The organism is Nonomuraea rhodomycinica (assembly GCF_013363995.1).
Classification (GTDB): Bacteria; Actinomycetota; Actinomycetes; order Streptosporangiales; family Streptosporangiaceae; genus Nonomuraea; species Nonomuraea rhodomycinica.
In genome coordinates this window covers 2152929-2266561 of record NZ_JABWGO010000001.1, presented here as the reverse complement: position 1 = coordinate 2266561, position 113633 = coordinate 2152929, and the positions used below count along the sequence as shown (strand labels likewise).

Below are 113633 nucleotides of genomic sequence, written 5' to 3'. Positions count from 1 at the left end.
GCCAGGATCTCGCCGTCGCCCCTGAACGCCTCGGCGCACGCCACCACGCAGACGTCGGCCCTGCTCATCGCGCACGTACCTTCCTCACCGACGTCAGCCCTGTTCACCGCGCACGTACTCCTCCCAAGGGGTCTCCGCGTAACGCCGCTGCGCCTCCTCGTCGCGCCCGTAGTCCGGCTCGCACGCGGTGAACCCGGCCCCGCCGGGCGCCTCCACCACGCCGGTCACCATCGACCTGCTCACCAGCAGCGACTGCACCGGCCCCTCCTTGAGCAGGTCCGCGGTGTCCACCAGCCGCTCGCACGAGACGTAGGCGCTCGCCGCCGCCTTGACGTACAGGTCGTCGAGGTACGGGTCCGGGCCGAGGTACTGGGCGTTGCCGCGCCGGTCGGCCCGGTTGAGATGGACCAGCGCCGCGTCCAGCGTGAGCGCGGGCACGGCCACCAGCTCCTCCCCGTCCCCGTACGGCGAGCGGACGGTCCGCAGGTGCAGGTTGACCCGCATCACGTCCGAGCCGAGCCCGGCCCGCGTCGGCAGGAACGGCAGCCGGTGCGCCGCCGCCAGCAGGCCGAACATGAACATGCCCTCGTCGTACTCGGTGAACTCGACGGCCCCGTTCTGGCGGGCCCGCCGGAAGTGCGGTTCGAGCGGGATCGAGTCGAGCGTCACGAACGGGGCGACGACCCGGCGGACCTTGCCGGCGGCGCAGAGCATGCCCACGTCCGGCCCGCCGTACGAGACGATCGTGAGGTCCCGCAACGGCGCGCGGAGCAGGCCTCGCACCAGGGCCATCGGCTTGCGCCGCGAACCCCAGCCGCCGATCCCGATCGTCATGCCGCTCTCCAGCCGCCCGACGACCTCCTCGACGGTCATGACCTTGCCCATGCGGCCTCCTCGCCCAAGCCCCGCCTCCGCGCCCAAGCCCCGCCTCCGCGCTCATGAACCCGCCACGAAGCGGTGGCGGTGCTCGTCGCCCTTGCCGAGGAGGTTCAGCTCGAAGGTGAACCCCTGCTCGAACCGGTAGCTCCGCTTGACGTCCACGGGATCGATGCCGTTCAGCGACTCCTTGGCCAGCCGGATCACGCACGGGTCCTTGTCGGCGATGCGCCCGGCCACCTCCATCGCGGCGTCCGGCAGCGCCTGGCGCGGCACCACGTCCAGCACCGAGCCGAACGCCAGCAGCTCGGCCGCCGTCACGTTGCGGCAGGTGTAGACCATGGCCCGCATGAGGTGCGCCGGGACGAGCCGGGCGAGGTGCGTCGCCGCGCCGAGCGCCCCGCGGTCCACCTCGGGCAGCCCGAAGTAGGCGTCGTCGGAGGCCACGACGACGTCCGCGTTGCCGGCCAGCCCGATGCCGCCGCCCAGGCAGAAGCCGTGGACCGCGGCCACCACCGGCACGGGACAGTCGTAGACGGCGGCGAAGGCGGCGTGGCAGCCCCGGTTGGCTCCGACGAGCGCCTGGTGGCCGTCGCCGGCCTGCATCTCCTTGATGTCCACGCCCGCGTTGAACCCGCGTCCCTCGGCGCGCAGGACGACGACCCGGGTCACGGGGTCCCGCCCGGCGTCGTGGAGGGCGTCCGCCAGGTCGTGCCAGTGCCGTACGGCGAGGGCGTTGACCGGCGGGACGTCCATGACGACCTCGGCGATCGGGCCGGCGCGCAGCGTGATTCCCATCCCACTCCCGGAGTGCTCGCCTCGCTTGCTTCGTCCCGCGCTTGCTTTGTCCTAGCGCTTGCTTGGTACGGTAGCACCCGTGACCGTGACTTACGACTACGCGGGCAAGGTCGTCCTCGTGACGGGAGGGACCAAGGGGATCGGCGCCGGCATCGCCCGAGCCTTCCGGGAGGCGGGCGCCACGGTCGTCGTCTGCGCCCGCACCCCGCCGGCGGGGGAGACAGGGGACGCGTCCGCCCGGACCGGCAGGGAGGCGGACATGGTGCCCATCGAGTTCGTCCGGGCCGACGTGCGTGATCCCGCGGACGTCGCCCGCCTGATCTCCGGGTTCGACCGGCTGGACGTCGTCGTCAACAACGCGGGCGGCTCACCCCAGGCGCCCCTGGACGGCACCTCGCCCCGCCTGCACGCCCGCGTCATCGAGCTCAACCTGACGGCGCCCCTGCTGGTGTCGCAGCGGGCGTACCCGCTCCTGAAGGCGTCGGGCGGGGCCGTCATCATGATCGGCAGCGCGAGCGGCACACGCCCCTCGCCCGGCACCTCCGCGTACGGGGCCGCCAAGGCCGGCCTGCACCACCTGGCGCGCTGCCTGGCGGCGGAGTGGGCTCCCGAGGTACGGGTCAACTCGGTGGTGGTCGGCCTCGCGGCCACGGAGAACGCGGAGGAGCACTACGAGGGCGGGCGCGCGGCGGCCGAGGCCACGATCCCGGCGGGCCGCATGGCGACGCCGGAGGACGTGGCGCGGGTGTGTCTGTGGCTCGGCAGCCCCGGATATGTGACGGGCGCGGAGATCCAGGTCCATGGGGGCGGTGAGACACCGGCGTGGCGCTGGGCCGGACACCCCGCCATGCCGTGACACCGGACCGGCGGAGCCTCGGTGAGGTTGTCGGAGGGTCGAGTGGGCGGAGCGCCTTCCGGCCGAGGGGTCGGGCGAGCGGTCGGCTCTCGGGTGGAGGAGGCGAGGCAGGCGTCGAGGCTTCCGGCCGAGGACCGAGTGGGTGGCGGCCATTTCGCTGGGTGGGGCGGAAAGGTGGTGAGAGGGTTCCCGCTGGGTGGGGCGGAGAGGTGGTGAGGGGTTCCCGCTCGGTCGAGGACGGAAGGTGGCGAGGAACTCCCACTCGGTCGAGGACGGAAGGTGGCGAGGAACTCCCGGTCAGCGGAGGGCGGATCGGGCGGTGGGGGCGAGGCGGAAGCGCTGCGGCGGACCCGCCACGCGTCCCTCCAGCAGGGACACCTCCTCCTCCAGAACCCCGCGGGCCTTCCCCAGGTCCTCCTCCCGCTCGAACCGGGCGAACCACACGAAGACGTCCTCGCCAGTCCGTACGGGGAGGGCGGGATAGGTGTTGGGGGAGTGCTCGCTCTCGAAGCACGCGACCGGTGACCCGCCGCCCTCCGCGAGCACCGGAACGACACGCTCGGCGAAGAAGGCCGGGAACCCCGCCACATCTCCCACCACATGGTGAACGGTCGCGAGGTACACGGACCCCGGGAGAGCGACGGCTCCTACAGGAGGCCGCGTCGTGGCCGGGAAGGGATCGCCGGTGGCGCCGTGGTGCTCGGCCGGGATCGGGTCGTCCGCCGCTCCGAGGTGGCGCGCCTGGGACGGATCGTTCGCGGTGTCTGGACCGCCGAGAGCGTCCTGAGAGCGCGTCGGGGGCTCGCCGTGACCGACGGACAAGGCCGCCGGGCGGAGCAGCAGGACGTCATCGGAGTCGATCATCGTCGCGTTGGCCGCCTCGCGGTGGGCCTTCCAGACGGGGCCGCCGTAGAAGGCGGCCAGCGCCACCCGGCGAGCCTCCATGTCGGGAAATTTCCGCATCCAGAAGAAGATGTCTGGCGCGTCCAGGTCGCGGAACTGGCCGGCCACACCGATGCCCACCGCCTCCTGCGACTCGACGAACTCGCGCTCGAACAACTCGATCAAGGTGTCGCGCCGCCCAGGGTGCAGGGTGTAGCGCCGAAGCTCGTAGATCATGCGGGTGACGCTAGGAGTGGTCCACTGACATCTTGTGTCAGCGTACGGAAGACCCGAGCAAAATTCTGATCACCCTATGCTATGGATCAGTAACGCAGCGTTATAGGATCGGTCCAGTCAGACAGCCTGCCCGTCCATCGGCGAAGGAGCCGTACCGAAGTGATCAAGAGTCTGAGCGCCGCCTGTGCCATGACGGCGACCGCCGCGCTCACCCTGCTGGCCGCCCCGGCGAACGCCGACACCTGGACCGACAACTGGAGTCGCAACATCGACTCCTCGCAGTCCGGCAACACCTTCGGCGACGTCGACGCGTCCAACCTCGGCTGGGGCCGCTCCACCAGCGTCAACAACGTCAACGGTGTCGCGACGACGGCGACCCAGGGCAGCACCGTCATCACCTACGTCTTCTACTGAGCCCCGAGCCTCCGTCCGGCCCAGCCCATCTCCGGCCCAGCCAGTCTCCTGAGCCAGCCCGTCTCCCGTTGACCGAGCGCAGGCCCTGTCGGTCCTACCGGCCTCACGGCCCGCCACCCCCCCTCAGCCCACCCAGCCGCCCATCAACCACCACCCTGTACTTCGGCCGGCCCGCCCCGTCTCCTCCGAACCTGCCCTCCGCCCCGACCTGGTCGTCGGCAGATCCCCCTTTCACCTGCCCTCGATCAGGGTCGCGGTCCGGCTCCACGCTCGCACCCGGGCCCACGCCGTATCCACGTCCATCCCGTCCCGAAGTCCGCCCCCCATCCCGGTGCACGATGCTGCCTGCCGCTCCCTTCCCGGCAGGCCGCCCATGCCTGCCATTCCCTCCCGGGCAGGCAGCCCCTTCCGGGAGCTCCTCCGCCGGAGAGGCTCTCCCCCGGTGGGCCTCTCTCTCCCTGGGCCCTCATCCCCCGGGGGGTTCTTCTCCGGCGGACGGCTCCGACCTCGGCCTCATCGAGGCATGCCTGGCTCCAGCCGGTGGCTCCAGCCGGTAGTCCTTCGCCCCGGCCGGCCGCTCTCGATGCGTCCGCCCAAGCCGCTCACCCTCATCTCCGAACCGTCTACTAACCCCGAGGAGACCCTCATGAAGAAGCTCCGCGCCACCGGCCTCGTCCTGGTCACCGCCGGCGCCGCCCTCGCCACGGCCGCGAGCCTGGCCGTCGCCCCCGCCGGCGCCGACACGGCCGTCTCCGACTCCAGCTCCAACCGCGAGTCCTCCCAGTCGGGCAACATCTTCGGCGACATCGCGGTCCAGAACAGGGGCACCGGCGCCTCCACCAACGTCACCTCGGTCAACGCCAACACCTCCACCGCCGCCCGCCGCAGCGGCGCGGCCGTGAGCAACCGCGTCGACTAGGCGCCCTCAGGGCTTCCGTGAGAGTGGCGAGCCCGGCCTGCTGCGTGACCGCGCCCCGGTCCAAGCTCCCGGGGGTCTCGAACGGCCCTCGGCGAAGCCGGGGCGGCAGCCGGGCGCCGCTCGTCGATCCTCCGGAGGTCGCGCACGAGCGATCCGGGCGCCGCTCACGCGCGATCGATCACGGAAGGAAGCCGGACGCGCCACGGCCCGCGACGGCCCGCCACAGCCCGCCACAGCCCGCGACGGCTCGCGACGGCCCGCCGCCACGGCCCGCGACGGCCCCGGGAGGAGACCCCGGGCCGACGATGACCCCCGCGAGGTGGGGCCCCTCCCCGCCTCTCGGGCCGCGCGGGCGATGGGCCGTACCATCGTCGCCGTGACTACCTGTGCATATGTGACGTTTGACGACAAAGACGACCATGACGACGAGCGTGAGCTCGTCCTGGCCGCCTGGAAGGAGGAGGGCGTCGACGGGCGCGCCGAGCGCTGGGACGACCCCGCCGCCGACTGGGCGGCCTACGACGCCGTGGTCGTGCGCTCCGTGTGGGACTACGTCTCCCGGCGCGACGAGTTCCTCGCCTGGGCCCGGCGGGTCGAGGAACACACGAAGCTGCTCAACCCCGCCTCGGTGCTGGCCGACAACACCGACAAGACCTACCTGCGCCGCCTGGGGCTCCCCGTCGTGCCCACGCACTGGTCGGCGGAGAACCTTCCCGACTGGCAGGAGTACGTCGTCAAGCCGGCGATCTCGGCGGGCGCCCGCGACACCATCAGGACCACCGACCGCGCCGCGGCGGCCGCGCACGCCGCCCTGCTGGAGGCGTCCGGACGCACGCCCATGGTCCAGCCCTACCTCGACATGGTCGAGTCCGAGGGCGAGACCTCGCTCCTGTACTTCAACCGCCGCTTCAGCCACGCCGTCCGCCGCACGCCCATGCTGACCCCGGGCAAGTCGGGCGCCGATCACGTGCGGGCGCAGCTCCGCACCCCGGACCCGGACCAGGTCGAGCTCGCCGAGAAGGTGCTTGCCGCCATCCCCCAAGCCCTTCTGTACGCGCGGATCGACCTGGTCCGGCTGCCCGACGGCACTCCGGTGGTGATCGAGCTGGAGCTCACGGAGCCGTACCTGTTCCTGCGCTACGAGCCGCAGGCGCCCGGCAACCTGGCCAGGGCGCTGCGCGAGCTGCTCTGAGCGAGCTCCTCTGAGGCCGACGGGTCACACGCCGGGGAGCCGGCCGTTGCGGAAGAGGTCGACGAAGGTCTGGTGGTCGGCGCGGGCCTGGGTCCCGTACCGGTGCGCGAAGTCCACCAGCATGCCGACGAACCCGGCGCCGTCGTCGCCCACCACCGCCACGATCGACTCCTCGGTCGAGAAGTCCACGAGGTCGTGGCTGGACTCGTCGTCGGCGACGGCGTGCATGCGCGCCACCGCCCGGCCCAGGTCGCGCACGATCGAGTCCAGCTCGGCCGGCTCGTTGACGTCGTCCCAGTCCAGGTCGGCCGAGTACGGCGAGACCTCGGCCACCATCTGTCCCACGCCGCCCAGCGTGGTGTAGCCGAGCCACGGGTCGGCGTACGCCTGCAGCGCCCGCTGCGACTCGGCGGTCCGGTGCCCCTGGTGCAGGAAGTAGCCGGTCACCTTCTCGTCGGTGATGTACCGCGCCACGGCCGGCACCTGGGCCTGCTTCATGTAGAGGATGACGTCGTTCTCCAGCGCCTGCGAGCGCCCCTCCAGCAGCAGGTTGTACGAGGGCAGCCCGGCCGACCCGATGCCGACCCCCTTGCGCAGCGCGACGTCCTTGATGACGTGCTCGACGGAGGTCGTCTGCGCGGGCAGCGTGGTCAGGTAGTCCTCGAACGCGGCGAGCACGGCCGAGCGGACGTCCGGGTCGACGGGCTCCCGCCCCTCCATGATCGCGAAGCGCCGGTCGTAGTCGTCGATGACGGTCTCCACGTCGAGCATGGCCACCCGGGTACGCAGCCGCGCCGTCTGGAGCACCCGGTGCAGGACGCCGGTCGTGGTGCCGAGCGTGAGCGACCCGATCGCGTCGTCGCCGCCCCGTGCGATGGCGGTCAGCTCGTCCAGGTACGAGACGGCGAAGCCGCGCACGAGCGCGGTGATCACCTCGTCCGACAGGGCCTTGGCGTACCCGATGAGCGCCACGCTCGCGGCGAAGCGCTTGAGGTCCCAGGTGTACGGCCCGACGTACGCCTCGTCGAAGTCGTTGACGTTGAAGACGAGCACGCCGGAGGCGTTCATGTACGTGCCGAAGTTCTCGGCGTGCAGGTCGCCGTGGATCCAGACCCGGCTGGTGGGGCCGTCCAGGTAGGAGTCGTCGGCGAAGTCGCCGGTGAGGTCGGCGTAGAACAGGCTCGCGCTGCCACGGTAGAACGCGAACGGCGAGGCGGCCATCTTGCGGAACTTGCGCCGGAACGCGGCCGGTTCGCGCTTGATCGACTCGCCGAACTCCGTGGTGAGAACGTCGAGCAGGAAGGAGGAGCGGGTTGCCATACACCGGACAGTAGGGCGTCCCCGCCCCCGCCGCCTAGGTTGTCAGGGCGGATGTGGTGGACGGTCAGGCGGCCGGGTCGGGCCGCCTGGCCCAGCCGGTCAGGCGGTCGGTCAGGCCGCTGGTCAGGCGGCCCGACCGGGTCTCATGCGCCGCGCCGGGGGCAGCAGCCGCCTCCCCGTGACGGCCAGGGGCGGTATCACCACCGCGAGCACGCCGCACAGCACCGCGGCGGGCCCCCACACCACCTCGGCGCCCGGCACCGGCCACGCCATGGGCAGGCGCCACGCGAGCAGCAGCGTCCCCGCCGCCGCCAGCGCGAGGCGAGCCGAGGGTGCCCACCCGCGGCGCAGGGCGACGACACCCGCCACGGCACAGGCCACGGCCGCGATCGCGTCGGGAAGGAACAGGGACGACAGAGCCAGCAGCGGCTCGAACGCCGAGTCCCACGGCAGCGGCGCCCGCAGGAGCAGCACCGACGGCAGGACGGCGGCCACCGGGGGCAGGAGGAGGCGCCACGGGCGGACGGTCGCCGGCGCCTCGGCGTGGAAGCCCGCCAGCAGCGCGAGCACCGGCACCGACGCCATGAGCGCGGCGGGCGGCGCCGCCCAGGTGAGCTGGTCGCCCGGCCCGGCGCCGATCAGCAGGAGCGAGACCGTTCCCGCCGCGACCGCCGTGACCTTGGCGGGGCCGGTGAAGCCGCGCATGACGGCCACGAACGCGACGACCCAGAGCACATCGGCCACCACCGGGAACGGCGAGGGGGCGGCGCCGAGGACGGGAAGGTGCGCGGCGGCCGAGGCCGCCCGCCACACGAGGCCGTGAACGCCCAGCGTCGCCTGGTAGGCCAGGCCGAGCAGCGCCACGAGCCGGACCGTCTCACCCCAGGCGGCGGCCCGCGCGCCCGCGCCGCCGAGCCGCACCCGCACCGCGAGGGCGGCCACGCTGGCGAGCTCGCCCCACCGCGGCCGGGGGCCGCGCTCGTCGGGGACGTCACCGGACATCTCCAGGAACGCCGCGACCATCTCCTCCTCCCGCTCGGCCCGGTAGGAGGCCGGCAGGAGCCGCAACGCGGCACGGTAGCGGCGCTCCAGCAACACCGGCTCGGGATCGTTCACGCAGTCCTCCAGATGCTCGGTCTCACGTCGTGCCCTCCGCCGGGCGCGCCGGCAGGCCCCTCGCCCGCAGGCGGGAGCGCGCGGCGGCGGCGTTGGCGGCCAGCCGGGCGGCCTCCTCCTCCAGGATCCGCGCGCCGTCGTCGGTCAGCCGGTAGTAGCGCCGCAGCCGTCCCCGCCATATCTCCTCGCGGTCGAGTTCGACCAGTCCGTCGCCGGCGAGCCGGTCCAGCACGCCGTACAGGCTGCCGATCTTGAGTTGCACCCGCCCGCCGGACAGGCGCTCGACCTCCTGGACGATGCCGTAACCATGCCGGGGCTCGTCCACCAACGCGGTGAGGGCGAGGAACATGGGCTCGGTGACGTTCACGAGCCCACTATATCCTGTGAGCCAAGATATGGTGAGTATCAGGGGTGCTGAGAGGAGACGGACACGACCTCGCCCGTCATGTACGACGCGTAGTCGCTGGCCAGGAAGACGATGACGTTGGCCACCTCCCACGGCTCCGCCGAGCGCCCGAACGCCTCGCGCGCCGTGAGCTCCGCCAGCACGTCCTCGCTGGTCACCTTCGCCAGGAACGGGTGGACGGCCAGCGACGGCGCCACCGCGTTGACCCGCACGCCGTGCCCGGCCGCCTCCAGCGCGACGCACCGGGTCAGCGCCATCACGCCGGCCTTGGCCGCCGCGTAGTGCGCCTGCCCGCGCTGCGCCCGCCAGCCCACGACCGAGGCGTTGTTGACGATGACGCCGGAGCCCTGGGCGGCCATCCGGCGCACGGCGGCCCTGGTGCAGCGCATGGTGCCGGTCAGGGTCACGTCGATGACCGCGTGCCACTGCTCGTCCGTCATCGCGGCCAGCTCGGCCGTCCCGCCCAGCCCGGCGTTGTTGACGAGCACGTCCAGCCGCCCGTGCCGCCGCTCCACCGCCTCGAACAGCCCGTCCACCTGCTCCTGCGACGTCACGTCGCACGGCACGGCCAGCGGCTCGACGCCGGTCAGCTCGGCCAGCGCCGCGGAGGCCTCGCCCAGGCGCCGCTCGTGCCGGTCGGACACGACGACGACGGCGCCCTCCTCGGCGCAGCGCCGGGCGGTCGCGTAGCCGATGCCGGCCCCCGCCGCGGCCGTCACGAGCGTGACCTTGCCGTCGAGCAGGCCGTGCGCCCGCGGGTAGAGGGGTCCCATCGTGCTCCCGTCTCCAGAGGATCTCTATCGAGGCAGGCCCAGCGTCCGTTCGGCGATGATCGTGCGCTGGATCTCGCTGGACCCGGCGTAGATGGTGTCGGCGCGGCTGAACAGGTAGAGCCGCTGCAGGTCGTTCAGCTCGCCGTCGCGGGCGACCAGCCCGGCCCGGCCCTGGACCGCCTGGGCCAGCTCGCCGAGCCTTCGGTGCCACTCCGACCAGTAGAGCTTGCCGATCGACGCCTCCGGCCCCGGGTCGGGCCGCATCGTCCGCAGCGCGTTGAGGCGCATGATCCGCAGCTCCAGCCAGGCCCGGACCAGCCGGTCGCGCAGCACCGGGTCCTCGGCCGCCCCCGTGCGCCGGGCCGTCTCGACGACCTTGTCCAGCTCCCGGCGGAACCCGATCTGCTGCCCCAGCGTGGACGCGCCGCGCTCGTGGGCGAGCGTCGCCATGGCCACCCGCCAGCCGTCGCCGGGCGCGCCGACGACGTTGGCGGCGTCGGTCGTCGCGCCGTCGAAGAACACCTCGTTGAACTCCGACGTGCCGGTCATCTGCACGATCGGCCGCACCTCGACGCCGGGCTGGCGCATCGGGACCAGCAGGTACGACAGGCCGCGATGCCGCTGGGAGCCCGGCTCGGTACGGCAGAGCACGAAGCACCAGTCGGCCACGTGGGCCAGCGACGTCCACACCTTCTGCCCGTCGATCACCCACCGGCCGCCCTCCAGGCGCGCGCGGGTGCGCACGCCGGCCAGGTCGGAGCCCGCGTCCGGCTCGGAGTAGCCCTGGCACCACAGCTCCTCGCCGCGCTGGACGGGCGGCAGGAACCGGTCCTTCTGCTCCTCCGTGCCGAACTGCAGGAGGGTGGGGCCGAGCAGCCCTTCGCCGATGTGGCCCACGCGGGCCGGGGCGTCGGCCCGCGCGTACTCCTCGTGGAAGGCCACCTGGTCGGCCAGGGACGCCGCCCGCCCGCCGTACCGTTCGGGCCAGGCCAGGCAGGTCCAGCCCGCCTTGCCGAGATGGCGCTCCCAGGCCAGCCGCAGCTCGTGCCCCTCGTGCTCGCGGCCGGGGCCGCCGAGGCCGCGCGCGCCGGCGAACGGGCCGGTCAGGTTCTCCTCCAGCCAGGCCCGCGCCTCCTCACGCAGGCTCAACGAAGCCCCCGTAGCCGCCGCGGAAGAACACCAGCGGACCGCCGTCGGCGTGGACGTCGAGCTGGAGCACCCGGGCGACCACGATCACGTGGTCGCCGGCCGGGTGCTCGGCCTCGACCGCGCAGTCGATCCAGGCCAGCGCCCCGTCCAGCACGGGGTTGCCGCCGGGGGAGCCGGTCCACTTCAGGCCGGCGAACTTGTCGCCGCCCCTGGTCGCCATCTGCGCGCACACCGGCTGCTGGTGCTCGGCCAGCACGTTCACGGTCAGCACGTCGGCGCCCCGCACGCGCGGCCAGCTCGTGCTGGTGTGCGCCACGCAGAACGCGACGAGCGGGGGCTCCAGCGACACGGACGTGAACGAGTTGGCCGCCAGCCCGCACGGGCCGCCCGTCGCCGGGTCGAGCGCGGTGATCGCCACCACGCCGGTGGCGAAGCGGCCGAGCACCTGGCGGAACCGCAGCGCGTCGAGGTGGCCGTTCGCGCTCTGGGGGACAGGGCCGTTGGGCATGGCGGCTCCGTGGAGGGTCCTGCGCTGGTAGGGCGTGGGACGGCCGGCACAGCCGTCCGGCGTGACGAGCCGGGCAGCGTGTGTGCTCATCGTGGGGCCTCCTTCGTCCGCCTGACGGACTCTATCTTACCAAGCGCTTGCTTGGACGGTAGGCGCGGGGCGGAAAGCCTGTCAAGCCGCCCCCGCCCGCGGGTCTCGTTGACAGGCCCGCGACGGGCGGCCTAGCATGGACTGATGGCCAAGCGCTTGCTTGATTTCCGGGACCGTACGGCCGTCGCCGGCGTGGGCTACACGCCGTTCACCAAGGACTCGGGCGTCAGCACCCTCACGCTGGCCTGCCGCGCCGTGCTGGCCGCCCTGGACGACGCCGGGCTCGGCCCCGGCGACGTGGACGGCCTGGCAACCCACCGCGTCGGCGACTCGGCGGCGCCCACGCTGGTCGGGCCCGCGCTCGGCATCCGCGACCTGAGCTGGCATCTCGACCAGTTCGGCGGGGGCAGCGTCTCCCACGCCGTCGTCGGCCAGGCCGCGCTGGCCGTGGCCGCCGGGGTGGCCGAGACCGTGGTCTGCTACCGCGCGATCAACGCCCGCTCGGAGTTCCGCATGGGCGGCACCGGCCGCGGCCTGCCCGCGAGCCCCGAGGTGCAGTACCAGGCGCCGTACGGCCTGTTCGCGCCGCCGCAGCAGTACGCGATGTACGCCCGCGCCCACATGCTCAAGTACGGCACCACGGCCGAGCACTTCGGCCGGCAGGCCGTCACCCAGCGCGCCAACGCCGTCAAGAACCCCCGCGCCCTCATGCGCGCCCCCATCACGCTCGACGACTACCTCGCCAGCCGGTGGATCGCCGAGCCGTTCCGGCTGCTGGACTGCTGCCTGGAGACCGACGGCGCCTGCGCGCTGGTCGTCACCACCGCCGAGCGGGCCCGCGACCTGCGCCGGCCGGCCGTGCTCGTCTCGGCCGCCGCCTGGGGCGGCGGGGAGAGCCACCTGTCGGGCGGCCCCGCCGACCCCACCACCACGGCCGCCGCCGCCCTCGCGCCCCGCCTGTACGGCCGGGCCGGCCTCGGCCCGCGGGACGTGGACGTGGCCCAGCTCTACGACTGCTTCACGTACTCGGTGATCGTCCAGCTGGAGGACTACGGGTTCTGCCCGAAGGGCGAGGGCGGGCCGTACGCGGCCTCGGGCGCCACGGCCCTGGACGGCGAGCTGCCGGTCAACACCCACGGCGGCTTCCTGTCGGAGGGCTACGTCCACGGCATGAACCACGTCGCCGAGGCCGTCTCGCAACTGCGCGGCGACGCGGGGGACCGGCAGGTGCCGGGCGCGGAGGTGGCCCTGTCCACGGCCCAGCCCGGGTACGTGCTGCCCGCGACGTCGGCGCTGATCCTCAGGAAGGACTGATCGCATGCGCCCGGTGTTCCAGGTGGCGACGGACCGCGACTCGGCCCCGTGGTGGGAGCGGACCGGGCGGGGGGAGTTCGCGGTGCAGCGGTGCGACGCCTGCGGCCGCGCCCGCTTCCCGGCCAGGGCGTTCTGCCCGGCCTGCCGGACCGAGCGGTGGCACTGGGAGGCGGCCGAGCCCGAGGGGACCGTGGAGAGCTGGATCGTCAACCACCAGGCGTTCGGCGCGGGCGACGGCGAGCCGTACGTGGTGGTCATGGTGCGGCCGGCCGCCGTGCCGGACTGCCTGCTGCACGGCGGGTGGCGGGCGGCCCGGGAGCCGGTGGGCGGGGAGCGGGTCAGAGGCGTGTTCACGCCGGGGGCCAGCGGTCTCACGCTCGTCGACTGGGAGCCCGCCGGGGAGTGAACGGCCTCCCGCGGGGCCGTGGCGGCCGTCCGAGGCTCTCGGAGGGGCGACCGTGGGCAGAGAACGGAACGCGCGCCCTGGCGGGCGTGGGGGACCCGCCAGGACGCGCTTCCAGCCCCATGCGCGGCGACGCCAGGACTCCGGCGAGGGATGGAGTCCTAGATCGATGGTTCGCGCACGGAGTCGGTGGGGGAGTGCGAGGACTCCTGTCGCCGGCAACGCACGGTCGGCCTGGTCGGCACGGTACTGCCGTTCCGGGTGTCCGAGCAGGTAAGACCGAACGTATGGCGGCGCACCGCGTAACGCAGTAAACGTGGTGCATCGTCTGGGTCTTGCCAGGGCAGGTATGGCGTACCCGCGTGGACCGGCGACACCGGCCCTCACCCCCTCCCGGGCCTTTCGATGGATTTGTACCAACGAATGGATGATGCGGCTGTCGGGGCCCTTTGGTCAAGGGGTTGTGGCCTGCTAGAACCAGATCGTCTAAATTGTTGGCACAATAAGGGGTGAAAGTGGCAAGGTCGGTGCTGTATCAGCAGGTGGCTTCCGAACTACGGAAGGCCATCTACTCCGGTGTACTCGGTCCCGGAGCGCAGCTGCCGACCGAGGCTCAGCTCATGGAGGACCATGGGGTGAGCCGCAACACCGTCCGGCTGGCTCTCGGTGAGCTGGTCAACGAGGGGCTGGTCACCCGCACCCCGCGCCGCGGCACGATCGTCCGGGATCGCAGGCCGCTGCTCATCTATCCGCAGCGAGAGCTGGAACCCCAGCCCAGCGGCGAACTGCGCGAGGCCTTCGCCTACGCCGTCACGCAGGAGGGCCGCGAGCCCAGCCAGCTCATCGAGGTCCTGACCGTCACGCCCGTCGAGGAGATCGCCAGCCGGCTGGAGCTGGCCGACGGGGAGCTCGCCGTGGTGCGCCGGCGGCTCCGCTTCGTGGACGGGCAGCCGTACAACACCAACGACTCCTACTTCCCCCGGGATTTGGTGGCCAACTCGGAAATCGCCAGGCCAGGCGACATCGCGCGAGGGGCGAACCGCGTTCTGGAGGAGCTCGGCCACGAACAAGTTCGTGTGATTGACGACATTTGGGCGCGAATGCCCAACCAAGAGGAAGCCGAACGGCTTCAATTGGAACTGGGCACGCCAGTTGTCGTGTATGTCCGAGTTGGTTACGACAGGGCTGATATGCCGGTGCGTGTCGCGGTCTCGGTGCTACCCGCCGACAAGCACTTGATCAGATACGAGCTCGATCGCCGCTAGTCGAGCTCGGTTGGGGGTGATCCCGCCGGCGGCCCGCCGCGAGTAATCCGGCCTCGCAGGGCTAGGGGAGCTGCGCGTACTCCCCTAAACCTATTTATGCGCATATATGCGTACATATCGCCTTTAATCACCTATGCCGAGCTTGTGCGCCACAGCGTCATCACTGTGCGCTGTCACTCGGACACCCAACGCATCGAAAGGGCGAACCATGCACACCATCACCGGCACCACGGCCCCCTTCTCCTCCTCCTTCTCCTCCGCCACCCTGCTGCACCCGCTGGCACTGCGCCGGGCCGACCGCTCCGACCTCCAGGGCGTGCTCACCCTCCTCGCCGACACCGCCGAGTGGCTGCACTCCAAGGGGGTGAGCCAGTGGCCGCGGGGCGGCTTCGGCCCCGAGCGCATCGAGCCGCTGATCGAGGAGCGCGTGCTGTACCTGCTGGACGACGAGCTGCGCTACCTCGACCCGGACGAGGACGTCCCCCCGGTCGCCACCATCGCCCTGGACGACCACGCCGACCCCGAGTTCTGGGCGCCCGCCGACGACCCGGGCGCCGCGCTCTACGTCCACAAGCTCGCGGTGGCCCGGCCCTGGGCCGGGACGGGCCTGGGCGACGCCCTGCTGGACTGGGCGGGCGCCACGGCGTGGGCCTCCGGGCGCCGCTGGCTGCGCCTCGACTGCGCCAAGCGCAACCCGGGCCTGCAGGAGTACTACCGGCGGCGCGGCTTCCAGCACGTGCGCACCGTGGACCTTCCGCACCGCGCCTCGGGCGCGCTCTTCCAGCGGCCGGCGCAGGACACGCTGGTCGCCGCCTTCCGCGACCTCACCCTCCCCGAGCTCATCGGCGCCTGAGGGTCACCTGGCCGGGCGAGCTCCGGCCGAGGAGGTGTTCCCGGCGAGGTCGAGTGGGGCGTAACGGGCTTTTGGGGCTTCGCCTGATGAAAGGGGTAGAGCACCCGATAACCTCTCCTCATGACCGGATCCCTCCTTGAGGTGATCGCGCTGGACGTGCGCGACGCCGTGGCCGCCGAGCGAGGCGGCGCCGACCGTGTCGAGGTCGTCGCCGACATGGCGGCCGACGGGCTCACCCCGGCGCCGGAGACCGTCGCCGCCATCGCGGCCGAGTGCCCGCTGCCCCAGATGGTCATGCTGCGCCTCGACGCGACATTCACGGCCGGGCCCGAGACGCTCGACCGGCTGCGGCGCGCCGCCAAGGAACTGGCCCAGGCGGGCGCGGCCGGCTTCGTCTTCGGGTTCCTCGACGGGGACGGCGCCGTGGACCTGGCCGCCACGGAGGCGCTCATCCACGCCGTCTCGCCGCTGCCCTGGACGTTCCACCGGGCGGTGGACCACGCGGCCGACGTGCAGGCCTCCTGGCGGGCCGTGCGCCTGCTGCCGAACCTCGCGACCGTCCTCACCTCGGGCGCGCCCACCGGCGTGGCCGACGGGCTGCCGGTGCTCAAGAGCCGCGCCGAGGCGGGCGACGGCTCGATCATCCTGGCCGGCGGCGGGCTCAAGGCGCCGCACGTGCCGGCCCTGCTCGACTACGGCGTGCGCGCCTTCCACGTCGGCTCGGCCGTACGGGAGAGCTGGTCGGAGCCCGTCGACTGGCGGGCGGTCCAGCGGTGGCGCGCCCTCGTCGACCGCGACTGAGCCCGCGAGGACCTCAGGACAGGACGGCGTCCGCGCGGGCCAGGGCCGCCGCGAGCGTCCGGATCGTGGCGGGCTCGTCCATGACCCCGCCACCGGCCGCGCGCCGCTCCTCCCAGGCCCGCACCCGCTCGCGGTACGCGTCGTACGTCGCCAGATGGAAGGCGTACACCGTCGCGAACCGGCTCACCAGGTGCGAGGGGTGCAGGTCCCACCCCTGGTGGAACCCATGGGCCAGGGAGTGCCGCACCAGCTCCGCGTGCCGCCGCCACAGCGCCCGCACGTCCGCCGCCGACTCCGAGGCCGGCGAGGCCGCCAGCGACCCGTCCGACAGCTCCACCCCGGTCCCCGCGAACGCCGTCTGCATGACGTGCCGGGCGTGGTCGCAGGCCGGGTGGTCGAGCCGCTGCTCGCGCGGGGGCAGGCCGATCGCCGCCGTGTAGTCGAAGACCCCGAAGTGCGCGGCGGCCAGCCGGCCGTCCAGCCGCTCCGCGAGGTCGCCCCGCAGGAACGGCAGCGTCTGCGGCGCCTCCACCTGCGCCTCGAAGCGCAGCCGCACCTCGGCCCCGCCGCCGAGCCCGCGCTCCAGCCCGCGTTCGAGCCGGGCCAGCAGGTCGGCGAAGTCCACCAGGTACTCCTCCATCAGCACCTTGGGGAAGGTCACCACGAATCCCGGCGGAAGCTCGCCGCACCGCTCCGTCACCTCGGTGAGGAAGCCGTCCAGCGTGCGCGCCGACCGCGCCGGGTCGCCGTCGGCGAACGACCTGACCCGCAGCCCCCAGCGCCGCGGCAGCGTCCCCGCCGCCCGCATCCGCGCGACCGCCTCGGCGGCCCGCACGGCGTCCGCGTCCTCCTCCGCGCCGGGCCGCGCGCCGTAGCCGTCCTCGAAGTCGATCCGCAGGTCCTCGACCGGCTCGCGGCCGAGCTTGCGCAGCACCCGCTCATGGACGGCCCGCGCCGCCGCCTCCGGCACGCCGAACACGTCCGCGACCTGCGCCGGACCGGCCAGGTGCGCCCGCGCCAGCGCCAGGGCGCGCCCGCCCCAGTCCGCGACCGTGCCGGCGTCGAACCGGTCGGCCGGCACGTACACCGTGTGCACCGGCTGCCACCCCGGCCGCCACGCGGGGTCGGCGCCGGGATAGCGCGCCCGCTGGGTCCGCAGGGCCTCCTCGAATCCGGACAGCGGCACGTCTCCCATGGTCACCCGCATCCCTGCACCCTAGCCGCACCCGGGCGGGCGCCGATCAGGGACGGCAGGCGCGCAGCATGGCCTCCAGGCCGGGCAGCTTGACCCGTTCGCCGCGGCCGAGCGCGCGGCCCAGCTCGGCCTCGGCCGCCTCGATGGCCAGCCACTCCTGGTAGGTGACGGGCCGCACCCCGCGCTCGGCCAGCAGCGTGTCGAGGTCGGTCTTCAGCTCGTGCTCGCGGCCCGCGAGGTCGGCCAGCAGCGTGCGGACGGTCTCGGCGGCGTCGGACTTGTTCGTGCCGATCACCCCGGTCGGCCCGCGCTTGAGCCAGCCCGCCACGTACTCGCGTTCGCGGACCCGCCCCGCCTCGTTCGGCACGGTCATGGTCTCCATCGAGAACGGCACGTCCGCCAGCGGCACGCTCTGGTAGCCGACGGAGCGCAGCACCATCCCCACCGGCAGCGTCTCGAACTCGCCGGTGCCCTGCACGCGCCCCTCCGGCGTCAGGCGGGTGCGTTCGAGCCGCAGCCCCTCGACCCGGTCGGTGCCGAGGATCTCCACGGGGCGCAGCCAGAAGCGCACGTCGAGGCGGCGCGGGCGTCCCTGCGGGACCCGCTCCGACCACGACCGCAGCACCTCGATGTTGCCCCGCACCTGGCGCGGGTGGTCGCCGCCGAGCACGACCGCCTCCTCCGGGCGCACGCACACGTCGGCGTTGGCCAGCTCCCCCAGCTCGCGCAGCTCCTTGAGGGTGAACTTGGCGTGCTCCGGCCCCCGCCGGCCGATCATGTGGATGGCCTCGACCCGGCTGGCGCGCAGGCGTTCGAGCACCTCGTGCGGCACGTCGGTCGCGCTCAGCTCGGCGGCCGTCTTGGCCAGGATCCGCACCACGTCCACGGCCACGTTGCCGACGCCGATGACCGCCACCTCGGGGCTGTCGAGGGAGAACCGGCCGGCGTCCACGTCGGGATGGCCGCAGTACCAGTTCACGAAGTCGGTGGCCGCGACGCTGCCCGGCAGGTCCTCGCCGGGGATGCCGAGCCGCCGGTCGACCATGGCGCCGGTGGCGTACACGACGGCGTCGTAGGCGCTCAGCAGGTCGCTCACGGACACGTCGACGCCGAGCGTGACGCCGCCGAGGAAGCGCACCTGCGGCAGCTCCAGCACCCGCCGCAGGTAGCCGGCGATGGACTTGATCGAGGTGTGGTCGGGCGCGACGCCGTACCTGACCAGCCCGTACGGTGTGGGCAGCCGTTCGAGCACGTCGATCTCGACCGGCTCCGCCGACTGCTTGACCAGGGCTTCGGCCGTGTAGATCCCGGCCGGACCCGATCCGATGACCGCCACGCGCAACGTCACGTCGCCTCCCTGCGACGGCGACCGCGCGGCACGGGCACGTCGTCCGGCCTGCATCGCCGCCTCGTGGCGATTGTTACCCGGCCGGGCGCCTATGACAGCCTCTTTCCGGGCTCGGAGTCCTCCCGTGTCGCGCGGGCCCGCAGCGCGAGCTTGTCGATCTTGCCGTTGGCGTTGGCGGGGAGGGCGTCCACCACGACGATCCGCTTCGGCACCTTGTAGTTGGACATGTTCTCCCTCGCCCAGTCCAGCAGCGTCTCCGCGGCCACCTCGGCGCCGGGACGCGGCACGACGTACGCGCGGCCCGCCTCGCCGGAGACGGGGTCGGGCACCCCGACCACGGCCGCCTGCGCCAGCGAGCCCTCGCGCAGCAGCAGCGACTCGACCTCGGCGGGCGAGACGTTGAAGCCGTTGACGATGTAGAGCTCCTTCTTGCGGTCCACGATCGCGAGGTTGCCGTCCTGGTCGAGCACGCCGACGTCGCCCGTGTGCAGCCACCCGTCGCCGTCGACCACCTCGGCGGTCCGCTCAGGTTCGTCCCAGTAGCCGCGCATCACGCCGTAGCCGCGTTGCAGGATCTCGCCCCGCTCGCCGGCCGCGACGTCCCGGCCCGCGTCGTCCACGACCCTGACCTCGATGCCGGGCACCGCCCGCCCGGCGGTGGCGGCGACCACCTCGACCGGGTCGCCGGCCCGCGTCATGGACACGACCGTGCCCTCCATCAGCCCGTACGCGTTGATCACGCGTTCCACGCCGACCTGATCGACCAGCCGGGTGATGAGCGACGGCGGCACGGCGGCGGCCCCGCAGATGGCCACGCGCAGCGACGAGACGTCCCACGACCCCCGGTCCAGCTCGTCCAGCAGCCGGTGGAACAGCGTGGGCGGCCCGGCCAGGACGCTGATGCGACCGGCGGAGACCAGCTCCATCAGCCCGTCGGGCGTGAACACCGGGACCGGCAGCATCGTGGCGCGCCGCAGCACGCAGGCGAGCAGCCCGGCGTTCAGCCCGAAGCCGTGGCTGAACGGGGCGATGACCGGGTAGCGGTCGTCCTCGCGCAGGCTGACGATCTCGGCCCAGTCCCAGTAGCCGCGCAGCACCTGGGCGTGGTCCAGCATGACGCCCTTGGGCGTGCCGGTGGTGCCGGAGGTGGACATGATCTCGCACAGGTCGTCCGGCCGTACGGCCAGCGCCCGCTCCTCGGCGGCGTCCGGCGCGACCTCCTCGCCCCGTTCCCGCAGCTCCGAGGCCGTGAGTCGCACGGGGCCGGGCATTTCGGAGGAAGGGCCGGGCACGGGCGGAGAGGGGGCGGGGACCACCACGTGGAGCAGGCCGGTGCCCGGCGGCAGGAGGTCCGCCAGGACCGTGCGCCCCGCCCCCTCGCCCGTGATCAGCACCCGGGCGCCGGTCTTGCGGATCATCGCCGCCGCCTCCAGCCCCTTGGCCCGGGAGGACAGCGGCACGATCACCGCGCCGGCGCACCAGACGCCGAAGGCGTGGACCACCCAGGACGGGTCGTTCACGCCCCACAGCGCGACCCGGTCGCCCGGCCCGACGCCGAGGGCCATCAGCCCCCGCGCCACCCGCGTCGCCTCGCCGAGCAGCTCCGCCATGCTCATGCGGGCGCCGCTCGCCGCGGTCGCGCTCACCCGGGCGTCGTTCGCGCGGGCGTCGCTCACCCGGGCGTCATTCGCGCGGGCGTCGCTCGCGCGCACCGCGTCGTCGGCCACGACGGTCGCGTCCGGGTGACGGGCGGCCTGGTCGCGCAGCATGCGGGGGATCGTCCCCCAGTCGGGCACCGGTTCCACGGCTCTCGCGCCTCCAAGCGGGGTCGGGTCACGAGCTGCTGGGGTGCTGCCCCGGTCAGGTCACGAGGGCCCGGTCGCGGCCGAGGTGGTGGCCGCGCAGGTCGCTCACCATGCCGGGGGCGGGCGTCTCGGCCACCTCGGGCGCGATCTCCACCTTGAGCGCGATCGGCGTCAGGGCCCGCATGGACTCCTGCAGGCGCGATCGCCACATCGGGTTGCCCACGAGGCTCGGCCGGTTGAACGTCACGGTCAGCGTCGCCGCGTCGAGCGTGCCCTGCCTGCTGAGGCCGAGCTCCCAGCGCGCCACCCCGTCGATCTTGGCGAGGGTCCGGCCGATGCGCGGCAACGACAACCACACCCCGCGTACCAGCACGTGGTCGCCCACGGTGTGCGCCGGCGCGGGGATCGCGCCCATGGGGAAGGCCGTGGCGGCGCCGTCCGCGCTCCGTACCACCTGCCCGGTGCGCAGCGCGGCGTCGCCGAGCGTGGAGTGGCCGGTCGGCGTGATCACCAGCTCGGCCGTGCCGGCGTCCTCCGCCGGCAGCTCGTCCTTGCCGAGCGCGGCCAGCCGCAGCAGGCCGTCGGCGAGCGGCGTGAGCGGCGCGTCCTCCGACGCCCGCCAGGCCAGCGCGCCGCCGCTGAACGGGCTGGAGTACACCTCGTGGACCTCGGCGTCGAACTCGCCCGCGAGGTGGCCGAGGGTCCGCTTCGAGGCGATCTCGCCGGTCAGCACGATGTGGCGCAGCCCGAGGTCGAGCGGGTCGAGCAGGAACTCCAGGTGGAGCCGGGCCAGGAAGTCCATGGCGCCGGTCGGGGTGGCGATCAGCGTGGTGGCCCCGAGCGCCGACAGGGCGTGGTGCAGCCGCATCCGGCCGCGCGGCCCCACCGAGGCCGCGGCGGCGGCCACCCGCGAGGCGGCCGAGGCCCACAGGGCGCCCGCCGGCTCGGCCAGCGCGACCACGACCCGGTCGCGCCCGCCCACCCCGGCGGCGCGCAGCGCGCCGGCGGTCCGCTCCTCCTCCGCCGCGCGGTCGGCGGGGGCGAGCGGGTACACCGCCGAGACATCGGGGGAGACGTGCAGCAGCCCGCCCGCGGAGGCCGCCGCCGCGCCGAGGTCGTCGCGCGTCAGCCACCGGTACGGCCCCGCGCCGGAGTCCGGCCGCCCGCCGGAGCCGGGCCCCGCGCCGGAGTCCGGCTGCCCGCCGGAGCCGGGTCCCGCGCCGGAGTCGCGCGCCGCGCCCCGGGCGGCCGTCATGACGCCACCTCGGCCATGAAGCGCCGCATCGACGCGCACACGTGCTCGTGGGCGAGCCCGCCGACCTGGCACTGCAGGATGAGGTCCGTGGCGCCCGCCTCCGCGATGCGGGCCAGCGCCTTGCGCGACCCCTCCACGTCGTCCACCACGACCATCAGGTGCTCCCGCAACGTCGCCATCGCCTCCTCCGGTGGCATCCCGGCGGCGAGCTGGCCGAGCACCCGGTGGGTGGCGTGCCGGGCGTCGTAGTAGTCGGGCGGGGTGACCAGGTTGACCTGGCGGCGGATGTACCACAGCACGGCGTCGGCGGCCGTGGCCGCGGCCTCGTCCCGGGTGGGGCCGACGAACCAGGGGATCATCAGGGCCACCCGCCGCGTCGCCGGGTCGAAGCCCGCCTCCTCCAGCGCCTCCCGGTAGCGCGCGATGTCGGTGGCCACGTCGTCGATGCCCTTGAGCATGGTCATGCCGAGCAGGTTGTAGCCGTGCCGGGCCGCGGCGAGGTAGCCCTCCAGCGACGTGGAGGCCACCCAGACCGGCGGGTGCGGCACCTGCGCGGGACGCGGGTAGACGGCCACGTCGGGGATCTCGAAGAACTCGTTGGAGCGGCTGACCGGCTCGCCGTCGGCCTGCCAGATGGCCAGCGTCGCTTCCAGGGAGTCCTCCCAGATCTGGCGCGACTTCTCGAACGGCCGCTGGAACGCCTGGTACTCCAGAGGGGAGGCGCCGCGGCCGGTGCCGAACTCCACCCGTCCGCCGCTGAGCACGTCCAGCGTGGCCACCCGCTCGGCCGTCCTGATCGGCGACTGGAACGGCAGCAGCACGACGCCGAGCCCGAGGTGGATGCGCTCGGTGCGCTGCGAGGCGGCGGCGAGCACGAGGTCGGGGGCGGAGGAGTGGGAGAAGCCGCGGGTGAAGTGGTGCTCCACGAACCACGCGGTGTCGAATCCCAGCCGGTCGCCGAGCACGACCTGCTCGATCACGTTCTGGAACGCCTTCTGTTCGACCTCGCGGGTGCGCCCGCGGACCTCCAGCTCATACCCCAGGCTGATCCGTAGGGACGTCATCGCGCCTCCGGCGAAAGTAGTAAACCAAGCGCTCGCTTGGTAGAGACTATCAGCGGTAAACCCTTGCGGGAAGGGCGCCGTCGCGATCAAAGTGGATGCTCGTGAGGCGAAAGCACGCGCTGCGGCGGGCGAAGGACGAGGACGACCCCATCTCCGCCGGGGCGCGCCGCTACGAAGCCCTGGGCCGGGTCATGGCGGCCCTCGCGACGGAGGCCGACTTCATCGAGTCCTGCCGCGACCTCACCTGGTGGCGCGGCTCCGACGAGAGCTGGCACCTCGAATGGCGCGACGGGCCATTCGCGTCCGAGGCGGCCGCCCTGCTCGCCGAGCGGCTGGCCGCGCCGGGCGCCGCCACCGCCGCCGGTCCGGGCGGCGCCGCCTCGGCCGTGCTCGACGTCATGGGCGTGCGGTTCGAGCTGCACGCCATCGACCCCATGGGCGCCGACCGCGTACGCGCCAGGCCGGGCTTCTGGCGGCTGGCCGAGGCGCTCGACACCACCCGCCGCACCAACGCCCGCCACCCGTGGGAGGAGCTCCTCGGCGGCTGAGGTCCGGGCCGCTCAGGCGCGCTGACCGAGCACGCGCGCGGCCAGGCGCGCGCGATGCGCCTGCGGGGGCCCGAAGAGCTGCGCGTCCGACGTGGCGCGCTTGAAGTAGCGGTGCGCGGGGTGCTCCCACGTGACGCCGATGCCGCCGTGGAGCTGGATGTTCTCGCCGGCGGCCGTCAGGTACGCCTCCGAGCAGTACGAGCCGGCGATCGCGGCCGCCTCCTCCAGGTCCGCCCCGTCCAGGTCCGCCGCGTTGAGGCCGGCCGCCCCGGCCTCGGCCGCGCCGAGAGCCGCCGACCGGGCCGACTCCACCAGCAGCAGCAGGTCGGCGAGCTTGTGCTTGACGGCCTGGAAGGAGCCGATCGGCCGGCCGAACTGGTGGCGCGCCCTGGCGTGGGCCGTGGCCATCTCCAGGCAGCGCGCCGCCCCGCCCGTCTGCTCGGCCGCCAGGGCCGCGACGCCGAGGTCGCGCACCCGGGTCCAGCCCGCGCCGTCGCCGGCCGGCCGTACCGGGACGCGTTCGAAGGTCAGCTCCTCCAGTGGCCGGCTCTCGTCCAGGGTGCGGTGCGGCGCGCGCCGTGTCGGCTCCGCCTCCACCAGCAGCCCGGCGGCGTACACGAGCACCAGGTCGCCCGCCGGCGCGTACGGCACGACGCCCGACAGCAGCCCGTCCTCCAGGACCAGGTCGCCGTCGCCGGGCAGCGCCACGGTCGCGCTGCGCCCGCCCGCCAGGACGGGCAGCAGCCGGGCCATCGCCGCGGCGTCGCCGCCGGCCTTGACCGCCTCGACGGCCAGCACCGCGCTCTGCAGGAACGGATGCGGCGACAGCGCCCTGCCCAGCTCCTCGGCCACCGCCGCCACCTCGGCCGGGCCGCACCCGGCCCCGCCGTACTCCTCCGGGACGGCGAGCCCCGCGACGCCCAGCTCCCGGGCGAACGTCCCCCAGGAGGCGCCGGGCCGGTCGGCCAGGTAGGAGCGGACCACGTCGCGGAGCTCGTCGGTGACCGTCACGCCGGAGAGCCTACCAAGCGATTGCTTGATATGTCCGCGCTTGGGAAGCTTTGCGCTTTTTGTACATCCGCATCACCGGATTGTGGTCATCCATCCCGAAGGTGCCGGGGAGGAATGAGCGGGGATGGACATGAAGAAACCGACGATCGAGTACGCGGAGTTCGCCGAGTACGACCGGCGTCAGCGCGGCATCGAGCGGCACGTGCTGGCGGCCTTCATCGGGGGACTGGTCGTCGGCATCATCGGCATGTTCGTGGCCGGCAGCGGACCGGCCTGGTGCGTGCGCCTCTACGACCCCTACGCCTACCTGGCCCTGGCCATCGCGCTGGGCGTGACCGCGCAGGGATTCGGCTGGGCGGCGCTGAGCACGTTCCTCGCCGCCGTGTCCACGCTGGTCGCGGCCATGGGGGCGAGCGCGGTGCACGGCCGCGACTTCACCTTCGACGTCGTCGGCGGCAGCCTGGCCGGGCTCAACTGGATCCTGTTCATGCTGGTCGGCCTCGGCCTGCTCAGCTACGTCGCGCGCAGGCGGGACCACTGGGGCGACCTCGCGGCCGGCGCCGTCGGCGCGGCGCTGCTCGCCGACGTGATCGACCGCTCCACCCCCGGCTTCATCGCCACGGAGCAGTCGTTCTGGCCGGTCACCGCCCTCGTGGTGGGCGGCCTGACCATCGGGCTGGTGCTCGGGCTGCGCCGGACCCTCGCCGGGCGGCTGCGCGCGCTCGCCGTCTCGGCGGTGCTCGCGGGCCTGGCCGCCCTCTCCCTCGCCGACACGCTGTGGGACGGTCCCTGGATCGGACCCTGAAAGCGCCGACGAGCGGGAATATGCCGAGCGACCCCCTCCTCCGAGTCGATAGCCTGTAATCCTCCACTTCCGGCCCGAGCAAGGAGTAGCCGTGTCGCTGCGCATGTCGTCGTTGTTTCTTCGCACCCTGCGGGACGACCCGGCAGACGCGGAAGTGCCGAGCCACAAGCTCCTCGTCCGCGCCGGCTACGTCCGCCGCGTGGCGCCCGGCATCTACTCGTGGCTGCCCCTCGGCAAGATGGTCCTGGAGAACGTCGCCCGGATCGTCCGCGAGGAGATGAACCGGATGGGCGGCCAGGAGGTGCTGTTCCCCGCGCTGCTGCCCCGCGAGTACTACGAGTCCACCGGCCGCTGGACCGAGTACGGCGACCTGCTGTTCCGGCTGCAGGACCGCAAGGGCGCCGACTACCTCCTGGGCCCCACCCACGAGGAGCTCTTCACCGACATGGTGAAGGGCGAGTACAGCTCCTACAAGGACTACCCGGTCACGCTGTACCAGATCCAGACCAAGTACCGCGACGAGGCCCGTCCCCGCGCCGGCATCCTGCGCGGCCGCGAGTTCCTCATGAAGGACTCGTACTCCTTCGACCTCGACGACGACGGTCTCAAGCACTCCTACGAGCAGCACCGCGAGACCTACATCCGGACCTTCGACCGGCTCGGCATCACCTACAAGATCGTGTTCGCCACGTCGGGCGCGATGGGCGGCTCGGCCTCCGAGGAGTTCCTGGCCCCCACCCCCACCGGCGAGGACACCTTCGTCGCCTGCCACTCCTGCGGCTACGCCGCCAACGCCGAGGCCGTCACCACCACGGCGCCCGCCGCCCGCCCGGTCGAGGACAACGAGCCGCTGCGGGTCCTCGACACCCCCGACACCCCGACCATCGACAGCCTCGTCTCGTACGTCAACGAGCACCACGGCCTGTCGATCACCGCCGCCGACACGCTCAAGAACGTCGTCGTCAAGGTGACCACCCCCGGCTCCGACAAGGTCGAGACGCTCGTCATCGGCGTGCCCGGCGACCGCGAGGTCGACTTCAAGCGCCTGGAGGCGTCGCTCGCCCCCGGCGAGCCGGCCATCTTCGAGGCCGAGGACTTCACCAGGCACCCCGGCCTCGTCCGCGGCTACATCGGCCCGCAGGTCCTGCGCGACCTCGGCATCCGTTACCTCGTCGACCCGCGCGTCGTCACCGGCAGCTCCTGGGTCACCGGCGCCAACGAGCCGGGCCGGCACGCCGCCCACGTCGTGGCGGGCCGCGACTTCGTGCCCGACGGCACCATCGAGGCCGCCGAGGTGCGCGCCGGCGACGCCTGCCCCCGGTGCGGCTCCGCGCTGTCCATCGACCGCGGCATCGAGATCGGCCACATCTTCCAGCTCGGCCGCAAGTACGCCGACGCCGCCGGCCTCGACGCGCTCGGCCCCGACGGCAAGCCCATCCGCATCACCATGGGCTCCTACGGCATCGGCGTCTCCCGCGCGGTCGCCGTCCTGGCCGAGCAGCTCCACGACGAGCTGGGCCTGGTGTGGCCGCGCGAGGTCGCGCCCGCCGACGTGCACATCGTCGGCACGGGCAAGGAGAACCAGATCGAGGCCGCCCTGGAGCTGGCCGCCGAGCTGGAGTCCCGCGGCCTGCGCGTCCTCGTGGACGACCGGGCCGGGGTGTCGCCCGGTGTCAAGTTCAAGGACGCGGAGCTGCTGGGCATGCCGACCATCGTCGTGGTGGGCCGCGGGCTCACCCAGGGCGTGGTGGAGCTGCGCGACCGCGTCTCGGGCGAGAAGGCCGAGATCCCGCTCGCCGAGGCCGCCGACCGCATCACCGCGGCCTGCCGCGCCTGACGCACCGCTCGCGCGGCCGTCCACGGCTCACCCGGCCCTCCACGGAGCCGGGTGGGCCACCCGGGCCCGCGGCGGCCGTGCAGGGCGAGGCGTCCCGCGCTCCTACGGGCGTTCAGGGGCGCCGTGCGACCCTCCCGGACCCCGAGACGCATCCGGGCCTCGGCGCCGCCGTACGGGCCGTCACAGGCTCTCCGGCGCCTCGTTCAGGACCGCCCGATCACGGCGCCGGAGCCCGCCGCGGCTCCGGGGCCCGTTATCGCACGGATCGGATGCGGATCGGGCGCGAAGACGCTCCGAGGGGCGACGGCAGTGCAAGGCCAGGCGACTTCAGAGGGACGAGGCCGGCGGCACCGGGCGTTCGGCCGCGATGAGACGAGACGCCGGGCTCGGCGGGGACACCCCGAGCCGCCCCCTCCTGGGCCGCACTCGCGGTGCAGACACCTAACCGCCCGTGGGCGTGGACGGCGACGCGGGCGGGGATGCGGGCGAGGGCGCGGGGGACGCGGCGCCCGGCATGCCGGGGAAGGCCGTCCCGACGGCGGGGCGCAACGCGTACGAGCGGGCCACCGCCTCCTGCATGGCCAGCGCCGCGTACTTGCGCAGCGCCGCGTCATCGGCGGCGACCAGCTCCAGGTAGGCGGCCGTCATGCCGGTCTCGATCTGCACCGCCAGGCGCACGGCGTCGGCCGGTGTGGACGGGACGAGGGGGAGGGAGTAGGACGCCTCCGCCTCGGCGGGCCGCCCGCCGCGGGCGGTGATGAGCGTGCGCAGCTGGTCGCGGCGGGCGCGGTGCGCGTCGAACGCCCGCGCGGCCTTGGTCCGCAGCGTCCCGCTGGTGCGCGCGCCGATCAGCCCGTACGCGAAGACGGCGGCGTGCTCGGCGGCCAGCGCCTTGCCGAGCCTCTCGACGTCACCGCTCACGACGACCTCCTCCTCTCACAGACGCCTCGACGAGGGCGTCCGCCAGGGACGTCCCCAGGGCGTCCTCCGCGGACCCGGCAGCGCGTCCCGCGCCGACGTCGGCGCGGCGGCTCAAGGGGATGCCGGCCGCGCGCCTCGCGCCGACGGCCACAGAGCGCCCCAGGCCGACGGCCACAGGCCAACCCAGCTCGACGGCCGCTGGGCGCCCCAGGCCGACGGCCACCGGGCGGCTCACGCCGACAGCCCGGGGGAGGCTCACGCCGACGGCCACCGGGCGGCTCACGCCGACGGTCGCGGGGTGCCTCGGCGCGACGGCCGGCGGGCCGCTCCCACCGAGGGCCCGGGGGAGGCTCCCACCGACCGGCGCAGGGCGCCTCGCGTCGCCCATGCCGGAAGGCCGTACGCGCACGTCGGCGGCGCGGCTCACAGGGACCTCGGCAGGGCCAGGGCGTGGGCCGCCTCGCAGGCGCCGATGCTGGCGACGAGCTGCGCCATCGAGGGCGCGATCCCCGACAGCCGGCGGACGCGCTGGGCGGCCGCCTTGCGTTCCATCTCGCGCAGCGACGACAGCGACACCTTGGCCGCCCCGGCCGTGGGAGCGCCCGGTGACGAGGCGGCGGAGGACGGGGCGCCCGAGGACGGCGTGGTGCCGGTGCCGGGCGCGGGGGAGGCCGCGGCGGGGAAGCGGCGGCGCAGCTCGGCCAGGTGGGCCTGGTGCCGGTCGCGGAAGGGCGCCAGGGCGCCGGCCCCCTTGCCGATCAGCACGGCGTACAGGCCGATGACGCGTTCCTTGTCGGCGATCAGCTCCCGCGCGAGCACCAGCTCCGGCGGCTCGGCGGCCGGCCGCGCCGGACCGGCGCCGTCCTCGCCGCTGCACCCCGTGAGCGCCACCGCGGCCGCTCCGCCCGCCAGCGCGGCTCGCCGGGAGAGGGAAGGGCCCACGGGAAGGAACCTCCAGGACGCGGACGTACGCAGCCCCATGGGCCACGGCTGGACGTGAGGAGCCCGCCGGGCGGGACGGGACCTGGCCGGTCCTGCGCGCCGCGGACGGGACGCGAGTAGCCCTCCGGACTACGGACGCACGTAGCATCGTACGGGCTCGCGACCCTGCCCGCCGTCAAGCGAGGCCCACGGTCCGCCATCGGCGACGCGCACAGTACGCCACCGGCGCCGCCCACGATCCGGAAGCGGCGACGCCCGCGATCCGCCGTCGGCGACCCCGGCGATCCGGAAGCGGCGACACCCGCGATCCGCCGTCGGCGAGGCTCACGCTCCGTCATCGGCGACGCCGCGGTCCGTCCCCGCCGGCTCCCCGCGGACTCCGTGCCGGGTCGCCCCGTGTCCCCGCGCCGCCGCTCCGGCCGCGCCTTCCCGGCACCGTGACGGGGGCCGGTGACGGAGCCGTCGCCCCCGGCTCGTACGCTCGGCCGTGCTCAGGGTGCGTCCACGCCGACTGGCGCTCTTTGGACGCCCTCCTACAGATAGGGTGTCAACTGTCGTCGCTGGCTGAGCGGCCAGACGGCGGAGAGCCACGAGAGCCAGAGGCGAGGTCCGCCCGGCTGAGACATGACAATAGGGGAGGTCGATATGGGCAGCGCGTCACCCCGCGACCACCTGATGAAGCTCCTTGAGCCCGTCGTCAGCGCGGAGGGCCTCGACCTGGAGGACGTCACGGTCACACAGGCGGGCAGGCGCCGCCTGCTGCGCGTGATCGTCGACCGCGACGGAGGGGTGAGCCTCGACGACATCGCCGACGTGAGCCAGGCCGTCTCGGAAGCTCTCGACGACACCGACGTGATGGGGCAGTCGGCCTACACGCTGGAGGTCTCCTCGCCGGGCGTCGACCGCCCGCTGACCGAGCCGCGCCACTGGCGGCGCGCCGCGAAGCGGCTGGTGAAGGCGGAGCTGCGGGACGGGACCGTGGTGGAGGGCAGGGTGCGCTCCGCCGACGACGGCGGCGTCGACCTCGTGGTCGACGGCACCGCCCGCCGGCTCGACTATCAGGACCTGGCCCGCGGACGGGTGCAGGTGGAGTTCCGCCGGTTCGACGACGACGACGCGGACGACGCGTACGCGGACGTCGACGATGACGGCGACGAGGGCTAAGGGGGGAGCCTCGTGGACATCGACATGAGCGTCCTGCGCAGCCTGGAGAGGGAGAAGGACATCTCCTTCGACCTGGTCGTCAAGGCCATCGAGGACGCGCTGCTGATCGCCTACTTCCGCACGGAGGGCGCGGCGCCCAAGGCGCGCGCCGAGCTCGACCGCACGAGCGGGCACGTCACGATCTGGGCGGCCGAGCTGGACGAGGACGGCGAGGTCGTCCGCGAGTTCGACGACACTCCGGGCAACTTCAGCCGGATCGCGGCGACGACCGCCAAGCAGGTCATCCTGCAGCAGCTGCGCGACGCCGAGGACGAGATCAACTTCGGTGAGTTCGCCAGCCGCGAGGGCGAGCTGGTCTCGGGCGTGATCCAGCAGGGCAAGGACCCGCGCGTGGTGCTGGTCGACCTCGGCAAGATCGAGGCCGTGCTGCCGCACAACGAGCAGGTGCCCGGCGAGGACTACGTGCACGGCGAGCGCATCCGCGCCTACGTGGTGCAGGTGAAGAAGGGCCACAAGGGCCCCTCGGTCACGCTGTCGCGCACGCATCCGGGCCTGGTCAAGAAGCTGTTCGCGCTGGAGGTGCCGGAGATCGCCGACGGCACCGTGGAGATCGCCGCGGTCGCCCGCGAGGCCGGGCACCGCACCAAGATCGCCGTCAGGTCGCGCAAGCCCGGCGTCAACGCCAAGGGCGCCTGCATCGGCCCCATGGGGTCACGGGTGCGCAACGTGATGACCGAGCTGCACGGCGAGAAGATCGACATCATCGACTGGTCGGAAGATCCCGGGGAGTTCGTCGGGAATGCCCTGTCGCCCGCGCGTGTTTCCCACGTCGAGGTCCTCGATCTCGACGGGCGGGTGGCCCGGGTGACCGTGCCTGACTACCAGCTTTCGCTGGCCATCGGCAAGGAGGGGCAGAACGCCCGGCTTGCCGCCAGGCTCACGGGATGGCGGATTGACATCCGTCCTGACACCCAGGCCGAGGATGCCGCCGGTTCCGTAGATGCGTCGACACGGTAAGCTGGAATATGGTGGCCAGGCGGGTCCGCAGCGCACCTGTGTGGGTTGCAGGGTTCGCACGGCCAAGTCCGAGCTGCTCCGCTTGGTGCGGGTCGAGGATCATGTGGTCCCCGACCTGCGAGGACGGCTTCCTGGCCGGGGGGCTTCACTGCACCCGGCCATGAGTTGTCTCGAGCTTGCCGAGCGTCGCCGAGCGTTTCCGCGCGCGTTCCGCGTGCCGGGGCCGCTTGACGTCTCGCGCGTGCGAGCGCACCTGGACAGGGAGGACCACGACATGTCATGTAGGACGCCGAGTTGATGGGGCGGAGTCAGATTGCTATGAGCGCCTGATGAGCACGCGGCGATGAAGACGTCAAGGTAACGACGGTCCGGACGGCACAGCCAGCCTCCCGGGCCGAGTAAGGGAGTGCAGTGGCGAAGGTCCGGGTATACGAGCTCGCTAAGGAGTTCGGAGTCGAGAGCAAGGTCGTCATGGCCAAGCTCCAGGAGATGGGGGAGTTCGTCCGTTCGGCGTCCTCCACCATCGAGGCGCCGGTGGTCCGGCGGCTCACCGAAGCGTTGGGCGCATCCAAGGGTGGGTCCTCCAGGGGCGGCGGTTCGTCGTCCAAGCCGCAGCCGCCAAGGGCTGCTCCCCGGCCGGCCGAGAGCCAGGCCGGCAACGGCGCCGCCGAGGCGCCGGTCCCCACGGCCCCGCGTCCGGGTCCTGGCCCCAGGCCGGGTCCGCGTCCGGGCCCCGCGGGCGGCACGCCTCGCCCGCCGGTTCCCATGCCCCACCAGCAGCAGCCGCAGCAGCCCGAGGCGGCGCGCGGCGAGACGTCCGGCGCCCCGCAGGCGCGCTTCGAGGCGGGCACGCGCCCGACCCCGGGCCCGCGTCCGGGTCCCGCGGCTCGTCCCGGCCCGAAGCCGGGTCCCGCGCCGCGTCCCGGTGCCACCGGTGGCGGCGCCCCCGGCGCCCCGCGTCCCGGTGCTCCGGCCGGCTCCTCTGGTGGCGGTCCGCGTCCCGGTCCCGGTCCCAAGCCGGGCCCGCGTGGTCCCCGTCCGGGCAACAACCCGTTCTCGTCCAACGCCAGCGGCATGGGCCAGGCCCGTCCGCCGCGTCCGGGCGGCCCGCGTGAGGGCGGCCCCGGCCAGCGTGAGCGTCGTGACGGGCCGCCGCGTGACGGCGCGATGCCGCGTCCGCCGCAGGGCCGCGGCGAGGGCAGGCCGACTCCGGGCCCGCGTCCGGGTCCGCCCGGCGCCGCAGGTCCGCGTCCGGGCCCCGGTGCGGGTGGCCCGCGTCCCGGTGGTCCGCGTCCCAACCCGATGATGATGCCGCAGGGCCGTCCCGCCGGTCCCGGCGGTGGCGGCGCCGGCCGTCCCGGTGGCCCCGGTGGGCGTCCGGGTGGCGGCGGCGGTGGCCGTCCCGGCGGCGGTGGCGGTCGTCCTGGTGGCGGCGGCGGTTTCGCCGGTCGTCCCGGTGGCGGCGGTGGCCGTCCCGGCACGACGACGGGTGGTCCCGGCGGTGGCGGCGGCGGTTTCGCCGGTCGTCCCGGCGGCGGTGGCCGCGGTCGCGGTGGCGGCACGGCCGGCGCCTTCGGGCGTCCCGGCGGCCGTCCGGCGCGTGGCCGCAAGTCCAAGCGTCAGAGGCGCCAGGAGTTCGACAACATGTCGGCGCCGTCGATCGGCGGCGTGCAGGTCGCGCGCGGCAACGGCGCGACCATCCGGCTGCCGCGCGGCGCTTCGCTGGCCGACTTCGCCGACCGCATCGGCGCCAACCCCGCCTCGCTCGTGCAGATCATGCTGCACCTCGGCGAGATGGTGACGGCGACCCAGTCGGTCAGCGAGGACACGCTGCAGATCCTCGGCACCGAGCTGGACTACAACATCCAGGTCGTCAGCCCGGAGGAGGAGGACCGCGAGCTTCTCGAGGCCTTCGACATCGAGTTCGGCGAGGACGAGGGCGACGAGGCCGACCTGGCCGCGCGTCCGCCGGTCGTGACCGTCATGGGTCACGTCGACCACGGTAAGACGAAGCTGCTCGACGCGATCCGCAAGACCAACGTGGTGGCGCGCGAGGCGGGTGGCATCACCCAGCACATCGGCGCCTACCAGGTCGCGACGGAGCACGAGGGCGAAGAGCGCAAGATCACCTTCATCGACACCCCGGGTCACGAGGCGTTCACCGCCATGCGTGCCCGAGGCGCGAAGTCCACGGACATCGCGGTGCTGGTGGTCGCGGCCGACGACGGCGTGAAGCCGCAGACGATCGAGGCGCTCAACCACGCCCAGGCGGCCGACGTGCCGATCGTGGTCGCGGTCAACAAGGTCGACAAGGAGGGCGCCGACCCCAACAAGGTCAGGGCCCAGCTCACCGAGTACGGCCTGGTGGCCGAGGAGTACGGCGGCTCGACGCTGTTCGTCGACATCTCGGCGAAGAACGGCACGGGCATCGACAACCTCCTCGAGGCGATCCTGCTGACCGCGGACGCCGAGCTCGACCTGCGCGCCAACCCGACGATGGACGCCCAGGGCATCGCGATCGAGGCGCACCTCGACAAGGGCCGCGGCCCTGTCGCGACCGTCCTGGTCCAGCGCGGCACGCTGCGCGTCGGCGACTCGATCGTCTGTGGCGAGGCCTTCGGCCGCGTCCGGGCGATGCTCGACGACAACGGCGACGCGGTCGAGGAGGCCACGCCGTCGCGTCCGGTCCTGGTGATGGGTCTGACGGCCGTGCCGAGCGCCGGTGACAACTTCATCGTCGTCACCGACGACCGGATGGCCCGCCAGATCGCCCAGCAGCGCGCGGCGCGCAAGCGCAGCGCCGACATGGCGAAGTCGAGCCGTCGCCGCACCCTCGAGGAGCTGTTCAGCGACCTCGAGAAGGGCCGCGTCGACGAGCTCAAGCTCATCATCAAGGGTGACGTGTCCGGCTCGGTGGAGGCCCTGGAAGACGCCCTGCTCAAGATCGACGTCGGCGACGAGGTCAGGCTCCGTGTCCTGCACCGCGCCGTCGGTGCGATCACCGAGTACGACGTCAACCTGGCCGTCGCCGACGACAACGCGGTCATCATCGGCTTCAACGTCCGGCCCGAGCCCCGGGCCCGTGACCTGGCCGAGCGCGAGGGCGTCGACATCCGCTACTACTCGGTCATCTACCAGGCGATCGAGGAGATCGAGGCGGCCCTCAAGGGCATGCTCAAGCCCGAGTTCGAAGAGGTCCAGATGGGCACGGCGGAGGTCCGCGAGGTCTTCAAGGTGCCGCGGATCGGCAACGTCGCCGGCTCGCTGGTCCGCTCGGGTCTGATCGTGCGCAACAGCAAGGCCAGGATCATCCGCGACGGCGTCGTCGTGGCGGACAACCTCACAGTCTCGTCGCTGCGTCGCTTCAAGGACGACGCGACCGAGGTCCGCGAGGGCTTCGAGTGCGGTATCGGTGTCGGCTACAACGACATCAGGATCGACGACGTCATCGAGACGTTCGAGATGCGGGAGAAGCCGCGCGCGTAGACACGCGGCCGGGCGCTCGGCGGACCATCCGCCGAGCGCCTCTCGCACGCCCGGGCCTGGTCCCCACCGCAGCAGGCCCGGCGTGCGCTTCACTCACCAGCACAAGCGGTGGTCTCAGACGATGTATGTGGGTGCTCTTACCCTGGACATCCTGCTCGGCGACGTCCACTCGCTGAAGCAGAAGCGCTCCGTCGTGCGTCCCCTGGTCGCCGAGGTGCAACGACGCTTCCCCGCCGTGGCCGTGGCCGAGACCGGCCATCTCGACCTGCACCGGCGGGCGGAGGTCGGCATCGCGGTGGTCTCCGCCTCAGCGGGCAACTGCAAAGAGGTGATGGACGCCTGCGAGCGGCTGGTGGCGTTCCGGCCCGAGATCGAGCTGCTGTCGGCCAGGCAGCGCCTCTACAACGACGAAGACTGAACGACTGCACGACGGACGTCGTGCGTGAGGGGGAGCGAACATGGTGGACGCAGCGCGAGCGCGCAAGCTCGCCGACCGCATCCAGCAGATCGTCGCCGAGATGCTGGAGCGGCGGATCAAGGACCCGCGCCTCGGCTTCGTCACCGTGACCGACACGCGCATCACCGCCGACCTGCGCGAGGCCACGGTCTTCTACACGGTGTTCGGCTCCGACGCCGAGCGCGCCGACAGCGCCGCGGCCCTGGAGAGCGCCAAGGGCATCATCCGGTCCGAGGTGGGCAGGCAGACGGGCGTGCGATTCACCCCGACGTTGACGTTCAAGCACGACCCGCTGCCCGACAGCGCGCGGCAGCTCGACAGCCTCATCAACGCGGCCCGGGCGAAGGACGCCGAGGTCGCGCGCAGGGCCGAGGGGGCCTCCTACGCGGGCGAGGCCGACCCCTACAAGAAGGCCGATGAGGAGGAGGACGACCAGGCGGGACACCCGGCGCCGTGAGGCCCGACGTGCACGCCCGCACGGATCCCGCCGAACGCGTGGAGTCCTCAGGACGCGTGGATCCTTCCGGAGGCGTGGATCCTTCTGGACGCGTGGAGGCTTCCGGCCGCCTGGAGGTTCGGGTCCGTACGGAGCCTCCCGATCGGGGTGGGCGTTCCGACCGGGGCGGGTCTTCCGCCCTGTCGTCGCGTCCGGGCGTACCGGCCCGCGCCGACCGCCTCGACCCGCCACCTGTCCCGCCCGCGCCGGGCACTCGTACGGTCCCGGACGGGACGGCGTCCCCTCCGAGAACCGGCACCGCGACAGGCGGCAGTTCTCCGAACGGCACCGTGGCGGGCGGCAGTTCTCCGAACGGCACCGTGGCGGGCGGCCGTCCTCCGAACGGCACCGTGGCGGGCGGCGGTTCCCCGAACGGCACCGCGGCGGGCGGTGAAGCGCCCAACGCCTCTGCGGCGGGCGGTGAAGCGCCGGATGGAGTCGCGCCGGATGGAGTCGCGGCGGGTGAGGCCGTGGTGGGCGGGATCGCAGCGAGCGGCGAATGGGCGAACGGCGCCGCGACCGGCGGCGAAGCTCGGGGCGGAGTCACGTCGAGCGATGCCGTGTCCAGGGATGCCGTGTCCAGGGATGTCGTGTCGAGCGATGTCGTGTCGAAAGATGCCGCGACGGGCGATGTCGTGGCGAGAGATGCCGCGGCGGGTGATGTCGTGGCGGGTGGCCGAGCCGTTGTGGCCGGCGGAGTCGTGGCGGATGGTGGTCCGGCGAGTGGTGGAGACTCGCCGGGCGGGCATCCGCTGGGAGGAGACCCCGTGGGTGACGGCGTCCCCGAGGCGGCCTGGCAACGCGCGGTCGAGCTGATCGCCCGCGCCGACGAGGTCGCGCTGGCCTGCCACGTGTCGCCCGACGGCGACGCGCTCGGCTCGATGCTGGCCACCGCCTTCGTGCTGCGCTCGCTGGGCAAGCGGGTCGTCGCATCGTTCGGCGACCGCACGTTCGAGGTGCCGCGCCTGCTCGGCTTCCTGCCGGGCCAGGAGATGCTGAGCCCGCCCCAGGACTACCCGGCCGCCCCCGAGCTGATGATCACCTTCGACTCGGCGTCGGCGAGCCGGCTCGGCCTGCTCGGCGCGAACGCCGCCGCCGCCCGCGAGCTCATCGTGGTGGACCACCACCCCTCCTGCCAGGGGTTCGGCACGCTGGGCCTCATCGCCCCCAAGGCGGCGGCCACGGCCATGATCGCCGAGCAGCTCATCTACCGCCTCGGCGGCGCCCTGGACCGTGACATCGCCACCTGCCTGTACGCGGGCCTGGTGACCGACACCGGCTCCTTCCGCCACTCCTCGACCTCGCCGGCCGCCCACGAGATGGCCGCCCGCCTGGTGGCCACCGGACTGCGCACCGACGAGATCGCCCGCGAGCTGTGGGACCGGTCACCGTTCGGCTACCTCAAGGTGCTCGCCGCCGCCCTCGACCGGGTGACGCTGGAGGACGGCCTGGTCTGGACGTACGTGACGCGCGTGGACCGGGCAGCGTACGGCCTGCCGTACAGCGAGCTGGAAGGCGTCATCGACATCGTGCGCCGCGCCGACGAGGCGGAGGTCGCGGTCGTCTGCAAGGAGGACGACGAGGGCGCCTGGCAGGTGTCCACCCGCTCGAAGGGCGCCGTCGACGTCGGGGCGGTGTGCACGGCGATGGGCGGCGGCGGCCACCACAACGCCGCCGGCTTCACCTCGCACGACGGCGTCGAGAAGACCATGGCGAGGTTCCGCGAACTCTTGGGGAAGGTCTGAATGGCCGACAGTGGCCTGATCATCGTCGACAAGCCCGCCGACTGGACGTCGCACGACGTCGTGGCCCGGATGCGCCGCCTCGCGGGCACGCGCCGGGTCGGCCACGCGGGCACGCTCGACCCCATGGCGACGGGCGTGCTGGTGGTGGGCGTGGAGAAGGCCACCCGCCTGCTCGGCCACCTGGCGCTGACCGAGAAGGTCTACACGGCGACCATGCGGCTCGGCGTCTCGACCAACACCGACGACGCCGAGGGCGAGGTGACCGCCACGGCCTCGGCCGCCGGCGTCGCCGCGGCCGAGGTGCACAAGGGCGTCGCCGCGCTCACCGGCGAGATCATGCAGATCCCGCCGCAGGTCAGCGCGATCAAGGTGGACGGGCGGCGCGCCTACAAGCGGGCCCGCGCCGGCGAGGAGGTGGAGCTGGCCGCCCGCCCGGTCACCGTGTACGGCTTCGAGGTGCTCGACGTGCGCGCCCACGACGACGTGGTGGACGTGGACGCCGTCGTCACCTGCTCCAGCGGCACCTACATCCGGGCCCTGGCCCGCGACCTGGGGGCGGGGCTGGGTGTCGGCGGTCATCTGACGCGCCTGCGCCGCACGCGGGTCGGCCCGTACGACCTGTCGATGGCGCGCACCCTGGACGAGCTGGCGGAGCAGTGCGTCGTGCTGCCCATCGGCGAGGCGGTCGCGGCGGCCTTCCCCCGGCGCGACGTGACGGCGGAGCAGGCCACTCTGGTGCGGCACGGCGGACGGCTGCCCGCGGCCGGGCTGGGCGCCGGGCCGATCGGCGTGTTCGGACCGGATGGCGAGCTGCTGGCGCTGGTGGAGGAGCAGGGCCGCACGGCCCGCCCCCTGGCGGTCTTCGCCTCGTAGAACTCGTAGACGTCGTAGAGACCTCGTAGAACTCGCGGAAAGGGCTTGGGCGGCGCCTCTGTGAGGGGCTCGCGGGCGCCGGTCAGGGCTTGCGGGCCACCACCAGGTCGCGCACGATCGCCTGGTCGACCCAGTGCTCGAACTCGGGCAGGTCGGCCACCTCAAGCCCCGCCGAGGCGAGGATCGCGGCCAGCTCGTCCCGGCCGCCGCCGTAGGTGTTCCACGAGAGGCCCAGCGCCCCGCCGGGACGCAGCAGCTCCGCCCACACCGGCACCGCCTTGGCGATCAGCTCCAGGGGGCTGCGCGACAGCCCCTTGCCGGCCCCCCGGCCGCCGTGGCTGCCGTGCTGCACGCCGTACGGGGCGTCGGTCACGATCACGTCGAACGAGCGGGGCTTGAAGAACTCCCGGCCGCGCAGGGTGTCGGCGTTGACCACGGAGACGTGCTGCGTGTCGCCCGCCTTGTACGCCTCCTTCGACAGCGCGAACTCGACGTTGAGCCGCCGCCCGACCAGCGCCCGCTCGCGGCGCACCGGCACGGTCTCGGCCGTGTGCTTGAGCCGCTTGTTGCGCAGCCACGTCTTGATGAAGCCGGTGTACGCCTCGACGTCCTTGCCGTCCACGTCGATGCCGTAGGCGTCGTAGCCGTACATGAGCGCCTGGTTGAGCGTCGTGCCGCGCCCGCACATCGGGTCGAACACCGCCAGCTTGCCGCCGAGCGGGAAGTCGGAGGCCAGCACGGTCACGTTGAGCAGCAGCTTGGTGAAGTGCTCGTTGGTCTTGCCCGCGTACTTGAGGATCGTGAGGAGGTCGCTGCTCAGCCGGTCGAGGGGCCGCATGTCCAGCGGGCGCAGCAGCTCGCCCTCGACCGCGAACAGGGCGTAGACGGAGGAGAGGTTGGACAGCAGGGCGACGTCGTCGCCGTCCAGCGGCTCAGGAGTCTCGAACGTGACGTACGGCAGGCCGCCGATGCGCGTCTCGCCGATGCCGGTCAGCGCGCCCTCCAGCGCCCGTTCGCTGAAGACGGCCAGCTCGGAGCGGGTCAGCCGGACGGAGCTCTCGCCGTAGACGCGGTTGTGGGAGGGCAGGATCAGGAGCGCGTATCGAGCCATGGTGCGACCGATGCTACCCCCGCGATCGACCCCGATCGCCCCCTCGATTGGAGCGGAGGGCCGGCCGCATGGCAGGCTTGGGGAGGAGTGATCCGCCACGAGCGAATGGGGCCGGTGTGCAGGGTTCGGAGAGGTCCGTGGTCGCGATCGGCGTCTTCGACGGGGTCCACCTCGGCCACCAGCGGGTGATCGAGCGGGCCGTCGCCGTCGCCCGCGAGCGGGGCGCCCGTTGTGTGGCCGTCACGTTCGAGCCGCACCCGGACGACGTCGTCGTGCCGGGCTCGTGGACGCCGCGGCTGACGACGCCGCGGCGCCGGGCGGAGCTGCTGACCGCGCTGGGCGTGGACGAGGTGTGCGTGCTGGACTTCACGCTGGAGCTGTCGCGCACGAGCGCCGGCGACTTCGCCGAGTCCGTGCTGGCCGACCGGCTGCGCGCGGCGACGGTCGTGGTGGGCGAGGACTTCACGTTCGGTCACCGGGCGGCCGGCGACACCGAGGCGCTGCGCGCGCTGGGGGACAAGCACGACTTCACGGTCGAGATCGTCCCGCTGCTCGCCGGGGTCTCCAGCGCCGGGATCCGGGACCTGCTGGCGGCCGGCGACGCCGAGGGCGCCGCCGCGGCGCTGGGCCGCCCGCACCGGGTCGAGGGCGTGGTGGTGCGCGGCTACCAGCGCGGGCGCCAGCTGGGCTTCCCCACGGCCAACGTCGAGACGCCGCCGCACACCGCCATCCCGGCCGACGGGGTCTACGCGGGGTGGCTGGAGTGCGTGCCCGTCGCCAACCTGCCGGTCGTCTACGCGGGCGAGCGCTGGCCCGCCGCCATCTCGGTCGGCACCAATCCGACGTTCGAGGGCGTGCCGCGCACCGTCGAGGCGTACGCGCTGGACCGCGACGACCTGGAGCTGTACGGCGTGCACGTCGCGGTGGAGTTCGCGGCCCGGCTGCGCGGCAACACCCGCTTCGAGTCGATCGAGAAGCTGATCGAGCAGATCAACGACGACGTGGCCCGGACCCGCCGCCTGACGTCCTGACCGCACGACCACGACCACGCGGGAGCGGCCACGCGAGGGCGACCACGGGGAGTCACATCGGTAAGCGAGGATGCCACGCTTGGTGGTACTCTTGCATGTCGGCTCTGTGACGGCGCCGCAGCGCGCTGCCCTGAAGGCCTTCGCTGCGGCGACTGTAGGCACGCACGGTCGCTCGCTTTCCTGTTCGCCAGGCGTGCCCGTAGATTCGATAGGAGAGCCGTGTCCCTCGACACCGCTGCCAAGAAGACCATCATCGCCGAGTACGCGACGGCCGAGGGCGACACCGGGTCGCCCGAGGTGCAGATCGCGCTGCTCAGCAAGCGCATCAGCGAGCTGACCGAGCACCTGAAGACGCACAAGCACGACCACCACAGCCGTCGTGGTCTGCTGCTGCTCGTCGGTCGCCGGCGCCGCCTGCTGAAGTACCTGCAGAAGGTCGACATCGAGCGTTACCGGTCGCTCATCGAGCGGCTCGGCCTGCGGCGATAACATGAGAAGGGAGCGGCGTCCGCGTCGCTCCCTTCGCATATGCCGTGCGAAGCCGGTGTGTCGCCGCTCCGGCGGCGGGCATCTGGCATACAACTGAAGATCCGAGACACTACAGCCCCCGCGTCCGCTCAGCACCATGCGACCCGCGACGCCTGCGGGCCGGTCCTCGGTAGTGGCTTCCGGTAACCAAGACCGGGCGCTTCGATCGAAGACCGGCGCTGCACCTAACGAGGGTGCCGGTGAGAAAACAGGGCGCGGGCGACCGACCAAAAGGAGGTCCCCCGTGGAGGGTGTCCACACCGCCGAAGCCGTCATCGACAACGGCACGTTCGGCTCGCGCACGATCCGGTTCGAGACCGGGCGTCTCGCGCGTCAGGCGGCGGGTTCGGCCGTCGCGTATCTCGACAACGACACGATGGTGCTGTCCGCGACCACCGCGTCCAAGCAGCCCAAGGAGAACTTCGACTTCTTCCCGCTCACGGTGGACGTCGAGGAGCGCATGTACGCGGCGGGCCGCATCCCCGGCTCGTTCTTCCGGCGCGAGGGCCGTCCCTCCGAGGACGCCATCCTCACCTGCCGCCTGATCGACCGGCCGCTGCGCCCGTCGTTCGTCAAGGGCCTGCGCAACGAGGTCCAGGTCGTCGCCACCGTCATGGCGCTCAACCCCGACCACCTGTACGACGTGGTCGCCATCAACGCCGCGTCGCTGTCCACGCAGCTGGCCGGCCTGCCGTTCTCCGGCCCGATCGGCGGCGTGCGCGTCGCGCTGATCGACGGCCAGTGGGTGGCCTTCCCCACCCACACCGAGCTGGAGCGGGCCACGTTCGACATGGTCGTGGCCGGCCGGGTGCTGGCCGACGGCGACGTCGCCATCATGATGGTCGAGGCCGAGTCCACCAAGGACACGCTGAAGCTGGTCGCCGACGGCGCCGTCGCTCCGACCGAGGAGACGGTCGCGCAGGGCCTGGAGGCCGCCAAGCCGTTCATCAAGGTGCTGTGCGAGGCGCAGTCGCGCATCGCGCAGGTCGCCGCCAAGGAGACCGCCGAGTACGCCGTCTTCCTCGACTACCAGGAGGACGTCTACGCCGCCGTCGAGAACGCGGTGAAGACCGAGCTGGCCGCCGCGCTGACCATCGCCGGCAAGCAGGAGCGCGAGACCGAGCTGGAGAAGGTCAAGGCGCTGGCCGGCGAGAAGCTGCTGCCCGAGTTCGAGGGGCGGGAGAAGGAGGTCAGCGCCGCCTTCCGCGCGGTGATGAAGAAGCTCATGCGTGAGCGGGTCATCAACGAGGGCGTCCGCATCGACGGCCGCGGCACCAAGGACATCCGCGCCCTGTCGGCCGAGGTCCACGTGGTGCCCCGGGTGCACGGCTCGGCCCTGTTCGAGCGCGGCGAGACCCAGATCCTGGGCATCACGACGCTCAACATGCTGCGCATGGAGCAGGTCATCGACACGCTCAACCCCGAGCGGACCAAGCGCTACATGCACAACTACAACTTCCCGCCCTACTCCACCGGTGAGACCGGCCGGGTGGGCTCGCCCAAGCGGCGCGAGATCGGCCACGGCGCGCTGGCCGAGCGGGCGCTGATCCCGGTCCTGCCCTCGCGCGAGGAGTTCCCGTACGCGATCCGGCAGGTGTCCGAGGCGCTGGGCTCCAACGGCTCCACCTCGATGGGCTCGGTCTGCGCCTCCACGATGGCGCTGCTGGACGCGGGCGTGCCGCTGAAGGAGATGGTCGCGGGCATCGCGATGGGCCTGATCGGCGAGGGCGACAAGTACGTCACGCTGACCGACATCCTCGGCGCCGAGGACGCCATGGGCGACATGGACTTCAAGGTCGCCGGCACCAAGGACGTCATCACCGCGCTCCAGCTCGACACCAAGCTCGACGGCATCCCGGCCTCGGTGCTGGCCTCCGCGCTGAAGCAGGCCAAGGGCGCGCGCCTGGCGATCCTCGAGGTGATGCAGGAGGCGATCGACTCCCCGGCGGAGATGAACCCGACCGCGCCGCGCATCATCACCATCAAGGTCCCGGTCGACAAGATCGGCGAGGTCATCGGCCCGAAGGGCAAGATGATCAACCAGATCCAGGACGACACGGGCGCCGAGATCACCATCGAGGACGACGGCACGATCTACATCGGCGCCACCGACGGCCCGTCCGCCGAGGCGGCCCGTTCGGCGATCAACGCCATCGCCAACCCGCACATGCCCGAGGTGGGCGAGCGCTACCTGGGCACGGTCGTCAAGATCGCCGCGTTCGGCGCGTTCATCTCGCTCATGCCGGGCAAGGACGGCCTGCTGCACGTCTCGCAGATCCGCAAGCTGCACGGCGGCAAGCGCATCGAGAACGTCGAGGACGTCATGAGCGTCGGCGAGAAGATCCAGGTGGAGATCGCCGAGATCGACCAGCGCGGCAAGCTGTCCCTGGTGCCCGTCGAGGTCATCGAGAAGGAGGCCGCCGAGAAGGAGGCCAAGGGCTCGGCCGACGGCGAGCAGGCCCCGGCCGACGAGGCCCCGGCCGCCGACGACAAGGCCCGTGAGGAGCGGCCCCGCCGCACCCGCACCCGGGTGCGCGCCCCCCGCAACGACGCCGACGACCGTAACTCGTGACCCTCACCACCACGCTGCACCCCGGCCGTGAAGGGGCCGGGGTGGTCAGGCGGACCGTGCTCCCCGGCGGACTGCGCGTGGTGACCGAGACCATGCCGACCGTGCGCAGCGTCGCGGTCGGCATGTGGGTCGGCATCGGTTCCCGGGACGAGGCCCCCGAGCACATGGGGGCCACCCACTTCCTCGAACACCTGCTGTTCAAGGGCACCCCCACGCGTGACGCGATGGAGATCTCGGCCTCCATCGAGGGCATCGGCGGTGAGATCAACGCCTTCACCGCCAAGGAGTACACCTGCTACTACGCGCGGGTGCTCGACGAGGACCTGGCCGTCGCGGTCGACGTGCTCGCCGACGTGGTGACCAGCTCGCTGATCACCGACGACGACGTGGAGTCCGAGCGGGGCGTGATCCTCGAGGAGATCGCCATGCACGACGACGACCCGTCCGACGTCGTGCACGAGCAGTTCGCGGCGGCGCTGTACGGCGACTCGCCGATCGGGCGGCCCATCCTCGGCACGGTCGAGTCGATCAACGCGCTCGGCCGTGACGGCATCGCCGAGTACTACCAGCGCTACTACGAGCCGCGCCGCACGGTCGTCTCGGTCGCCGGCAACGTCCGGCACGAGGAGGTCGTGGAGCTGGTCGCGCGGGCGTACGAGCGGGCGGGCGCCCTCGGCGGGCCCCTCGACTGCGTCGCGCCGCGCACGAGCGGCCCGGGCGCCGCGACCCACTCCGCGGTCACCGTGCTCGACCGCCCGACCGAGCAGGCCAACCTGGTGCTCGGCACCACGGGCATGGCCCGCACCGACGACCGGCGCTTCGCGCTCGGCGTGCTCAACGCCGCGCTCGGCGGCGGCATGTCGTCCCGGCTGTTCCAGGAGATCCGCGAGAAGCGCGGCCTGGCCTACTCCGCCTACAGCTACACCTCGGCCTACGCCGACACCGGGCAGTTCGGCATCTACGTCGGCTGTCTCCCGTCCAAGATCGATGATGTGCTGAAGATCTGCCGGGACGAGGTGGCCCGGGTGGTCTCCGACGGGCTGAGCGCCGACGAGATCATGCGTGGCAAGGGCCAGATGCGCGGCGGGCTGGTCCTCGGCCTGGAGGACACCGGCTCGCGCATGTCGCGCATCGGCAAGAACGAGCTGGTCTACGACGAGTTGCTGTCGGTGGACGAGGTGCTGGCGCGCATCGACGCGGTCACGCCCGACGAGATCGCCGAGGTGTCCGCCGACGTGCTGACCCGGCCGCTCACGCTCGCCGTGATCGGCCCGTACGGCGACAAGGACTTCTCCTTCGCCATCGCGTGACGACAAGCCTGTAGTGGCTCCGCGCGGGTCCTCCTGCGGCCCGCGCGGAGCCGCCGTATAGGGTTGAGCGTGTGATCAAGGTAGGTGTGCTCGGCGCCCGCGGTCGTGTCGGCGTCGAGGTGTGCAAGGCGGTCGAGGCGGCTCCCGACATGGAGCTGGCGGCCGCGCTCGACAAGGACGACGCCGTCGAGGGCCTGCGGGGCGCCGAGGTGGTGGTCGACTTCACCCATCCCGACGTGGTCATGGGCAACCTGGAGTGGGCGATCGCGCACGGGATCCACCCCGTGGTCGGCACCACCGGCTTCGACGCCGCGCGGCTCGACACCGTGCGCGGCTGGCTGGCGGCCTCGCCGGGCACCAGCGCCCTGATCGCGCCCAACTTCGGCATCGCCGCCGTGCTGATGATGCACTTCGCGCAGCAGGCGGCCCGCCACTTCGAGTCGGTCGAGATCGTCGAGCTGCACCATCCGAACAAGGCCGACGCCCCCTCCGGCACCGCCCGCCGTACCGCGGAGCTGGTGTCCGAGGCGCGGGCCAAGGCGGGGCTGGGCGCCATGCCCGACGCCACCAGCACCGAGCTCGACGGCGCGCGCGGCGCCGACGTGGGCGGCGTCCACGTCCACGCCGTACGGCTGGCGGGCCTCATCGCGCACCAGGAGGTGCTGCTCGGCGGCGACGGCGAGACCCTCACGATCCGGCACGACACGATGAGCCGGTCCGCGTTCACCCCGGGCGTGCTGCTCGGCGTGCGGCGGGTGCGGGAGCTGCCCGGCCTCACCGTGGGCCTGGAGCCGCTGCTCGACCTCTGAGGCCGAGCCTTCCCCAGACACGGCGTGCCCACCGCCTGCGAACAGGCGAGTGGGCACGGGGTGCGGAAGGGGTCTCGGCGCCGCACCGCCGAGCCACACGCTCTGAACCCTAATACAGAGGCGCCGTCCGGCCCGAACATGAGACCGTGTCGCCATGGTGCGATGGGCCGAAGCCGGGGAACTGCCCGGCCTGGCGGCGATAGAGCTGGCCGCCGACACGATGTTCGAGCGGGTGGGGATCACGTTCCCACCGGAGACCACGCAGATCGACGATCCCTCGGTGGTGCTGGTCGAGGGCGACCCGCCGCACGGGTTCGCGCTCATGGGCCAGGTGGACGGCAACCTGCACCTGGAGCAGCTCGCCGTGCACCCCTCGCACATGCGGCGCGGCATCGGCGGGCGGCTGGTCGCGGCGGTGCGCGACCACGCGCTCGCCCGCGGCCTGCCCGCGGTGACGCTGACGACGTTCCGCGACGTGCCGTGGAACGCTCCCTGGTACGAACGTCAGGGCTTCGCCGTGCTGCCCGAGGGGGAGTGGGGGCCCGAGCTGCGGGCGCTGGTGCAGCACGAGCGCGAGCTGGGCATCGAGGTGGCGCCCCGCGTCGTCATGAGCGCCCCGTCTCCTGACCCCGCGTCAACGCCGTCGTGGCCGCACCGCTCCCCAGAGGCGTGCGGCCACCACCGTCAGACCCGCGACCGCGGCCGTCACCAGCCACACCATGAACGTCGGGTAGAGGTAGGCGAGCTGGATCCACATGGCGTCGCGGCCGTGGGCCAGCATGCGGTGGATCGGGGCGAGCGTCGCGCACAACGCGACCGGCACCAGGTACGGCGCCAGCCGCCACCACCGCCGGCGGGTGTGGCGCGCGGCCCAGCGCCGGGCACGGACGGCGCCCAGAGCCGCCAGCCCGGCGGTCACCACGGTCAGCAGCGCGAAGAGCAGGTCGGTGAGGAACGCGGGGTTCCCGGGCGGCGGCTGCGGGGTGCCGCCCTCGACGATGGCGACCAGCCCCTTCATGAGGAGGTGCGCGTCGGAGAAGGCCATGCCGGTGTTGGCCATCACGGCCACGCCGTGTCCGGAGCCGGGGATCAGCAGCTGGTGGGCGGTGGAGGTGAACAGGTCGCCGCCGTGTTCGAGCACGGGGGTGCCGCGCTCGGTCTCGCCGGCCGTCCAGCCGAAGGCGTAGCCCTCGCTCCGCGCGGACGGGGTGCGCATCTCCCGGACGCTGCGCGGCGACAGGATGCCGGTGTTCTGCGCGATCAGCCACCTGGCCATGTCATCGGCGGTGCTGAGCACTCCTCCTGAGCCGTTGCCGAATCCGGGAGGCTCCGGCAGGGCGACGGCCCGGCCGAGGACGTACAGGTGGCCGCGGGCGCCGGCGGGCAGGTCGCGGTCGGTGTCGATCGTCGTGCTGTGGCGCATGCCCAGGGGTTCGAAGACGTACGTGCTGAGGTAGGAGGCGAACGGCCGGCCGCTGACCACCTCGACGAGCCGCGCGGCGACCTGGTAGTTGGTGTTGTGGTAGCTGAAGGCGGTCCCGGGTTCGGTGGCGAGCCCGGCGGTCCTCAGGCGGGCCACGGCGCCCTGGAGCGTCTCCGGCTGGGGGAGGCTCTTCTCGGGGAAGGCCGAGTCGGCCATGCCCGAGGTCTGGTTGAGGAGCTGCCGTACGGTGATCCTCGCGGCGCGCGGGTCGGCCATCGTGAACTCGGGCAGGTAGCGGCGCACCGGCTGGTCGAGCGCGACCTTCCCCTTCTCGGTGAGCTGCATGACGGCCAGGGCGGTGAAGGACTTGCTGACCGAGGCCATCGCCATGGGGGTGTCGGCCGTGACGGGGTCGCCGGTGGCGGTCCGGCCGTATCCGGCGACGTGGACGACCTCGGTTCCCTTGGTGATCGCCACCTCGACTCCCGGCAGCCCGGTGGCGGCGCGGTACCGCTCGACGTAGGCGTCGACCGACGCGGGGATCGACGCGGCGGGGGCCTGCGGGAGGACGGCGGCGAGGAGGATCGCGGCGAGCGCGGTTCTGAACACCCGCCGAAGCTAATGACTCCTCCCCGCCCGGCACCATTGCGGCAACCCTCCGCGTCCGTTACGGGAACCCGCCATCGCTACGGGAACCCGCCATCCGGCGGGACGCGCCCCCGCCCTCGGGAGCGTGAGGGGACAGGTCATAGCCTCGATGGCATGCGAGTCATCCAAGCCACCCGTCTGGGCGGCCCCGAGGTCCTCGCCCTGGCGGACCTGCCCGACCCCGTGCCCGGCCCCGGCGAGACCCTCGTGGACGTCGAGGCCGCCGGCGTCAACTTCGCGGACATCAAACGCATCGAGGGCAGCTACGGAGCGACCACGACCCCCTTCGTGCCCGGCTCGGAGGTGATCGGCCGCACCGCCGACGGGCGCCGCGTGATGGGCTTCGCCACGAACGCGTACGCCTCCAAGGCGCTGCTCGGCGACCCCGTGGAGGTGCCGGAGGACCTGAAGCCGGGGCAGGCGCTGGCGCTGCTCGTCCAGGGACTCTCGGCCTGGCACCTGCTGCGCACGGCGGCCCGGCTGAGTCCCGGCGAGACCGTCGTCGTCAACGCGGCGGCCGGCGGCGTCGGCCACCTCGCCGTGCAGCTCGCCCGCGAGTTCGGGGCGGGCCGCGTCATCGGCACCGCCTCCACCCCGGAGAAGCGGGAGCTGGTCCTGGAGCTGGGCGCGGACGCGGCCGTGGACGGCGACGCCGACGGCTACGCCGAACGGGTCGTCGAGGCCGGCCAGGGCCGCCCGGCCGACATCGTGCTCGACGCGGTCGGCGGACGGGTCTTCGAGGCCGCCCTCGGCGCGCTCGCCCCGTTCGGCCGCCTGGTCACCTACGGATCCTCCGGCGGCGACCCCCTGCCTCCCGTGGACCCCGGGCTGCTGACCCAGCGCAACATCTCCGTGACCGGCTACTGGCTCGGCGGCTCCCTGCACCTGCCGGGCATGACGACGCCGCTGCGCGAGCTCATGGAGCTCACCGCGAACGGCCGGCTGCGGCCTCTCGCCGGAGGCGAGTACCCCCTCGCGGACGCCCGCCGGGCCCTGGAGGACCTGGCCGGCCGCCGCACCACGGGGAAACTCGTCCTGCTCCCGTGACGAGCTCCGGCCGGAGCCCCGCGGAGGGGCACGGGAGGACTCCCGCGCAGGGACACAGGAGTCCTCCCGCGGAGGGACACGAGAGGAGTCCCGCGGCGGGCGCCGGGAGGGACAGGGTCACGTTCGCCGTCATGTGCGCGGGCATGTTCCTCGTCCTGCTCGACGTGACCATCGTCAACATCGCCCTGCCGTCCGTCGGCGCCCGGATGGGCGGCGGCCAGGTCGCCGACCTGCAGTGGGTCGTGGACGGCTACCAGCTCACGCTCGCCGGCCTGCTGCTGGCCGGCGGCACGCTCGGCGACCGGTACGGCCATAGGCGCGTGGTGGTCGCCGGGTTCGCGCTGTTCGGCGCGGCCTCGGCGGGCTGCGCGCTGGCGCCGGGGATCGGCCTGCTCGTGGCGGCCCGCGTCGTCCAGGGCATGGGCGCCGCCCTCCTGCTGCCCGGCACGCTGGCGGTGATCAGCCGCCTCCATCCCGACCAGGAGAGCCGGGCGCGGGCGATCGGCGCCTGGGCCGCCAGCGGCAGCCTCGCCCTGCCCGCCGGGCCGCTCCTCGGCGGGGCGCTCGTCCAGTTCCTCGGCTGGCCCTGGGTCTTCTGGATCAACGTGCCGGCGATCGCGGTCATCATCCCGGTGATCCTCGTCGTGGCCGGGGAGAGCGAGCCGCTGGACCGCCCGCTGGACGTGCCGGGCGTCGTCCTGGGCACCGCCACGCTCGCGCTGCTGGTCCTCACGGTCATCGAGGCCGGCCGGCTCGGGCTCGGCGACCCGCTCGTCCTGGCTGCCGGGGCGCTGACCGTGGCCTGCGGCGCGGGGTTCGCGGCGGCCGAGCGGCGCGCCAGGCACCCGATGCTGCCGCCCGCGCTGCTGCGGCGCCGCCCCATCGCGGTCAGCACCGTCGCCGCCGCGGCCATGAACTTCGGGCTGAACGGCGTCATGCTGCTGTTCACGCTCTACCTGCAGATCGTGCGGAACCTCACGGCCGTCGTCGCCGGGGTGTCGCTGCTGCCGTTGTTCGTGCCCCTGGTGCTGCTGCCCGCCTACGCCGGGCGGGTCGCCGGCCGGCGCGGCCCCCGGCCGGTCATGCTGGCGGGGCTCGGGCTGCTGGTGGCCGGGTTCGCCCTGCTGCCGACGCTGCGGCCCGCGGCCGGCGCCTGGGCGCCGGCCGTCGTCATGGCCGTCATGGGCGCGGGCGCGGCGCTGCTCACGCCGAGCGTCGTCGCGCTCGCCATGGGGGCCGCGCCGCCCGGGCGGGAGGGTCTCACCAGCGCGCTCAACAACACCGCCCGGCAGGCCGGGGGAGCGGTCGGCGTGGCCGTCCTGGGCGCCGTCGCGGGCAGCCCTTCCGACGCGGGCGCCTTCGTGGCCGGGATGCGGCACGCCGCGATCATCGCCGTGGTGGTGTACCTGGTCGTCATCGCCCTGACCCTGACCGCCCGCGCCGAACCGGCGCCCGCGTAGGGGCCGTCCAGCGGCCCGCTCAGAGGCTGACGGCCAGGCCGATCGACAGCAGCAGGCCGTACGCCATCTGCAGCTTGCCCGTCTGCTGGAGCACGCCGATCAGCGCCGGACCCACCGCGCCGTGCAGCACCGTCTTGACCGGCATGACCGCCAGCGGCGCGGCCAGCACCGCGAGCGGCGTCAGCCAGGCGAGGGGGAACATCGCCACCGCCACCACGAACGGCGCGATCAGGCACACCGCGTACAGGGTGCGGGTGCGCTCGGCGCCCAGCACCACCGCGAGCGTGCGCTTGCCGACCGGCCCGTCGGTGTGGACGTCGCGCAGGTTGTTGACCACGAGCATCGAGCACGACAGCAGGCCGACCGGGATCGAGGCGATCAGCGCCGGCCACGACAGGTGCTCGGTCTGCACGTACGCCGTGCCCGTCACCGGCACCAGGCCGAAGAACACGAACACGGCCGCCTCGCCCAGCGCCCGGTAGCCGTACGGGCTCTTGCCGCCCGTGTAGAACCACGCGGCGGCGATGCTCGCGGCGCCCACGAGCAGGATCCACCACGCCCGGGTCGCGATCACGAGGATCAGCCCGAGCACCGCCGCGGCGGCGAAGCAGCCGAACGCGGCGGCGAGCACCTGCGGCGGCGTGGCGGCCCGCGAGCCGACGAGCCGCATCGGGCCCACCCGCTCGTCGTCCGTGCCGCGCACGCCGTCGCTGTAGTCGTTGGCGTAGTTGACGCCGATCTGCAGCAGCAGCGCCACGAGGAGCGCGAGGACCGCACGCCACCAGATCGGCTGGCCTTCGCCGATCGCCACGCCGGTGCCGACCACGACGGGCACGACGGCGTTGGGAAGGGTGCGGGGACGCGCTCCGGCGATCCACTGGCCGGGGGTTGCCATATCTCGAAAGATCCCTTAGCTGATGTCGGTGGTGAGCCTGACCATACGGATGGGGCGGCCCATGTCGAGGACGCGCTCCGCCATGTCCTCGCCCCAGCCCGCCGACTCCAGGAAGCCCAGCACCGCGTAGTTGTCGGCGAACACCCACGTGACGATCTGCCGGTAGCCGTCCTGGCGGAGGTGGTCGACCGTCGCGTTGAGCAGGCGGCTGCCGTGGCCGCGCCGTACGAAGTCGGGGTCCACCAGCAGCGTCAGCATCTCGGCCACCTCGGTGGGATCGAGATCCGGGTCCTCGGCGGGGGCGTGCGAGGCCAGGCCCACCACGCGCTCACCGCCCCGCGGGGTGGCGGGTACGCCGCTGCCCCCGACACCCAGCGCGGGGAACCCCTCGGTGTCGAGAATGGTCTCCACCGCGACCAGCACCCGGTGCCTCGACGTGGGCGGGGCGACGATCGCCTCGTCCCACTGGCGCAGCCACATCTTCTCGGCCGCCGGGCCGGTCATCTGCTCCAAAGGGCCCTCGGGAAGGAAATCCCGATAGCCGTAGCGCCAGGCGCGGATCTGAACATTCGCCACCTGGAGCACATCCTCGCGCCGGGCCGCCCGAACGCCTACGTCTGCCATCTCGGCCCGCTCCTTCGCCTGCCGTCCATGCCACAAGGCACGAGTTACACCGTATCGGTGTTTGAGGCTTGGAGACGACGCGAACCCTGCTTCCTCGCCCGGTAGGCGCGCGTTTTGGTGCGGTTGCCGCAGACCCGCATGGAACACCACGAGCGAGATCGATTTTTCGAGACGTCGATGAACGCCCACTGACAGGTGATCTCGGCGCACACCTTGAGCCGGTCCCAGGAGGCGTCGGCGACCGCGGCGGCGATCGCGGCGAGGGCGCCGGGGATCCCGCTCTCGACCGGGACGAGCCGGGGGAGGGGATCGACCACCAGGCGCAGCGGCAACACGGGCAGCGGCTGGTCGTGGTGCGTGCGAAGGGCGGCGCGTAACCCCTCGCGCAGGGCGAGCGCGGTGGCCAGGTCGGCGTCCGTGGCGCGGTCGAGAGGGCCGGCCAGGCCGCGCTCGCGCAGCCACAGCGCCAGCTCCTCCGGGCAGGCCAGCTCGTCCGTGCCGCACTCCACGTCCAGGGTGTTCACGAAGTCGCGCACGAGCTCCGCGGGTGCCGGCATGCCCTTACTGTACGGCGGCTCCCACGGCCCACCCGGACGGCCCCCCGTGAGATTGATCATCCTCGTCACGAGACGCGGTCCAGGGCCTCGGCCAGGCGGCGCACCCCCTCGGCCAGCTCCGCAAGATGCGTCGCCGCGATGTGCGTGACCCGCACGCGCGGCCCCGGCGGCTCCGACGGGTAGTACATCCGCCCCGGGCTGACCAGCACGCCGCCCCGCCGGGCCTCCTCCACCAGGGCCCGCTCGTCCACCTCGGGCGGCAGCCGCAGCCACAGGTGCATGCCGCCCCGCGGGAGCAGGTACGGCTCGGCCCGCGGCATGCGCAGCGCCAGCTCGGCCGCCAGCGCGTCGCGCCGCGTGACGATCTCCGCCTGGAGCGCCGACAGGTGCCGCCCCCACGCGCCCGAGCCGAGGAACTCCACCGCCGTCTCCTGCAGCGGCCGGGCCACGAAGAAGGACTCCACGAGCTGGCTCGCGCGCAGCCGGTGCGCCGCGGGGCCGCGGGCGATCACGGCCGCCACCCGCATGCTCGGCGACAGCACCTTGGTCAGGGAGGCGATGTAGACCACGACGCCGTGCTCGTCCATGGAGATCATCGGCGGCGGCGCCTGGTCGGTCAGGTAGCGGGCGAAGTCGTCCTCGATCACGAAAGCGCCCGCCGCCCGGGCGACCTGCAGCACCTGCTCGCGGCGCTCGCGCGGCAGCGTGGCGCCCGTGGGGTTGTGCAGCGTCGGCTGGGTGCAGAACACCCGCGCCCCCGTCACGGCGAACGCCTCGGCCAGCAGGTCCGGCCGTACGCCGTCGCGGTCCATCGGCACGGCGGTCGCCCGCAGCCCCGCCGCCTTGGCCGCCGCCAGGGCGCCCGGATAGGTCGGCGTCTCCACCAGCACCTGCGTGCCGGGCGCCGCCAGCGCCCGGAAGGCGTGCGTCAGGGCCGACTGGCCGCCGCTGACGATCAGCGCGTCGGCGGCCGTCACGTCGCCGCCCGCCTCGGCCGCGAACCAGCGGCGCAGCTCCGCGAGGCCGTTCAGCGGCGGCATCGCCCAGGCGTCGGGCCGGCGCACCGCCCGCGCCGCGGCGGCGGCGAGCTGCCGGTCCGGCCGCAGCCCCGGATGCGGATAGCCGCCGGTCAGCGGCACGACGCCCTCGGGCGGCGGGCTCAGCAGGGCGACGACGGCCGACTCGTCGACCACCCGGTCGCCCAGCGCGACGGTCTGCCAGGACAGGTCGGGGGCGGCGGCGGGCCGTTCGGCGCGGTGGGCGACGAACGCGCCGCTGCCCGGCCGGGTGACCACCACGCCCTCGGCGGCCAGCACGCCCAGGGCCCGCGACACGGTCACGGGGCTGACGTTGTGGCGCCGCATGACCTCACGGCTGGAGGGCAGCCGGTCGCCGGGCCGGAGGCGGGCGGCCTCGTCGCGCAGTATCGCGGCGATCTGGGCGATACTGCTATCGTTATTCATGAAAGACCAGAATAGCGCTATCGTCGCACCGCTGGTAGCGGTCCCCCCGGCCGTCCGCAAGGGCGGCGGGACGGGGCTCGCCCTCCTCGGCGTGCTGGCCTTCTCGGGCTCCATGCCGGCCACGGTGTTCGCGATGCGCGGCTTCGACCCGTGGCTCGTCGCCATCGGCCGGGCGCTCGTCGCCGCCGTGATCGCGCTCGTCTGCCTGCGGGCCGCCCGGCTCCCGCTGCTCCCGCCCCGGCGCCAGTGGGGCTCGTACGCCCTGATCTCCCTCGGGGTCGTGTTCGGGTTCCCCGTCTTCAGCGGCCTGGCCCTGGACCTGGGGGCGACCACCGCGCACTCGGCCGTCGTGGTCGGCCTGCTGCCGGCCGCCACGGCCGCCTGCGCCGTGCTGCGCGCCGGTGAACGTCCCCGGCCGCTGTTCTGGGTCGCCTGCGCGGCCGGCGCCGCCGCCATCACCGCGTTCACCGTCACCCGCCACGGCTCCGGACCGGCGGGCGCCTGGGCCGACCTGCTGCTGGTGGGCGCCCTGCTGTCGGCCGCCGTCGGCTACACCGAGGGCGGGCGGCTCGCCCGCGAGACGCCCGGCTGGCAGGTCATCTCGTACGCGCTCGTCCTGTCCCTGCCGCTCACCGCCCCCGTGACCGCCGTGCTGGCCGCGACGACGCCGGTCCACCCGTCCGCCGAGGCGCTCGCCGGGTTCGCGTACGTGGCGGCGGTGTCGATGTTCCTCGGCTTCATCCCGTGGTACGCGGGCCTGGCCAGGGGCGGGATCGCCCGCGCCGGGCAGACGCAGCTCACACAGCCGCTGCTCACGCTGGTGTGGGCGTGGTTCCTCATGGGGGAGCGCTTCGGAGTGGCGACGGTGCTGGGCGCGCTGGCCGTCCTGGTGTGCGTGGCGGTGACGCAGCGCACCCGTACGTGACGCCTGGAACCTGACGGTTGAAAGACGTGACGGCGCCGCGCAGGATGAGGGATGGAGGTGTCACATGGCAGACCTCACCATCCCGGAGGGCGGCTTCTGGCCGGCCCCGGAGATCCCGCAGCCGAACATCTACCCGATGGAGTGGCGGGTCGAGACCGCCAAGCTCGCGGCCATCTACGAGAAGTCCAAGCGCATGGTCTGGAACCCCGCCGACCTGCCCTGGGACGGCCTCGACCCGGCCGACTTCACCCGCGAGCAGCGGCTCGGCGTCATGTACTGGTTCGCCGTGCTGGCGAACTTCGACGCCTCCGGCCCGGCGGTGTTCGCCCGGGCCACCATCCAGGCGTTCGAGAAGCACGAGGAGGACCCGGTCCGGAAGTGCTTCTTCTCGATCACCCGTGACGAGATGAACCACGAGGAATGCTGCCAGCGCACGATCGCCAAGCTCTGGCCCGGCGGCCCCCTCGACTGGACCCCGTCCGACGACCTCGAACGGGCCGCCCACAACAACATCGGCTGGCTGTACCACAACGGCGGCCGCTACTGGAACGGCTACACCAGCGCCGTCGGCAAGTACAGCCTGCCCGTGCTGTTCACCAGCTTCATGATGGGCGAGATGGCGGCGTCCACCCTGTTCAGGGGCATGGCGTCGGAGACCCGGCATCCGGTGTTCGGCGAGATGTTCCACCGCATCGGCCGCGACGAGTCCCGGCACCTCCAGATCTGCATGACCATCCTGGAGAACGAGTGGCCGGGCCTCACCGACGACACGCGCACCCTCATCACCCGGCAGCTCCGGGCCGGGTTCGTGTTCCTGTCCATGATCCTCTGGGAGCCGCCCGAGGGCTTCTGGGACCTGCCCCCGTACTTCCTCGCCAACCACCGCGTCCTCATGGACCACGCGCGGGACGCGGGGCTGGGGGTGCTGTCGTACGAGGAGCAGGCGGAGAACTGGCGGGTGGCGATGGCCCGCGTCCGGGCGATCGTGGAACGGTGGGGGATCGACTTCCCGGCGATCCCGGAGCTCGACCTGGAGGGCGTGAAGGTGGACTTCATCGACCCGGAGGACATCATCCCGGTGTTCTGACGGCTTTAAGATCGGTTCCCGTGTGGGGACGGGTCGACGGACTGCGCGTACTGGAGCTGGGCACGCCGGGTGAGATGCACCGGCGCCTGACGGAGCTCACCCTGACCGGGAAGAAGAGGGCCACGGCCGGCCTGTTGGAGCTCGACTACCACGCGGAGGATGAGCCGCTGGAGCGGGTCGGCGAGCGCCTGGCGCTCGTGGACGACTCGGGCGCCAAGGCGGCCGAGCTGGAGGTCGTGGACGTCCAGGTGGTGCCCTTCGGGGAGGTCACCTGGGAGTTCGCTCAAGCGGAGGGCGAAGGCTTCCGGTCGGTCGAGCACTGGCGTGAGGTCCATCGACGCTTCTGGGCGAGTGAGGGTTACGAGGTGGACGACTCCTCGCAGGTCGTGTGCGTCCACTACCGCGTGGCCCCCTACAGCGCGTAGTCGTACCGGATGAACCCGTTGAACCGGGCGACCTTGTCGTAGAGAAGTCGCGCCGTGGTGTTGTCCTCCTTGGTCGTCCAGTAGAGCCGGGCCGCTCCGCGCTCACGCGCCTTCTCGGCGACCCGCTCGATCAGTGCCCGCGCCGCCCCTTGCCCGCGTGCCGCCTCACCGACGAACAGATCCTGGAGGTAGCAGGAGTCGGGCATCCAGCAGGTGACGTGGAAGAGGTAGTGCGCGATGCCGACGAGCTGCCCGTCCAGCCGCGCACCGACGCCGTGCACCTCGGTGCCGTCCATCAGCCGCCGCCAGGCGTCCTCGTAGCCCTGGTCGGGGACGTCGGTGTTGTAGAAGGCTTTGTAGCCGCGGGCGAGCACTTCCCACGCGGCACGATCCTGGGAACGAAGGGGACCAATCTCGATCACGCCGTTCATGGTGGCACATGCCTGCTCGCTTTCACCGAGTTCTGGCGCGCTCTCGGGCAGGCCCCCCTGTCCGACCGGCCACGACTCCTTGGGGGAGACGTAGCTCCCCCGCCGCGCAACCGTGTAGATCCATCCCTGAGCGCGGAGCAGGGCCATGGCTCGGCGCACGGTCTCTCGCGCGACCTCGTACTGCTGCACCAGAGCGTTCTCGCCGGGGATGGGGCGTGTGGGGATCAGTTCACCGGCCGCGATGCGGTCGCTCAGGTCACGCGCTATCCGCTGGTACGAATGCATCTTGGGCGCGTCATGGCGAGGGTATGTCGAAGGGCCCCTGAACGTACCCCGGCCCTGAACCGTGTACACGAGACCTTCGGCGCGGAGAGCGCCTATCGCCCGCCGTGCGGTCGTCCGCGCCACGCCGAACTCCCGTTGGATCTCCGCTTCACTGGGAGCGGGTGCGCCAGGCCGGAGCTCGTTGACGATCCGTGCGCGGAGAATGGCGGTGATCTGCAGGTAGAGGTGGGTGTCACCCCTAGGGTCGAGCATGGTGCACAGCGTACGAGGTCACCGTGACCTTGGAGGACTACTTCGTGTCTTCGTCCGGCCACTCGCTGGGATCGCTGACGAACGTGCCCCGGTAGGCGACGGTGAAGACCCAGCCCTGCTCTCTCAGGAGGGCCACCACCTGCCGGGCGGTGACCTTGGCGATGCCGTACTCGCTCATCATCGCCTTCTCGCCAGGGATCGCGCGGTTCGGTGCGAACTCGCCCTGCCGGATGCGCTCGGCGATCTCTTCCGCGATCTTCTGGTACAGCGGCACCTTCCGCGCGGCCCTCGGACTGCTCGGGGGTCCGACGAACGTGCCCTCGCCCTGGATGGTGTACGCCATCCCCTGCTCGCGCAGTTCCCGGGCAACCCGCCTGGCGGTGGTGCGGGCGATCTCGTAGTCCCGTTCGAGCATCGCCTCGCTGGGGACGGGATCGCCGGCCTTCAGCTCACCTCGTTCGATCTGCTCGCGGATCAGGTCGGCGACCTGCTTGTAGATCGGTACTGGGCCGTCGCGATCAAGCACGTAGGGATTATAGACGAAATCGTACAACGGAGCACAAAGGGGATACTCGTTTGAACCTATGGATACGAGCTAGACCAAGTAATACGTCTGGGCTATATTCGAGTCCATGTCCTCGGAGTTGGAGTCGTGCCACGGATGTCAGCTGGCGTTGCTGTCGGGGGCGATCATGGATATCGACTGGGAGCCGGAAGTGGAATGGGCTGAACGTGTGCGGGTATGTGAGTGCGCCTATGCCTGCCGGCACGTGTTCTACGAGCTGTGCCAAGCCGGTGGCCTCAGGTTCATCCGGAAGATCAACAAGCTGGGTCGACGGAGGATCATGCAGGCATCTCCCCGGATGGCCGCGGTGAGGGCGAACCTTCTGTGGCATCAAATGCCTACGGGGATAATGTGCGGGCCTGAGTGGGACCGGGCTAGGCGCTGGGCTGCGTCCATCTCATACGGCCGCTCGGAGACCGGTTGTCGGTCGCGTGTATCGCGCCCTCGCCTGATGTCACCTGACACCAGGCATATCACCGGAGAGGCGCTCTGATCCCTTCCTGCCGGGATGCGAGACCTGTCATGCCTTCGCCAGATGCTACGTCGCTCGCATCTGGCGGAGCGGGCCTTGTCGGCGTGTGAATGCTCACTCACTGCGCCGCAGGGCCTGTGGATCCGGACACCCCGCCTGCCGCAAAGGTGGCCGGATCGTGCCCCTCGCCAGCCCCCGGGATCGCTCGTGGGGCTGCGAGGGGACTTGTTGGTGGGACGCGGTCCCGGTGCTTTCCGGGTGGCCCGGGACCGCGTCCTGCGGGCGCCGGCCTGGAACCTCCGCCACGGCCGACCCGCGCCAAAAGGATGGCATGCGTCGTCGCGCCGACGCTGGCGTTCTGCGCTTTCAGCAGGATCATGGCTTTTCGGGTGAGGTGTGGGTTAAGGGCGCGGTGTGGTGGCTTTCGGAGGGCGTGGCTTGGGGGCTTGGCGGGGTGCCGGCACGGGTGGCCTGCGGCCTGGGCTCGGGGACCGGGACGCGTCTCCAGGCCGTGTCGGTGATGATCAGATGGTCGAGGAAGCGGAGGCCCACCGTGCTCGCGGCCGCCGCCAGCCGGGCCGTCGCCGAGAGGTCGTCGTCGCTCGGATCGAGGGAGCCGCTCGGATGGTTGTGCGCCACGCCGAACGCGGCACCGCCGCAGGTCAGGACTGTCGTCACGATCTCCCGTACCGGTACGGCCGTGTGGTCGGCGCCGCCCTCCGTGAGGACCGTGCGCCGCAGGACCGCCCCTCGGGGGTCGCACACCACCACGACCAGTCGCTCGCGTGAGAGTCCCCGCAGGAGGGGGGCCGCCACCGCGGCCAGGTCGGACGTGCTCGTGATCCGCGGGCGTCCGGGATCGGCTTGCGCCCGGCGTACGAGATGGAAGGCCGCGGCCACGCGCGCCGCCTTGGCGGGGCCCACGCCCTTCACGGCCAGTAAGCGGTGCGGCTCGGAGCGAGCCAGCCCGTCGAGGTCGCCGCAGTGCTCGATCACCTGGGAGGCCAGGTCCACCGCGCTCGCTCCGCGGAAACCGGAGCCCAGCAGCACGGCCAGGAGCTCACGGTCGGCGAGTGCCGCCGGCCCGCTCGTCATGAGCCGCTCCCTGGGGCGCTCCCGCGTGGGCAGGTCTTTGACTCGCACAGGAAGGTTGTATCAACCGGGACCGACAAGCCGGGCGGGCCGCGTCTGGGGGCCGTGCCGTGTCACCCGGGAGGACTCGGGCCCGTCTGCACAGGGGAGGAGGCGTTCCGGGTGAACGGCCTGTGCGGGGTGTCCGTCGCGGACGGGTCAGCCGACGGGCATGCTGTACGTGACGCGGAACCGGTCGCCCGGCAGCACGATGTCGCTGGTCTCCATCGGGCGCTCGCCGGCCCAGTGGGTGCGTTCGACGTGCAGGACGTGGGTGCCCGCCGGCAGTTGCAGCGCGTCCGCCTCGGCCGGGCGGGGCACCCTGGTGTGCACGGTCTCCCGGATCTCGGTGATCCTGACGCCGTGGGCGGACATCCTGGCCACCACGCCGCGCCGCTCCTCGTCCAGGTGCGCGGCGAACTCCACGGGTTCGTACGAGATCGCGAGCTGGAGCGGACGCCCCTCGCCGCGGTAGAGGTAGCGCGTGCGGGTGAGCTTGGCCGACAGCGGCAGCCGCAGCCGTCGGGCGATCTCCGGGGTGGCCTCGGTGGAGTCGATCTGCCACTCCCAGGTGACGCGGCGCCCCTGCGTCTGCAGGTCGGCGGCGAACGGGGTGGGATGTTCGGGGAAACGCCATCGGTGCAGGGGCATCAGGATCGGGCGTTCTCTGACGTAATGCCCCGATCCCACCCGGCCGATGACGAGGCCCTCGGTGACCAGCACGCGCAGCGCGTGGCGGGCCGCGGTCTCGCCGACCTGGTATTTCCTGGTGAGCTGCGCCCGTGAGGGGATGGGCGCGCCCGGGGGAAGGGTGCCGTCGTTGATCTGCCGCCGAATGTCCTCTACGACGCGCAGGTAGACCGGATCTGAGGTGGCCACTAGTTCATCCCTGGGGGTTCGGGTGAGGCGTTGCCCTATGTTGCCGTATTCGGCAGGTAACCGACCGTCATCGACGACCCTTGGAGCCCCAACTTTGCGGCAGCGCAAAATTATCGGAGAAACCTTGTAACGCTGGTGTAAGGGATGGCGATTCTCCGGTAGAGGTCGTCGATGTGTGTACCCCCGAGCACATATCGGCGACCTCTTCCATGAGACCACCCCTCCCGATCCGCCGCCAACCGTGCCGATGGCCCCTGAGGTGGGCGAAGCGGGGTGGCGGCGTCCAAGGGTTTGGGGAATCCAGGTAGCGTTCGCACTATGGCAGCGCCAACCCGAACCACGGATGCACCCTTCGGCCGCATGCTGACCGCCATGGTCACGCCCTTCACCGCCGACGGCGCGGTCGACTACGACGCCGTCCGGCGGCTCGCCGCGTACCTGGTGGACGAGCAGCGCAACGACGGCCTGATCGTGAGCGGCACGACCGGGGAGTCTCCCACCACCTCCGACGAGGAGAAGGAGCGCATCCTCGCCGCCGTCCTCGAGACGGTCGGCGACCGGGCGACCGTGGTGGCCGGGGTCGGCACGAACGACACCCATCACAGCGTCGAGCTGGCGAAGGCGGCGGCCCGTACCGGTGCGCACGGCCTGCTCGTGGTGACGCCGTACTACAGCAAGCCCCCGCAGGAGGGGCTCTACCGACACTTCATCACCGTGGCCGATTCGACGGACCTGCCGGTGATGCTCTATGACATTCCTGGACGCAGTGGTGTGCCGATCCAGACCACGACCCTGATCCGGCTCGCGCAGCACGAACGCATCGTGGCCGTGAAGGACGCCAAGGGCGACCTGTTCGCCGGCGGCCAGGTCATGACGGCGACCGATCTCGTCTACTACTCGGGCGACGACGTGCTCAACCTGCCGTGGCTGTCGGTCGGTGCGGCCGGCTTCGTCAGCGTCGTCGGCCACGTGGTGGGTGCGCACCTGGCCCGCATGATCGAGCTGTACCGCAACGGCGACGTCGCCGAGGCGCTCGCCGTGCACCGCCAGGTGGCGCCCGTGGTCGAGGGGATCATGATGAGCGCCGGTGGCGCGATCATGGCCAAGGCCGCGCTGGGCATGGTCGGCATGCCCGTGGGCCCCGTACGGCTGCCGCTGGTCGCCGAGACGGAGAAGCAGAACGCCGAACTGCGCGCCTGCCTGGTGGCGGGCGGAGTGAAGTTGACAGACGTTTAAGAGCGTTGAAAGACGCACACAGACGTACGAGAACGGGGAGGAACCGGCAGTTTTGAGAACACGAGTTAACAAGGGGGCACGAGCATGAGCCATCCCCATCCGGAGCTCGGTCCCCCGCCGGCGCTGCCCGAGGGGGGCCTGCGCATCGTGGCGCTGGGCGGGCTGGGCGAGATCGGCAGGAACATGGCGGTCTTCGAGTACGAGGGCCGCCTGCTGATCGTCGACTGCGGGGTGCTCTTCCCCGAGCCGGACCAGCCGGGCGTCGACCTGATCCTGCCCGACTTCGAGTACATCAGGGACCGGCTCGACGACGTCGAGGCCCTGGTGCTGACGCATGCCCACGAGGACCACATCGGGGCGGTCCCGTACCTTCTGCGCGAGCGGCGCGACATCCCGCTCATCGGATCGAAGCTGACCCTGGCCCTCATCGAGGCCAAGCTCAGCGAGCACCGCATCCAGCCGGCCAAGCTGGAGGTGATCGAGGGCGAGCGGCACCGGTTCGGGCCGTTCGAGTGCGAGTTCTTCGCGGTCAACCACTCGATCCCGGACGCGCTGGCCGTCGCCATCCGCACGCCCGCGGGCATCGTCCTGCACACCGGCGACTTCCGGATGGACCAGCTGCCGAGCGACGGCCGGCTCACCGACCTGGGCGGGTTCGCCCGGCTCGGGAGCGAGGGCGTCGACCTGCTGATGTCCGACTCGACCAACGCCGAGGTGCCCGGGTTCGTCACCAGCGAGCGGGAGATCGGGCCGGTCATCGACGAGGTCATCCGCACCTCCGAGCAGCGGGTCATCGTCGCCAGCTTCGCCTCGCACGTCCACCGCATCCAGCAGGTCATGGACGCCGCCGCCCGGCACGGCCGCAAGGTGGCGCTCGTCGGCCGTTCGATGGTGCGCAACATGGGAGTCGCCCGCGACCTCGGCTACCTCAAGGTGCCGCAGGGGTTGCTCGTCGACTCGCGCGCCATCGAGTCGTGGCCGCCGGAGGACGTGGTGCTGGTCTGCACCGGTTCCCAGGGCGAGCCCATGGCCGCGCTGTCGCGGATGGCCAACCGCGACCACCCCATCCGCGTCGCGGAGGGTGACACCGTGCTGCTGGCCTCGTCGCTGGTGCCCGGCAACGAGACCGCGGTCAACAAGGTGATCAACGGGCTGACCCGCTGGGGCGCCCGCGTCGTGCACAAGGGCAACGCCAAGGTGCACGTCTCCGGGCACGCCGCCGCCGGCGAGCTGCTGTACGTGCTCAACCTGACGCGCCCGTCCAACTTCATGCCCGTTCATGGGGAGTGGCGGCACCTGCGGGCCCACGCGCGGCTCGCGGAGCTCACCGGCGTGCCCGAGGACCACATCGTGATCGCCGAGGACGGCGTCGTGGTGGACCTGGTCGACGGCCGCGCCAGGATCGTCGGCGCCGTCCACGCGGGTTACGTGTACGTCGACGGCTCCTCGGTCGGCGAGATCACCGACACCTCGCTGAAGGACCGCCGGATCCTCGGCGACGAGGGGTTCATCTCGGTCGTGGTCGTGGTCGACTCCGCCACCGGGAAGCTCACCGCCGGGCCGGAGATCCACGCCCGGGGCTCGGGCATCGATCCGGCGCAGTTCGAGGAGTTCATCCCGCAGATCCAGAAGGCGCTGGAGGTCAAGGCCGCCGACGGGGTGGTCGACATGCAGGAGATCAGGCGCGTGGTCAGGCGCACGGTCGGCCGCTGGGTGAGCGACACCTACCGCCGCCGCCCGATGATCATCCCTGTGGTGCTGGAGGTCTGACGCCCGCTCCGCCCGTCCGGTGACGGTCGCCCGCCCTCGACAAGGGCGGGCCGCCGGTCACCGGACCTGGGAAAATTCGGTTGCCCGGCTGGGGCGGCGTCGATAGCGTCGTCCGCCGTGACGCCGACTCTGCACACGGAACGCCTGGTCCTGGAGCCGTACGTGCCCGAGGACGAGGACTCCTTCGTCGCCCTGTTCCAGGACGCGAGGGTCTCGCGCTACATGGGGGACGGTCCGTCCCCTGAGGCGGACGACCGGGCGCTGTTCGGGCGCATCTTCACCAAGGTGTACGCGCAGGACCTGTTCGAGGTCTGGGCCGTCCGGCGGGGCGGGGAGTACGTCGGGCATGCCGAGATCAAGCGCACCGAGACCGTCGGTGGGCACGAGCTCATCTACGCCCTGGCCCCGACGGCCTGGGGGTCCGGGCTGGGCACCGAGCTGGCGCGGGCGATCGTCGCGTACGGCTTCGAGACCCTGGGGCTGACCGAGGTCTTCGCCACCGTGGCCGCCGGGAACGTGGTGTCCCTCGCCGTGCTGGAGAAGCTCGGTTTCCGGCACGTACGGGACATCGAGGAGGACGACGGCGGCACGACCCGCGTCCTGGTCCGCTCCCTTTAAGGTGGACGTTCCTCCATCTGCTCGGCTGATCCCTGTGCGAGTGTCCATGGTGTGAGCCCGTCGGCGGATGGTTGTCTTGCCGGCATGGACACCACGACCGCCGAAGGGCGGACCATCCTGCCGGCCCGCACGGGTCACGCGACACGGGTGGCCGCCGGGCAGCGGGTCAGCGTGATCGACCTCGACGGCGGCCAGGTCGGCGACCTGTTCGCGTTCGCCGCCGATGACCCGGCCGAGCACCTCAGCGCCGGGCACACGCGCGCCGCCACCAGCCGGCTCTTCCCGGCGGTGGGGCAGGACTTCGTCACCGACCGCCGCCGGCCGATCCTCACGCTGCTCTCCGACACCTCGCCCGGCCGGCACGACATGCTGATCCCGGCCTGCGACCCCGCGCGCTACGCGGGCCTGGGCGCGGATCCGGGCCACCCCTCCTGCGCCGGGAACCTGCACGCGAGCCTCGCCGCGCTGGGTCTCACCGTGCCCGTCACCCCGCAGCCGGTCAACGTCTTCATGCGCATCCCCGTCGAGGGGGACGAGCTGCGCTGGCTGCCCGCCGTCAGCCGCCCGGGCGACGCGATCACGTTCCGGGCGCTCATGGACTGCGTGATCGTGCTCTCCGCCTGCCCGCAGGACCTGGTGGGCATCAACGCGGGCCACCCGACCCGGCTGGCGATCGACCTCCTGCCGGCCACCTGACGACCGTCGATAAACCGTCGAGAAACGGAGATCTGACATGACCACCGCACACCCAGCCTCCCTGCCTGCCCGGCTCGGCGGCCTCGACCTGGCCAACCGGTTCGCGGTCGCCCCGATGAGCAGGGTCTCGGCCGCTCCCGACGGCACGCCGACCGCCGAGATGGCCGACTACTACGCCGCGTACGCCGAGGGCGGGTTCGGCCTGGTGATCACCGAGGGCGCCTACACCGACACCGTCCACAGCCAGGGCTACCTCAACCAGCCCGGCATCGCGTCGGACGCCCACGCCGCCGCCTGGCGCGACATCGCCGGACGCGTGCACGCCGCCGGGTCGCCCATCGTGCTCCAGCTCATGCACGCCGGCGCGCTGTCCCAGGGCAACCGCTACCGCGACGACACCGCGGGCCCGTCGGCGGTGCCGCCGGTGGGCGAGAAGATGCCGGAGTACGGCGGGCACGGGCCGTGGCCGACGCCCAGGGCGATGACCCAGGACGACATCGACGTCGCCGTACGCGGCTTCGCCGACGCCGCCGTGCGGGCCCGCGACGCCGGGATGGACGGCGTCGAGATCCACGGGGCCAACGGCTACCTGCTGGACCAGTTCCTGACCACGTACACCAACACCCGCGACGACTCCTACGGCGGCCCGGTCGCCAACCGGGTGCGGCTGATGGCGGAGGTGGTCGGCGCCATCCGCGCCGAGGTCGGCCCGGACTTCTGCGTCGGCGTGCGGCTGTCGCAGACCAAGGTCAACGACTTCGTCTACCGCTGGCCCGGCGGCGCGTACGACGCCCGGGTCATCTTCACGGCGCTCGCCGAGGCCGGGGCGACGTACCTGCACATCGCCAGCGAGGGACGCGACTGGATCGAGACGGCGCGCCTGGACGACGGGACGACGATCACCGGGCTCGCCCGCCTGACCACGGGCCTGCCCGTCATCGCGAACGGCGGCATGCACCAGCCGCAGCTGGCCGCGCAGGTGCTGCGGGACGGGCACGCCGACCTGGTGTCCGTCGCCCGGGGCGCGCTGGCCAACCCCGACCTGCCGCGACGCGTCGCCGATGACCTGCCGCTGGAGGCGTTCGACCACATGATGCTGCAGCCCATGGCGACCCTGGCCAACGCCGGCCTCTGGCGGCGGGCCAGGGCGGGCGTCACGGTCTGAGCCCGCCGTCTGCGTCAGCCGCCGGAGAACGGGGTCATTCCATGGCGTCGATGGCCAGGGCGAGGTAGAGGTCCACGAGGTCCTCGACGCGTCCGACGTCCCTGCCGGTCAGCTCGGTGACGCGGGCCAGCCGGTTGCGCAGGGTGTTGACGTGGACGTGAAGGGCGGCCGCCGTGGCCGCCCACTGGCCGTCATGGTCGAGGAACGCCCGCAGCGTCGGCTCCAGGTCGCTGCGGCGCTGCGCGTCGTGCGCGCGCAGCGGGCCCAGCAGGTCGCGCGCGAAGGCGCTCAGCGTGGCCTGATCCGCCAGGCCGAGCAGCAGCCGGTGCGTGCCCAGCTCGCGGAACCCGCGCACAGCCGGGCCGCCGGGCGTGCGGCGCAGCACCCGGCAGGCCTCGCGCGACCGCAGCAGCGGCTGTCGCAGGTCGCCCGCGTGCGCGGCGACACCGCCGAGACCGGCCACGGGACGCCGCCCGGGGAAGCGCCGGGCCACGCGCTCGACCAGGCGTTCGGCCAGGGCGGGGAGGTCTTCCTCGGGCTGCCGCCAGGTGAGCAGGGCCACCACGTCGTTCGTGCCGCCGGCGACGACGGCGGGGATCCCCTGTTCGGCGAGGAACTCACCGACCACCTCGGCCAGGCCGTGCTCGGCGGCGGCCCCGGCCAGGTCGCGCTCCGTCGCCGTCCCGGCCGCGCCGCGCTCCGTGGCTGCCCCGGCCGCGCCGCGCTCCGTGGCCGTCCCGGCCGCGCCGCGCTCCGTGGCGGCCCCGGGGAGGTTGTGTCCCGTGGCGGCGTCCGTCAGGTTGTGCTCCGCGGTGGCCTCGCCGGCGAAGGCCAGCGTGCAGACCGCCAGCGCTCCCGCGGGGTCCACGCCGAAGGCGCGCAGCCGGCTCGCCACCTCCGACGCGCGACGCCCGCCGGACAGCACCATCTCCAGCAACTCGCCGGCGAAGCGCATCTCGATCGCCTGTACGGCCTGCTGCCTGGCCACCTCGAGGCTGAGGAACCTGGCGGCCTGCTCCAGCGCGTCCCGTTCGGCGGCGGGCAGCTCGGCCAGGGGACGCAGGCAGATGAGCGCCGCGTCGGCGTCGCCGAGCGCGCCCACGGGGAACAGCGCGGCGTGCCCGCCGCCCAGGTCCAGCTCCAGCGCGGGCGGGCGGCGGGCGAGCCCGGCCGCCACGGTCCGCACCTGGGCGGCGTCCAGCTCGGCGCCGGACGCCGCGAGCAGCCGGCCCATCCGGTCCACCACCGCCAGCGGCAGGTCGTGGTCGCGGGTGAGCACGCGCAGCACCCCGGAGGCGCCCGCACCACGGGAGATGGCCGTGGCCAGGGCGTCGCCCCGGCGCACCATGCCGATCACTCCACGCTGACGCTCATCGGCGTACATCCCGGAGACCGCCTGCGAGACCGCGGTGAACGGAATCGCCTGCGAGATCTCCAGCAGGGGCAGGCCGGCCGCCCGGCACGCGGCGACGAGCGCGGGCGGGGTGCGCGGCGTCTCGGCACGCAGCCCGTACACGATCCCGGCCGCCCTGGCGCGCTTGACGTGGGCCACGAACTCGTCCGGGCTCACCTGCTCGGCCCACAGGCCGTTGGTCAGCACCAGCTCCCTTTCCCGGAGGTACGGGGAGGGGTCGGGCAGTTCGGTGTTGTGCACCCAGGTCACGGGCTCACGCAGAGCGCCGGGCGGACCGGGCTCCAGGACCCGCAGCTCCAACGACCTGTTGCCGACCAGCGCGTCGAGGGTGAACATCCTTGTGAATATAGACAGGGATCGTGGATGTCGCTAGAGATTCGTCCAGCCAGATCCTCGGTGTCCATGCCGGTGCCGATGAGCAGCGGTACACGATCAACGGCGCGCTGGTGGACCGCGCCGATCGACCGGCTCGGCCGCTTCCTGGGCGCCGGGGGCAGTGGGTCCAGCACCGACGAGATCCGGTGCGGCGCCGAGGGCCGATCGGACCCCCGGCGCCGAATCTCGCAGGAAACGCCTGGACGAGACGCCTCGATGAAACGCCTGGACGAGACGTCTGGATAAGGCGTCTGGATAAGGCGTCGGTCAGGCCCAGCCGTAGACCGACCTGATCGCCGAGGCGATCTCGTTGACCAGGGTCATGTTGTTGCCGTTGGAAAGAACGGCATAGCCGGCGCCGAGTGCCGGATAGCCCTTGAACACCGACTTGAAGCCGTAGTTGGAGCCGTCGTGGGTGTAGGAGAAGTTGCTGGTCCCGGCACCGGAGAGGAACAGGCCCCGGCCCATGGTCGGCTCGGGTCCCTTGGTGAGCAGCGTGCGTACGGACGCCCTGGTGAGCGGGCCGGCGATGTCGCCGGCGGCGGTGTACGCCCGGTTGAGGTAACTGACGAGGCGGCACAGGTCCTGCACCGTCGTGTACAGGCCCGCGGCGGCCGACTCCGGGTAGCGGTTGCGCTTGCCGGGGATCACCGCGCCGGAGGCGGTGTGCCCTGCGGCCAGCTCGAACCCGGGTGACAGGGCGTACGAGCTGGTCTTCATGCCGAGCGGCGCGAACACCTCCTTGTCCATGTACTGGGCCAGCGGCAGGCCGCTCTTCTGCTCCAGCATCCGCTGCAGCAGCACGAAGCCCGCGCCGGAGTAGTGGAACTCGGCGCCCGGGTCGGTGGTGAGCTCGATCTTCGGCGAGTTGCCCTCGCCGTTCATGACCTGCAGCAGCGTCGGGACAGTCGCGTCGGGCCCGTACCCGGCGAACCCGCCGCCCGCGCCGGAGACGAAGCCGGAGCAGACGTCCGCCGGGGAGGTGGAGCCGCGCCCGATGACGCCGGCCCGATGCGTGAGCAGGCGGTCCACCGTGGGCACGGCCGTCGCCGAGACGCAGTCGCGGCTGGTCAGCGTCCAGCCCAGGTGGGGGCGTACATCCGTGGTCAGGGGCAGCTTGAGCGTCTGCATGAGGCGCATGACGCCGACGGAGGCCACGGCCTTGCTGATGGAGGCGGCCTGGAAGGCGGTCTCCGGATGCGCGGCCGCGCCGCTGCCCGCCTCCAGCCAGCCGTACCCCGTGGACCAGGCGATCTTGTTGCCGACGACCACCGCGACCGCCACGCCCGGCGTCTTCCACGCGCTCATCCGCTGCCAGATGGTGGCGCCGCCCACCGCGTTCTCGACCTGCCGCACCCGGTCGGCGGGCAGCGCCGGCACCTTGCCGCGCGAGCTCACCGACCAGCCGCCGGTGGGCGAGAACGCCAGGTTGTGCAGCTGCCAGCCGCCGGAGGCCAGGTCGTTCAGCTTCTGGAAGCAGGCGTCGTCGATGCCGCGCACGTGGAACTCGTCCTGCGCGACGACCGCCCATCCGCCGGCCTTGGGGAAGGCGACGCGGGTCACGCGACGGCCGCCCTGCGTCAGGTTGCGCATCATCTGGTAGCACTCGTCGTCGATGCCCCTGGCGTAGAAGCCGCCGGTGTCGGCCACCGTCCAGCGGTTCCCGCCCGCGGGCGGGAAGGCGACGTCCACCACTTGCCGGCCGGCGTCGTAGCTGGCGGTGATGCGCGCGTGACACTCCTCGGGCAGCCCGCGGGCGGCCATCCCCTTGTCACCGGTGATCACCCATCTGTCGCCGCCCTCGGGCGGGAAGGCCACACAATGGATCTTCGTCCCACCCTTGATCAACCTGCCGAGCTCGGCGAAGCAGGCGTCCGGGATGCCGCGGGCGAAATAGCGGCCGTCCTGGGTGACGACGACCCAGCCGTTCGACGGCGTGAACGCCATCGCGGTGATGCCGTACGGCGCCAGCTCGGCCGTCTTCGTGTGCGCCTCCGCGGGAACGCCGGCGTCGGCGAACGGGTAGCTCGCCGCCTGCGCGACCGGGCCGAACCCGGCGGTGGCCAGACCGGCGCCGACCGCGGCCGTGCCGGTCAGAGCGAGAAAGCGTCTGCGGTCCATGGGGCAAATCTCCTCAGGGCGGGGCCCCGGGGGCGGGGCACCGATGATCACAATGTGCGAGTGCATCATCGCAGACCGCCGGAGCCTCCCGTTCTCCCCGCCGTGTAGCACCCGCCCGTCGACTCGTCCACCGCTGCTCGACTACGCCGGCATACATGACCTTCGGCGTCTCCTCTATCGGGGACGAGGGGACGAGGGGACGAGGGGACGAGGGGCGATGCAAGCATGCGAGCGCCCAGGGGAGGAACGAGCGAACGGGAGGAGCGAGTAGCGAGGGGGATGCGACGGTGCGAGTGCCCAGCGAAGGAACGAGCGGTAATGCGAGCGTGCGAGTGCCCAGCGGGAGGAGCGAGTAGCGAGGGCCGATGCGATGGTGCGAGTGCCGAGAAGCCAGGGGCGAGGGGCGGCAGAGAGGACGAGCTGGTGAGCTGGCGCGTGTCGGCCGTGACGCTGGATTCGCAGGAACCGTGGCTTGACCTTCCGGCGTGAAGTGCGGCGTGTGTGCCAGCGCCCCGGCGGCCCCTGCCGCGCGCCTCAGGTGCGCCGAGGAGGGGTCGTGCAGGTCGATCAGGCGTTCCGGCGCGGAGGGAGTGGGTCCGGGAGGGCAGCAGGTGTCCTCTCGTTAGGAGGCTGGGGCGAACGGCTCGTGAGGAGGCTGGGGCGAACGAGGGTTGGGCGTCACGGCCCGAAGGGGAGTGGGCCGCATTGAGGAGCAGGCATCTTGTCGGATAGGGATGTGGCGTAAGCGAGGCAGGCCTTCTGGTCGACACGCTGGTCAGGTGTCTCGGTGGCGTAAGAACCAGGTGCCCGCCAGCACGGGCACGAGTGCGTACGCCGCGAGAACGGCGATCGCCGCCGCAGGAGGGAGACTCGCCCCGTACACGGAGCTCTTGAAGGGGACGCCGCTGATCTCCCGAGGCAGGGCGCTGATCATCATGGAGCCGAGCCACTCCTTCCAAGGGGCGGGAAGCTTGCCGACGACCATCGGGATGACGTACGCGAGGCCGACGAGCACGGCCACGGCACCAGCCGTTGACCGTGTCAACGCCCCCAGGCCCAGGCCGAGCAGGGCGAACACGCAGACGGTCAGACCCGTCGCGGCCAACGTCGGAAGCCTGTCGAGGAACGGCGTCAGGTAGACGCCGGAGAACCGGTCGCCGATCACCTGACGCGTCAGGGCGTACGTGCCGAAGACCGTTACGCTGCCGGTGAGCAGGCCGAGGGCGCCCACGACGGCGGCCTTCGCCGCGAGCACGGGCCAGCGTGTGGGTGCGACGGTCAGGCTGGTGCGGATCATGCCGGTCGCGTATTCAGAGGTGATGGCGAGCACGCCGAGGATGCCCATACAGAGCTGCGGCACGATGATCACGACCTCCTCCAGCTCCGCGATCGAGGCTGTCGCTCGCTTGGCGGGGGTCGCATTGTCATACATGCCGGCCGCCATCCAAGCGATGGCGAGGCCGAGCAGGATGGCGCCGAGGCTGAGCAGGAGCAGGAGTCCGGTGGAACGGACCGAGCGGATTTTCAGCCATTCGGAGCTGAGCATGTTCATGGGAGTCGTCTCCGTGGAGCGTTCGGCCGTGGTTACGAGGGCTTGGCAGCCGATGGGGTGGCGCGGGTCCGGGGCGTCGGCAACGGTGCCGCCGTGATCGAGAGGAGCACCGTGGTTGAGGGGGTGGCGGCATCACGGAAGCGGTGCCGGTTGGCCGGAGGGGGTTGTGGTCGCGAAGAGCTGTCGTCGGTGTGAGCGGAAGTGGCCGTGGCTCCGGGGAGCTGTCGGGGTATTTGGAAGTCATGGCGTGAGGGGAAGCGGGCGCGGCTGCGGGGAGCAGTCGTGGTTGAAGCAAGCGGGTGGTCGAGGAGAACGGGCGCTGGTTGCGAAGAGCCGTTGTGAGGGAGGCGCGCGGCGGTCAGCCCGAGAGGTGTGGCATGAGGTGAGATGGCCCGCATGCGTTCCCCTTGCTGAGGGGTCGTCATGTGCCCTTCTCCTTGAGGAGGCATTCGTGTGTCCCGCTCCACGAGGGTTCGAGTCCTCCGCTCCCCGAGGGGTCGCCTTGTGTCCCGCCTTCCCGAGGGTTCGCTTTGTGTCCTGCCTTCCCGAGGGTTCGCTTTGTGTCCTGCCTTCCCGGGGGTTCTCCTCGGGTTCCGGCTCCCCGAAGGGTCGTCATGTGTCCCGCCGCTCGGGGGACGTCAGGCGTTCTGCTGCTCACGGTTGGTTACGCGTCCCGCTTGCTGAGTACGTACAAGCCCGCTCCGAGTGCCACCGCGGCATAGGCGAGGAGAGCCAGTAGGGCGGCCCAAGGTGGGAGGATCCCGTCGCCGAGCCGTCTGGAGAGGCGCTCGCCGGTGAGCTGCGGCGTCAGGTTGGGGAGCATCAAGGCCGCGATCCTGGTGTTCCACGGCGCGGGGAGGTAGTTGGCGATGCCTGGCAGGACGAACAGCAGCGAGACCACCGACACGAGCGCCCCGGCGGTGGAGCGGATGGCGGCGCCCAGGCCGAGGCCCACGACCGCGAGCACGGTCACCGACAGCGCCGAGGCGAGCAGCGTCGGCACGTTCTCGGCGAACGAGGACTCGTTGAAGCCGAGCCGCCGCTCGCCCGCCACCAGCCTGCTCGCCGCGTACGTGGTCATGATGACGGCGGTCGCCGCCGCGAACGTCACGGCCGTGACGACCGCCGTCTTGGCGAAGAGCAGCACACCTCGCGCGGGTACGACCGTGAGGCTCGTACGGATCATCCCGGTGGCGTGCTCGGCCGTGACGGCGAGCACGCCGATGACCGCCAGGCTGATCTGCACCAAGGGCAGGAACCCCTCCTCCGGGGCCGCGGCCCGGACAGAGCCGCGCGCGTCCGCCAGCCCGCTCACGTAGACGCTCCACACCACGCCGAGCACCACCATGAGCCCGGCCACCCCGAGCGCGTAGTAGGTCGAGGCGACGGAGCGGAGCTTCAGCCACTCCGAGGAGACGACGGCTCTCATCGCGCGGCTCCGAACTGCACGCTGCCGGCTGTGAGCGCGAGGTAGGCGTCCTCGAGGGTGGGATAGCGGGTGGTGAGCTCCTCGACCGTGGCCTCGGCGATCAGCTTGCCGCGGCCCATGATGACGATGCGGTCAGCCGTCAGGGCCATCTCGCTCATGAGATGGCTGGACAGCAGGACGGTGCGGCCCTCGGCGGCCAGGGAGCGCATGAGATCGCGGATCCAGCGCACGCCGTCGGGGTCGAGGCCGTTGACCGGCTCGTCGAACATGAGCACGCGCGGGTCGCCCAGGAGCGCCGCCGCGATTCCGAGCCGCTGTCTCATGCCGAGGGAGAACCCGCCCACGCGTCTTCGCGCCACACCGGTCAGGCCGACCAGGTCGAGAACCTCCGCCACACGCCGCTCGCCGATGTCGTTGGTGCGGGCCAGGCAGAGCAGATGGTTGTAGGCGGTGCGGCCGCCGTGCACCGCGCCGGCGTCGAGCAGTGCGCCCACCTGCGCCATCGGCCTGCGCATGGTCGTGTAGGGGCGGCCGTCGACCAGGGCCTCGCCCGAGGTGGGGGTGTCGAGGCCGAGGATCAGGCGCATCGTCGTCGACTTCCCGGCCCCGTTGGGGCCGAGGAAGCCGGTCACATGGCCGGGCTCGACGGTGAAGGACAGGTCGTCGACCGCGAGCGTGTCGCCGTAGCGCTTGGTCAGGTGGTTGAGCTGGATCACGCTGTCGAGGATGAGGTACGGCGGGTCGCCGGCACATCGGACCACGGTCCGAACCTTGATGTCAGACCCTGGTCTGACGTGCAGACGTGGGCATGTTGGCTACCGTCTACGCGTGCACGAGCCGAACCCCCTCTTCGCCAGGCGCCTCAGCCGAGGCCAGCTGGTCATGCTCGACATGCTGGCCGGGCTGTGCTTCTCGTTCCTGTTCCTGACCGCGCCCACGCCGATCTTCGATGTGCCGTGGGCCCGGCTCGCCGTCTCGCTCGGTCTGGGCCTGCCGCTCGCCCTGCGGCGCGTGTGGCCTGTGCCGGTCTTCTGCCTCGTGCTGACGGTGTCCGTGGCCGCCGTGGTGCTGGGGGTCGTGAGCATCGCGTACGTCGCTCCCGCTTACGCGTTGTACATGGTGGCGCTCACCGACGACCGGGGCGCGCTGGCGCCCACCATGGCGATCGCCGTGCTGACCTTGATCACGTTCGTGGGGCTGGTCGCGATGGGGGGATCCCCTCACCCGAACGGGCCCTCCTGGTTCGCGCATCTCGACGTGCCGCTGCTCGGCATCGCCGCCCTCGGCGGCTCCTGGACGGTCGGGCGTGCCGTACGCGAACGCAGGATGTACGCGGCGCGCGACGCCGAGCGCCTCGCCGAACGGAAGGTGACGGAGGAACGGCTGCGGATCGCGCGCGAGCTGCATGACGTCGTCACGCACAGCGTGGGATTGATCGCGGTGAAGGCGGGCGTGGCCAACCACGTCATGCGCAACAAGCCGGAGGAGGCGCACGACGCCTTGAAGGTGATCGAAACGGTCAGTCGGAGCGCGCTGGTCGAGATGCGCCATCTGCTCGGGGTCCTCCGTTCCGACGACCACCCGGATCGAGGGCCCCTTCCCCGGCTCACCGGGATCGGGCGACTGGCCGAACGTGCTCGCCTGGCCGGGGTGGAGGTGGAGTTGGACCTGCGGTTCACCTCCTCGGAGATGGGGGCCGACGCTGCGCCTGGGGGAGGGGAGCCAGCGCGATGGGGCGGCAGTCCGGCAGCGGGAGAGAATCGTGTCCCTGACGTGCGGCGACGCCGGCACGAAGGGCCCATGGGGCCAAGAGGAGGGGGTTCCGCTCCTGAGAGCAGATGTGCGGGACCTGGGTACGGGGGTCCGCTTCCTGATGGGGGGCCGATGGGAGCAGGAGGCGGGTATGCGGCACGGCAAGGGGGAGGCGCGGCCGTTCCGGGAGAGGGGAGTGCTGAGGATTTCGTCGCCGGTGGATCGGAGGGTGGCGGACGCCGGGAACGGGGTTCGGGGGAGAGGCGCCTGCCTGAAGGTGTGGAGTTGTCGACGTATCGGATCGTCCAGGAGGCGCTCACCAACGTCGCCAAGCATGCGGCGCCGACTCGTTGCCGGGTGTCCGTGGTGGCCGGCTCCAGTGAGGTGCGGATCGAGGTGACGAATGACCGGGCCGCGGGCCGTGGTGTGGCCGTGGGAAGTCGTGGCGCGTCCATGGGAAACCGCGATGTGCCCACAGGGAGATCGGCGGAAGGCCGTGATGTGCCCACCGGAAGTAGATCTGGGGGGTCCGGCCGGGTCGGTGGTGAGCCGGCGATGGAAGGGGCCGGTCATGGGCTGATCGGGATGAGGGAACGTGTCGCGATGTTCGGCGGGGCCTTCGAAGCCGGGCCGGTCCCCGGAGGAGGATTCCGCGTGCTGGCGACCTTGCCCTACGGGAGTGCTCCGTGATTCGCGTGCTGGTGTCCTTGTCCTACGGGAGTGCCCCGTGATTCGCGTGCTGGTGTCCTTGTCCTACGGGAGTGCCCCGTGATTCGCGTGCTGATGTCCTTGCCTTGCGGGGGCGCTTCATGATCCGGGTGGTCGTGGCCGATGATCAGGCGCTGCTCCGGGGAAGTTTCAAGGTGCTGGTCGACTCGGAGCCGGACCTGACCGTTGTCGGCGAGGCCGCCACCGGGGCCGAAGCGGTGGCCGTCACCCTGGAACAACGTCCCGACGTGGTGCTGATGGATGTCCGCATGCCGGAGATGGACGGCATCGAGGCCACCAGGCGCATCGGTGACGTCTCCCGCATCCTGATCGTGACGATGTTCGATCTCGACGCGTACGTGTACGACGCGCTTCGGGCCGGGGCGAGCGGGTTCCTGCTGAAGGACACGCCGCCCGCTGACCTGGTGACGGCCATCCGGGTGGTGGCCGGTGGTGAGGCGCTGCTGGCTCCGTCTGTGACGCGCCGGCTGATCGAGGAGTTCAGCCGTACGCCGGTCTCGGTGCGGCCGAAGGGGTTGGACGGGCTGACCGAGCGCGAACGCGATGTTCTCGTGCTCATCGCCCGAGGACTCTCCAACACGGAGATCGCCGGTCACCTGCACGTGACGTTGGCGACGGTCAAGACCCACATCACTCGTCTCCTGGCCAAACTGGAGGCCCGGGACCGCGCTCAGTTGGTCATCGCGGCCTACGAGAGCGGGCTGGTGGGGCCGGTGCGGTGACCGGCTGGATGGTGGGCTCAGCTGATCAGGCGGAGTGCTTGTCGCATGGTCGCCAGGCGGTGCGGCGATGCCAGTCCTGCGTGGTACAGGTGGAACTCCGAGGCGCCCGCCTTGGCGTACGCCCTCAGGAGCTCTGCCTGGGCCTCCGGGTCCGCCGGTCGGGGCGGCAGGGCGAGGACGTAGGCTCCGACACGCTGACCGGGGCGGCACAGTTCTCGGAGTCTGGCCAGGCGGCCCGTGTCCGTGGCGGGGTCGCCCCAGCAGTTGGCCACCAGGACTTCAGCTCCCGGTTCGCCGTCGGGGAGGGCGGCGAAGGCGCCCGTGGCCCACGGGTCTGGGTTGGCGTGGATGGTGATCGGCACGTCGGGCGCCGCCTCGCGGGCCGTGGAGATGAGGGTCTGACGGAGCGAGGCCGACACACCGACACGTTGCGCGCGTACCTCGTCCGCCAGGGGGCCCAAGGCTTCCGCCACGGACGAGAAAGAGGTCTTGTGCGCCGCTCCTGGCGCGGGTGGCCTCGCGGAGTCGCCGGCGGGGACGCCGTCGATCGCCGCCCTGACTCTCTCCCTGGCGCCCGCCGGAAGGCGGGGGGCGCAGGCCGAGCAGAAGCAGAGCGACAGCAGGTCGCCGTCCACCACCGTCCAGTCGGCGCCGGCCGTCTTCTCGTGGATGCTCTGGTGGCCGTACCCCATGGGGCCGCACGACTCCAGGATCAGCGCGTCCGGCCGGCCGACCTCCAGGATCTCGCGCACCAGTCGCCGGCAGTAGTCGACGACGTCGGGGGAGGACGGGCAGAGCGCGTGCGGGTACGGGTCGCCGAAGGCGTTGCGCACCACCACGTCCGGGTGCTCCCGGCCCAGGACGGAGTTGTGCGTGAGCACGGTCCAGGCGTGCACCTGGAGGCCGGCGGAGCGCAGGGCGTCGCTCGCCTGGAGGTACGCGTCGGGCGTCGTCCACGATGGCGACCTGGGCACCAGGCGGCCCCAGGCGGAGGCGCGTACGGGCAGGTAGAAGGCGGCATGCGGGACGTCGAGGACGCGGTGTGCGGGGTGGTGCGGCGTGGCGGCGCGGGTGGCGTGGTAGCTGGCGGCCAGCGCCACGGCGTCCACTCCGAGGGAGGCCAGCCGCTCCGGCGCCGCGGGGTCGCCGACGACGTCCCAGGGGTAGACGTAGGCGACGTTCACGGGGCCGTCCTTCCGTAGATCATGTGAGGTGAGAGTTCTGCGGGTGGTCAGGGGGTGTCAACGTTCCCGATGGTGGGGAAGCGGTGGTCATGGGTCGCCGGTGGCCATGGGGCGGCTCCAGAGAGCGACGGGCGGTCATAGGGCGCGCCAGGAACTGCCGGTGGAGGTGGCCCGGGGTCGAACGGGGTCGAACGGGTGTCTCGCGGGTGCGGAGAGTCGAACGTGGGAGCCCAATGTGGTCTCTGGCGTAAAGAGTCGAACGTGGTCTCCGGGCGTGAGGAGTCGAAAGTGGTCTCCGGGCGTGAGGAGTCGAAAGTGGTCTCCGGGCGTGAGGAGTCGAACGTGGTGTCCGGGCGCGGAGAGTCGAACGTGATGTCTCGCGGGCGCGGAGAGTCGAACGTGATGTCTCGCGGGCGCGGAGGAAGGAGGGAGGGGCGTTCGTCGCCATGCGGCGAGGTGTCGGCGCAGGGGGAGGGCGGTGTTCACCACGACGCCCGTCTCGTGCTGAAGCCCGGGTCGAACCGTCGCATGTACCCCTGGTCGTCCCGCGAGGTGATTCCGCACCTCAGGTACTGCTCGTGCATGACCGCCAGCGCGTCGCGGTCGAGTTCCACACCGAGGCCCGGGCCGGACGGCACCGGCACCGCCCCGTCCACGAAGCGCAGGCTGCCGGGTACGACCACGTCCTGGCCGTCCTGCCAGGGGGTGTGCGTGTCGCAGGCGTAGGTGAGGTTGGGGGTGGCGGCCGCCAGGTGGGTCATGGCGGCCAGGCTGATGCCGAGGTGGGAGTTGGAGTGCATGGACAGCCCGAGGCCGAACGTGCCGCAGAGCGAGGCGACGTGCGAGGAACGCACCAGCCCGCCCCAGTAGTGGTGGTCGAGGAGGAGCACCTGGACGGCGTTCTGGGCGATGGCCGGAGGCAGGTGCTCGGGGGTGACGACGCACATGTTGGTGGCCAGCGGCATGGAGGCCTCGCGGGCGACGGCCGCCATGCCGGAGATGTCCGGTGCGGGGTCCTCCAGGTACTGGAGCATGCCGTCGAGGGCGTGGGCGACGCGGACGGAGGTCTCCACGGTCCAGGCGGTGTTCGGGTCGAGCCGCAGCGGCAGGTCGGGGAACGCCGCGTGCAGCGCCTTGATCGCCTCCACCTCCTCCTCGGGCGGCATGACGCCGCCCTTGAGCTTGATGGAGGAGAACCCGTACTCCTTGATGAGCAGCGACGCCTGCGCGACGAGCCCGGCGGGGTCGAGCGCCTCGCCGAAGCGGTCGGGCTCCGCGAGGTCGCCGGGGTGGGCGGCCCACTTGTAGAACAGATAGGCGCTGTACGGCACGGCGTCGCGCACGCGCCCGCCGAGCAGGTCCACGACGGGCACCCCGGCGGCCTTGCCCTGGATGTCCAGGCAGGCCACCTCGAACGCCGCGAACACCCGGTCGACGCTCTTCTCCCTGGTCGCGACCCCGGTCAGCCCGTGCAGGTCGCTGACGACGTCCCCGACGACGGAGGCGATCCTGGCGTACATCGCGTGGGTGGCGTACACGTCCATCCCCACGATGGCCTCGGCGCACTCCCGCACCTTGGTCAGGTGGCTGAGGTCGCCGTACGTCTCTCCCAGCCCGCTCAGCCCCTCGTCGGTGATCACCTCGACGACGGTCCGCAGGGCCCACGGCTCGTGGACGCCGGCCGCGTTGAGGAGGGGAGGATCGCGGAACGCGATCGGTGTGACCTGGACATCCGTGATGAGCATAGCCCTGCCGTCCATATATGTGAACTGCTGCCAGATTTGTGGACGAATGCCGCAACTGTAAGAATCGACCTCTGAGAGTGTCAAGACTGCGGAGGGCCCATCCATGATCAACGGATACGATCCCAGGACCGGTGAGACCGTCGGCGACGCCATCCCCGAGACGGACACCGCCGGGGTCGACACGATCGTCTCCGCCGCCGCGGCAGCGGGCACGGCCTGGCGCGCCACCCCCGCGGAGGAGCGGGCGCGCGTGCTGGAGGCCGTCGCCGACGCGCTGTCGGCGCACGTGGACGAGCTGTGGCGGATCGCCGACCAGGAGACCGCCCTCGGCGAGGTACGGCTGCGCGGCGAGGTGGCCCGCACCGCCGGCCAGTTCCGGCTGTTCGCCCAGGTCGTCCGGGACGGCGGCCACCTCGACGCGATCATCGACCACGCCGACCCCACGGCCACCCCGCCCCGGCCCGACGTGCGCCGCGTCAAGCGCCCGCTGCCCGGTGTCGTCGCCGTGTTCGCGGCCAGCAACTTCCCCTTCGCCTTCTCCGTCGCCGGCGGCGACACCGCCTCCGCGCTGGCCGCCGGCTGCCCGGTCGTGGTCAAGGCCCACCCCGGCCATCCCGGCACCTCCGAGCGCGTCGCCCGCATCGTGCGCGCGGCCCTGCCGAATCCCGACCTGCTCGGCCTGGTCCAGGGCATGCGGGCCGGCAAGGACCTCGTCCAGCACCCCCGCGTCGTGGCGGCCGGGTTCACCGGCTCCGTCGCCGGCGGCAAGGCCATCCAGGCGCTCATCGACGAGCGCGAGGTCCCGATCCCCTTCTTCGGCGAGCTCGGCAGCGTCAACCCGGTCGTCGTGCTGCCGTCGGCACCCGCGACGGACGTGGCGAGCGGCTTCGCCGCCTCGCTGACCCTTGGCGTGGGACAGTTCTGCACCAACCCCGGACTGATGTTCGTGCCGGACGACGACGAGCTGCGCAAGGCCCTGGCCGCCGCCGTCGAGGGCACCACCGGCGGCCCGATGCTGGCCGAGCGGATCCGCGACGGCTACCTGGGCGGCGTGGAGCGGCTCGGCGCGCTGACGCTGCTGGCCGAGGGCAAGCCGGGGGAGGGCGCCTGGGCGGTGACGCCGAAGGTGTTCACCACGGACCTGGAGTCGTTCGCCGAAGGGCTGCCGCGCGTCGCCGAGGAGTGCTTCGGCCCGGCGTCGATCGTCGTCACCTACCGCGACGCCGCCGACCTGCCGCCGGTGCTGGAGCGCCTGGAGGGCTCGCTGACCGCCACCGTCCACTCCACCGTGCCGGACGAGGCCGGCGAGATCGCCGAGGTGCTGTCCCGCAAGGCCGGCCGGCTCATCTGGAACGGCTGGCCCACCGGCGTGGCCGTGTGCTGGGCGATGCACCACGGCGGGCCCTGGCCCGCCACCACCGTCTCGGCGCACACCTCGGTCGGCGCGACGGCGATCGACCGGTGGCTCGCCCCGACCGCGTACCAGGACTGGCCGGCGGAGCTGCTGCCCGACGAGCTGAAGGACGGCAACCCGCTCGGCATCCCCCGCCGCGTGGACGGCACCCTGTCCACCTCGGCGGTGTGATCCCGGCAGGCGCGATGGCTCCGGTGCCGATCGCGGGCCGGTGCCGATCGCGGGCCGGTGCCGGTCGCGGGCCGGTGCCGGTCGCGGGCTGGCGCCGGTCGCGGGCCGGCCGGAGCCGCCGCGCCCGTCAGGGCGTCGCTCCTTCGGATGGCCCGGTGCCGGACGGGGTTCACCGCATCGCCGCCTCAGAGACTCCGGTGCGTCGGGGTTGCGGGGGCTCTCGGGGGATTATGGGTCTGAGGAGATGCACGTTGTCGCCCGGGTCGTGCTGGCCGGCGACGACACGGCGTGCGAAGAGTTCAGCGCAGGGCCTCACCCGGTAGCCGGCTCGCCATCGTGCGCCGGTCGCAGGACCCCGGCGTGTGCGGCGGCGAGCGTGACGCGCACAGCCTGATCCGCGGTGGTCTCGTCGACCGGATCGGCGGTGATGAGCAGACGCAGGTAGATCGGCGCGGCCAGGGTCTTCAACAGCTCGGCGGGATCGGTGCCCCTGGGCAGTTCGCCGCGTTCGACGGCCCGCGTCACCACCGGTTCGGCTCTGGCGAGCCGGTCGTCGAACACGTGACGTCGGGCCGCGGCGATCTCCGGAAGGTGGGCCGCCCCGGTGAATATGGCGGCGAGGACGGCCTGCCCGGTGGGGCTGGTGAACGTCTGGACGAGCGAGCGGGCCAGCGCCCGCAGGTCGGTCGCGATCGCTCCGGTGTCGGGAACGGGGATGTCCATCGCCATGTGCTCGGCCAGGGCGTCGGCGAGCAGGCTCTCGCGATCCTTCCAGCGCCGGTACACCGTCGTCTTGTGGACGCCGGCGCGTTGGGCGACGTTCTCGACGCTCAACGCGGCATACCCCTTGTCCACCAGCTCGGCGAGCGTGGCGGCATGGACGGCGGCGCGGACTTTGGCGCCGCGGCCGACCGGCCGGGCAGGGGGCTGATCAGACTGCATTGCAACTCCAAGTTGCGATATCCGCCTGGCGGGTGACAGGATGAATGTATCGCAACTTCGAGTTGCGATCTGTTCGCTTGCATCCCTTCGAGGTGGCATGTCATGCGCAACCCTCTCCCTTGGACCTTCCACGCCATTCCCGACCAGACCGGACGGGTCGCGGTGGTGACCGGCGCCAACAGCGGCATCGGCTACGTCACCGCCCGCGAGCTGGCCCGCCGCGGCGCGCGGGTCGTGCTGGCCTGCCGCGACCCTCGGCGCGGCCGGGCCGCCCTCGCCCTCATGCAGGATGAGCTGCCCGGCGCCCACCTGGAACTGCGCCGGCTGGACCTGGGCGACCTGGCCTCCATCCGGGAGTTCGCCGACGGCTGGGATCGCGGCCGGCTCGATCTCCTGGTCAACAACGCCGGAGTGGCGATGGTGCCCCACGCGCGGACCGCCGACGGGTTCGAATCGCAGTTCGGCATCAACCACCTGGGCACCTTCGCCCTGACCGGCCTGCTCCTGCCGCACCTGCTCGCGGCGCCCGATCCACGGGTCGTCACCGTCAGCAGTGAGGGGCAGCGCTTCGCCCGCTTCGACCTGGACAACCTCAACGCCGAGCGCGGCTACCACACGGCGTTCGCCTATGTGCAGTCCAAGCGGGCCAACCTCTACTTCGCCATGGAACTGCAGCGCCGGGCCGACGCCGCCCGGCTGAACCTGCGCAGCATGGCCGTCGCGCCCGGACTCACCCGCACGAATGTGCTCACCGGCGGCGCCAACAGCGGCAGAGGACGGCTGTATGCGACGCTCACCCGCCTGCTGGTGCGCGCGGCCTTCCGACCCACCCCGGACGGCGCGAAGACCTCCCTGTACGCGGCGACCATGCCGGATCTGCCCGGCGGCAGCTACATCGTTCCCGACGGGCCGCTGCAACTGCGTGGCGAGCCGACTCGTCGCACTCGCGAGCGCGCCATCCGCGACACCGCCACAGCCGCTCGCCTCTGGCAGCTGTCCGAACGGCTGACCGGCGTCACCTGTGCCCTGTCCGCCGCCACACCGGCACGCCTGCCGTAGCGTTCATCGCTCAGGAGAGAGAAGCGCGGCTTCCCGAGGAAGCCGCGTCTCGAACCGGGGCTCACTCAGGCAGCGAGGGGGACGACGCGTCGGGCACCGTGCCGGTCGCGACCACGTCCCGGTACCAGTGGGCGCTGTCCTTCCACGTCCGGTCCAGCGTCTCCCGGTCCACGTACACGATCCCGAACCGCTTGGCGTACCCGCGCGCCCACTCGAAGTTGTCCATCAGCGACCACACGAAGTACCCCCGCACGTCCGCCCCCGCGTCGATCGCGTCCGCGACCGCCGTCAGGTGGCGGCGCAGGTAGTCGACGCGCCGAACGTCGCGGACGCGGCCGTCGCCGTCGCGGACGTCGGCGAACGCCGCCCCGTTCTCGGTGATCATCAGCGGCAGCGCCGGGTGGTCGTCGCGCAGCCGCAGCAGCAACTCGGTCAGCCCCGTCTCGTCGATGTTCCACCCCATCTCCGTGTACGGTCCGGGCTGCTGGACGAACTCGACGTCCTCGCAGGCGATCCACGGCGAGGCCGAGCCGTCGGCGTGCCCGTCGGCCGTCTCCCGGCGCGTCGTCCCGTCCCACCCGCGGACCAGCACCGGGTTGTAGTAGTTGACCCCCAGCAGGTCCAGCGGCTGGCACGCGGTCGCCTCGTCGGAGTCGCGGACGAACGCCCAGTCCGTGACGGAGGCCGTGTCCTCGATGAGGTCGCGCGGGTAGGCGCCGTCGAGCATCGGCCCGAGGAAGGCCCGGTTGGCCAGCGCGTCGATGCGCCGCACCGCCTCGGCGTCCCGCTCGGAGACGCCCCGTACGTGGTGCAGGTTGAGGGTGACGGCGACCCGTGCCTGCGGCGCGGCGGTGGCGCGCAGGGCCTGGACGGAGAGCCCGTGCCCGAGGTTGAGGTGGTGGACGGCGGCCAGGGCGTCGGCCGGGTCGGTACGGCCGGGCGCGTGCACGCCGGAGGCGTAGCCGAGGTAGGCCGAGCACCACGGCTCGTTGAGCGTGATCCAGGTGTGGACGCGGTCGCCGAGCGTCTCGCCCATCCGGTGCGCGTACTCGGCGAAGCGCAGCGCCGTGTCGCGGTGCGGCCAGCCCCCGGCGTCCTCCAGCTCCTGGGGCAGGTCCCAGTGGTAGAGGGTGGCGACGGGGGCGATGCCGCGCTCCAGCAGCCCGTCCACGAGCCGGGAGTAGAAGTCGAGGCCGCGCTGGTTGAGCCGGTCCCCGCCGCCGGGCAGGACCCGGGGCCAGGAGATGGAGAACCGGTAGGCGCCGACGCCCAGCCGGTCCAGGATGCCGAGGTCCTCCTCCAGCCGGTGGTAGTGGTCGCAGGCGACGTCGCCGGTGTCGCCGTCGTCGACGCGGCCGGGGGTGTGGGAGAAGGTGTCCCAGATCGAGGGGCCGCGGCCGTCCTCGGCGGCGGCGCCCTCCACCTGGTAGGCGGCGGTGGCCGTGCCCCACAGGAAGTTCTCGGGGAAGGCGCGGGCTGGGGTGGTCGGCATCGGGGGTCACTCCTTGAAAGCAGAGAGGCGGCGGGGCCGTCTGGATCGGGAACTGGCGTCGGCGGAAGATACGCAGATGATCCGGAAAGGTCTCAGGGGCGCAGGGCGACGACGGCGCGTGCGCCGAGGGTCACCGCGCCCTCGACCCGCGCCCCCGTGAGCAGGTCCTCGGCCGGCTCGGCGAGAGGCACGCGGGCCTCCCGGTCACCGTGGTTGAGCAGGAACAGCACGGGCCCGCGGCGCACCGCCTCGACGGCGGGCGGCGGCGGTCCGGGCAGCGCGCCGGACACCCCGGCGTCGGCCAGCGCCCGCCCGGTCAGCTCGGCCAGCGCGTCGTGGTGCGGGAGGGTGGCCACGTACCAGGCGACGCCGGCCCCGGCGCGATGGCGCAGCACCGCGGGTGACCCGGCGAGCTCGCCCTCGGTGAAGACGGCCACCGGCTCGGCCCCCTCGGCCCGCAGCAGCTCGGTCCACGTGCGGGCCTCGAACGGCGTGCCGTCCGCCCAGGCGCAGCGCACCGGCCGGTCCTCGGGGGCGGGCCGCCACTCCTCGCCGGAGGCGCCGAGCACGTCGCGCAGCGGCGCCGGGAACCGGCCGGTGCGGATGTGCCCGTTCGGGTCGGCGACGCCGGAGAAGGGGCCGACGACGAGCACGCCGCCGCCGCGCACGTACGCGGTCAGCGCCTCGGCGTCCTCGTCGCTCACCAGGTACAGGTTCGGCACCACGGTCAGCGCGTACCCGGACAGGCCGGCCGACGGCGGCACCAGGTCCACCGCCACGCCGCGCTCCCACAGCGGCCGGTAGTAGGCGAGGAGCTGGTCCGGCACGCCGAGCCGGTCGCTGGGCCGCCCGGCCTCCTCCATCGCCCACCAGCTCGGCCAGTCGTGCACGAGCGCGACCCGGGCGGGCACCGGCTGCCCGGCCACCTCGGCGAGCCGGCGCAGCTCGGCGCCGTGCGCCCGCACCTCGGCGTGCAGCCGGGTGCCGGGGCCGGCGTGCGGCAGCATCGCGGAGTGGAAGCGCTCGGCGCCGAAGCGGGAGGCCCGCCACTGGAAGTAGCAGGACCCGTCGGCGCCGCGGGCCACGGCCTGCAGCGACTCCAGCCGGAGCTGCCCGGCGGCCTTGGGCACGTTGTGCGGGCGCCAGTTGACCGCCGAGGCGGCCTGCTCCAGCAGCAGCCAGGGCCGGCCGCCGCCGAGGGAGCGGGTCAGGTCGTGGGTGAGCGCGGCCCGCACCGGGAACAGCGGGTCGGCGGGGTCGGGGTACCAGTCGTTGGAGACGAGGTCCTCCTCGGGCGCCCACCGCCAGGAGTCGACCGGCTTGAACAGGCCCATGAAGTTCGTCGTGACGGGGACGCCGGGGGTGCGGGCGCGGAGGACGTCGCGTTCGGCGCGGTAGTGCGCCAGCAGGGCGTCGGAGCAGAAGCGCGCCCAGTCCAGCTTCTGCGTGGGGTTGACCAGGTACGGCGCGCGGCGCGGCGGGACGACCTCGGCCCAGTCGCCGTAGCGCTGGCTCCAGAACGTGGTGCCCCACGCCTCGTTGAGGCCGGCGAGGTCGCCGTGGCGCTCGCGCAGCCAGGCCCGGAACGCCTCGGCCGAGACGTCGCAGTGGCAGATCTGGCCGTACTCGTTGCCGACGTGCCACAGCGCGAGCGCCGGGTGCCCGGCGTAGCGTTCGGCGAGGTCGGTCACCAGGGCCAGGGCCCGCTCCCGGTAGACGGGGGAGGAGGGGCAGAACTGGTTGCGCGCGCCGTACCAGAGCCGGTGCCCGGACTCGTCGACCGGCAGCGTCCCGGGGTTGCGGTGGCCGAGCCACGGCGGCGGCGAGGCGGTGGGCGTGGCCAGGTCCACGGCGATCCCCGCCTCGGCGAGCAGGCCGAGCACCCGGTCGAGCCAGCCGAAGTCGCGCGCGCCGGGCTCCGGCTCGATGCGCGCCCAGCTGAAGACGCCGACCGTGACGAGGTTGACCCCGGCGGCCCGCATCAGCTCGACGTCCTCCGCCCAGACGGGTTCGGGCCACTGCTCGGGGTTGTAGTCGCCGCCGAAGAGCAGCCCGCGCCCGGCGGTCAGCGTGTGCATGCCCAGCCGCCCGTCCGGAGCACTTCCCGGCCGTGCGTCGGGGCCGCCGCCCGGCCGCCCCTCGGCCACTTCCGGCCGTCCGTCAGCGAGGCCCGGCTGCCCGTCGCCGGGCGCGGTGGGTCGCCCTGTCATGCTCACGCTCCCGTCTCATCGCCGGTACGGCTGGCGGAGGCGGGCCGTGGGCGGCCCTCCTGTGGCTGTCGAAGCGCTTCGACGAACACCGATTGGAAGCGCTCCCAAAACGTACGGGCGGGACAAAGGGGATGTCAATGGCGGAAGTCAGGCCCCCGCGACCTCCAGCCCGGCCGCGAGGATCTTCTCCAGCCGCGCCACGTGCTCCGGCGACGGGTCCACCAGCGGCGCCCGCACCCCGCCCACGTCCGTCCCGCGCAGCCGCACCCCGGCCTTGACCAGCGACACCGCGTACCCGGGGACCAGGTCGCGCAGCTCCACCAGCGGCAGGTAGAAGGAGGTCAGCAGGCGCCGGGAGCGCTCCTCGTCGCCCGCCGTGACGGCGTCGTGGAAGGCCAGCGCGATCTCCGGCGCGAACGCGAACACCGCGCTGGAGTACAGCCGCACCCCGATCCCCCGGTAGGCGGGCACGGTCAGCTCGGCCGTGGGCAGGCCGTTGAAGAAGGTGAACGGCCGCCCGGTGGACCCGCGCACCGTCAGGATGATGCGCTGGAGCAGGTCGAAGTCGCCCACCCCGTCCTTGAACCCGATCACCTCCGGGAGCTGCGCCAGCTCGGCCACCGCGGCCGGGGTGAAGCGCGCCGTGCCCCGCTGGTAGACGACGGCGGGCAGCCCCGTCTCCCGGGTCACCTCGCGGACGTAGCGCACCAGGCCGCCGGGCGGCCCGCCGACCAGGTACGGCGGCATGACCAGCAGCCCGTCGGCGCCCTCCTCGGCCGCGGCCCGGGCGGTGGCCCTGGCCATGGCCGGGACGCCGCCCGCGCCCGCGAGGACGGGGACGCGCCCCGCGGCGGCGGCGACGGCGGTGCGCACCACCGCGCGGTGCTCGGCGAGGTCGAGCGCGTTGAACTCGCCCGTGCCGCACGCGGCGAACACGCCTCCCGCCCCGGCCGCGACCCCGCCGGCGACGTGGCCGGCGAGGACGTCCTCGGCGACGCCGCCGCCGGCCCCGAAGGGCGTCACGGGAAAGAAGAGAACACCTTCGAGCCGCATGAACGGTCCTTTCTAGCGGATGCCCTCTCGCCGGAGGGTGGCGGACAGCGTGCGGGTGTGCCTGATCACCGCTTCGGTCACCTTCGAGACCTCGGCCGGCGGCAGCCCCACCGGCATCGAGCAGCTGATCGCGTCCGTGGCGGGGATCCGGTAGTCGACGGCCACCGCGACGCAGGCGACGCCCGGCGTGCCCTGCTCGCGCTCGTAGGCGAAGCCCCGGGTGCGGACCTGGTCGAGCTCGCCGGTGAGCTTGACCAGGTCGGTGATCGTGTGCGGGGTCATCGACGTCAGCGGGGCGGGCAGCAGGGCCGCCACCTCGTCGTCCGTGAGCTGGGCCAGCAGCGCCTGGCCGAGTGCCGTGACGTGGGCGGGCAGCCGCCGGCCCACCCGCGGGATCACGTGGTGCGCCTCGCGTGACTCGCGGGTCGCCAGGTAGATCACGTGGGACTCGTCGCGGCGCGCGAAGTGGGCGGTCTGCCCGATCTCCGCGCGCAGGTCCTCCAGGGTCTGCTGCGCGAACGGCAGCGCCGGGTCCTTGTCGAGGTAGGCGGTGCCGGTCAGCAGCGCGTGCGGCCCGATGCCGAACGCCCCGCGGCCCGAGTCGGTCTCGACCCACTTGAGCTCCACCAGCGTGCGCATGAGCGCGTGCAGGCTGCTGCGCGGGAAGCCGGTGCGTTGCTGGAGCTCCGACAGCGTCAGCGTGTCCGGTGAGGCGGCCAGGGCCTCCAGGATGCGGACGGTCCGTTCGGCGGACTTGACGAGCTGCGGCTCCATGTTCATCCCATCTCGGCGACGCTCCACTGATCCAGAATATTGGATGCCGTCCACGTACATGAACGCCTAACCCTTGACGGCGCCGCTTGTCAGGCCCCGCATGAACTGCCGCTGGAAGGCCAGGAACGCGATGATCGACGGCAGCAGCGCCAGCAGCGAGGCGGCCAGCAGCACGCCGATGCCCACCTCCTCGTCGGAGCGCAGCGAGCGTAGCGCGATCGGCAGCGTCCACATGCCGGGTTCCGGAGCCACGATCAGGGGCAGCAGGTACTGGTCCCAGATCATGGTGAAGCCGAAGACGCCGATCACGCCGAGGGCCGGCCGGCACAGCGGCAGGATGATGGTGAAGAACGTGCGCAGCTCGCCCGCCCCGTCGATGCGCGCGGCCTCCTCCAGCTCGACCGGCACCTCCTTCATGAACTCGGTCATGACGAGGATGGAGAAGCCCCAGGCGCCGACCGGCAGGATCATCCCCGCGTACGTGCCGATGAGGTCGGCGTGCAGGAGCGGCAGGTCGGCCAGCACCAGCGACAGCGGGATCGCGATGATCTCCTCGGGCAGCATCATCGTGGCCAGCATGATCAGCATGACGACCGCCATGCCGCGGAACTTCTTGCGCGACAGGGAGTAGGCGGCGAAGACGCTGACCAGCATCTGCAGCAGCAGCCCGAACCCGACGACCACGAACGAGTTGAGCAGGTAGCGGTAGACGTTCTTGTCGGCCGCCTGGACGAAGTTGTCGAGGGTGAACCCGTCGGGCCACAGCGAGAAGCTGGTCGGGTCGAGCGTGCGGCTGAACGCGCTGACCAGCAGGCCGATCAGCGGGCCGGTGAAGACCAGGACCATGCCGGCGTAGACGACCACCTTCACGGCGGTCGCGACCGGCCCCCGGCGCGCCTCCAGGCCGAGGGCGCTGTCGAATCGCATCATGCCGCCTGCCTCCTGCGCATGACCTGGACCAGGACGGTGAGCAGCAGCGTGGCGAGGAACAGCAGGATGCCGCCCGCCGACGCCACGCCCAGCTCGCCCTTCTGGAAGCCGAGCTTGTAGACGAGTGTCATGAGCACCTCGGAGGAGCCGTTCGGCCCGCCGTTGGTCAGGACGTACACCTCGACGAAGACCCGCAGGCCGCGGATCGCCGCCAGCGTGAACAGGATCCAGAACACCGGCCGCAGCGCCGGCAGCGTGATGTGCCGCAGCCGCTTCCAGGTGGTCGCGCCGTCCACGGCGGCGGCCTCGTAGAGCGTGCGGTCCACGCCCACGAGCCCCGCCAGGAAGATCATCATGTCGTACGGCGTGCCGCGCCAGACGCTCATGCCCATGATCGACAGCAGCGAGGAGTGCTCGCTGGCCAGGAACGGCTGCGGGTCGGCGCCGAACCAGCCGAGGATGCTGTTGACCATGCCGGTGTCGCCCGGGTGGTACATGATCCGCCACACCTCGGCCACGACCGCCATCGTGGTCACGACCGGGAGGAACGCGGCGGTCCTGACGAACCACAGGTAGCGGGCCGGCCCCTCGATGAGCAGCGCCAGCACCAGTCCGAGCACGAGCGAGCCGGCCGTGGTGCCGAGCGCCAGGACCACGCTGTGCCGGATCGCGGCGGTGAACGCCTCGTCGGTGAGGATGGTCCGGTAGTTGTCGAGGCCGACCCACGTGCTGTCGAGGTAGCGGATCTCCTGGAAGCTCATCACCAGGCCCGTGGCCATGGGGATGAACTTGAAGTAGAGGAACAGCAGCAGGGCGGGCGCCAGGAACGCCCACGCGACGAGCGTCCCCCGCCGCGGCGCCCTCCTGGGGCGGCGGCGGGAGGTGGCCGGGGCGGGCGGCGCCTGCGTCAGCGTCACGCTCGGGCCCATGCTCAGGAGGCCTTCTGCGACTGCAGTTCCTGGTTAAGCTTCGTGTTCAGCGCCTCCATCGCGCTCTTGACGTCGGCGGAGCAGTCGGCCCACACCGTGTTGATCGCGTCGGCGGAGGTCTGCCGGATGGGCGCCCAGTTCGGCACCGGCGGCGCGTAGACCGCGTGGGCGTAGGACTCCTGGAAGACCTTCCAGCGCGGGTCCTGCCGCTCGGCGGCCATGTCGATCCGGGTGTTGACCGGGAGGCGGACGATGACGCCGTCGGCGTCCTTGTTCATGCCGATCCGCTGGCCGTCCGGAGAGGCGGCGAACTCGGCGAACTTGCGCTGCCCGTCCTCGTTGTCCGAGCCGGCCATGAGGTAGACGTTCTCGCCCTCGCCGAGGGTGCCGGGGCCGCCGGAGGGGCCCTTGGGCACGGGGACGACCTCGATCTTGTCGGTGCCGACGTTCTTGACGAAGCGGGCCAGCACGTACGGGCCGACCAGGTAGATGCCGCCCTGGCCCTTCTCGAACACCTCGTGGGTGACGGTCGTGTCGTTGCTGACCGCGCCGGGGTTGACCGTCTTGGTCGTGCAGAACTGGTCCTGGAGGTACTTCACCGCCTCGACCGTCCTCGGGTCGTCGACCGTGGCGGTGAACTTGCCGGGCCCGGTCGCCTTCACGAAGTCGCCGCCGTTGGCGTAGATGAGGGAGGAGGCGTACCAGGAAGCGTAGCCGCGCTTGGTGCCGCCGGGTATGACGAAGCCGGCGGTGTCCTTCCGGCCGTTGCCGTCGGGGTCCTTGTCGGTGAACGCCTGCGCGAGCTTGGTGAGGTCCTCCCACGTCCTGGGGGTGCCGAGGCCGACCTTCTCCCGCCAGTCCTTGCGGATGATCAGCGCGAACGCCTGGGCGGAGAACGGCACGCCGTAGTACTTGCCGTCGCCGCCCTGGGCGGCCTTCCACGCGAGGTCGGACAGCTTGTCGCCGCCGGCCAGCTTGGCCTTGTCCACCTCCCGCACCCAGCCCTGGGTGTGCATGTTGCCGAGCTGCGCGGTGTCGTTGATGACGATGTCCGGCAGCTTGCGCTGCGCGGCCTGCTGCTGGAGCTTCGTCTCGAAGTCGTCGAAGATCGCGACCACTTTCGTCTTGACCCCGCTGGCCTTGGTGAAGGCGTCGGCGAGCTTGACGGCCGTCTTGGCGGAGGCCGAGTCGGGCGCCTGTCTGATCCAGATCTCCAGCGCGTCGTCGCCCGAGCCGGATCCTCCGGAGCCGCAGCCCGTCAGCGTTACGGCCAGGGTCGCCGCGAGGGCGAACCCGAGCAGTTGGCGTGACATAAGACCGCCTCCTGTTCACAGATGTGGACGAGTGTCGTCCATGTGAAGCTCGTTCTGGTGACGGTAACGAGTGACCCAGATCACGGTCAATATTCAAGAATGTGAATCTGAGCCGAGAGTGTGTACAAGGGAGCCATGCGCATTCTCATGACCGGCGCGGCCGGCAAGGTCGGCACGCTGCTCCGCCCCCGCCTGGCCCGTGAGGGCCGCGTCCTCCGCCTGTCCGACCTGCGGCCGGTCGGCCCGCCGCCCGGTCCGGGCGAGGAGGAGGTGACGGCCGACCTGGCCGACCCCGCCGCGATGGCCGCCGCCATGAAGGGTGTCGACGCCGTGCTCCATCTGGGTGGCCAGAGCCGCGAGCATCCGTGGGCCGACATCGTGCGGGCCAACATGGACGGCACCCATGTGCTGCTGGAGGCCGCCCGGGAGGAGGGCGTGCGGCACGTCGTGATGATGGGCAGTCACCACGCCGCCGGCTTCCACACCCGCCCGCCGGGCGGCGCCGAGCTGCCCGACTACGCCTTCCCCCGCCCCGACACCTTCTACGGCGTCAGCAAGGTCGTCATGGAGGCGCTCGGCAGCCTCTACCACGACCGGTTCGGCATGAACGTGACCGTGGTCCGGCTCGGCACCTGCAACGAGGCGTCCGGCGACACCCGTGGCCTGGCCACCTGGATCTCGCCCGGCGACCTGGCCCGGCTGGTGGAGGCCGCGTTCACCGCGCCGGGCTACCACGTCGTCTGGGGCGTCTCCGACAACACCCGGCGTTGGTGGTCGCTCGACGAGGCCCGCTCCATCGGCTACGCCTCCGAGGACGACTCGGAGTCCCACGCCGCTCCGCTCCTCGCCGAGCAGGGCGAGCCTGACCTGACAGAGCCGCTCCACGACCGGGCGGGCGGGGTCTTCACGCTGAAGGAGCTGGGCGGCAAGTGGTGAGCGGCGCGGCCTGATCCGGCGGGGGCCACGGCTCCCGCCGGCCACGATCCGTAACCACCCTGAGGCCACCGCAAACATGCAACCGGTTGTAGTCCCGACGCCTTGGAGCCCAAAACGTTAACTGATCTCCTTGCTCCGCTTCTCCCGTGTGAGCTGGGGTTTCCGAGTTAACGATATATCGGTAACGGGTTTGTAACGCCTGCAAAGGGTTGACGAAACTTTTCGCATCCCTATAGGAAGGCGCTATCCGATCCCGCCGTGCCGGGGAGGCCCTGGAATGAGGGATGCATGAATCCATGTCTGATTCGCTGTCCGTAACCGCAGGACATCGCCGGCCCCCGGCTGTGAACGCTCACAAGAAGCGTGAGGCCCTGACGGCCTACGTCTTCCTGGCCCCGTGGTTCCTGGGGCTGTTCGTCATCACGGTCGGGCCGATCCTGGCCTCGCTGTATCTGTCGTTCACCGACTACAGCCTCCTGGAGGAGGGCTCCTGGGTCGGCGCCGACAACTACGTCAAGATGTTCACCCAGGACGACAGGTTCCTCACCTCGCTGAAGGTGACCACCATCTACGTCGTCGTGTCGGTGCCCCTGCAGCTCGCCTTCGCGCTGCTCCTCGCCCTCGCGCTCGACCGGGGCCTGCGCGGCCTGTCGTTCTACCGCTCGATCTACTACCTGCCCTCCCTGCTGGGCGGCAGCGTCGCCATCGCGATCCTGTGGCGCAAGCTCTTCGGCGTGGACGGCCTGTTCAACGCGGTGCTGGCCGTCTTCGGCATCGAGGGGCCCGGCTGGGTCTCCGATCCCGACACCGCGCTCGGCACGCTGATCCTCCTGCACGTGTGGACGTTCGGCGCGCCCATGGTCATCTTCCTGGCCGGGCTGCGGCAGATCCCCCAGAGCTACTACGAGGCCGCCTCGGTGGACGGCGCGAGCAGGCTGCGCCAGTTCCGGTCGATCACGCTGCCGCTGCTGACGCCGATCATCTTCTTCAACCTCGTCCTCGAGGTCATCAAGTCGTTCCAGTCGTTCACGCAGTCGTTCATCGTGAGCGGCGGCAACGGCGGACCGGTCGACTCCACGCTGTTCTACACGCTCTATCTCTACCTCAAGGGCTTCAAGAGCTACGAGATGGGCTACGCGGCCGCCATGGCCTGGGTCCTCCTGCTGATCATCGCCGGCCTGACCGGCGTGAATTTCCTCGCGTCGAAGTATTGGGTCTTCTATGGCGACACGAAGTAACGCGGTGCCGTTCCTGTTCCGCCCGATGCGGGGCGGCCGCCTGCTCAAGCACCTCATGCTCGCGGGCTTCGGCCTGCTGATGCTCTACCCGCTGCTGTGGATGATCTCCAGCTCGCTCAAGCCGGAGGAGCTGATCTTCCGGGAGCCGGGGCTGCTGCCGAGCACCCTGACGCTGGAGAACTACTCCGAGGGCTGGAACGCGCTCAAGCACTCGTTCGGGTACTACCTGTGGAACTCCGCCGTCATCACCGGCCTGAGCGTGCTGGCCAACCTGGTCGCCTGCTCGCTGGCCGCCTACGCGTTCGCCCGGCTGAACTTCCCGCTGAAGAAGCTGTGGTTCGCGATCATGCTGGGTTCGATCATGCTGCCGCACCACGTCACGGTCGTGCCGCAGTACATCCTGTTCTCGAACCTGGACTGGATCAACACGATCTGGCCGCTGGTCGTGCCCAAGTTCCTGGCGACGGACGCGTTCTTCATCTTCCTGATGGTGCAGTTCATCCGGACCCTTCCCCGGGAGCTCGACGAGGCCGCCGCCATCGACGGCGCCGGGTACTGGCGGGTCTTCCTGCAGGTGATCCTCCCGCTGTGCACGCCCGCCCTCGCCACGACCGGCATCTTCACCTTCATCTGGACCTGGAACGACTTCTTCAGCCAGAACTTGTATCTGACGAACAGCGATAACCTCACCGTGGCCGTCGCCCTCCGCCAGTTCCTCGACTCGAGCGGAGAGTCGTCGTGGGGACCGATGTTCGCGATGTCGATCGTCTCGCTCGGGCCCATCTTCGGGTTCTTCCTGGCCGGCCAGAAGTACCTGATCCGCGGTGTGGCTACCACCGGCCTCAAGTAGCCGACCCACCCCCCGCAATCTCCTGAAGGAGGAAGAGCTGTGAGTCTCGGCTCTCGTAAGAAGATGTGGACGGTTGCCCTCATGACGGCGGCCGTGATGACGACGGCCAGTGCCTGTGGCGGCGGAAGCGGCGGCGACAGCGGCGGCTCCGGCGACAAGGTGAAGATCGTCTTCTCCTACTGGGGCAGCGACGCCCGGCAGAAGCTGACCGAGCAGGCCCTGAAGAAGTTCGAGGAGAAGAACCCGACCATCGACGTCGAGGGCGACTTCTCCAACTGGGACAGCTATTACGAGAAGCTCGCGACCAAGGTGGCGGCCAACGACGCCCCCGACGTCATGAGCATCGAGATCCGCGGCCTCAGCGAGTACGCCGGGCGCGGCGCCCTGGCGGACCTGGCCGGCAAGGTCCCGAGCGCCGACCTCGACCAGCAGGTGCTCAGCAGCGGCCAGGTGGAGGGCAAGCAGTACGCCATCCCCACGGGCGTCAACGCCTTCTCCATGCTCGCCAACCCCTCCGTGCTGGAGAAGAGCAAGCAGAAGCTGCCCGACGACAAGACCTGGACCTGGGACCAGTGGATCGAGCTGGCCAAGCAGATCTCCGCGGGCGGCGGCGGCGTGATGGGCGCCGAGTACAACCCCAACCCGGCCTGGCTGCAGATCTTCGCCGCCCAGCGCGGTGAGAAGTTTTACGACGGCAACAAGATCGGCCTGTCGGTCGACACGATCAAGGCGTGGTGGAACATCAGCCAGCAGCTCATCGCCGCCAAGGCGGCCCCCGAGCCGGCCAAGAGCGCCGAGCTGCTGACCGCCGGCCCCGAGCAGTCGCTGCTGGCCACCAACGCCGGCGCGATGGGCATGTGGTGGAGCAACCAGCTCAACGCCCTGTCCAAGGCGTCGGGCCAGGAGCTGGAGCTGCTGCGCATGCCCAGGGAGAAGGGCGCCCCCACCGCCGGCATGTTCCTCCAGCCGGCCATGTACTACACCGCCTCCGCCAAGTCCGAGCACTCCGCCGAGGCCGCCAAGCTGATCGACTTCCTGGTCAACGACCCGGACGCCGCCTCGATCCTGCTCAGCGACCGCGGTCTGCCCACCAACTCCAAGGTGCTGGCCGCCGTCAAGGACAAGCTGCCCCCGGTCGACCAGCGCACCCTCGCCTTCATCGACGAGGTCAAGGGTGAGCTGACCCCGATCACCGCCCCGCCGAAGGGCGCCCTCCAGATGGAGGACATCCTCAAGCGCAACACCGACGAGGTCCTGTTCGGCAAGACCACGCCGGACGCGGGCGCCCAGAAGTTCCTGTCCGAGGCCAACGCCGCCATCGCCGGCTGACGCCGGTCACCAGCACGACGGGCCGGGGGCGCAGCGCCCCCGGCCCCACATCTCGAATCCCGGGGAGAGCACGTTGAGCACCAGGTACGCTTTCGTCGGCCTCGGCCACCGCGTCCAGATGTACGTGGACGCGCTGCTGGGCGACTGGAGCGACGCGGGGACCATCGCCGGTCTCTGCGACACCAACCGCACCCGCATGGCCTACTACGTCGAGCGCATCGGCCGGGAGGTGCCCTGCTTCGGCCCCGACGAGTTCGGCAAGCTGCTGGACCTGGCCGACGCGGTGGTCGTCACCACGATCGACGCCACCCACGCCCGCTACGTCTGCGCCGCGCTGGACGCCGGCAAGGACGTCATCGTGGAGAAGCCGCTCACCATCGACGCCGAGAGCTGCGCCGCGATCGCCGAGGCGGCGGAGCGCTCCTCCGGCAAGCTGGTGGTGACGTTCAACTACCGCTACTCCCCGCGCAACTCCGCGGTCAAGCGCCTGCTCGGCGAGGGCGCCATCGGCGAGGTCACCTCCGTCCACTTCGACTGGGCCCTCGACACCATCCACGGGGCCGACTACTTCCGCCGCTGGCACCGCGACCGCGCCAACTCGGGCGGCCTGCTCGTCCACAAGTCCACCCACCACTTCGACCTGGTCAACTGGTGGCTGGGCGCGGCTCCCCGGCTCGTGTTCGCCCAGGCCGACCTGCGCTTCTACGGCACGGCCCTGCCCCGGGGCGAGCGTCCCGCGCGCTCGCACGGCGCGCCGGGCCTCGGCACCGACCCGTACCTGCTCGACATCTCGGCCGACCCCCGGCTCAAGCGCCTCTACCTCGACGCCGAGCACGAGGACGGCTACATCCGCGACCAGGACGTCTTCGCCGACGGCGTGACCATCGACGACAACATGGCGGTCCTCGTCCGCTACGCCAACCGGGCGATGCTCACCTACTCGCTGACCGCGCACGCCCCGTTCGAGGGCTACCGCGTCGTGTTCACCGGCACCGAGGGCCGCATCGAGCTGGAGGTGTGCGAGCGGTCCTGGACCCCGCCGCAGGCCGCCATCGACCCGAGCGCCGCGAGCAAGGAGCACGCGGCCGACGCGTGGGAGAGGCTCGTGCTGCACCGCCACTGGCGGCAGCCGGAGGAGATCCCGATCGAGCGCGGCGCGGGCGGCCACGGCGGCGGCGACCGCCTGCTGCTGGACGACGTCTTCCGCGGCCCCGGCGACGACCCGCTCGGCCGCCCGGCCGGGTACCGCGACGGCATCCGCAGCGTGCTGGTGGGCGTCGCCGCCAACCGCTCGGCCGCGACCGGCCTGCCCGTCGCCCTCACCGAGGACGGCACCAGCCTGGCCGATGCCTGAGCCGATGCCTGAGCCGATGCCTGAGCCGATGGTCTCGCGGCACCTCGGGGAGTTCGCCGGCCTCGCCGAGGTGGCCGCGCGCGGGCGCGGCCTGTTCCCCGAGGCCGCCCCGGGCCCGCGGCTGCGCCGGGCCGCCCGCGAGGCGGCCGGCGTGCTCGACCTCACGGCCGGCGACGTCCGCGTGGAGCGCTCCTGGACCGCCGGCGACCTCGCCGGCGAGGAGCTGTCCTGGTCGGTCGGCTACGGCCCGCGCACCCGGGCGTACCTGCTCAGGCCGCGCGGCGCGGCCGGCCCGCTGCCGGGCGTCGTCGCGCTGCACTGCCACGCCGGCATGAAGTTCGCCGGCAAGGAGAAGATCGCCGACGGCCCCGGCCCGCCGTCCCCTGAGGTGACCCGGCTGCGCGGGCAGATCTACGGCGGCCGCGCCTACGCCGGTGAGCTGGCCCGGCGCGGCTTCGCCGTGCTGGTCCACGACGTCCTCGGCTGGGGGAGCCGCCGCTTCCCGCTGGAGGTCATGCCCGAGCCGGTGGCCGCGGCGGCCGCCGCCGGCGTGTCCGAGGGGCTGTCCCAGGCCGACGCCTACGACCGCGCCGCGGCCCGGCACGAGCACCTGCTGGAGAAGTACTGCGTGCTGCTCGGCACGTCGCTGGCCGGGGCGGTGGCGGGGGAGGACCTGGCCGCGGCGGCCTACCTGCGCTCCCGGCCCGACGTCGGCGCCGTGGGCTGCGTGGGGCTGTCGGGCGGCGGCCTGCGCGCCGCGCTGCTCGGTGCGTTCGACCCGGCGATCGGCGCGGTCGCCGTCGCGGCCATGATGTCGTCCTACCGCGAGCTGCTCGACCGCCACGTGGCCGCGCACACCTGGATGCTCTACCCGCCCGGCCTGTCGCGGGTGTGCGACTGGCCGTCCCTGGCCGCCTCGGCGGCCCCGCGGCCGCTCCTGGTGCAGTACGGCGAGCGGGACGAGCTGTTCCCGCCCGCCGGGATGCGCCGGGCCCACGCGATCATCTCCCGGGCGTACCCGGACGGCGGTTACGAGGGGGTCTTCTTCGACGCGCCGCACGCGTTCACCGTGCCCATGCAGGAGCACGCCTTCGCCTGGCTGCGACACCACCTGGGCGCCTGAGCGCGGAGCCCGCACACCCGGGCGTCCGGGCCCGCGGCCCAGGCGCCCGGGAGACTCAACTCGTGGCCTCGGCCACCAGCGCGGGGACGTCCTGGGGCGTCAGACGGCCGTCGGCCACGAGCACGGTGACCCGGCGGGCCAGCACGTCGTCGAAGACCAGCGGCGTGTCCCAGGCCAGCGCCGTGCCCACCCCGGGATACTCGGCGACCCGCACGAACCACGGGTCGTCGTCCTGGGCGAACACCAGCGTCCAGCCCTCGGCCGACAGCGCCAGCCACGGCGCCCGCGACCCGTGGACCGCCTGCTCGCCCTCGGCCTCGCCGGTGAAGACCCGCAGCCCCGGCGACCCGGCGGGAGCCCGCCAGAAGAACCCGCCGTACCCGGCGCCGGCCCGTCCCTTGGTGGCCGAGCTCTCCACGGTCAGCGGCGAGCCGGTGAGGTTGCGCAGCGTGAAGGAGAGACGCAGTGCCCAGCCCCGCGACAGCGGCACCGCCCGCGCCGTCCGCTCCTCGCGCACGACCGGCTCCTCGCCCGGCCGCTCCCACAGCAGCGTCTCGGCGAAGCCGGCCGCGTCGCGCTCCTCGAACGCCACGTGCCGCTGCACGCCGTGGTTGTCGAGCCAGGCGGGCCCCCGGTCGCGGACGTACGTGCGCCCGCCCCAGAAGTTGCGCCCGCCCACGTCGGTGACGGCCACGCCGGCGCCCAGATGGTGCGGGTGGTCCTGCGGGCGGACCTCGGTCACGACGGTCCCGCCCAGCGTGCGCACCGGGTGCAGGTACGGCCGGGGCGACTCGGTGAGCGGCAGGTCGGGCCGGGTGACGTACTCGGCGACGACCGTGTCGCCGGCCAGCAGCGGCGTCGCCCAGGAGGCGCCCAGCTCGGAGAACAGCGCGAGCCGGTCCGCGCTCGCGTCGACCAGGTCGGCGATCCCCGGCAGCACCACGCCCTCGCCGGAGCGGTCGAGGTGGTCCGCGGCGATCGGCAGCGGGTCGGGCGCGAGCCGGATGGCCTCCATGACCTCCATGAACGCCCCCGTCCTGGCGATCGGCACGAGCAGCGGCTCGCCCGAGCCGACGTGCGCCACCAGGTTGCGCAGCAGGTCGGTCCGGCCGAAGCGGCGCACGGGCTCGTCGTTCACCTGGACCTCGTCCAGCGTGTACGTGAGCCGGATCCGCCCCCGTTCCCCGTGGACGACCACGTACGGCTCGTCCCGGCCGGCGGCGCACAGCGTCACCGCGGCCACGATCGGCGGCCCGCCCGCGGTGGTGACGCGGATCGACGAGGTGTCGTCCGACTCGATGGCGTTGGCGTGGAACAGCTCGGTCTCGACCGCCTCGACGGCGCCGCGCTCCTCGGCCCCGGCCACCGCCAGGGCGGTCGCCAGCGCGTGCGCGAACGGGTTCGTCAGGGCCCCGTCCACGACGTCCACGCCGTCGAGCCGGCGCCGCCCCGCCCAGGGGCTGCGCGTGAAGTAGGAGGCGGGCCGCGGCCAGGAGCCGCCCACGCCGACCCCGGTGACCTGGCCGATCACGCCCGAGGCGATCATCTCGCGCACCGCCGGGATCGCCGCCGACCCGAGGCTCTGGAAGCCCACCTGGCAGGCCAGACCGGCCTCGGCGGCGGCCCGCTCCATGCGCTCGAAGTCGGCCAGCGTGGCCGCCGTCGGCTTCTCCACCAGCACGTGCGCCCCCGCCGCCAGCGCGGCCAGGGTGAGCTCGGCGTGCGTCGGGATGGGCGTGGCCAGGATCGCGATCCGCGCCCCGGTCCGCTTGACCAGCTCGGGCAGGTCGGGCGAGAACTCCGGCTCGCCGAGCCCGTCGAGCGCCCCCGGCTCCGGCGGCGCGGTGTCGCAGACGCCGGCCAGCTCGACCACGTCCCGCAGGTGCCGCAGCCGTTCCAGGTAGTGGGCGCCGAACCCGCGCGTGCCCGCCAGTACGACCCGCATGCTCACCTCCAGCGGAGCCCGAGGCCCCGGTGCTCGCCGACGCTCAGCTTCCCACCGCTCACCCGGACCGGGTACGGCTCCTCCAGCAGCCCGAGGGCCGCGAACGAGGCGTCCTCGACCTCCTCGGCCATGCACGGCAGCGGCAGCGTGAGCGCGAGCTGCGCCGACAGGTCGGGCAGCAGGTGGGGGTGGACGGGCACGCCGAACGCCCGCGCCAGCTCCGCGATGCGCAGGAACGGCGTGATGCCGCCCACCCTGACCACGTTGGGCTGCACCACGTCGCAGGCGCCCGCCGTCAGCAGGTCGCGGAAGCCGTAGACGGTGTAGACGTTCTCGCCGACCGCGATCGGCACGTCCACCGACCGGCGCAGCTCCACGTGCGCGGCCACGTCGTCGGCCGGCAGCGGCTCCTCCAGCCAGTGCAGCCCGTACGGGGCCAGCTCCTCGACCGCGCGGCGGGCCCGGTGCAGGTCCCAGCGCTGGTTGGCGTCGATCATCAGCAGCCGGTCGGGGCCGATCACCTCGCGGACCGCCGCCACCCGCTCGACGTCCTCGCGCAGGTCGGGCCGGCCCACCTTGATCTTGACGGCCGGATGGCCGGCGGCCTTCCACCGCTCCGCCTGCGCGACCAGTTCCTCCAGCGAGTAGTGCAGGTTGACGCCGCTGCCGTAGACGGGGACGGTGTCCCTGCGGCGGCCGAGCACGTCCACGATCCCGCGCTCGCCGCACCGCAGGTCCCACAGCGCGAGGTCCACGCCGGCGAGCGCGATGGTGGTGAGGCCGCCGGGGCCCGCCTCGCGCAGGTGCCGCCAGAGCCGGTCCCACACCACCTCCGGGTGCGGGTCGAGGCCGACGACCGCCTCGCGCACGTCGTGCTCCAGCAGCGCCCGCACGGCCCGCGCGCCGATCTGCGGCGTCCAGGAGAAGCCCGTGCCGACGCGGCCGTCCTCCAGGACCACCTCGACGACCAGCACGTGGTTGACGGGCACGTCCGGCCCCCAGGGCCGCGGCAGGGCGGCCGTGCGGGCGCTCACCCGCAGGTCGCGGATCACCTGCCGGCCGCCGTCGCCGTGGCCTTGCCGTGCGCGGCCGCGACGGCCCTGCCGTGCCGGACGAGCTCCGCCAGCTCGGCCACGTGCTCGGGCGCGGCGTCCACCAGTGGGGGCCGCACCGGGCCCGGGTCCAGGCCGGTCAGTCGCACCCCGGCCTTGACCAGCGACACGGCGTACCCCGGGACCTTGGAGCGCAGCCGTACGAGCGGCTCGTAGAACTCGGTGATCAGGCTCTCGGCGCCCGCGAGGTAGGCGGTGGCGATCTCCGGGGCGAACGCGAACACCGCGGAGGAGTACAGCTCGACGCCGATGCCCCGGTAGGCGCCCATGGTCAGCTCGGCCGTCGGCAGCCCGTTGAAGAACGCGAAGCCCGGCCCGATCTCGCGCCGCACGGCCAGGACGACCCGCTGGATGAGGTCGATGTCGCCCAGCCCGTCCTTCAGGCCGACGACGCCGGGGATCCGGGCCAGCTCCACCACCTGCTCGGGGGTGAGCACCACCGAGCCGCGCATGTAGATGATCACGGGGAGCACCTCGGCGACCGCCCGCACGTACGCGGTGAAGCCCTCGCGCGGCCCCATCGCCAGGTACGGCGGCATGAGCAGCAGCCCGTCGGCGCCCGCCTCGCGGGCCGCGCGCGCCTGGCGCAGCGCCGAGCCGAGCGGCCCGCCCGCGCCGGCCAGCACCGGGGTCCCGCCCCGCGCCGCCGTGACGGCCACCCGGACCGCCGCCTCGTGCTCGGCCTCCGACAGCGCGGGGAACTCGCCGGTTCCGCAGGCGACGAAGACGGCGCCCGGCCGGTGCTCCAGGCCGCGCCCGATGTGCTCGGCCAGCACCTCCTCGGCCAGGCGCCCCTCGGCGTCGAACGGTGTGACCGGGAAGAAGAGGATCCCGCTGAGGTTCATCCGATCTCCAGTTCGGTTCGCCAGTCGCGCTTGGGGGTCCAGCCCAGCAGCCGCTCGGCCTTGGCCGAGGAGAAGGCGGGGGCGGTGCCGGTCAGCGCGGCGGCGGCGGCCGCGGTGGCGGGGTTGACGGCGGGCAGCAGCTCCGCCAGGGGCTCTCGGGCGAGGGCGTCGGCCGCGCCGGCGAAGAAGACCTCGCCGCTCGGCACGTCACCCATGCGGTCGATCAGGACGGAGATCATCTCGGAGGCGTCGCGCGCGTCGATGTAGTTGAACAGCGACACCCCGGCGATCTCCGGCCGGTCCAGCCGCTCGGCGATCGTGTGGCCGGACTGGGTGGGCGCGCCGGCCCACTCCTCGGGGGCCACCACGAAGCACGGCCGCACGGCCGCGTACCTGGTCTGCGAGGCGCGCGCGAAGGCGGCCATGGTCTGCTCGGCCACCAGCTTGGACAGGCTGTAGGCGTTCCATGGCTCGGCCGGGTGCTCCTCGTCGATCGGCAGGTAGCGCGGCGCCCACCCGCGCGGCGCGCCGTAGCCGATGACGGTGGGGCTGCTGGCGACGACCACCCGGCCGACCCCGGTGCCGCTCGCCGCCTCGCAGACGTTGAAGGCGAGCTGGGTGTTGGTCCGGTAGATGACGCCCTCGGGCCGGCTGAACGGCGTCGCGATGGCGGCCAGGTGGACCACCACGTCGGGGCGGAAGCGGTTGAGGACGTCGTACGCCTGGCCGAGGTCGGTCAGGTCGGCGGGCAGCGTGGCGGCCGCCTCCGGGGGAGTGCCCGGCGCGACGTCGACCCCGATCACCTCGTGGCCGGCCTGCGCCAATGTGGCGACCACGCTGCGCCCGAGCCGGCCGGCGCTCCCGGTCACCAGTGTTCGTGTCATCGGATCTTTCACCACTCCTGGGGTTCGGGTTCGGCAACCGGTTGCAAAAAGTATTGAGGTTTCGTTCCGGCAACGTCAAGCGGCGACGGGGTGGCCGCCCCTCCCACTTGGGGGAACATAGGGATAGGGTGGTGCGCCGACGGTGCTGGCCAGGCGGCGACGGCTCATTGACAGCAATACAAACGCTTGCACTAAAGTACAGCTGTGGTCGGAGGAGGCCAGGCGTGGCAGTGACGATTCGCGACGTGGCCCGCGCTTCCGGTGTCCACGTCTCCACGGTGTCGCGCTCCTTCTCCGCGCCGCACCTGGTCAACCCGGAGACCCGCACCCGCGTGCTGGCGGTCGCCGAGGACCTCGGCTACCGGCCCAACCGCGCCGCCCGCGCGCTGACCACCGGCCGCACCCACAACCTCGGCCTCATCGTGGCCGACATCGCCAACCCCTTCTTCCCGCCGCTCATCAAGGCCGCCCAGGCCCAGGCCCGGCTGCGCGACTACCACGTCTTCGTGGCCGACACCGACGAGGACCCGAAGGCCGAGGAGGATCTGATCCAGACCCTCACCAAACAGGTCGACGGCGTCCTGCTGTGCAGCCCGCGCCTGACCAACAGGACGATAGAGCGCCTGCGCGAGGAGATCCCGTTCGTCCTGGTCAACCGCAGGGTCAAGGGCATGCCCACGGTCCTCATGGACGTCGGGCGCGGAGCCCGCCTGGCCGTCGAGCACCTCACCGGGCTCGGCCACCGCCGGCTGGCCGTGGTCACCGGCCCGAGCGGGTCGTGGACCAGCAAGGAGATGCAGGAGGCGGCCGCCGCGATGAACGAGGTGGACGTCGTCTTCCTCGGCCCCAACCCGCCGACCGAGCTGGGCGGCCTGGCCGCCGCCGCCGACGTGGTGGCCTCCGGCGCGACCGGCGTCCTCGCCTACAACGACCTCGTCGCCATCGGGCTCGTCGAGGGCCTCGCCGAGCGCGGCGTCGAGGTGCCGCGCGACGTGAGCGTGATCGGCGTCGACGACATCGTGGCCGGCCGGCTCGGCCGCCCCAAGCTCACCACCATCGCCATGCCCACCGCGGCGGCCGGCCGCATCGCCGTCGACATGCTGCTGCAGTCGGTCGACGCCGAGGCGGCCACGGGTGTCACGATGCTGGAGACCACCCTGATCGTCCGAGAGTCCACGGGAGAGGCACGCACATGATGTTCGGAACACTGCCGTCGGGGGAGCGCGTCGAACGCTTCGAGCTGACCTCCGGGCGGCTGCGGGCCGCCGTGCTCAGCTACGGCGCCGTGCTCCAGTCGCTGGAGGTGTCGGGCGTCGACGTGGTGCTCGGGCTGGACACGCTGGAGGACTACCTGACCCGCAGCCGCTACTTCGGGGCGGTCGTCGGCAGGTACGGCAACCGCATCGCGAACGGCTCCTTCACCCTGGACGGCGTCACCCACACCCTGCCGCGCAACAACGGCTCCGCCAGCCTCCACGGCGGCGTCGAGGGGTTCGACAGCAAGGTCTGGACGGTCGCCGACGCCGGTGACACGTCCGTGACGCTCACCCTGACCAGCCCCGACGGCGACCAGGGCTACCCCGGCACGCTGACCGCCTCGGTCACCTACACGGTCGACGGCGACGCCCTGCGCATCGACTACGCCGCCGAGACCGACGCGCCGACCGTGCTCAACCTGACCAACCACTCCTACTTCAACCTCGCCGGCGGCGGCGACGTGCTCGGCCACGAGATCCGCATCGGCGCCGAGCACTACCTGCCCGTCGACGACGACAAGATCCCCACCGGGGAGCTCGCCGCGGTCAAGGGCACGCCGTTCGACTTCACCACGCCCCACGCCATCGGCGCCCGCCTCGACGGGGCCTACGACCACTGCTTCGTCCTGGACGGCTCGGGCGACATGCGCGTCGTCGAGCCCGTCAGCGGCCTGACCATGGAGGTCACCACCACCGAGCCCGGCGTGCAGTTCTACGCCGGCGGCATGCTCGACGGCGCCGCCACGCCGTACGGGCCGCACGCGGGCTTCTGCCTGGAGACCCAGCACTTCCCCGACTCGCCCAACCGGCCGGAGTTCCCCTCCACGGTGCTGCGGCCCGGCGAGCGCTTCACCTCCACCACCACCTACCGCTTCCCGGCCTGACGCGAGCGGTCCGAGGTGTCCGGCTGATACCGGATCGCGGCGGTCATCGGCGAGCCTGAGTGCGTTCGCCGGTGTCTCCGACGTACCTTTGGCATCATGGCCACCCGTACGCCGAAAAGCGCATCGAAGGGGCCGGCGAAGCGGTCGACCAGCCCGCGCCCGGCCCCCGCGAAGCGCGGATCCACGTCGTCGGGGCGTTCGAGGGCGAGGGGCTCCGCGCCGGCCCGCAAGGCGTCCCTGACCCACCAGGACCCGATCACGTGGGTCTTCACGATGATCGGCAAGCTCGTCGTCGGGCTGTGGATGCTCGTGGCCAACGGCATCGGCGGCGCGGCCCGCGCGCTCGGCAAGAACGCCCGCGAGCTCGACCCCGCCCACCGGCGCGACGGCGTGGGCCTCGCGGTCCTGGCCGGCGCCATCGTGCTGGCCGCGATGACCTGGCGCGCCTCCGAGGGCACGGTCTCCACCGTCGTCAACGTGGTCGTGCGCGCCATGTTCGGCTCGCTGGCGTGGGCGCTGCCGCTGCTGCTCGGCCTGCTGGCCTGGCGCTACCTGCGCCACCCCGACCAGAACGCCGACACCGGCCGCATGGTGATCGGCTGGAGCGCGCTGCTGATCGGCGTGCTCGGCGTCATCCACGTGGCCAACGACGTGCCCTACCCCAACCCCGCGGGGACCGCCAACGACGGCATGGACCGGGTCGCCCAGGCGGGCGGCCTCATCGGGTTCATCGTCTCGGCCCCGCCCATGAGCATCCTGCCCTCGTGGATCACGATCCCGCTCCTGCTCATGCTGTCCGGCTTCGGCGTCCTGGTGATCACCGCCACGCCGGTCCACCGGATCCCCGAGCGGCTGTCGGAGCTGCGCCACCTGCTGTTCGAGCAGAAGGGCGCCGCCCCGGCCGGCACCCCGCGGCCCGAGGCCAGGCGCCCGCGCCGGGTCCGCAAGAGCGCCGAGGACGCGCCGGAGCGCGAGGGCCAGCCGCCGTACGACACGCCCGTCCTCGCCGACCAGGACAAGCGGCCCGACCACGCGCCCGAGATCGTGCCCGGCCTGGTGGAGGAGGAGCCGCCCGCGCCCGAGCCGGTCCGCCGCCCGGAGCCGCCCGAGCCGACGCCCGCGCCGCGCAAGGTCGAGCAGCTCGTCCTGTCGCCGCAGGCCGGCCCGTACGCGCTGCCCGACCTGCAGTTCCTCAAGCAGGGCACCCCGCCCAAGCCGCAGACCAAGGCCAACTCCGTCGTGGTCAACGCGCTCACCAGCGTGCTGGAGCAGTTCGGCATCGACGCCCAGGTGATCGGCTTCACCCGCGGCCCCACGGTGACCCGCTACGAGATCGAGCTCGGCCCCGCCGTGAAGGTGGAGAAGGTCACCGCGCTCACCAAGAACATCGCCTACGCCGTGAAGTCGGCCGACGTGCGCATCCTGTCGCCCATCCCCGGCAAGTCGGCCATCGGCGTCGAGATCCCCAACGCCGACAAGGACCTCGTGGCGCTCGGCGACGTGCTGCGCGCCCAGGTGGCCCAGGCCGACCACCACCCGATGATCGTCGGGCTGGGCAAGGACGTCGAGGGCCGCACCATCGTGGCCAACCTCGCCAAGATGCCCCACCTGCTCATCGCGGGCGCCACCGGCGCGGGCAAGTCCGTCTGCGTCAACGGCCTGATCACCTCGATCCTCATGCGGGCCACGCCCGACGAGGTGCGCATGGTGCTCGTCGACCCCAAGCGGGTGGAGCTCTCGGTGTACGAGGGCATCCCCCACCTGATCACCCCGATCATCACCAACCCGAAGAAGGCCGCCGAGGCCCTCGAATGGGTGGTGGGCGAGATGGATCGCCGCTACGACGACCTGGCCGCCTCGGGGTTCCGGCACGTGGACGAGTTCAACAAGGCCGTGCGGGCCGGCAAGCTCCAGCCGCCGCCGGGCAGCGAGCGGGTCTACCAGCCCTACCCGTACCTGCTGGTGATCGTCGACGAGCTGGCCGACCTCATGATGGTCGCCCCCCGCGACGTCGAGGACTCGATCGTGCGCATCACCCAGCTCGCCCGCGCCGCCGGCATCCACCTCGTGATCGCCACCCAGCGGCCGTCCGTGGACGTCGTCACCGGCCTCATCAAGGCCAACGTCCCCTCCCGGCTGGCCTTCGCCGTCTCCTCGCTCACCGACTCGCGGGTCATCCTCGACCAGCCCGGCGCCGACAAGCTGGTCGGCCAGGGCGACGCGCTGTTCCTGCCGATGGGCGCGAGCAAGCCCATCCGCATCCAGAACGCGTTCGTCTCGGAGAAGGAGATCGCCGAGATCGTCGCGCACTGCAAGACGCAGATGCAGGCCGAGTACCGCGAGGACGTGGCCGCCGCGCCGGTCAAGCGGGAGATCGACGAGGACATCGGCGACGACCTGGAGCTGCTGATCCAGGCGGCCGAGCTGATCGTGACGACCCAGTTCGGCTCGACCTCGATGCTCCAGCGCAAGCTGCGCGTCGGCTTCGCCAAGGCCGGCCGGCTGATGGACCTGCTGGAGAGCCGCGACGTGGTCGGCCCCAGCGAGGGCTCCAAGGCCCGCGAGGTGCTGGTCAAGCCCGACGACCTGCCCGCCCTGCTGGCCGACCTGCGCGGCGGATGACCCCGGTGTGTCCAACCTCGGCGATTACTGGTTGAATAGGACTGACTACGCATCGTCGGGGGCTGGGAGGCGTGCGCCGTGGAGGACCAGAGGACACAGGAGCAGGGCGCGCCGGCGCCGGGGGTGGAGACGCGGAGCATCGGGGCCGTGCTCGCCGCCGCCCGGCGCTCGGCGGGCATGACGGTCGAGCAGCTCAGCGCGATCACGCGCATACGCGAGGCGATCATCCACGCCTTCGAGCGCGACGAGTTCTCGCAGTGCGGCGGCGACTTCTACGAGCGCGGGCACATCAAGGCGCTGTCCAGGGCGCTCGGCCTCGATCCCGAGGCCATGGTCCACCTCTACGACGAGCTGCACGGCGGTGACCCGCCCGCGGTGCGCATGGCCAGCGTCTTCCGCACCGACCGCCGGCTGCGCGCGGCCGAGCGGCGCTCGCCCAACTGGTCGATGGCCCTGGGCGTGGCGCTGAGCCTCGTCGTCGTCTTCGGCGTCGTGCGCGTCATGGGCGGCGCCGGCGGCACGCCGGAGGCGGGGGTGGAGCAGATCCCCGCCGTGCCCAGCCTGCCGGCCCCCGGGGTGCACCAGCGGGCCAAGCAGGCACCGCCGCGGGCGGGCGCGAGCGCGAAGCCGACCGTCGCCGCCAACCAGGTCGTGGTCCAGGTCAAGGCCAAGCGGTCGTCCTACGTCAACGTCGCCGACGCCGAGGGGCACAAGCTGTTCGCCGGGATGATGGAGGCGGGCATGACCTCCACCTGGCGGGCCCTCAACCGGGTCGACCTTGAGGTCAGCGACGCCACGGCGGTGTCGGTGCAGGTCAACGGCAAGAAGGTGGGCAAGCTGGGGTCGCGCGGGCAGAGCGTGCGCCGCTCGTTCGGGCCGCCGGCGCCTCCTGCGAGGTAGCCGGTGCATCGGGTGGTGGCCAACTCCCGATACCGTAGTGTTCACCATGTCATCCCGCCGAACCGCATCGCTGATCACCCTGGGCTGCGCGCGCAACGAGGTCGACTCCGAGGAGCTGGCCGCGCGACTTGAGGCTGCCGGCTGGCAGCTGGGCGACGACGACCCCGACGTCGTCGTCGTCAACACGTGTGGCTTCATCGACTCGGCGAAGAAGGACTCCATCGACACGCTGCTGGCCGCGGCCGACTCCGGGGCCAAGGTGGTCGCCGCGGGCTGCATGGCCGAGCGCTACGGCAACGAGCTGGCCGAGGCGTTGCCCGAGGCCAGCGCGGTCATCTCCTTCGACGACTACGCCGAGATCGGCGGCCGCCTCGACGACGTGCTCGCCGGGCGGCCGCTCAAGCCGCACACCCCGCGTGACCGCCGCACCCTGCTGCCCATCTCGCCCGTCGACCGGGCGGCGGCCCCCAAGGCCGCCATCCCGGGCCACGGCGACCTGCCCGAGGGGCTGGCCCCCGCCAGCGGCCCCCGCGTGCTGCGCAAGCGGCTCGACGAGAGCCCGGTCGCCTCGCTCAAGCTCGCCTCCGGCTGCGACCGGCGCTGCACGTTCTGCGCCATCCCGGCCTTCCGCGGCGCCTACGTCTCGCGCGACCCCGAGGAGCTGCTGGCCGAGGCCGACTGGCTCGCCCACCGGGGCGTGCGCGAGCTGGTCCTGGTCAGCGAGAACTCCACCTCCTACGGCAAGGACCTCGGCGACCTGCGGGCGCTGGAGAAGCTGCTGCCGCGCCTGGCCGCCGTCGAGGGCATCGACCGGGTGCGGGTGAGCTACCTGCAGCCGGCCGAGCTGCGGCCGGGGCTGCTGGAGGTCATCGCGGGCACCGAGGGGATCGCCCCGTACTTCGACCTGTCCTTCCAGCACGCCAGCGGCACGGTGCTGCGCCGGATGCGCCGTTTCGGCGACCCGGAGCGCTTCCTCGGGCTGCTGGACAGCATCCGCGAGCGCGCCCCGGAGGCGGGTGTGCGCTCCAACTTCATCGTGGGCTTCCCCGGCGAGACCGAGGAGGAGTTCGGCGAGCTGGTCGGCTTCCTGGAGCGGGCGCGGCTCGACGTCATCGGCGTGTTCGGCTACTCCGACGAGGACGGCACCGAGGCGGCCGGCTTCGACGGCAAGCTCGACCAGGAGGTCGTCGACGAGCGCGTGCGGGTGCTGACCGAGCTGGCCGAGGAGCTGACCGCGCAGCGGGCCGAGGAGCGCATCGGCACCGAGGTCGACGTGCTCATCGACGACGACCTCGGTGACGGCGGCTACGAGGGCCGGGCCGCCCACCAGGGGCCGGAGGTCGACGGGTCCGTGACCGTGCAGGGCATCGGCCTGGTCCGGGGGCAGATTGTGCGCGCGGTCGTGGTCGACGCCGAGGGGGTCGACCTGATCGCCCGCATCAAGGCCGGCCCATGACGAGGGACGAGCGCCGCGTGGTCAGCCCGTGGAACATCGCCAACGTCCTCACGGTCCTGCGGTTGGCGCTCGTCCCCTTCTTCGTCTTCTGCCTCTTCCTGCCGGGCACGGGCTGGCGCCTGGCGGCGCTGGCGGTGTTCGCCGTGGCGTCCATCACCGATCACCTCGACGGTGAGCTGGCCCGCCGGTACGGGCTGATCACCGACTTCGGCAAGATCGCCGATCCGATCGCCGACAAGGCGCTGACCGGGGCGGCGATGGTGTGCCTGTCGATCCTCGGCGAGCTGCCCTGGTGGGTCACGCTGGTGATCCTCGGCCGTGAGCTGGGCATCACGGTGCTGCGCTTCGTGCTGATCCGCCGGGCGATCATCCCGGCCAGCTACGGCGGCAAGGTCAAGACGGTGCTGCAGATCGCGGCCATCGTCCTGTACATCCTGCCCGGGGTGCCCGAGGAGCTGCGCTGGGTGGTCATGGGGGCCGCCCTGGTGGTGACGGTGGCCACGGGTGTCGACTATGTGGTCCGCGCGGTCAAGCTGCGCAAGGTGGCGCGGCAGGCCAGAGGGGAGTGAGCATGGCGCCGGCCGCCGAGGCGATCACGCTGCTCGTGGAGCGGGGTGCCACGCTCGCCGTGGCCGAGTCGCTGACCGGGGGGCTCATCGGGGCGACGATCACGTCGGTGCCGGGGGCGTCCAAGGCGTTCCGGGGTGGGGTGGTCTCCTACGCCACGGACCTGAAGCACGCGCTGCTGGGGGTGCCGGACGACCTGCTGGCCCGGGAGGGGGCGGTCCATCCGGACGTCGCGGCGGCGATGGCCGCGGGCGTGGCCCGGCTGTGCGCGGCGACGTACGGGCTGGCGGTGACCGGGGTGGCGGGGCCCGAGCCGCAGGACGGCAAGCCCGTCGGCACCGTGCACGTCGCCGTCAGCGGGCCCGGCGGAGAAATCTGGGCGCGAGAGTTGAGGCTCCAGGGATCCCGCGAACGTATCAGGGTAAAGACGGTGGACGAGGCGGTTGATCTACTTACAGGTGTGCTTAAGCCGAACAAGGGGGAACATTCCGGGTGATTACCGTGTTACGTCCCGAGCGAACATGACAGGCACGGTCTGACGCGGTGTCGGTCGATACAGGTACGGTGGAGCTGTGAGTGAGGTCCGTGAGCCAACGTCAAGCAGCGAGCGCCCGGCAGGCAGGCCGGGTGTGTCGCATGACGGGCCGGGAGCGACGATCCGGGGACGGCAGGGCCCCATGATGACGGCGAGGAGCATGTACCAAGCGAAGAAGAAGGACGGGCGGCACGATCCGATCGCGCGGGGCGTGGTGAAGACCTCCACCCCGGGGAGGGAGCGACAGATGATTTTGCTGCGTCAGCTGCTCGGCGACGTGCTGAGGCGGTTGCGCGTGCGGCAGGGACGCACTCTCCGAGAGGTGTCCACGTTGGCGCGGGTCTCGCTCGGCTACTTGTCCGAGGTCGAGCGTGGCCAGAAGGAAGCGTCCTCCGAGTTGCTGGCCTCGATCTGCGGCGCCCTGGGCATTCCGCTGTCGCAGGTCCTGCGTGAGGTGTCCGACCAGTTCGCCCTGGCCGAGCTGCAGGCTGCCCCCGTTCTCGCCGACGTCCCCGACCACGAGCGCATCCCCTTGTCCGACTCGGTGCCCGGATCGATCTCCGACTCCGTGTTCCCCGAGGTCAAGAACATGGTGGCCGCCTAGCGAGGCTGGCAGGCCCCGCACCACAGGATCAGCCGTTCCTGTGGCCGCGCCCCCATCTCCCCTCGGCTGATGCGCGTGCCGCATCGGCGACAGGGCTGCCCCGCCCTGCCGTAGACCCAGGTCTGCGCGCCGGGACGGCGATCGCCCGTCGTCACGGTGCCCGCGTGAGCCTTGTTCGCGTCCAGCAGCCGCCGGGCCAGTGTGACCGCCCCCTCCAGGTCCGCCACCTCCCCGACCTTCCGCCACGGCCAGATCCCGCTGAGGAACAACGTCTCGGCGCGGTAGATCGTGCCGATCCCCGCCAGGTTGCGCTGGTCGAGCAGCGCCTCCCCGATCGTCCTGTCCGGCTCCCGCATCAGCCGCCGCACCGCCTCGGCCGCGTCCCAGTCGTCGCCGAGCAGGTCGGGGCCGAGATGACCCACGACCTGTGACTCGCCGGCGGTCCGCAGCAGGTCCACCATCCCCAGCTTGACGCCGATGGCCGCCCACTCCGCGTTGGCCAGCACGAGCCGTACCCCGTCGCCGCCCGTCCGGGGCGCCGCGCGGCGGGCCGGCGTGATCCGCCAGATCCCGTCCATGCGCAGGTGGGTGTGCACGGTCAGGCCGCCCTCCACCCGGGTGAGCAGGTGCTTGCCCCGGGACACGGTGGTCAGCACCGCGCGCCCGCGCAGGTCGGCGGTGGCGTGGCGGGGCACCCGGAAGTCGGACCTGGTCAGCACCCGCCCGTCGAGCGCTCCGCGCAGCCGGGCGGCGGTGCGGTGGACGGCGTCTCCCTCGGGCATGCCTCCAGTCTAGGAAGCGCCGCCCGAGGCCCTGTGGGGTGCCGGAGGGTCAGTCCCAGGCGGCGGGGTCGGCGGCGAGCTGGCGGACGCGCTCGGGCAGCGCGCCGTTCGCGACCTGCTCCAGCGTGACCTCCTCCAGGATGGAGCGCTCGGTGGCCCGCAACGCGATCCAGACCTGCTGGAGCGACTCGGCCGGGCCGCGGTAGCCGACGTGCTCGGGACGCTCGCCGCGGACGTTGGCCAGCGGCCCGTCCACCGCCCTGATCACGTCGGCGAGCGAGATCTGGGCCGCGGGGCGGGCCAGCACGTAGCCGCCCTCGGGGCCGCGCTGGCCGCGCACCAGGCCCGCCCGGCGCATCTGCAGCAGGATGTTCTCCAGGTACTTGGGCGGCATGTCCTGCTCCTTGGCGAGCTCGCCCACGGTGGTCGGGCCGGCACCGGCTGCGGCGAGTTCGGCGGCGGCACGGAGGGCGTAGTCGACACGAGCGGATAGGCGCATGTTGTCGATTATCCCCCCTGGTCAACAGTGATAAGGCGCGCGGCCGCCGGAACGGGCGGAAGATCGGCGTCGCGGCAGCGGTCCTGCCTGCGCGGACATTCCCGGGGACCCGTTTTCGCTCCCTCGGCGCCGGTCCGCGGTCCGGACCAGGATGGGAGCGCGCCCACGAGGCCGCCGTCGCGAGGGATCCTCGCGTTCACCTGCGGTGATCGGCGGCGGGAGGGGCGCTAAACTTCCAACAACCTTTTCGATTAGACGGTGGGATTCAGCGTGGAGCGACGCCCTGGTGTGCCCAGACTGCTGAGGGAGATCAACGACCGGGCCGCGCTCGAGTTGCTGCTCTCCACGGGTCCGATGACCCGGGGGCAGATCGGCGACCTGACCGGCCTGTCCAAGGTCACCGCCTCCCAGACGCTCGCCCGGCTGGAGGAGCGCGGCCTGGTCGAGGTCGTCGGCGCCCAGGCCGGCGGGCGGGGGCCCAACGCGGCGCTCTACTCCGTCATCCCCTCCAGCGCGTACGTGGCCGGCCTGGAGGTCGGACCGGAGCAGGTCTCCGCGGCCGTCGCCGACATCCACGGCCGCACGGTGGCGGAGGCGACCTTCGCCCCCGACGGCCACGACGACCTCGTCCCCGTGGTCCACGGAGCCATCCTGAAGGCCTGCCGCAGCGCCAAGGTCGGCCTCGGCAAGCTGCGCGGCGTCGTGATCGGCACGCCCGGCGTGGTCGACCCCCGCACCGGCGACGTCCGCTACGCCTTCGACCTGCCGGGCTGGCACGAGGGCAGCCACGAGGCGCTGGCCGGTGAGCTCAAGCGCGAGGTCACCATCGAGAACGACGTCAACCTCGCCGCCGTCGCCGAGCGCGCCGACGGCGCCGCCGAGGGCCTCGACGACTTCGTGCTGCTGTGGGCCGGCCGCGGGCTCGGCCTGGCCGTCATGCTCGGCGGCAAGCTGCACCGGGGCCGCTCGGGCAGCGCGGGCGAGATCGGCTACCTCGCGGTGCCGGGCGCGCCGCTGCCCGAGGAGATCCGCACCTCGCCGGGGCG

Annotated in this window: 103 protein-coding genes and 2 pseudogenes (2 of these 105 cut by a window edge); 55 read left to right on the top strand and 50 right to left on the bottom strand. The window is 72.4% G+C overall.

Annotation, left to right across the window (positions count from 1 at the left end; translation table 11 throughout):
* The 3 genes in view from HT134_RS10385 to HT134_RS10375 are tightly spaced (at most 51 nt apart) and all read right to left on the bottom strand, a layout consistent with a single transcriptional unit that may run on beyond the window.
* Window positions 1-68, bottom strand: partial view of a CoA-transferase subunit beta gene (locus tag HT134_RS10385; protein ID WP_175599907.1) — the 5' portion only. The gene continues 694 nt to the left of window position 1, outside the view; only the first 68 of its 762 coding nucleotides appear in the window; its start codon is at window positions 66-68; the stop codon falls past the left edge of the window.
* A 25-nt stretch (window positions 69-93) separates the two neighbouring features.
* The gene (locus HT134_RS10380; protein ID WP_217707266.1) at window positions 94-885 is read right to left on the bottom strand and encodes a CoA transferase subunit A; all 792 of its coding nucleotides are present in this window, start codon (window positions 883-885) and stop codon (window positions 94-96) included.
* A 51-nt stretch (window positions 886-936) separates the two neighbouring features.
* Entirely contained in the window at window positions 937-1674 is a 738-nt protein-coding gene (locus tag HT134_RS10375) for an enoyl-CoA hydratase family protein (protein WP_175599906.1), read from the bottom strand.
* 79 nt (window positions 1675-1753) lie between these two features.
* Between HT134_RS10375 and HT134_RS10370 the strand changes: the two genes are divergently transcribed.
* Complete coding sequence (locus HT134_RS10370) at window positions 1754-2530, top strand: SDR family oxidoreductase (RefSeq protein ID WP_175599905.1); 777 nt, start codon at window positions 1754-1756, stop codon at window positions 2528-2530.
* A gap of 297 nt (window positions 2531-2827) precedes the next feature.
* Here the strand turns inward: HT134_RS10370 and HT134_RS10365 are convergent, their stop codons facing one another.
* Window positions 2828-3649, bottom strand: coding sequence for an NIPSNAP family protein (locus tag HT134_RS10365; protein ID WP_175599904.1), 822 nt, complete (start codon window positions 3647-3649; stop codon window positions 2828-2830).
* Between the two features lie 159 nt (window positions 3650-3808).
* Here HT134_RS10365 and HT134_RS10360 point away from each other — a divergent pair, with 159 nt between their 5' ends.
* The 3 genes from HT134_RS10360 (at window position 3809) to HT134_RS10350 (ending at window position 6174) form a co-directional block, all read left to right on the top strand.
* Window positions 3809-4063: a hypothetical protein gene (locus tag HT134_RS10360; RefSeq protein WP_175599903.1), complete on the top strand. Its 255-nt coding sequence runs from the start codon at window positions 3809-3811 to the stop codon at window positions 4061-4063.
* 646 nt (window positions 4064-4709) lie between these two features.
* Complete coding sequence (locus HT134_RS10355; protein WP_175599902.1) at window positions 4710-4982, top strand: hypothetical protein; 273 nt, start codon at window positions 4710-4712, stop codon at window positions 4980-4982.
* A gap of 376 nt (window positions 4983-5358) precedes the next feature.
* Window positions 5359-6174, top strand: a complete 816-nt coding sequence (locus HT134_RS10350) for an ATP-grasp domain-containing protein (protein ID WP_175599901.1) — start codon at window positions 5359-5361, stop codon at window positions 6172-6174.
* Window positions 6175-6198: 24 nt separating this feature from the next.
* On the opposite strand, the gene HT134_RS10345 is transcribed toward HT134_RS10350, so the two are convergent.
* From HT134_RS10345 to HT134_RS10320, 6 genes are all read right to left on the bottom strand, one after another.
* A complete protein-coding gene (locus tag HT134_RS10345) occupies window positions 6199-7494 on the bottom strand; it encodes a DUF2252 domain-containing protein (protein ID WP_175599900.1) in 1296 nt (431 codons plus the stop codon).
* A gap of 123 nt (window positions 7495-7617) precedes the next feature.
* On the bottom strand, window positions 7618-8610 hold the full coding sequence (locus tag HT134_RS10340; RefSeq protein WP_175599899.1) for a hypothetical protein: 993 nt from the start codon (window positions 8608-8610) through the stop codon (window positions 7618-7620).
* A 22-nt stretch (window positions 8611-8632) separates the two neighbouring features.
* The gene (locus tag HT134_RS46845) at window positions 8633-8977 is read right to left on the bottom strand and encodes a PadR family transcriptional regulator (RefSeq protein ID WP_312888057.1); all 345 of its coding nucleotides are present in this window, start codon (window positions 8975-8977) and stop codon (window positions 8633-8635) included.
* 38 nt (window positions 8978-9015) lie between these two features.
* Window positions 9016-9789 carry an SDR family oxidoreductase gene (locus HT134_RS10330; protein WP_175599898.1) on the bottom strand — a complete coding sequence of 258 codons (774 nt, stop codon included), beginning with the start codon at window positions 9787-9789 and terminating at the stop codon, window positions 9016-9018.
* 24 nt (window positions 9790-9813) lie between these two features.
* Window positions 9814-10938 carry an acyl-CoA dehydrogenase family protein gene (locus tag HT134_RS10325; RefSeq protein ID WP_175599897.1) on the bottom strand — a complete coding sequence of 375 codons (1125 nt, stop codon included), beginning with the start codon at window positions 10936-10938 and terminating at the stop codon, window positions 9814-9816.
* Window positions 10925-11536, bottom strand: coding sequence for a flavin reductase family protein (locus HT134_RS10320; RefSeq protein ID WP_376768078.1), 612 nt, complete (start codon window positions 11534-11536; stop codon window positions 10925-10927). Before HT134_RS10320 ends, HT134_RS10325 begins: the two co-directional genes overlap by 14 nt.
* A gap of 144 nt (window positions 11537-11680) precedes the next feature.
* Here HT134_RS10320 and HT134_RS10315 point away from each other — a divergent pair, with 144 nt between their 5' ends.
* The 5 genes from HT134_RS10315 to HT134_RS10295 all read left to right on the top strand — a co-directional run bounded on the left by HT134_RS10315 (window position 11681) and on the right by HT134_RS10295 (window position 16172).
* Window positions 11681-12850, top strand: a complete 1170-nt coding sequence (locus HT134_RS10315) for a thiolase C-terminal domain-containing protein (RefSeq protein ID WP_175599896.1) — start codon at window positions 11681-11683, stop codon at window positions 12848-12850.
* 4 nt (window positions 12851-12854) lie between these two features.
* The gene (locus tag HT134_RS10310) at window positions 12855-13256 is read left to right on the top strand and encodes a Zn-ribbon domain-containing OB-fold protein (RefSeq protein WP_175599895.1); all 402 of its coding nucleotides are present in this window, start codon (window positions 12855-12857) and stop codon (window positions 13254-13256) included.
* Window positions 13257-13780: 524 nt separating this feature from the next.
* Window positions 13781-14518: a GntR family transcriptional regulator gene (locus HT134_RS10305; RefSeq protein ID WP_312888056.1), complete on the top strand. Its 738-nt coding sequence runs from the start codon at window positions 13781-13783 to the stop codon at window positions 14516-14518.
* Window positions 14519-14726: 208 nt separating this feature from the next.
* Complete coding sequence (locus HT134_RS10300) at window positions 14727-15371, top strand: GNAT family N-acetyltransferase (protein ID WP_217707263.1); 645 nt, start codon at window positions 14727-14729, stop codon at window positions 15369-15371.
* 120 nt (window positions 15372-15491) lie between these two features.
* Window positions 15492-16172: a copper homeostasis protein CutC gene (locus HT134_RS10295; protein WP_175599893.1), complete on the top strand. Its 681-nt coding sequence runs from the start codon at window positions 15492-15494 to the stop codon at window positions 16170-16172.
* Between the two features lie 13 nt (window positions 16173-16185).
* Here HT134_RS10295 and HT134_RS10290 read toward each other — a convergent pair whose 3' ends face one another.
* The 5 genes from HT134_RS10290 to HT134_RS10270 are packed head-to-tail and all read right to left on the bottom strand — an operon-like array spanning window position 16186 to window position 22839.
* Complete coding sequence (locus HT134_RS10290; RefSeq protein WP_175599892.1) at window positions 16186-17379, bottom strand: DUF6986 family protein; 1194 nt, start codon at window positions 17377-17379, stop codon at window positions 16186-16188.
* Window positions 17380-17413: 34 nt separating this feature from the next.
* Window positions 17414-18769, bottom strand: a complete 1356-nt coding sequence (locus HT134_RS10285; RefSeq protein ID WP_175599891.1) for an FAD-dependent oxidoreductase — start codon at window positions 18767-18769, stop codon at window positions 17414-17416.
* 35 nt (window positions 18770-18804) lie between these two features.
* A complete protein-coding gene (locus tag HT134_RS10280) occupies window positions 18805-20520 on the bottom strand; it encodes an AMP-binding protein (protein ID WP_312888054.1) in 1716 nt (571 codons plus the stop codon).
* A 55-nt stretch (window positions 20521-20575) separates the two neighbouring features.
* Window positions 20576-21775, bottom strand: coding sequence for a phenylacetate--CoA ligase family protein (locus HT134_RS10275; protein ID WP_246363626.1), 1200 nt, complete (start codon window positions 21773-21775; stop codon window positions 20576-20578).
* Complete coding sequence (locus HT134_RS10270) at window positions 21772-22839, bottom strand: LLM class flavin-dependent oxidoreductase (RefSeq protein WP_175599890.1); 1068 nt, start codon at window positions 22837-22839, stop codon at window positions 21772-21774. Before HT134_RS10270 ends, HT134_RS10275 begins: the two co-directional genes overlap by 4 nt.
* A 95-nt stretch (window positions 22840-22934) precedes the next feature.
* Between HT134_RS10270 and HT134_RS10265 the strand changes: the two genes are divergently transcribed.
* The gene (locus HT134_RS10265) at window positions 22935-23387 is read left to right on the top strand and encodes a hypothetical protein (RefSeq protein WP_175599889.1); all 453 of its coding nucleotides are present in this window, start codon (window positions 22935-22937) and stop codon (window positions 23385-23387) included.
* A 12-nt stretch (window positions 23388-23399) separates the two neighbouring features.
* Here HT134_RS10265 and HT134_RS10260 read toward each other — a convergent pair whose 3' ends face one another.
* Entirely contained in the window at window positions 23400-24398 is a 999-nt protein-coding gene (locus tag HT134_RS10260; RefSeq protein ID WP_175599888.1) for an acyl-CoA dehydrogenase family protein, read from the bottom strand.
* A 124-nt stretch (window positions 24399-24522) separates the two neighbouring features.
* Here HT134_RS10260 and HT134_RS10255 point away from each other — a divergent pair, with 124 nt between their 5' ends.
* The gene (locus tag HT134_RS10255) at window positions 24523-25203 is read left to right on the top strand and encodes a hypothetical protein (protein WP_175599887.1); all 681 of its coding nucleotides are present in this window, start codon (window positions 24523-24525) and stop codon (window positions 25201-25203) included.
* Between the two features lie 91 nt (window positions 25204-25294).
* Complete coding sequence (locus HT134_RS10250) at window positions 25295-27040, top strand: proline--tRNA ligase (RefSeq protein WP_175599886.1); 1746 nt, start codon at window positions 25295-25297, stop codon at window positions 27038-27040.
* A gap of 441 nt (window positions 27041-27481) precedes the next feature.
* Here HT134_RS10250 and HT134_RS10245 read toward each other — a convergent pair whose 3' ends face one another.
* Together HT134_RS10245 and HT134_RS10240 are read right to left on the bottom strand one after the other, a co-directional pair.
* Window positions 27482-27961 (bottom strand): ferritin-like domain-containing protein, encoded by a 480-nt coding sequence (locus tag HT134_RS10245; protein ID WP_175599885.1) that lies wholly within the window; start codon window positions 27959-27961, stop codon window positions 27482-27484.
* Window positions 27962-28384: 423 nt separating this feature from the next.
* A complete protein-coding gene (locus HT134_RS10240) occupies window positions 28385-28903 on the bottom strand; it encodes a hypothetical protein (RefSeq protein ID WP_175599884.1) in 519 nt (172 codons plus the stop codon).
* Between the two features lie 645 nt (window positions 28904-29548).
* On the opposite strand from HT134_RS10240, the gene rimP reads away from it, so the two are divergent.
* The 8 genes from rimP to truB all read left to right on the top strand — a co-directional run bounded on the left by rimP (window position 29549) and on the right by truB (window position 38141).
* Entirely contained in the window at window positions 29549-30067 is a 519-nt protein-coding gene (rimP, locus tag HT134_RS10235) for a ribosome maturation factor RimP (protein WP_175599883.1), read from the top strand.
* 12 nt (window positions 30068-30079) lie between these two features.
* Window positions 30080-31084 carry a transcription termination factor NusA gene (nusA, locus tag HT134_RS10230; RefSeq protein ID WP_253766187.1) on the top strand — a complete coding sequence of 335 codons (1005 nt, stop codon included), beginning with the start codon at window positions 30080-30082 and terminating at the stop codon, window positions 31082-31084.
* Entirely contained in the window at window positions 31068-31382 is a 315-nt protein-coding gene (locus HT134_RS10225; RefSeq protein ID WP_175599882.1) for a YlxR family protein, read from the top strand. Before nusA ends, HT134_RS10225 begins: the two co-directional genes overlap by 17 nt.
* A gap of 113 nt (window positions 31383-31495) precedes the next feature.
* Window positions 31496-34570: a translation initiation factor IF-2 gene (gene infB / locus HT134_RS10220; protein ID WP_175599881.1), complete on the top strand. Its 3075-nt coding sequence runs from the start codon at window positions 31496-31498 to the stop codon at window positions 34568-34570.
* A 121-nt stretch (window positions 34571-34691) separates the two neighbouring features.
* Window positions 34692-34988, top strand: coding sequence for a DUF503 domain-containing protein (locus HT134_RS10215; RefSeq protein ID WP_175594401.1), 297 nt, complete (start codon window positions 34692-34694; stop codon window positions 34986-34988).
* Window positions 34989-35028: 40 nt separating this feature from the next.
* Window positions 35029-35484: a 30S ribosome-binding factor RbfA gene (gene rbfA / locus HT134_RS10210; protein WP_175599880.1), complete on the top strand. Its 456-nt coding sequence runs from the start codon at window positions 35029-35031 to the stop codon at window positions 35482-35484.
* A gap of 806 nt (window positions 35485-36290) precedes the next feature.
* Window positions 36291-37268, top strand: coding sequence for a DHH family phosphoesterase (locus HT134_RS10205; RefSeq protein ID WP_312888053.1), 978 nt, complete (start codon window positions 36291-36293; stop codon window positions 37266-37268).
* Window positions 37269-38141, top strand: a complete 873-nt coding sequence (gene truB / locus HT134_RS10200; protein WP_175599879.1) for a tRNA pseudouridine(55) synthase TruB — start codon at window positions 37269-37271, stop codon at window positions 38139-38141.
* Window positions 38142-38223: 82 nt separating this feature from the next.
* Here truB and HT134_RS10195 read toward each other — a convergent pair whose 3' ends face one another.
* Window positions 38224-39252 (bottom strand): TRM11 family SAM-dependent methyltransferase, encoded by a 1029-nt coding sequence (locus HT134_RS10195; RefSeq protein ID WP_175599878.1) that lies wholly within the window; start codon window positions 39250-39252, stop codon window positions 38224-38226.
* A gap of 137 nt (window positions 39253-39389) precedes the next feature.
* On the opposite strand from HT134_RS10195, the gene HT134_RS10190 reads away from it, so the two are divergent.
* From HT134_RS10190 to HT134_RS10165, 6 genes and pseudogenes are all read left to right on the top strand, one after another.
* Window positions 39390-40283 carry a bifunctional riboflavin kinase/FAD synthetase gene (locus tag HT134_RS10190; RefSeq protein ID WP_312888052.1) on the top strand — a complete coding sequence of 298 codons (894 nt, stop codon included), beginning with the start codon at window positions 39390-39392 and terminating at the stop codon, window positions 40281-40283.
* A 219-nt stretch (window positions 40284-40502) separates the two neighbouring features.
* Entirely contained in the window at window positions 40503-40772 is a 270-nt protein-coding gene (rpsO, locus tag HT134_RS10185) for a 30S ribosomal protein S15 (RefSeq protein ID WP_113699992.1), read from the top strand.
* 283 nt (window positions 40773-41055) lie between these two features.
* On the top strand, window positions 41056-43383 hold the full coding sequence (locus HT134_RS10180) for a polyribonucleotide nucleotidyltransferase (RefSeq protein ID WP_175599876.1): 2328 nt from the start codon (window positions 41056-41058) through the stop codon (window positions 43381-43383).
* Entirely contained in the window at window positions 43380-44693 is a 1314-nt protein-coding gene (locus HT134_RS10175; protein WP_175599875.1) for a M16 family metallopeptidase, read from the top strand. Before HT134_RS10180 ends, HT134_RS10175 begins: the two co-directional genes overlap by 4 nt.
* Window positions 44694-44764: 71 nt before the next feature.
* A complete protein-coding gene (gene dapB / locus HT134_RS10170; RefSeq protein ID WP_175599874.1) occupies window positions 44765-45502 on the top strand; it encodes a 4-hydroxy-tetrahydrodipicolinate reductase in 738 nt (245 codons plus the stop codon).
* A gap of 154 nt (window positions 45503-45656) precedes the next feature.
* Window positions 45657-45962, top strand: a pseudogene (locus HT134_RS10165) (GNAT family N-acetyltransferase); the annotation flags it as partial.
* A gap of 174 nt (window positions 45963-46136) precedes the next feature.
* Here HT134_RS10165 and HT134_RS10160 read toward each other — a convergent pair.
* Window positions 46137-47534 (bottom strand): serine hydrolase domain-containing protein, encoded by a 1398-nt coding sequence (locus HT134_RS10160; RefSeq protein ID WP_175599873.1) that lies wholly within the window; start codon window positions 47532-47534, stop codon window positions 46137-46139.
* Window positions 47535-47687: 153 nt separating this feature from the next.
* Here HT134_RS10160 and HT134_RS10155 point away from each other — a divergent pair, with 153 nt between their 5' ends.
* Together HT134_RS10155 and HT134_RS10150 are read left to right on the top strand one after the other, a co-directional pair.
* Window positions 47688-48620 (top strand): quinone oxidoreductase family protein, encoded by a 933-nt coding sequence (locus HT134_RS10155; RefSeq protein WP_175599872.1) that lies wholly within the window; start codon window positions 47688-47690, stop codon window positions 48618-48620.
* Window positions 48621-48751: 131 nt separating this feature from the next.
* A complete protein-coding gene (locus tag HT134_RS10150; RefSeq protein ID WP_175599871.1) occupies window positions 48752-50080 on the top strand; it encodes an MFS transporter in 1329 nt (442 codons plus the stop codon).
* 19 nt (window positions 50081-50099) lie between these two features.
* On the opposite strand, the gene HT134_RS10145 is transcribed toward HT134_RS10150, so the two are convergent.
* The 4 genes from HT134_RS10145 to HT134_RS10130 form a co-directional block, all read right to left on the bottom strand.
* Window positions 50100-50975: a 1,4-dihydroxy-2-naphthoate polyprenyltransferase gene (locus HT134_RS10145; protein ID WP_175599870.1), complete on the bottom strand. Its 876-nt coding sequence runs from the start codon at window positions 50973-50975 to the stop codon at window positions 50100-50102.
* 15 nt (window positions 50976-50990) lie between these two features.
* Complete coding sequence (locus tag HT134_RS10140; RefSeq protein ID WP_175599869.1) at window positions 50991-51599, bottom strand: GNAT family N-acetyltransferase; 609 nt, start codon at window positions 51597-51599, stop codon at window positions 50991-50993.
* Between the two features lie 44 nt (window positions 51600-51643).
* Window positions 51644-52156: a CGNR zinc finger domain-containing protein gene (locus HT134_RS10135; protein WP_175599868.1), complete on the bottom strand. Its 513-nt coding sequence runs from the start codon at window positions 52154-52156 to the stop codon at window positions 51644-51646.
* Window positions 52157-52221: 65 nt separating this feature from the next.
* Window positions 52222-53619: an aminotransferase-like domain-containing protein gene (locus tag HT134_RS10130; RefSeq protein WP_175599867.1), complete on the bottom strand. Its 1398-nt coding sequence runs from the start codon at window positions 53617-53619 to the stop codon at window positions 52222-52224.
* Here HT134_RS10130 and HT134_RS10125 point away from each other — a divergent pair.
* From HT134_RS10125 to HT134_RS10115, 3 genes are all read left to right on the top strand, one after another.
* Window positions 53618-54544 carry a DMT family transporter gene (locus HT134_RS10125; RefSeq protein ID WP_175599866.1) on the top strand — a complete coding sequence of 309 codons (927 nt, stop codon included), beginning with the start codon at window positions 53618-53620 and terminating at the stop codon, window positions 54542-54544. The two genes, HT134_RS10130 and HT134_RS10125, sit on opposite strands and share 2 nt — an antisense overlap.
* Before the next feature lie 64 nt (window positions 54545-54608).
* A complete protein-coding gene (locus tag HT134_RS10120) occupies window positions 54609-55631 on the top strand; it encodes a hypothetical protein (RefSeq protein WP_175599865.1) in 1023 nt (340 codons plus the stop codon).
* Window positions 55632-55651: 20 nt separating this feature from the next.
* A complete protein-coding gene (locus HT134_RS10115; protein ID WP_175599864.1) occupies window positions 55652-56056 on the top strand; it encodes an ASCH domain-containing protein in 405 nt (134 codons plus the stop codon).
* Here the strand turns inward: HT134_RS10115 and HT134_RS45420 are convergent.
* The 4 genes from HT134_RS45420 to HT134_RS10090 form a co-directional block, all read right to left on the bottom strand.
* Window positions 56044-57024 carry a GNAT family N-acetyltransferase gene (locus tag HT134_RS45420; protein WP_246363623.1) on the bottom strand — a complete coding sequence of 327 codons (981 nt, stop codon included), beginning with the start codon at window positions 57022-57024 and terminating at the stop codon, window positions 56044-56046. The genes HT134_RS10115 and HT134_RS45420 overlap by 13 nt on opposite strands.
* A gap of 37 nt (window positions 57025-57061) precedes the next feature.
* Complete coding sequence (locus tag HT134_RS10100; protein ID WP_175599863.1) at window positions 57062-57550, bottom strand: GntR family transcriptional regulator; 489 nt, start codon at window positions 57548-57550, stop codon at window positions 57062-57064.
* A gap of 886 nt (window positions 57551-58436) precedes the next feature.
* The gene (locus tag HT134_RS10095) at window positions 58437-59204 is read right to left on the bottom strand and encodes a JAB domain-containing protein (RefSeq protein ID WP_175599862.1); all 768 of its coding nucleotides are present in this window, start codon (window positions 59202-59204) and stop codon (window positions 58437-58439) included.
* Between the two features lie 147 nt (window positions 59205-59351).
* Window positions 59352-60071: a GntR family transcriptional regulator gene (locus tag HT134_RS10090; RefSeq protein ID WP_175599861.1), complete on the bottom strand. Its 720-nt coding sequence runs from the start codon at window positions 60069-60071 to the stop codon at window positions 59352-59354.
* A gap of 318 nt (window positions 60072-60389) precedes the next feature.
* On the opposite strand from HT134_RS10090, the gene dapA reads away from it, so the two are divergent.
* The 5 genes from dapA (at window position 60390) to HT134_RS10065 (ending at window position 65556) form a co-directional block, all read left to right on the top strand.
* Window positions 60390-61307, top strand: coding sequence for a 4-hydroxy-tetrahydrodipicolinate synthase (gene dapA, locus HT134_RS10085; RefSeq protein ID WP_175599860.1), 918 nt, complete (start codon window positions 60390-60392; stop codon window positions 61305-61307).
* Between the two features lie 84 nt (window positions 61308-61391).
* Window positions 61392-63077, top strand: a complete 1686-nt coding sequence (locus tag HT134_RS10080) for a ribonuclease J (RefSeq protein ID WP_175599859.1) — start codon at window positions 61392-61394, stop codon at window positions 63075-63077.
* A 117-nt stretch (window positions 63078-63194) separates the two neighbouring features.
* A complete protein-coding gene (locus HT134_RS10075; RefSeq protein ID WP_175599858.1) occupies window positions 63195-63695 on the top strand; it encodes a GNAT family N-acetyltransferase in 501 nt (166 codons plus the stop codon).
* 84 nt (window positions 63696-63779) lie between these two features.
* Window positions 63780-64391: a DUF1989 domain-containing protein gene (locus HT134_RS10070; protein WP_175599857.1), complete on the top strand. Its 612-nt coding sequence runs from the start codon at window positions 63780-63782 to the stop codon at window positions 64389-64391.
* Window positions 64392-64428: 37 nt separating this feature from the next.
* Window positions 64429-65556: an oxidoreductase gene (locus tag HT134_RS10065; protein ID WP_175599856.1), complete on the top strand. Its 1128-nt coding sequence runs from the start codon at window positions 64429-64431 to the stop codon at window positions 65554-65556.
* A 34-nt stretch (window positions 65557-65590) separates the two neighbouring features.
* Here HT134_RS10065 and HT134_RS10060 read toward each other — a convergent pair whose 3' ends face one another.
* The 5 genes and pseudogenes from HT134_RS10060 to HT134_RS10040 form a co-directional block, all read right to left on the bottom strand.
* Complete coding sequence (locus tag HT134_RS10060; protein WP_175599855.1) at window positions 65591-67306, bottom strand: PucR family transcriptional regulator; 1716 nt, start codon at window positions 67304-67306, stop codon at window positions 65591-65593.
* A gap of 306 nt (window positions 67307-67612) precedes the next feature.
* Window positions 67613-69466, bottom strand: a complete 1854-nt coding sequence (locus HT134_RS10055; protein WP_175599854.1) for a serine hydrolase domain-containing protein — start codon at window positions 69464-69466, stop codon at window positions 67613-67615.
* A 775-nt stretch (window positions 69467-70241) separates the two neighbouring features.
* Window positions 70242-71018: an ABC transporter permease gene (locus HT134_RS10050; protein ID WP_175599853.1), complete on the bottom strand. Its 777-nt coding sequence runs from the start codon at window positions 71016-71018 to the stop codon at window positions 70242-70244.
* A 664-nt stretch (window positions 71019-71682) separates the two neighbouring features.
* The gene (locus tag HT134_RS10045; RefSeq protein WP_175599852.1) at window positions 71683-72447 is read right to left on the bottom strand and encodes an ABC transporter permease subunit; all 765 of its coding nucleotides are present in this window, start codon (window positions 72445-72447) and stop codon (window positions 71683-71685) included.
* 62 nt (window positions 72448-72509) lie between these two features.
* Window positions 72510-73163: pseudogene (locus HT134_RS10040) on the bottom strand (ABC transporter ATP-binding protein); the annotation flags it as partial.
* Between the two features lie 112 nt (window positions 73164-73275).
* On the opposite strand from HT134_RS10040, the gene HT134_RS10035 reads away from it, so the two are divergent.
* Window positions 73276-74889, top strand: a complete 1614-nt coding sequence (locus HT134_RS10035) for a sensor histidine kinase (protein ID WP_175599851.1) — start codon at window positions 73276-73278, stop codon at window positions 74887-74889.
* Window positions 74890-75008: 119 nt separating this feature from the next.
* Entirely contained in the window at window positions 75009-75650 is a 642-nt protein-coding gene (locus HT134_RS10030) for a response regulator (protein ID WP_175599850.1), read from the top strand.
* Between the two features lie 17 nt (window positions 75651-75667).
* On the opposite strand, the gene HT134_RS10025 is transcribed toward HT134_RS10030, so the two are convergent.
* Both HT134_RS10025 and HT134_RS10020 read right to left on the bottom strand, forming a co-directional pair.
* Window positions 75668-76834 (bottom strand): hypothetical protein, encoded by a 1167-nt coding sequence (locus tag HT134_RS10025; protein ID WP_175599849.1) that lies wholly within the window; start codon window positions 76832-76834, stop codon window positions 75668-75670.
* 482 nt (window positions 76835-77316) lie between these two features.
* The gene (locus tag HT134_RS10020; protein WP_175599848.1) at window positions 77317-78579 is read right to left on the bottom strand and encodes a glucarate dehydratase family protein; all 1263 of its coding nucleotides are present in this window, start codon (window positions 78577-78579) and stop codon (window positions 77317-77319) included.
* Between the two features lie 103 nt (window positions 78580-78682).
* Here HT134_RS10020 and HT134_RS10015 point away from each other — a divergent pair, with 103 nt between their 5' ends.
* The gene (locus tag HT134_RS10015; RefSeq protein ID WP_175599847.1) at window positions 78683-80164 is read left to right on the top strand and encodes an aldehyde dehydrogenase (NADP(+)); all 1482 of its coding nucleotides are present in this window, start codon (window positions 78683-78685) and stop codon (window positions 80162-80164) included.
* A gap of 312 nt (window positions 80165-80476) precedes the next feature.
* On the opposite strand, the gene HT134_RS10010 is transcribed toward HT134_RS10015, so the two are convergent.
* A complete protein-coding gene (locus HT134_RS10010; RefSeq protein WP_175599846.1) occupies window positions 80477-81106 on the bottom strand; it encodes a TetR/AcrR family transcriptional regulator in 630 nt (209 codons plus the stop codon).
* A 102-nt stretch (window positions 81107-81208) separates the two neighbouring features.
* On the opposite strand from HT134_RS10010, the gene HT134_RS10005 reads away from it, so the two are divergent.
* Window positions 81209-82165 carry an oxidoreductase gene (locus HT134_RS10005; protein WP_175599845.1) on the top strand — a complete coding sequence of 319 codons (957 nt, stop codon included), beginning with the start codon at window positions 81209-81211 and terminating at the stop codon, window positions 82163-82165.
* Between the two features lie 61 nt (window positions 82166-82226).
* Here HT134_RS10005 and HT134_RS10000 read toward each other — a convergent pair whose 3' ends face one another.
* The 7 genes from HT134_RS10000 to HT134_RS09970 all read right to left on the bottom strand — a co-directional run bounded on the left by HT134_RS10000 (window position 82227) and on the right by HT134_RS09970 (window position 90866).
* On the bottom strand, window positions 82227-83657 hold the full coding sequence (locus HT134_RS10000) for a GH1 family beta-glucosidase (RefSeq protein WP_175599844.1): 1431 nt from the start codon (window positions 83655-83657) through the stop codon (window positions 82227-82229).
* Between the two features lie 92 nt (window positions 83658-83749).
* Window positions 83750-85867 (bottom strand): beta-galactosidase, encoded by a 2118-nt coding sequence (locus HT134_RS09995; RefSeq protein ID WP_246363620.1) that lies wholly within the window; start codon window positions 85865-85867, stop codon window positions 83750-83752.
* Window positions 85868-86014: 147 nt separating this feature from the next.
* Entirely contained in the window at window positions 86015-86920 is a 906-nt protein-coding gene (locus tag HT134_RS09990; RefSeq protein WP_175599843.1) for a 5-dehydro-4-deoxyglucarate dehydratase, read from the bottom strand.
* A 12-nt stretch (window positions 86921-86932) separates the two neighbouring features.
* The gene (locus HT134_RS09985) at window positions 86933-87694 is read right to left on the bottom strand and encodes an IclR family transcriptional regulator (RefSeq protein ID WP_175599842.1); all 762 of its coding nucleotides are present in this window, start codon (window positions 87692-87694) and stop codon (window positions 86933-86935) included.
* 66 nt (window positions 87695-87760) lie between these two features.
* Complete coding sequence (locus HT134_RS09980) at window positions 87761-88624, bottom strand: carbohydrate ABC transporter permease (protein WP_246363618.1); 864 nt, start codon at window positions 88622-88624, stop codon at window positions 87761-87763.
* Complete coding sequence (locus HT134_RS09975; protein WP_312888051.1) at window positions 88621-89541, bottom strand: carbohydrate ABC transporter permease; 921 nt, start codon at window positions 89539-89541, stop codon at window positions 88621-88623. The genes HT134_RS09980 and HT134_RS09975 overlap by 4 nt, the downstream gene beginning before the upstream one ends.
* 14 nt (window positions 89542-89555) lie before the next feature.
* Window positions 89556-90866, bottom strand: a complete 1311-nt coding sequence (locus tag HT134_RS09970; protein WP_175599840.1) for a sugar ABC transporter substrate-binding protein — start codon at window positions 90864-90866, stop codon at window positions 89556-89558.
* A gap of 135 nt (window positions 90867-91001) precedes the next feature.
* On the opposite strand from HT134_RS09970, the gene HT134_RS09965 reads away from it, so the two are divergent.
* From HT134_RS09965 to HT134_RS09940, 6 genes are all read left to right on the top strand, one after another.
* On the top strand, window positions 91002-91802 hold the full coding sequence (locus HT134_RS09965; protein WP_246363616.1) for an NAD-dependent epimerase/dehydratase family protein: 801 nt from the start codon (window positions 91002-91004) through the stop codon (window positions 91800-91802).
* Window positions 91803-92098: 296 nt separating this feature from the next.
* Window positions 92099-93040 carry a carbohydrate ABC transporter permease gene (locus HT134_RS09960; protein WP_175599839.1) on the top strand — a complete coding sequence of 314 codons (942 nt, stop codon included), beginning with the start codon at window positions 92099-92101 and terminating at the stop codon, window positions 93038-93040.
* Window positions 93024-93890, top strand: coding sequence for a carbohydrate ABC transporter permease (locus HT134_RS09955; RefSeq protein ID WP_175599838.1), 867 nt, complete (start codon window positions 93024-93026; stop codon window positions 93888-93890). Before HT134_RS09960 ends, HT134_RS09955 begins: the two co-directional genes overlap by 17 nt.
* Before the next feature lie 81 nt (window positions 93891-93971).
* A complete protein-coding gene (locus tag HT134_RS09950; RefSeq protein WP_175599837.1) occupies window positions 93972-95219 on the top strand; it encodes an ABC transporter substrate-binding protein in 1248 nt (415 codons plus the stop codon).
* A 73-nt stretch (window positions 95220-95292) separates the two neighbouring features.
* Window positions 95293-96573: a Gfo/Idh/MocA family protein gene (locus HT134_RS09945; protein ID WP_175599836.1), complete on the top strand. Its 1281-nt coding sequence runs from the start codon at window positions 95293-95295 to the stop codon at window positions 96571-96573.
* Window positions 96574-96589: 16 nt separating this feature from the next.
* On the top strand, window positions 96590-97696 hold the full coding sequence (locus HT134_RS09940) for a dienelactone hydrolase family protein (protein ID WP_175599835.1): 1107 nt from the start codon (window positions 96590-96592) through the stop codon (window positions 97694-97696).
* Window positions 97697-97751: 55 nt separating this feature from the next.
* Here HT134_RS09940 and HT134_RS09935 read toward each other — a convergent pair whose 3' ends face one another.
* Genes HT134_RS09935 through HT134_RS09920 form a run of 4 tightly spaced genes read right to left on the bottom strand, consistent with a single transcriptional unit; the run spans window position 97752 to window position 102482 of the window.
* Complete coding sequence (locus tag HT134_RS09935) at window positions 97752-99641, bottom strand: DUF6807 family protein (protein WP_175599834.1); 1890 nt, start codon at window positions 99639-99641, stop codon at window positions 97752-97754.
* Window positions 99642-99643: 2 nt separating this feature from the next.
* Entirely contained in the window at window positions 99644-100690 is a 1047-nt protein-coding gene (locus HT134_RS09930; protein WP_376768085.1) for a mandelate racemase/muconate lactonizing enzyme family protein, read from the bottom strand.
* The gene (locus tag HT134_RS09925; protein WP_175599832.1) at window positions 100690-101598 is read right to left on the bottom strand and encodes a 5-dehydro-4-deoxyglucarate dehydratase; all 909 of its coding nucleotides are present in this window, start codon (window positions 101596-101598) and stop codon (window positions 100690-100692) included. The genes HT134_RS09930 and HT134_RS09925 overlap by 1 nt, the downstream gene beginning before the upstream one ends.
* On the bottom strand, window positions 101595-102482 hold the full coding sequence (locus HT134_RS09920; protein WP_175599831.1) for an NAD-dependent epimerase/dehydratase family protein: 888 nt from the start codon (window positions 102480-102482) through the stop codon (window positions 101595-101597). Before HT134_RS09920 ends, HT134_RS09925 begins: the two co-directional genes overlap by 4 nt.
* A gap of 224 nt (window positions 102483-102706) precedes the next feature.
* Between HT134_RS09920 and HT134_RS09915 the strand changes: the two genes are divergently transcribed.
* Together HT134_RS09915 and HT134_RS09910 are read left to right on the top strand one after the other, a co-directional pair.
* Window positions 102707-103678: a LacI family DNA-binding transcriptional regulator gene (locus tag HT134_RS09915; protein WP_175599830.1), complete on the top strand. Its 972-nt coding sequence runs from the start codon at window positions 102707-102709 to the stop codon at window positions 103676-103678.
* Window positions 103675-104622 (top strand): aldose epimerase family protein, encoded by a 948-nt coding sequence (locus HT134_RS09910; protein ID WP_175599829.1) that lies wholly within the window; start codon window positions 103675-103677, stop codon window positions 104620-104622. Before HT134_RS09915 ends, HT134_RS09910 begins: the two co-directional genes overlap by 4 nt.
* On the opposite strand, the gene HT134_RS45415 is transcribed toward HT134_RS09910, so the two are convergent.
* Complete coding sequence (locus tag HT134_RS45415; RefSeq protein WP_246363615.1) at window positions 104604-104906, bottom strand: hypothetical protein; 303 nt, start codon at window positions 104904-104906, stop codon at window positions 104604-104606. The two genes, HT134_RS09910 and HT134_RS45415, sit on opposite strands and share 19 nt — an antisense overlap.
* Between HT134_RS45415 and HT134_RS09905 the strand changes: the two genes are divergently transcribed.
* From HT134_RS09905 to HT134_RS09880, 6 genes are all read left to right on the top strand, one after another.
* Window positions 104896-107244, top strand: coding sequence for a DNA translocase FtsK (locus tag HT134_RS09905; RefSeq protein ID WP_246363613.1), 2349 nt, complete (start codon window positions 104896-104898; stop codon window positions 107242-107244). The genes HT134_RS45415 and HT134_RS09905 overlap by 11 nt on opposite strands.
* A gap of 78 nt (window positions 107245-107322) precedes the next feature.
* A complete protein-coding gene (locus tag HT134_RS47590; RefSeq protein ID WP_175599827.1) occupies window positions 107323-108144 on the top strand; it encodes a helix-turn-helix domain-containing protein in 822 nt (273 codons plus the stop codon).
* 46 nt (window positions 108145-108190) lie between these two features.
* Complete coding sequence (gene rimO / locus HT134_RS09895) at window positions 108191-109600, top strand: 30S ribosomal protein S12 methylthiotransferase RimO (protein WP_175599826.1); 1410 nt, start codon at window positions 108191-108193, stop codon at window positions 109598-109600.
* A complete protein-coding gene (gene pgsA / locus HT134_RS09890) occupies window positions 109597-110169 on the top strand; it encodes a CDP-diacylglycerol--glycerol-3-phosphate 3-phosphatidyltransferase (protein WP_175599825.1) in 573 nt (190 codons plus the stop codon). The genes rimO and pgsA overlap by 4 nt, the downstream gene beginning before the upstream one ends.
* Window positions 110170-110171: 2 nt before the next feature.
* Entirely contained in the window at window positions 110172-110663 is a 492-nt protein-coding gene (locus HT134_RS09885; RefSeq protein ID WP_175599824.1) for a CinA family protein, read from the top strand.
* Window positions 110664-110949: 286 nt separating this feature from the next.
* Window positions 110950-111306: a helix-turn-helix domain-containing protein gene (locus tag HT134_RS09880; protein ID WP_175599823.1), complete on the top strand. Its 357-nt coding sequence runs from the start codon at window positions 110950-110952 to the stop codon at window positions 111304-111306.
* Here the strand turns inward: HT134_RS09880 and HT134_RS09875 are convergent.
* Together HT134_RS09875 and HT134_RS09870 are read right to left on the bottom strand one after the other, a co-directional pair.
* A complete protein-coding gene (locus HT134_RS09875) occupies window positions 111303-112088 on the bottom strand; it encodes a DNA-formamidopyrimidine glycosylase family protein (protein WP_175599822.1) in 786 nt (261 codons plus the stop codon). The genes HT134_RS09880 and HT134_RS09875 overlap by 4 nt on opposite strands.
* A gap of 49 nt (window positions 112089-112137) precedes the next feature.
* Window positions 112138-112587 carry an RrF2 family transcriptional regulator gene (locus HT134_RS09870; RefSeq protein WP_175599821.1) on the bottom strand — a complete coding sequence of 150 codons (450 nt, stop codon included), beginning with the start codon at window positions 112585-112587 and terminating at the stop codon, window positions 112138-112140.
* Between the two features lie 270 nt (window positions 112588-112857).
* On the opposite strand from HT134_RS09870, the gene HT134_RS09865 reads away from it, so the two are divergent.
* Window positions 112858-113633: the 5' portion of an ROK family transcriptional regulator gene (locus HT134_RS09865; RefSeq protein WP_175599820.1), read on the top strand. It continues 403 nt past the right edge of the window; only the first 776 of its 1179 coding nucleotides appear in the window; it begins with the start codon at window positions 112858-112860; the stop codon falls past the right edge of the window.

Excerpts from the sequence above, each read along its gene's own strand:
- HT134_RS10380 (WP_217707266.1), bottom strand. The coding sequence starts at position 885 with ATGGGCAAGGTCATGACCGTCGAGGAGGTCGTCGGGCGGCTGGAGAGC.
- HT134_RS10375 (WP_175599906.1), bottom strand. The coding sequence starts at position 1,674 with ATGGGAATCACGCTGCGCGCCGGCCCGATCGCCGAGGTCGTCATGGAC.
- HT134_RS10365 (WP_175599904.1), bottom strand. The coding sequence starts at position 3,649 with ATGATCTACGAGCTTCGGCGCTACACCCTGCACCCTGGGCGGCGCGAC.
- HT134_RS10355 (WP_175599902.1), top strand. The coding sequence starts at position 4,710 with ATGAAGAAGCTCCGCGCCACCGGCCTCGTCCTGGTCACCGCCGGCGCC.
- HT134_RS10345 (WP_175599900.1), bottom strand. The coding sequence starts at position 7,494 with ATGGCAACCCGCTCCTCCTTCCTGCTCGACGTTCTCACCACGGAGTTC.
- HT134_RS10330 (WP_175599898.1), bottom strand. The coding sequence starts at position 9,789 with ATGGGACCCCTCTACCCGCGGGCGCACGGCCTGCTCGACGGCAAGGTC.
- HT134_RS10320 (WP_376768078.1), bottom strand. The coding sequence starts at position 11,536 with ATGAGCACACACGCTGCCCGGCTCGTCACGCCGGACGGCTGTGCCGGC.
- HT134_RS10315 (WP_175599896.1), top strand. The coding sequence starts at position 11,681 with ATGGCCAAGCGCTTGCTTGATTTCCGGGACCGTACGGCCGTCGCCGGC.
- HT134_RS10310 (WP_175599895.1), top strand. The coding sequence starts at position 12,855 with ATGCGCCCGGTGTTCCAGGTGGCGACGGACCGCGACTCGGCCCCGTGG.
- HT134_RS10300 (WP_217707263.1), top strand. The coding sequence starts at position 14,727 with ATGCACACCATCACCGGCACCACGGCCCCCTTCTCCTCCTCCTTCTCC.
- HT134_RS10295 (WP_175599893.1), top strand. The coding sequence starts at position 15,492 with ATGACCGGATCCCTCCTTGAGGTGATCGCGCTGGACGTGCGCGACGCC.
- HT134_RS10290 (WP_175599892.1), bottom strand. The coding sequence starts at position 17,379 with ATGCGGGTGACCATGGGAGACGTGCCGCTGTCCGGATTCGAGGAGGCC.
- HT134_RS10285 (WP_175599891.1), bottom strand. The coding sequence starts at position 18,769 with ATGCAGGCCGGACGACGTGCCCGTGCCGCGCGGTCGCCGTCGCAGGGA.
- HT134_RS10275 (WP_246363626.1), bottom strand. The coding sequence starts at position 21,775 with ATGACGGCCGCCCGGGGCGCGGCGCGCGACTCCGGCGCGGGACCCGGC.
- HT134_RS10270 (WP_175599890.1), bottom strand. The coding sequence starts at position 22,839 with ATGACGTCCCTACGGATCAGCCTGGGGTATGAGCTGGAGGTCCGCGGG.
- HT134_RS10265 (WP_175599889.1), top strand. The coding sequence starts at position 22,935 with ATGCTCGTGAGGCGAAAGCACGCGCTGCGGCGGGCGAAGGACGAGGAC.
- HT134_RS10255 (WP_175599887.1), top strand. The coding sequence starts at position 24,523 with ATGGACATGAAGAAACCGACGATCGAGTACGCGGAGTTCGCCGAGTAC.
- rimP (WP_175599883.1), top strand. The coding sequence starts at position 29,549 with ATGGGCAGCGCGTCACCCCGCGACCACCTGATGAAGCTCCTTGAGCCC.
- HT134_RS10225 (WP_175599882.1), top strand. The coding sequence starts at position 31,068 with ATGCGTCGACACGGTAAGCTGGAATATGGTGGCCAGGCGGGTCCGCAG.
- HT134_RS10215 (WP_175594401.1), top strand. The coding sequence starts at position 34,692 with ATGTATGTGGGTGCTCTTACCCTGGACATCCTGCTCGGCGACGTCCAC.
- rbfA (WP_175599880.1), top strand. The coding sequence starts at position 35,029 with ATGGTGGACGCAGCGCGAGCGCGCAAGCTCGCCGACCGCATCCAGCAG.
- truB (WP_175599879.1), top strand. The coding sequence starts at position 37,269 with ATGGCCGACAGTGGCCTGATCATCGTCGACAAGCCCGCCGACTGGACG.
- HT134_RS10195 (WP_175599878.1), bottom strand. The coding sequence starts at position 39,252 with ATGGCTCGATACGCGCTCCTGATCCTGCCCTCCCACAACCGCGTCTAC.
- HT134_RS10155 (WP_175599872.1), top strand. The coding sequence starts at position 47,688 with ATGCGAGTCATCCAAGCCACCCGTCTGGGCGGCCCCGAGGTCCTCGCC.
- HT134_RS10150 (WP_175599871.1), top strand. The coding sequence starts at position 48,752 with ATGTGCGCGGGCATGTTCCTCGTCCTGCTCGACGTGACCATCGTCAAC.
- HT134_RS10145 (WP_175599870.1), bottom strand. The coding sequence starts at position 50,975 with ATGGCAACCCCCGGCCAGTGGATCGCCGGAGCGCGTCCCCGCACCCTT.
- HT134_RS10140 (WP_175599869.1), bottom strand. The coding sequence starts at position 51,599 with ATGGCAGACGTAGGCGTTCGGGCGGCCCGGCGCGAGGATGTGCTCCAG.
- HT134_RS10135 (WP_175599868.1), bottom strand. The coding sequence starts at position 52,156 with ATGCCGGCACCCGCGGAGCTCGTGCGCGACTTCGTGAACACCCTGGAC.
- HT134_RS10125 (WP_175599866.1), top strand. The coding sequence starts at position 53,618 with ATGAAAGACCAGAATAGCGCTATCGTCGCACCGCTGGTAGCGGTCCCC.
- HT134_RS10130 (WP_175599867.1), bottom strand. The coding sequence starts at position 53,619 with ATGAATAACGATAGCAGTATCGCCCAGATCGCCGCGATACTGCGCGAC.
- HT134_RS10120 (WP_175599865.1), top strand. The coding sequence starts at position 54,609 with ATGGCAGACCTCACCATCCCGGAGGGCGGCTTCTGGCCGGCCCCGGAG.
- HT134_RS45420 (WP_246363623.1), bottom strand. The coding sequence starts at position 57,024 with ATGCTCGACCCTAGGGGTGACACCCACCTCTACCTGCAGATCACCGCC.
- dapA (WP_175599860.1), top strand. The coding sequence starts at position 60,390 with ATGGCAGCGCCAACCCGAACCACGGATGCACCCTTCGGCCGCATGCTG.
- HT134_RS10080 (WP_175599859.1), top strand. The coding sequence starts at position 61,392 with ATGAGCCATCCCCATCCGGAGCTCGGTCCCCCGCCGGCGCTGCCCGAG.
- HT134_RS10070 (WP_175599857.1), top strand. The coding sequence starts at position 63,780 with ATGGACACCACGACCGCCGAAGGGCGGACCATCCTGCCGGCCCGCACG.
- HT134_RS10065 (WP_175599856.1), top strand. The coding sequence starts at position 64,429 with ATGACCACCGCACACCCAGCCTCCCTGCCTGCCCGGCTCGGCGGCCTC.
- HT134_RS10060 (WP_175599855.1), bottom strand. The coding sequence starts at position 67,306 with ATGTTCACCCTCGACGCGCTGGTCGGCAACAGGTCGTTGGAGCTGCGG.
- HT134_RS10055 (WP_175599854.1), bottom strand. The coding sequence starts at position 69,466 with ATGGACCGCAGACGCTTTCTCGCTCTGACCGGCACGGCCGCGGTCGGC.
- HT134_RS10050 (WP_175599853.1), bottom strand. The coding sequence starts at position 71,018 with ATGAACATGCTCAGCTCCGAATGGCTGAAAATCCGCTCGGTCCGTTCC.
- HT134_RS10045 (WP_175599852.1), bottom strand. The coding sequence starts at position 72,447 with ATGAGAGCCGTCGTCTCCTCGGAGTGGCTGAAGCTCCGCTCCGTCGCC.
- HT134_RS10030 (WP_175599850.1), top strand. The coding sequence starts at position 75,009 with ATGATCCGGGTGGTCGTGGCCGATGATCAGGCGCTGCTCCGGGGAAGT.
- HT134_RS10020 (WP_175599848.1), bottom strand. The coding sequence starts at position 78,579 with ATGCTCATCACGGATGTCCAGGTCACACCGATCGCGTTCCGCGATCCT.
- HT134_RS10015 (WP_175599847.1), top strand. The coding sequence starts at position 78,683 with ATGATCAACGGATACGATCCCAGGACCGGTGAGACCGTCGGCGACGCC.
- HT134_RS10010 (WP_175599846.1), bottom strand. The coding sequence starts at position 81,106 with ATGCAGTCTGATCAGCCCCCTGCCCGGCCGGTCGGCCGCGGCGCCAAA.
- HT134_RS10005 (WP_175599845.1), top strand. The coding sequence starts at position 81,209 with ATGCGCAACCCTCTCCCTTGGACCTTCCACGCCATTCCCGACCAGACC.
- HT134_RS10000 (WP_175599844.1), bottom strand. The coding sequence starts at position 83,657 with ATGCCGACCACCCCAGCCCGCGCCTTCCCCGAGAACTTCCTGTGGGGC.
- HT134_RS09995 (WP_246363620.1), bottom strand. The coding sequence starts at position 85,867 with ATGACAGGGCGACCCACCGCGCCCGGCGACGGGCAGCCGGGCCTCGCT.
- HT134_RS09990 (WP_175599843.1), bottom strand. The coding sequence starts at position 86,920 with ATGCGGCTCGAAGGTGTTCTCTTCTTTCCCGTGACGCCCTTCGGGGCC.
- HT134_RS09985 (WP_175599842.1), bottom strand. The coding sequence starts at position 87,694 with ATGGAGCCGCAGCTCGTCAAGTCCGCCGAACGGACCGTCCGCATCCTG.
- HT134_RS09980 (WP_246363618.1), bottom strand. The coding sequence starts at position 88,624 with ATGATGCGATTCGACAGCGCCCTCGGCCTGGAGGCGCGCCGGGGGCCG.
- HT134_RS09970 (WP_175599840.1), bottom strand. The coding sequence starts at position 90,866 with ATGTCACGCCAACTGCTCGGGTTCGCCCTCGCGGCGACCCTGGCCGTA.
- HT134_RS09965 (WP_246363616.1), top strand. The coding sequence starts at position 91,002 with ATGCGCATTCTCATGACCGGCGCGGCCGGCAAGGTCGGCACGCTGCTC.
- HT134_RS09960 (WP_175599839.1), top strand. The coding sequence starts at position 92,099 with ATGTCTGATTCGCTGTCCGTAACCGCAGGACATCGCCGGCCCCCGGCT.
- HT134_RS09955 (WP_175599838.1), top strand. The coding sequence starts at position 93,024 with ATGGCGACACGAAGTAACGCGGTGCCGTTCCTGTTCCGCCCGATGCGG.
- HT134_RS09950 (WP_175599837.1), top strand. The coding sequence starts at position 93,972 with ATGACGGCGGCCGTGATGACGACGGCCAGTGCCTGTGGCGGCGGAAGC.
- HT134_RS09940 (WP_175599835.1), top strand. The coding sequence starts at position 96,590 with ATGCCTGAGCCGATGGTCTCGCGGCACCTCGGGGAGTTCGCCGGCCTC.
- HT134_RS09935 (WP_175599834.1), bottom strand. The coding sequence starts at position 99,641 with ATGCGGGTCGTACTGGCGGGCACGCGCGGGTTCGGCGCCCACTACCTG.
- HT134_RS09925 (WP_175599832.1), bottom strand. The coding sequence starts at position 101,598 with ATGAACCTCAGCGGGATCCTCTTCTTCCCGGTCACACCGTTCGACGCC.
- HT134_RS09920 (WP_175599831.1), bottom strand. The coding sequence starts at position 102,482 with ATGACACGAACACTGGTGACCGGGAGCGCCGGCCGGCTCGGGCGCAGC.
- HT134_RS09910 (WP_175599829.1), top strand. The coding sequence starts at position 103,675 with ATGATGTTCGGAACACTGCCGTCGGGGGAGCGCGTCGAACGCTTCGAG.
- HT134_RS09905 (WP_246363613.1), top strand. The coding sequence starts at position 104,896 with ATGATCGGCAAGCTCGTCGTCGGGCTGTGGATGCTCGTGGCCAACGGC.
- rimO (WP_175599826.1), top strand. The coding sequence starts at position 108,191 with ATGTCATCCCGCCGAACCGCATCGCTGATCACCCTGGGCTGCGCGCGC.
- pgsA (WP_175599825.1), top strand. The coding sequence starts at position 109,597 with ATGACGAGGGACGAGCGCCGCGTGGTCAGCCCGTGGAACATCGCCAAC.
- HT134_RS09885 (WP_175599824.1), top strand. The coding sequence starts at position 110,172 with ATGGCGCCGGCCGCCGAGGCGATCACGCTGCTCGTGGAGCGGGGTGCC.
- HT134_RS09880 (WP_175599823.1), top strand. The coding sequence starts at position 110,950 with ATGATTTTGCTGCGTCAGCTGCTCGGCGACGTGCTGAGGCGGTTGCGC.
- HT134_RS09875 (WP_175599822.1), bottom strand. The coding sequence starts at position 112,088 with ATGCCCGAGGGAGACGCCGTCCACCGCACCGCCGCCCGGCTGCGCGGA.
- HT134_RS09870 (WP_175599821.1), bottom strand. The coding sequence starts at position 112,587 with ATGCGCCTATCCGCTCGTGTCGACTACGCCCTCCGTGCCGCCGCCGAA.